Annotated in this window: 103 protein-coding genes, 2 other RNA genes and 1 CRISPR repeat array (1 of these 106 only partly in view); of the genes, 56 read left to right on the top strand and 49 right to left on the bottom strand. The window is 65.5% G+C overall.

The window, feature by feature from the left end; genetic code table 11:
• The 18 genes from rnpB to HT579_01220 form a co-directional block, all read left to right on the top strand.
• Nucleotides 1-242, top strand: an RNA gene (gene rnpB / locus HT579_01305) — RNase P RNA component class A; it begins 124 nt to the left of the window's first position.
• A gap of 368 nt (nt 243-610) precedes the next feature.
• Nucleotides 611-1,057: a division/cell wall cluster transcriptional repressor MraZ gene (gene mraZ / locus HT579_01300; protein ID QKS27717.1), complete on the top strand. Its 447-nt coding sequence runs from the start codon at nt 611-613 to the stop codon at nt 1,055-1,057.
• Between the two features lie 8 nt (nt 1,058-1,065).
• On the top strand, nt 1,066-2,004 hold the full coding sequence (rsmH, locus tag HT579_01295; GenBank protein QKS31431.1) for a 16S rRNA (cytosine(1402)-N(4))-methyltransferase RsmH: 939 nt from the start codon (nt 1,066-1,068) through the stop codon (nt 2,002-2,004).
• Nucleotide 2,005: 1 nt separating this feature from the next.
• Nucleotides 2,006-2,284 carry a cell division protein FtsL gene (ftsL, locus tag HT579_01290; GenBank protein QKS27716.1) on the top strand — a complete coding sequence of 93 codons (279 nt, stop codon included), beginning with the start codon at nt 2,006-2,008 and terminating at the stop codon, nt 2,282-2,284.
• Nucleotides 2,281-4,032, top strand: coding sequence for a penicillin-binding protein 2 (locus HT579_01285; GenBank protein ID QKS27715.1), 1,752 nt, complete (start codon nt 2,281-2,283; stop codon nt 4,030-4,032). Before ftsL ends, HT579_01285 begins: the two co-directional genes overlap by 4 nt.
• A 29-nt stretch (nt 4,033-4,061) precedes the next feature.
• Complete coding sequence (locus HT579_01280; protein QKS31429.1) at nt 4,062-5,537, top strand: UDP-N-acetylmuramoyl-L-alanyl-D-glutamate--2,6-diaminopimelate ligase; 1,476 nt, start codon at nt 4,062-4,064, stop codon at nt 5,535-5,537.
• 5 nt (nt 5,538-5,542) lie between these two features.
• Entirely contained in the window at nt 5,543-6,913 is a 1,371-nt protein-coding gene (gene murF / locus HT579_01275; GenBank protein ID QKS31430.1) for a UDP-N-acetylmuramoyl-tripeptide--D-alanyl-D-alanine ligase, read from the top strand.
• Nucleotides 6,913-8,001 carry a phospho-N-acetylmuramoyl-pentapeptide-transferase gene (locus tag HT579_01270; protein QKS27714.1) on the top strand — a complete coding sequence of 363 codons (1,089 nt, stop codon included), beginning with the start codon at nt 6,913-6,915 and terminating at the stop codon, nt 7,999-8,001. The genes murF and HT579_01270 overlap by 1 nt, the downstream gene beginning before the upstream one ends.
• A 13-nt stretch (nt 8,002-8,014) precedes the next feature.
• Nucleotides 8,015-9,385 carry a UDP-N-acetylmuramoyl-L-alanine--D-glutamate ligase gene (gene murD, locus HT579_01265; GenBank protein ID QKS27713.1) on the top strand — a complete coding sequence of 457 codons (1,371 nt, stop codon included), beginning with the start codon at nt 8,015-8,017 and terminating at the stop codon, nt 9,383-9,385.
• Nucleotides 9,385-10,545 carry a putative lipid II flippase FtsW gene (gene ftsW / locus HT579_01260; protein QKS27712.1) on the top strand — a complete coding sequence of 387 codons (1,161 nt, stop codon included), beginning with the start codon at nt 9,385-9,387 and terminating at the stop codon, nt 10,543-10,545. Before murD ends, ftsW begins: the two co-directional genes overlap by 1 nt.
• Entirely contained in the window at nt 10,542-11,597 is a 1,056-nt protein-coding gene (murG, locus tag HT579_01255) for an undecaprenyldiphospho-muramoylpentapeptide beta-N-acetylglucosaminyltransferase (GenBank protein QKS27711.1), read from the top strand. Before ftsW ends, murG begins: the two co-directional genes overlap by 4 nt.
• Entirely contained in the window at nt 11,594-12,982 is a 1,389-nt protein-coding gene (locus tag HT579_01250; GenBank protein QKS27710.1) for a UDP-N-acetylmuramate--L-alanine ligase, read from the top strand. The genes murG and HT579_01250 overlap by 4 nt, the downstream gene beginning before the upstream one ends.
• Before the next feature lie 10 nt (nt 12,983-12,992).
• Entirely contained in the window at nt 12,993-13,910 is a 918-nt protein-coding gene (locus HT579_01245) for a D-alanine--D-alanine ligase (protein QKS31428.1), read from the top strand.
• A gap of 3 nt (nt 13,911-13,913) precedes the next feature.
• Nucleotides 13,914-14,666 carry an FtsQ-type POTRA domain-containing protein gene (locus tag HT579_01240; protein ID QKS27709.1) on the top strand — a complete coding sequence of 251 codons (753 nt, stop codon included), beginning with the start codon at nt 13,914-13,916 and terminating at the stop codon, nt 14,664-14,666.
• Entirely contained in the window at nt 14,663-15,892 is a 1,230-nt protein-coding gene (gene ftsA / locus HT579_01235) for a cell division protein FtsA (GenBank protein QKS27708.1), read from the top strand. The genes HT579_01240 and ftsA overlap by 4 nt, the downstream gene beginning before the upstream one ends.
• A gap of 64 nt (nt 15,893-15,956) precedes the next feature.
• On the top strand, nt 15,957-17,123 hold the full coding sequence (gene ftsZ, locus HT579_01230) for a cell division protein FtsZ (GenBank protein QKS27707.1): 1,167 nt from the start codon (nt 15,957-15,959) through the stop codon (nt 17,121-17,123).
• A gap of 95 nt (nt 17,124-17,218) precedes the next feature.
• Complete coding sequence (locus HT579_01225; GenBank protein ID QKS27706.1) at nt 17,219-18,148, top strand: UDP-3-O-acyl-N-acetylglucosamine deacetylase; 930 nt, start codon at nt 17,219-17,221, stop codon at nt 18,146-18,148.
• 4 nt (nt 18,149-18,152) lie between these two features.
• Complete coding sequence (locus HT579_01220) at nt 18,153-18,341, top strand: hypothetical protein (GenBank protein ID QKS27705.1); 189 nt, start codon at nt 18,153-18,155, stop codon at nt 18,339-18,341.
• Here HT579_01220 and HT579_01215 read toward each other — a convergent pair.
• The 3 genes from HT579_01215 to HT579_01205 all read right to left on the bottom strand — a co-directional run bounded on the left by HT579_01215 (nt 18,328) and on the right by HT579_01205 (nt 20,224).
• Nucleotides 18,328-18,765 carry a DUF721 domain-containing protein gene (locus HT579_01215; protein QKS27704.1) on the bottom strand — a complete coding sequence of 146 codons (438 nt, stop codon included), beginning with the start codon at nt 18,763-18,765 and terminating at the stop codon, nt 18,328-18,330. The two genes, HT579_01220 and HT579_01215, sit on opposite strands and share 14 nt — an antisense overlap.
• Nucleotides 18,766-18,853: 88 nt before the next feature.
• Entirely contained in the window at nt 18,854-19,393 is a 540-nt protein-coding gene (locus HT579_01210; GenBank protein QKS27703.1) for a dihydrofolate reductase, read from the bottom strand.
• A 9-nt stretch (nt 19,394-19,402) separates the two neighbouring features.
• The gene (locus HT579_01205) at nt 19,403-20,224 is read right to left on the bottom strand and encodes a thymidylate synthase (GenBank protein QKS27702.1); all 822 of its coding nucleotides are present in this window, start codon (nt 20,222-20,224) and stop codon (nt 19,403-19,405) included.
• A 169-nt stretch (nt 20,225-20,393) separates the two neighbouring features.
• Between HT579_01205 and HT579_01200 the strand changes: the two genes are divergently transcribed.
• Nucleotides 20,394-21,929 (top strand): hypothetical protein, encoded by a 1,536-nt coding sequence (locus HT579_01200; GenBank protein ID QKS31427.1) that lies wholly within the window; start codon nt 20,394-20,396, stop codon nt 21,927-21,929.
• A 12-nt stretch (nt 21,930-21,941) separates the two neighbouring features.
• Here the strand turns inward: HT579_01200 and mog are convergent, their stop codons facing one another.
• Entirely contained in the window at nt 21,942-22,538 is a 597-nt protein-coding gene (gene mog, locus HT579_01195) for a molybdopterin adenylyltransferase (GenBank protein QKS31426.1), read from the bottom strand.
• Nucleotides 22,525-23,082 carry a DUF615 domain-containing protein gene (locus tag HT579_01190; protein QKS27701.1) on the bottom strand — a complete coding sequence of 186 codons (558 nt, stop codon included), beginning with the start codon at nt 23,080-23,082 and terminating at the stop codon, nt 22,525-22,527. Before HT579_01190 ends, mog begins: the two co-directional genes overlap by 14 nt.
• Nucleotides 23,083-23,178: 96 nt before the next feature.
• Here HT579_01190 and pmbA point away from each other — a divergent pair, with 96 nt between their 5' ends.
• Nucleotides 23,179-24,552 (top strand): metalloprotease PmbA, encoded by a 1,374-nt coding sequence (pmbA, locus tag HT579_01185; protein ID QKS27700.1) that lies wholly within the window; start codon nt 23,179-23,181, stop codon nt 24,550-24,552.
• A 121-nt stretch (nt 24,553-24,673) separates the two neighbouring features.
• On the top strand, nt 24,674-25,753 hold the full coding sequence (gene dctP, locus HT579_01180; protein QKS27699.1) for a TRAP transporter substrate-binding protein DctP: 1,080 nt from the start codon (nt 24,674-24,676) through the stop codon (nt 25,751-25,753).
• A gap of 142 nt (nt 25,754-25,895) precedes the next feature.
• Here the strand turns inward: dctP and HT579_01175 are convergent, their stop codons facing one another.
• The 20 genes from HT579_01175 to HT579_01080 form a co-directional block, all read right to left on the bottom strand.
• A complete protein-coding gene (locus HT579_01175; GenBank protein ID QKS27698.1) occupies nt 25,896-27,392 on the bottom strand; it encodes a TRAP transporter large permease subunit in 1,497 nt (498 codons plus the stop codon).
• Nucleotides 27,392-27,979, bottom strand: coding sequence for a TRAP transporter small permease subunit (locus HT579_01170; protein ID QKS27697.1), 588 nt, complete (start codon nt 27,977-27,979; stop codon nt 27,392-27,394). Before HT579_01170 ends, HT579_01175 begins: the two co-directional genes overlap by 1 nt.
• Nucleotides 27,980-28,289: 310 nt before the next feature.
• Nucleotides 28,290-28,760 (bottom strand): V-type ATP synthase subunit K, encoded by a 471-nt coding sequence (locus HT579_01165; protein ID QKS31425.1) that lies wholly within the window; start codon nt 28,758-28,760, stop codon nt 28,290-28,292.
• A 76-nt stretch (nt 28,761-28,836) separates the two neighbouring features.
• Nucleotides 28,837-30,597 carry a hypothetical protein gene (locus tag HT579_01160; protein QKS27696.1) on the bottom strand — a complete coding sequence of 587 codons (1,761 nt, stop codon included), beginning with the start codon at nt 30,595-30,597 and terminating at the stop codon, nt 28,837-28,839.
• Between the two features lie 160 nt (nt 30,598-30,757).
• A complete protein-coding gene (locus HT579_01155; protein ID QKS27695.1) occupies nt 30,758-31,363 on the bottom strand; it encodes a V-type ATP synthase subunit D in 606 nt (201 codons plus the stop codon).
• Nucleotides 31,364-31,396: 33 nt separating this feature from the next.
• Entirely contained in the window at nt 31,397-32,692 is a 1,296-nt protein-coding gene (locus HT579_01150) for a V-type ATP synthase subunit B (GenBank protein ID QKS27694.1), read from the bottom strand.
• Complete coding sequence (locus HT579_01145; protein ID QKS27693.1) at nt 32,685-34,418, bottom strand: V-type ATP synthase subunit A; 1,734 nt, start codon at nt 34,416-34,418, stop codon at nt 32,685-32,687. Before HT579_01145 ends, HT579_01150 begins: the two co-directional genes overlap by 8 nt.
• A 7-nt stretch (nt 34,419-34,425) precedes the next feature.
• Entirely contained in the window at nt 34,426-35,013 is a 588-nt protein-coding gene (locus tag HT579_01140; protein QKS27692.1) for a DUF2764 family protein, read from the bottom strand.
• A gap of 18 nt (nt 35,014-35,031) precedes the next feature.
• Entirely contained in the window at nt 35,032-35,670 is a 639-nt protein-coding gene (locus HT579_01135; GenBank protein QKS27691.1) for an ATPase, read from the bottom strand.
• Nucleotides 35,671-35,959: 289 nt separating this feature from the next.
• Nucleotides 35,960-39,043 carry an efflux RND transporter permease subunit gene (locus HT579_01130; protein QKS27690.1) on the bottom strand — a complete coding sequence of 1,028 codons (3,084 nt, stop codon included), beginning with the start codon at nt 39,041-39,043 and terminating at the stop codon, nt 35,960-35,962.
• A complete protein-coding gene (locus HT579_01125; protein ID QKS31424.1) occupies nt 39,040-40,116 on the bottom strand; it encodes an efflux RND transporter periplasmic adaptor subunit in 1,077 nt (358 codons plus the stop codon). Before HT579_01125 ends, HT579_01130 begins: the two co-directional genes overlap by 4 nt.
• A gap of 23 nt (nt 40,117-40,139) precedes the next feature.
• Entirely contained in the window at nt 40,140-40,811 is a 672-nt protein-coding gene (locus HT579_01120) for a TetR/AcrR family transcriptional regulator (GenBank protein ID QKS27689.1), read from the bottom strand.
• 169 nt (nt 40,812-40,980) lie between these two features.
• Nucleotides 40,981-42,030, bottom strand: coding sequence for a Fic family protein (locus HT579_01115; protein QKS31423.1), 1,050 nt, complete (start codon nt 42,028-42,030; stop codon nt 40,981-40,983).
• Between the two features lie 121 nt (nt 42,031-42,151).
• Nucleotides 42,152-42,841: direct repeats of the CRISPR family, unit length 37 nt; unit sequence TTTCAATCCACGCGCGCCCCTCGCGGGGCGCGCGACC.
• A gap of 178 nt (nt 42,842-43,019) precedes the next feature.
• Nucleotides 43,020-43,310 (bottom strand): CRISPR-associated endonuclease Cas2, encoded by a 291-nt coding sequence (cas2, locus tag HT579_01110; GenBank protein QKS27688.1) that lies wholly within the window; start codon nt 43,308-43,310, stop codon nt 43,020-43,022.
• 11 nt (nt 43,311-43,321) lie between these two features.
• Nucleotides 43,322-44,350, bottom strand: a complete 1,029-nt coding sequence (gene cas1c, locus HT579_01105; protein ID QKS27687.1) for a type I-C CRISPR-associated endonuclease Cas1 — start codon at nt 44,348-44,350, stop codon at nt 43,322-43,324.
• A 7-nt stretch (nt 44,351-44,357) separates the two neighbouring features.
• Nucleotides 44,358-44,981 (bottom strand): CRISPR-associated protein Cas4, encoded by a 624-nt coding sequence (gene cas4 / locus HT579_01100; GenBank protein QKS27686.1) that lies wholly within the window; start codon nt 44,979-44,981, stop codon nt 44,358-44,360.
• A 10-nt stretch (nt 44,982-44,991) separates the two neighbouring features.
• Entirely contained in the window at nt 44,992-46,044 is a 1,053-nt protein-coding gene (cas7c, locus tag HT579_01095; GenBank protein QKS27685.1) for a type I-C CRISPR-associated protein Cas7/Csd2, read from the bottom strand.
• Nucleotides 46,041-47,807 carry a type I-C CRISPR-associated protein Cas8c/Csd1 gene (cas8c, locus tag HT579_01090; protein ID QKS27684.1) on the bottom strand — a complete coding sequence of 589 codons (1,767 nt, stop codon included), beginning with the start codon at nt 47,805-47,807 and terminating at the stop codon, nt 46,041-46,043. The genes cas7c and cas8c overlap by 4 nt, the downstream gene beginning before the upstream one ends.
• A gap of 2 nt (nt 47,808-47,809) precedes the next feature.
• Nucleotides 47,810-48,595, bottom strand: coding sequence for a type I-C CRISPR-associated protein Cas5 (cas5c, locus tag HT579_01085; protein QKS27683.1), 786 nt, complete (start codon nt 48,593-48,595; stop codon nt 47,810-47,812).
• Nucleotides 48,596-48,619: 24 nt separating this feature from the next.
• The gene (locus HT579_01080; protein ID QKS27682.1) at nt 48,620-50,944 is read right to left on the bottom strand and encodes a CRISPR-associated endonuclease Cas3''; all 2,325 of its coding nucleotides are present in this window, start codon (nt 50,942-50,944) and stop codon (nt 48,620-48,622) included.
• 476 nt (nt 50,945-51,420) lie between these two features.
• Here HT579_01080 and HT579_01075 point away from each other — a divergent pair, with 476 nt between their 5' ends.
• Nucleotides 51,421-53,052, top strand: a complete 1,632-nt coding sequence (locus HT579_01075; protein ID QKS27681.1) for a methyl-accepting chemotaxis protein — start codon at nt 51,421-51,423, stop codon at nt 53,050-53,052.
• 77 nt (nt 53,053-53,129) lie between these two features.
• On the opposite strand, the gene HT579_01070 is transcribed toward HT579_01075, so the two are convergent.
• The 3 genes from HT579_01070 to HT579_01060 form a co-directional block, all read right to left on the bottom strand.
• Nucleotides 53,130-54,782, bottom strand: coding sequence for an NAD(P)-binding protein (locus tag HT579_01070; protein ID QKS27680.1), 1,653 nt, complete (start codon nt 54,780-54,782; stop codon nt 53,130-53,132).
• A gap of 4 nt (nt 54,783-54,786) precedes the next feature.
• Nucleotides 54,787-56,286 carry a polyamine aminopropyltransferase gene (locus HT579_01065; GenBank protein ID QKS27679.1) on the bottom strand — a complete coding sequence of 500 codons (1,500 nt, stop codon included), beginning with the start codon at nt 56,284-56,286 and terminating at the stop codon, nt 54,787-54,789.
• Nucleotides 56,287-56,722: 436 nt separating this feature from the next.
• Nucleotides 56,723-57,316, bottom strand: coding sequence for a Uma2 family endonuclease (locus tag HT579_01060; GenBank protein QKS27678.1), 594 nt, complete (start codon nt 57,314-57,316; stop codon nt 56,723-56,725).
• A gap of 27 nt (nt 57,317-57,343) precedes the next feature.
• Between HT579_01060 and HT579_01055 the strand changes: the two genes are divergently transcribed.
• From HT579_01055 to HT579_01045, 3 genes are all read left to right on the top strand, one after another.
• Nucleotides 57,344-57,493, top strand: a complete 150-nt coding sequence (locus HT579_01055) for a hypothetical protein (protein ID QKS27677.1) — start codon at nt 57,344-57,346, stop codon at nt 57,491-57,493.
• A gap of 459 nt (nt 57,494-57,952) precedes the next feature.
• Entirely contained in the window at nt 57,953-59,077 is a 1,125-nt protein-coding gene (gene ydiK / locus HT579_01050; protein ID QKS27676.1) for an AI-2E family transporter YdiK, read from the top strand.
• A gap of 61 nt (nt 59,078-59,138) precedes the next feature.
• The gene (locus tag HT579_01045) at nt 59,139-59,747 is read left to right on the top strand and encodes a riboflavin synthase (GenBank protein QKS27675.1); all 609 of its coding nucleotides are present in this window, start codon (nt 59,139-59,141) and stop codon (nt 59,745-59,747) included.
• Nucleotides 59,748-59,885: 138 nt separating this feature from the next.
• Here the strand turns inward: HT579_01045 and HT579_01040 are convergent, their stop codons facing one another.
• From HT579_01040 to HT579_01015, 6 genes are all read right to left on the bottom strand, one after another.
• A complete protein-coding gene (locus tag HT579_01040; GenBank protein ID QKS27674.1) occupies nt 59,886-61,322 on the bottom strand; it encodes an SPOR domain-containing protein in 1,437 nt (478 codons plus the stop codon).
• Nucleotides 61,323-61,599: 277 nt separating this feature from the next.
• Nucleotides 61,600-62,880, bottom strand: a complete 1,281-nt coding sequence (locus HT579_01035) for an FAD-dependent oxidoreductase (protein ID QKS27673.1) — start codon at nt 62,878-62,880, stop codon at nt 61,600-61,602.
• Between the two features lie 11 nt (nt 62,881-62,891).
• The gene (locus HT579_01030; GenBank protein ID QKS27672.1) at nt 62,892-63,197 is read right to left on the bottom strand and encodes a c-type cytochrome; all 306 of its coding nucleotides are present in this window, start codon (nt 63,195-63,197) and stop codon (nt 62,892-62,894) included.
• A gap of 57 nt (nt 63,198-63,254) precedes the next feature.
• Nucleotides 63,255-64,667 carry a pyruvate kinase gene (pyk, locus tag HT579_01025; protein QKS27671.1) on the bottom strand — a complete coding sequence of 471 codons (1,413 nt, stop codon included), beginning with the start codon at nt 64,665-64,667 and terminating at the stop codon, nt 63,255-63,257.
• A gap of 196 nt (nt 64,668-64,863) precedes the next feature.
• Nucleotides 64,864-65,649: a class I SAM-dependent methyltransferase gene (locus HT579_01020; GenBank protein QKS27670.1), complete on the bottom strand. Its 786-nt coding sequence runs from the start codon at nt 65,647-65,649 to the stop codon at nt 64,864-64,866.
• Between the two features lie 7 nt (nt 65,650-65,656).
• Nucleotides 65,657-66,157 carry a hypothetical protein gene (locus HT579_01015; protein QKS27669.1) on the bottom strand — a complete coding sequence of 167 codons (501 nt, stop codon included), beginning with the start codon at nt 66,155-66,157 and terminating at the stop codon, nt 65,657-65,659.
• A gap of 285 nt (nt 66,158-66,442) precedes the next feature.
• Between HT579_01015 and HT579_01010 the strand changes: the two genes are divergently transcribed.
• The 4 genes from HT579_01010 (at nt 66,443) to clsB (ending at nt 70,897) form a co-directional block, all read left to right on the top strand.
• Nucleotides 66,443-67,447, top strand: a complete 1,005-nt coding sequence (locus tag HT579_01010) for a c-type cytochrome (protein QKS27668.1) — start codon at nt 66,443-66,445, stop codon at nt 67,445-67,447.
• A 41-nt stretch (nt 67,448-67,488) separates the two neighbouring features.
• Nucleotides 67,489-68,376, top strand: coding sequence for an EamA family transporter RarD (rarD, locus tag HT579_01005; protein QKS27667.1), 888 nt, complete (start codon nt 67,489-67,491; stop codon nt 68,374-68,376).
• Nucleotides 68,377-68,853: 477 nt separating this feature from the next.
• Nucleotides 68,854-69,675: a mechanosensitive ion channel family protein gene (locus HT579_01000; protein ID QKS27666.1), complete on the top strand. Its 822-nt coding sequence runs from the start codon at nt 68,854-68,856 to the stop codon at nt 69,673-69,675.
• A 61-nt stretch (nt 69,676-69,736) separates the two neighbouring features.
• Nucleotides 69,737-70,897 carry a cardiolipin synthase ClsB gene (gene clsB / locus HT579_00995; protein QKS27665.1) on the top strand — a complete coding sequence of 387 codons (1,161 nt, stop codon included), beginning with the start codon at nt 69,737-69,739 and terminating at the stop codon, nt 70,895-70,897.
• Here the strand turns inward: clsB and gluQRS are convergent.
• Nucleotides 70,879-71,826: a tRNA glutamyl-Q(34) synthetase GluQRS gene (gluQRS, locus tag HT579_00990; GenBank protein ID QKS27664.1), complete on the bottom strand. Its 948-nt coding sequence runs from the start codon at nt 71,824-71,826 to the stop codon at nt 70,879-70,881. The two genes, clsB and gluQRS, sit on opposite strands and share 19 nt — an antisense overlap.
• 126 nt (nt 71,827-71,952) lie before the next feature.
• On the opposite strand from gluQRS, the gene argB reads away from it, so the two are divergent.
• Genes argB through HT579_00970 form a run of 4 tightly spaced genes read left to right on the top strand, consistent with a single transcriptional unit; the run spans nt 71,953 to nt 77,899 of the window.
• A complete protein-coding gene (argB, locus tag HT579_00985) occupies nt 71,953-72,840 on the top strand; it encodes an acetylglutamate kinase (GenBank protein ID QKS27663.1) in 888 nt (295 codons plus the stop codon).
• Nucleotides 72,841-72,871: 31 nt separating this feature from the next.
• On the top strand, nt 72,872-73,573 hold the full coding sequence (locus HT579_00980; GenBank protein ID QKS27662.1) for a pyrimidine 5'-nucleotidase: 702 nt from the start codon (nt 72,872-72,874) through the stop codon (nt 73,571-73,573).
• Nucleotides 73,570-76,803, top strand: a complete 3,234-nt coding sequence (locus tag HT579_00975; GenBank protein QKS27661.1) for a PAS domain S-box protein — start codon at nt 73,570-73,572, stop codon at nt 76,801-76,803. Before HT579_00980 ends, HT579_00975 begins: the two co-directional genes overlap by 4 nt.
• Before the next feature lie 16 nt (nt 76,804-76,819).
• Nucleotides 76,820-77,899, top strand: coding sequence for an acyltransferase (locus HT579_00970; protein QKS27660.1), 1,080 nt, complete (start codon nt 76,820-76,822; stop codon nt 77,897-77,899).
• On the opposite strand, the gene hemB is transcribed toward HT579_00970, so the two are convergent.
• Together hemB and HT579_00960 are read right to left on the bottom strand one after the other, a co-directional pair.
• Nucleotides 77,883-78,899 (bottom strand): porphobilinogen synthase, encoded by a 1,017-nt coding sequence (gene hemB / locus HT579_00965; protein ID QKS27659.1) that lies wholly within the window; start codon nt 78,897-78,899, stop codon nt 77,883-77,885. The two genes, HT579_00970 and hemB, sit on opposite strands and share 17 nt — an antisense overlap.
• Before the next feature lie 164 nt (nt 78,900-79,063).
• Nucleotides 79,064-79,819, bottom strand: a complete 756-nt coding sequence (locus tag HT579_00960) for a YihA family ribosome biogenesis GTP-binding protein (GenBank protein QKS27658.1) — start codon at nt 79,817-79,819, stop codon at nt 79,064-79,066.
• 135 nt (nt 79,820-79,954) lie between these two features.
• On the opposite strand from HT579_00960, the gene HT579_00955 reads away from it, so the two are divergent.
• Nucleotides 79,955-80,590 (top strand): cytochrome c4, encoded by a 636-nt coding sequence (locus HT579_00955; protein ID QKS27657.1) that lies wholly within the window; start codon nt 79,955-79,957, stop codon nt 80,588-80,590.
• Between the two features lie 131 nt (nt 80,591-80,721).
• Nucleotides 80,722-81,150, top strand: a complete 429-nt coding sequence (locus HT579_00950) for a CBS domain-containing protein (GenBank protein QKS27656.1) — start codon at nt 80,722-80,724, stop codon at nt 81,148-81,150.
• Between the two features lie 91 nt (nt 81,151-81,241).
• Here the strand turns inward: HT579_00950 and HT579_00945 are convergent, their stop codons facing one another.
• Entirely contained in the window at nt 81,242-81,889 is a 648-nt protein-coding gene (locus tag HT579_00945; protein QKS27655.1) for a histidine phosphatase family protein, read from the bottom strand.
• 372 nt (nt 81,890-82,261) lie between these two features.
• Between HT579_00945 and HT579_00940 the strand changes: the two genes are divergently transcribed.
• The 14 genes from HT579_00940 (at nt 82,262) to HT579_00875 (ending at nt 93,179) form a co-directional block, all read left to right on the top strand.
• Nucleotides 82,262-82,735, top strand: coding sequence for a 4Fe-4S dicluster domain-containing protein (locus tag HT579_00940; GenBank protein QKS27654.1), 474 nt, complete (start codon nt 82,262-82,264; stop codon nt 82,733-82,735).
• Nucleotides 82,736-82,747: 12 nt separating this feature from the next.
• Complete coding sequence (locus HT579_00935) at nt 82,748-84,595, top strand: aldehyde ferredoxin oxidoreductase family protein (GenBank protein ID QKS27653.1); 1,848 nt, start codon at nt 82,748-82,750, stop codon at nt 84,593-84,595.
• Nucleotides 84,596-84,599: 4 nt separating this feature from the next.
• Nucleotides 84,600-85,847 carry an NAD(P)/FAD-dependent oxidoreductase gene (locus HT579_00930; protein ID QKS31422.1) on the top strand — a complete coding sequence of 416 codons (1,248 nt, stop codon included), beginning with the start codon at nt 84,600-84,602 and terminating at the stop codon, nt 85,845-85,847.
• Nucleotides 85,847-86,101, top strand: a complete 255-nt coding sequence (locus HT579_00925; protein ID QKS27652.1) for a MoaD/ThiS family protein — start codon at nt 85,847-85,849, stop codon at nt 86,099-86,101. The genes HT579_00930 and HT579_00925 overlap by 1 nt, the downstream gene beginning before the upstream one ends.
• Before the next feature lie 19 nt (nt 86,102-86,120).
• Nucleotides 86,121-86,384, top strand: a complete 264-nt coding sequence (locus tag HT579_00920) for a hypothetical protein (protein ID QKS27651.1) — start codon at nt 86,121-86,123, stop codon at nt 86,382-86,384.
• A gap of 18 nt (nt 86,385-86,402) precedes the next feature.
• Nucleotides 86,403-86,501, top strand: an RNA gene (ffs, locus tag HT579_00915) — signal recognition particle sRNA small type.
• A gap of 131 nt (nt 86,502-86,632) precedes the next feature.
• On the top strand, nt 86,633-88,285 hold the full coding sequence (gene dnaX, locus HT579_00910; GenBank protein QKS27650.1) for a DNA polymerase III subunit gamma/tau: 1,653 nt from the start codon (nt 86,633-86,635) through the stop codon (nt 88,283-88,285).
• Nucleotides 88,286-88,306: 21 nt separating this feature from the next.
• Nucleotides 88,307-88,630 carry a YbaB/EbfC family nucleoid-associated protein gene (locus HT579_00905; protein ID QKS27649.1) on the top strand — a complete coding sequence of 108 codons (324 nt, stop codon included), beginning with the start codon at nt 88,307-88,309 and terminating at the stop codon, nt 88,628-88,630.
• Nucleotides 88,630-89,232 (top strand): recombination protein RecR, encoded by a 603-nt coding sequence (gene recR / locus HT579_00900; GenBank protein ID QKS27648.1) that lies wholly within the window; start codon nt 88,630-88,632, stop codon nt 89,230-89,232. The genes HT579_00905 and recR overlap by 1 nt, the downstream gene beginning before the upstream one ends.
• 113 nt (nt 89,233-89,345) lie before the next feature.
• Nucleotides 89,346-89,942: a ubiquinol-cytochrome c reductase iron-sulfur subunit gene (gene petA, locus HT579_00895; GenBank protein QKS27647.1), complete on the top strand. Its 597-nt coding sequence runs from the start codon at nt 89,346-89,348 to the stop codon at nt 89,940-89,942.
• Between the two features lie 3 nt (nt 89,943-89,945).
• Complete coding sequence (locus HT579_00890) at nt 89,946-91,265, top strand: cytochrome bc complex cytochrome b subunit (protein QKS27646.1); 1,320 nt, start codon at nt 89,946-89,948, stop codon at nt 91,263-91,265.
• A 13-nt stretch (nt 91,266-91,278) separates the two neighbouring features.
• Entirely contained in the window at nt 91,279-91,989 is a 711-nt protein-coding gene (locus tag HT579_00885; protein QKS27645.1) for a cytochrome c1, read from the top strand.
• Between the two features lie 102 nt (nt 91,990-92,091).
• Nucleotides 92,092-92,688, top strand: coding sequence for a glutathione S-transferase N-terminal domain-containing protein (locus HT579_00880; protein QKS27644.1), 597 nt, complete (start codon nt 92,092-92,094; stop codon nt 92,686-92,688).
• A gap of 71 nt (nt 92,689-92,759) precedes the next feature.
• Entirely contained in the window at nt 92,760-93,179 is a 420-nt protein-coding gene (locus HT579_00875; GenBank protein QKS27643.1) for a ClpXP protease specificity-enhancing factor, read from the top strand.
• Nucleotides 93,180-93,353: 174 nt separating this feature from the next.
• Here HT579_00875 and HT579_00870 read toward each other — a convergent pair whose 3' ends face one another.
• Nucleotides 93,354-94,250 carry a DMT family transporter gene (locus HT579_00870; protein QKS27642.1) on the bottom strand — a complete coding sequence of 299 codons (897 nt, stop codon included), beginning with the start codon at nt 94,248-94,250 and terminating at the stop codon, nt 93,354-93,356.
• An 88-nt stretch (nt 94,251-94,338) separates the two neighbouring features.
• Entirely contained in the window at nt 94,339-94,818 is a 480-nt protein-coding gene (locus HT579_00865; GenBank protein QKS27641.1) for a hypothetical protein, read from the bottom strand.
• Nucleotides 94,819-95,081: 263 nt separating this feature from the next.
• Here HT579_00865 and rlmD point away from each other — a divergent pair, with 263 nt between their 5' ends.
• On the top strand, nt 95,082-96,389 hold the full coding sequence (gene rlmD / locus HT579_00860) for a 23S rRNA (uracil(1939)-C(5))-methyltransferase RlmD (GenBank protein QKS27640.1): 1,308 nt from the start codon (nt 95,082-95,084) through the stop codon (nt 96,387-96,389).
• Nucleotides 96,390-96,420: 31 nt separating this feature from the next.
• On the opposite strand, the gene HT579_00855 is transcribed toward rlmD, so the two are convergent.
• The 6 genes from HT579_00855 to HT579_00830 all read right to left on the bottom strand — a co-directional run bounded on the left by HT579_00855 (nt 96,421) and on the right by HT579_00830 (nt 104,902).
• Nucleotides 96,421-96,975: a YcbK family protein gene (locus HT579_00855; protein QKS27639.1), complete on the bottom strand. Its 555-nt coding sequence runs from the start codon at nt 96,973-96,975 to the stop codon at nt 96,421-96,423.
• A 12-nt stretch (nt 96,976-96,987) separates the two neighbouring features.
• On the bottom strand, nt 96,988-98,604 hold the full coding sequence (locus HT579_00850; GenBank protein QKS27638.1) for a L,D-transpeptidase family protein: 1,617 nt from the start codon (nt 98,602-98,604) through the stop codon (nt 96,988-96,990).
• A 34-nt stretch (nt 98,605-98,638) separates the two neighbouring features.
• Nucleotides 98,639-100,840 (bottom strand): EAL domain-containing protein, encoded by a 2,202-nt coding sequence (locus HT579_00845; protein ID QKS27637.1) that lies wholly within the window; start codon nt 100,838-100,840, stop codon nt 98,639-98,641.
• Nucleotides 100,841-100,842: 2 nt separating this feature from the next.
• The gene (locus HT579_00840) at nt 100,843-103,056 is read right to left on the bottom strand and encodes an HDOD domain-containing protein (GenBank protein ID QKS27636.1); all 2,214 of its coding nucleotides are present in this window, start codon (nt 103,054-103,056) and stop codon (nt 100,843-100,845) included.
• Nucleotides 103,049-103,921 (bottom strand): PEP-CTERM/exosortase system-associated acyltransferase, encoded by an 873-nt coding sequence (locus HT579_00835; GenBank protein ID QKS27635.1) that lies wholly within the window; start codon nt 103,919-103,921, stop codon nt 103,049-103,051. Before HT579_00835 ends, HT579_00840 begins: the two co-directional genes overlap by 8 nt.
• Before the next feature lie 171 nt (nt 103,922-104,092).
• Nucleotides 104,093-104,902, bottom strand: a complete 810-nt coding sequence (locus HT579_00830) for an outer membrane lipoprotein-sorting protein (protein ID QKS31421.1) — start codon at nt 104,900-104,902, stop codon at nt 104,093-104,095.
• A gap of 54 nt (nt 104,903-104,956) precedes the next feature.
• Here HT579_00830 and HT579_00825 point away from each other — a divergent pair, with 54 nt between their 5' ends.
• Nucleotides 104,957-105,766 (top strand): ABC transporter ATP-binding protein, encoded by an 810-nt coding sequence (locus tag HT579_00825; GenBank protein QKS27634.1) that lies wholly within the window; start codon nt 104,957-104,959, stop codon nt 105,764-105,766.
• Nucleotides 105,699-107,264 (top strand): hypothetical protein, encoded by a 1,566-nt coding sequence (locus HT579_00820; GenBank protein ID QKS27633.1) that lies wholly within the window; start codon nt 105,699-105,701, stop codon nt 107,262-107,264. Before HT579_00825 ends, HT579_00820 begins: the two co-directional genes overlap by 68 nt.
• 9 nt (nt 107,265-107,273) lie before the next feature.
• Here the strand turns inward: HT579_00820 and HT579_00815 are convergent, their stop codons facing one another.
• Entirely contained in the window at nt 107,274-108,266 is a 993-nt protein-coding gene (locus HT579_00815) for a zinc-dependent alcohol dehydrogenase family protein (GenBank protein QKS27632.1), read from the bottom strand.
• Between the two features lie 214 nt (nt 108,267-108,480).
• Here HT579_00815 and HT579_00810 point away from each other — a divergent pair, with 214 nt between their 5' ends.
• Genes HT579_00810 through HT579_00795 form a run of 4 tightly spaced genes read left to right on the top strand, consistent with a single transcriptional unit; the run spans nt 108,481 to nt 112,277 of the window.
• On the top strand, nt 108,481-109,566 hold the full coding sequence (locus HT579_00810; protein ID QKS27631.1) for an ABC transporter ATP-binding protein: 1,086 nt from the start codon (nt 108,481-108,483) through the stop codon (nt 109,564-109,566).
• Nucleotides 109,514-110,416 (top strand): ABC transporter permease, encoded by a 903-nt coding sequence (locus HT579_00805; GenBank protein ID QKS27630.1) that lies wholly within the window; start codon nt 109,514-109,516, stop codon nt 110,414-110,416. The genes HT579_00810 and HT579_00805 overlap by 53 nt, the downstream gene beginning before the upstream one ends.
• Entirely contained in the window at nt 110,416-111,210 is a 795-nt protein-coding gene (locus HT579_00800; protein QKS27629.1) for an ABC transporter permease, read from the top strand. The genes HT579_00805 and HT579_00800 overlap by 1 nt, the downstream gene beginning before the upstream one ends.
• A complete protein-coding gene (locus HT579_00795) occupies nt 111,207-112,277 on the top strand; it encodes a spermidine/putrescine ABC transporter substrate-binding protein (protein ID QKS27628.1) in 1,071 nt (356 codons plus the stop codon). The genes HT579_00800 and HT579_00795 overlap by 4 nt, the downstream gene beginning before the upstream one ends.
• A 144-nt stretch (nt 112,278-112,421) precedes the next feature.
• Here HT579_00795 and recJ read toward each other — a convergent pair whose 3' ends face one another.
• A complete protein-coding gene (recJ, locus tag HT579_00790) occupies nt 112,422-114,137 on the bottom strand; it encodes a single-stranded-DNA-specific exonuclease RecJ (GenBank protein QKS27627.1) in 1,716 nt (571 codons plus the stop codon).
• Entirely contained in the window at nt 114,134-115,189 is a 1,056-nt protein-coding gene (locus tag HT579_00785) for a hypothetical protein (protein QKS27626.1), read from the bottom strand. Before HT579_00785 ends, recJ begins: the two co-directional genes overlap by 4 nt.
• Between the last annotated feature and the right edge of the window lie 154 nt (nt 115,190-115,343).

Here is a 115,343-nt window from a genome sequence, read left to right as displayed (position 1 = left end):
AAACAAACCGCCGATGTCCCGGTGCAGGCTGGGGCAGGCAAGGGTGAAACGGTGAGGTAAGAGCTCACCGCGGACGTGGCAACACGGACGGCACGGCAAACCCCATTGGGAGCAAGGCCAAATAGGGAAGCATGGGCGTGGCTCGCGCTGCTTCCGGGTAGGCCGCTTGAGCGTACTGGTGACAGTACGCCTAGATGAATGGCTGTCCACGACAGAACCCGGCTTATCGACCGGCTTCCCCCTCTCCCCCCACCAATACACCCCGCACGATGACGTTCGGCCACCGTTGACCGTCCGTCACTGCCTTCCGCGGCAGCAGTCGCTACCGGTGGCAATCGTCAATCGTCACGCACGCTCCACTGACCCGCCCGGGAAGCACGGGCAAATTCTTCACAAAGTACTTTAAGTACAACTCTTCGTGCTCTGTTTTATCAGCTATATTGACTTTCATCGGCAGGTTCAGGAGTTGCTGATAAGTGCTTGTCGCCATTGAGAAAAGTGGTGCATGTCCCTTGCTTTGCAAGAATCTTTGCCTTAAAGTGGGGGCAAGTGGTAGAAAGTGGGAAGGTTGCCGCCTGGGCGGCCTGAAGGCAGGGGAAGAGCGGGTTCGATGTTTCAGGGTGCGGCTGCGTTGAATCTTGATGCCAAGGGGAGGTTTGCCGTACCGGCACGCCACCGGGAGGCGCTCGCGTCTGCCGCCAATGGCCGCCTGGTGCTGACCGCGCATCCGCATCGCTGCCTTCTGCTCTATCCCGAACCGGCGTGGGAGCCGATTCGCGACAAGGTGCTGGCTGCTTCCAGCTTCAATCCACAGGCTGCCGCGATCAAGCGGCTGCTGGTCGGCAACGCCCGCGAAGAGGAAATGGATGCCGCCGGCCGGCTGCTGGTGGCGCCCGAGTTGCGCCAGTTCGCCCAACTCGACAAGCAGATCTGGCTTGTCGGCCAGGGTAGCCATTTCGAGATCTGGTCCGATGCCGGCTGGCAGCAGCAGCAGGAGGCGGTCTTCGCATTGGGTGAGCAGTTCCTGCCTGCCGGACTGGAAGACCTGGCGCTGTGAGCGCCCCACTGCAGCATCAGACCGTCCTGTTGCGGGAGGCGGTCGAGGCGCTGAACATCCAGTCCGCAGGCAGCTATATCGATGGCACCTTCGGTCGTGGTGGGCACTCGCTGGCGATCCTCGAGCGGCTCGGACCGGCGGGTCGTCTGTTGGCGATCGACCGCGATCCGCAGGCGGTGGCTGCCGCATCCGCCATTGCTGACAAGCGTCTGCTGGTCCGCCACCAGCGCTTCGGTGATCTGCTCGAAGCCCTGCGACAGGAGGGTTTCCCCGTGGACAAGGGCGTCGACGGGGTTCTGCTCGACATCGGAGTGTCGTCTCCGCAACTCGACCAGGAGGAGCGCGGATTCAGCTTTCGCCACGACGCGCCGCTCGACATGCGGATGGACACGACACAGGGCGAGACGGCGGCACAGTGGCTCCTGCGGGCCAGCGTGCAGGAGATCACGGAGGTAATCAGGAGCTATGGTGAAGAACGGTTTGCTTTCCAGATTGCAAAGAAGATTGTGGCTGCTCGGGGAGAGCGGCCTCTTGCAACCACGGGGGAGCTCGCCACGCTTGTACGCGCGACCGTGCGCACCCGTGAGCCCGGCCAGGATGCGGCGACGCGTACCTTTCAAGCTTTACGGATTCATATCAATCAAGAGCTCGAGCAACTCGCGTTAGTCCTGCCGCAAGCGATGGCTGTCCTCAAGAGTGGTGGGCGTCTGGTGGTGATCAGCTTCCACTCGCTGGAAGATCGCATCGTCAAGCAGTTCATGCGTTCGCAGGCGGCGCCGGACGAGGCCCCGAAGAGGTTGCCGCTGCGCGCTACCGAGCTGCCGCAGCCGAAGCTGCGCCTGCTGGGCAAGCCGGTGCGGGCGAGCGCAGCCGAGGTGGCCAGCAATCCGCGGGCGCGCAGCGCCGTCATGCGGGTGGCGGAAAAGCTTGCCTTGAAGGCCGCCTGAAATGGTTCGTCTGAACGTTGTCCTGTTGCTCGTCCTGGTGCTCTGCAGTCTCGGCGTGGTCACTTCGCAGCACAAGGCGCGCAGGATCTTTCAGGCACTCGAGGCCGAGCAGGAGCACGCGCGGCAACTCGAGGTCGAGCACGGCCAGTTGCAACTGGAACTGTCGACCTGGGGCGCGGCGCCGCGGATCGAGAAGATTGCGCGCGAGAAACTCAGGATGAGCACGCCCGAGTCGCCCCGGGTCATCACCGCCGCGCCGGCCGGAGGAGCCTCCAGATGATGCGTTTCAAGGGAAAAGTGGCGCACAAGTTCGCCGAGAATCCGCTGTTGCAGATGCGTCTGCCAACCTGGCGTTCACGCCTCCTCGGCCTGCTGATCATCGGCTCGTTCGTCGTCCTGATCGGCCGCGCGTTCTACCTGCAGGTGCTGAACAACGATTTCCTACAGGAAAAGGGCGAGTCCCGTTATCGGCGGGACATCGAGATCAGTGCGTCGCGCGGGCGCATCGCCGACCGTCACGGCGACGTGCTGGCGATATCGACGCCCATGAAGTCGGTCTGGGCCGTACCGCAGGTCGCCCGGCTGACTCCGGAACAGATCGCCCAGCTGGCGGCGGTGCTCGAGATGAACCCGCGGCAGTTGGCACAGAAGCTCGACACCGACAAGACCTTCGTCTTCCTGCGGCGGCAGATTCCGCCGGCGGTGGCCGATCGTGTGGCGGCGCTCAAGCTGCCTGGCGTTGGTCAGGACAAGGAGTACCGCCGTTTCTATCCGACTGGCGAGATGACGGCGCACATGGTCGGCTTCACCGGCGTCGATGACCGGGGGCTGGAAGGCGTCGAACTCGCCTTCCATGGCCAGTTGCTCGGTCAGCCTGGAAGCCGCAGCGTCATCAAGGATCGCCGTGGCCAGATCGTCGAGGATGTCGGCTCGATCAAGCCGCCGCAGGACGGGAGGGAAATTCGCCTGGCGCTCGACTCGAAGATCCAGTATCTGGCGTACAGCCATCTCAAGCAGGCCATCAGCGACCACAACGCCAAGGCCGGCGGCGTCGTGGTGATCGACGCGCGCACGGGCGAGATCGTCGCCCTCGCCAATTGGCCGACCTACAACCCGAACAACCGCGAATCACTGTCCGGTGCGCAGCTGCGCAATCGCGCCCTGACCGATACCTTCGAACCCGGATCGACGCTCAAACCCTTCACGATTGCCCTCGGCCTCGAAACGGGCAAGGTGCGCTCGGAGACGATCATCAACTGCGCGCCGGGCCGATTGACGATCGGCAACGCGACGATTGCCGACGCCCATCCGCATGGTGCGCTGAGCGTCGCGCAGGTGATCCAGAAGTCGTCCAACGTCGGCGCCGCCAAGATCGCGGCGATGCTGCCGTCGCAGACGATGTGGCAGATGTTCGACGACGTCGGTTTCGGCCAGGTGCCCCGCCTCGGGTTCCCGGGGGAGGTCACTGGTCGTGTCCGGCCGTGGAAGAGCTGGCGGCCGATCGAGCAGGCGACGATGTCTTACGGGCATGGCATTTCGGTTTCGTTGATGCAGCTGGCGCGTGCCTATTCGGTTTTCGCTCGCGACGGTGACCTGGTTCCACTCTCGCTGACCCGTGTCGATGCGCCGGCGACCACCGGCGCGACGGTGTTCAGCGCCAAGACCGCACGCGAGGTCCGCATGATGCTCGAGATGGCGGTGCAGCCGGGCGGTACGGCGCCGAAGGCACAGATTCCAGGCTATCGCGTGGCCGGCAAGACCGGCACGGCGCACAAGCTGCAGGGTGGACGCTATGCCAACAAATATGTCTCGTCGTTCGTCGGCTTTGCGCCGGTGTCCGATCCGCGGCTGATCGTCGCCGTCATGATCGATGAGCCAAGTGCCGGCAAGCACTATGGCGGAGAGGTCGCTGCTCCAGTCTTTGCGTCGGTGATGGGCAGTTCGCTGCGCACACTGGGGATCTCACCCGATGCGCCACTGGTCGTCGCCGAGACTCCCAAACCGCCGCTGCCGAAGGCACGCCTGTGAGCCCTCCGGCAACCCTTCAGACCGTCGAGATGGTCGCCGACATCCTGCGACGACTGGCGCTGCTCGGCGTCGTCCCGCATGGTGCGACCGACGACAGCCGCCAGCTCAGGCCGGGCGACCTGTTCCTCGCCTGCGTCGGCGATCGGGTCGATGGCCGACGCTTCATCGGCGATGCCATCGCCCGCGGCGCCGGGGCGGTCCTCTGGGAGGCGGCTGACGATCGAGGGACTGCGTTCGCCTGGCGTGCCGACTGGCGGGTCGCCAATCTGCCGGTCAGCAACCTGCGCCCGTTGCGCGGACCGCTGGCGCATGCGGTGCACGGACGGCCGAGTGAGCACCTGTCGCTGATCGCCGTCACTGGCACCAACGGCAAGACCAGCGTCACGCAGTGGATCGGCGCCACCCATCCCCGTCCGTGTGCGATCATCGGTACCCTCGGCGCCGGCCGCCCGGGGAAGCTCGCCGACACCGGCTTCACCACCCCCGAGGCGACGACGCTGGCGCGTTGTCTCGCCGACTACGCCAATGCCGGGGCGCAGGCGTGCGCGCTCGAGGCGAGTTCGATCGGCATGGCCGAAGGGCGGCTCGATGGCGTACGGGTCGACGCGGCGGTATTCACCAACTTCACCCGCGATCATCTCGACTATCACTGCAGCATGGCGGCCTATGCGGCCGCCAAGGCGAAACTGTTCACCTGGCCCCGTCTGCGCTTCGCCGTCTGCAATGTAGACGACCCCTTCGGACGTGAGCTGATCGGCATGACGACCGCCAGCAAGGTCGTTGGCTACACGCAGGAGGGTCGCTGCAGCGACCGCCAGGGAACGATCAGCGCCGAGGACGTCGAGGAGACGATCGCCGGTCTGCGCTTCCGGCTTTGTGCACCAGGCGGACGGGCGCTGGTCGAGACACCGCTGCTCGGGCGCTACAACGTCGCCAATCTCCTCGCCGTGGCCGCGGTCCTGCTCGACGCCGGCCTGACGCCGCGCGCGGTTGCCGAGCGCTTCGCCGGCGTGCAGCCACCGCCAGGGCGCCTCGAGAAGGTGGGTGGCGACGCGCAGCCACTGGTCGTGGTCGACTATGCACATACGCCGGATGCCCTCGAGAACGCGTTGCGCGCGCTGCGGCCGGTGGCCAGCGCGCGTGGCGCCGGGCTGACGGCAGTTTTCGGTTGCGGTGGCGATCGCGATCCCGGCAAGCGGCCGCTGATGGGTGAGGTCGCCAGTCGCTGTGCCGATCGCGTCGTCCTGACCAGCGACAATCCGCGCAGCGAGGATCCGCAGGTCATCCTCGATCAGATTCAGGTCGCTGCGCCGGCGGCCGAGATCATCGCCGATCGCGGTGAAGCGATCCGGCGCACGATTCTCTCGGCGCATCCGGCGGAAGTGGTGCTGATCGCGGGCAAGGGGCACGAGCCGTACCAGGAGATCGGCGGCGTGCGGCGGCCGTTCTCGGACGCCGCGCAAGCGCGTGCGGCGCTGCTTGCCCGCCAGGAGTTGCGGCAATGACTGCCATGATGGATTTGCTGGCGGCGGCGCGGGCGACTGCCGCTGCCGTCGTCGGCGACAACTGCGGCTTCGGCGGCGTGTCGACCGACAGTCGCACCATCGCTCCCGGTGAGCTCTTCGTCGCCCTGCGCGGCCAGCATTTCGATGGGCACCATTACGTCGCGGCAGCCCAGGCGCGCGGCGCAGCCGCGGCAGTGGTTGCCAGCGACACCGTTGACAGGTTGCGGTCAACCGGGCTGCCGCTGGTCGTCGTGGCCGAAACCAGGCTGTCGCTGGGCGCCCTGGCGGCGGACTGGCGCAGCCGGTTCACGTTGCCGATGATCGCCGTCACCGGCAGCAACGGCAAGACGACGACCAAGGAAATGATCGCCAGCATCCTGCGGGCGGCCTACGGCGACACCGTCCTGTCGACTCAGGGCAACTACAACAACGACATCGGCCTGCCGCTGACGCTGTTGCGCCTGCGTGCCGACCATCGCGCGGCGATCATCGAGATGGGGATGAATCACCCGGGCGAGATCGCCTACCTGTCGGGCATCGCCCGTCCTGACGTGGCCGTCGTGACCAACGCGCAGAGGGCTCACCTCGCCGGCATGGGATCGGTCGAAGCGATCGCCCGCGAGAAGGGCAGCATCTACTCCGGTCTGGACGAGAACGGCGTCGCCGTGTTCTGCGCCGACGATCCATGGGTCGATCTCTGGCGGCAGCAGAGCCAGGGCCTGCGGCGGATGAGATTCGGCTTCACGCAGGCAGCCGACGTCAGTGGCAGGGTGGCGCTGCACGGCCTCGAGAATCGCCTGCTTCTGCGCTGCGGTGGCGACGAGGCCGAGGTTGTGCTCTCGTTGCCCGGCCGGCACAACGCACGCAACGCGCTCGCCGCGGCCGCTGCCGCCGTCGCTGCCGGGATCCCGCTGGCAACCGTGCAGGCCGGCCTGAACAGCTTTCGCGGTCTCAAGGGGCGGTTGCAACTGCGCCAGGCGATGCACGGTGCACAATTGCTCGACGACAGCTACAACGCCAACCCCGACTCGGTGCGCGCCGGCATCGATGTTCTCGCCGCGACCGTCGGCAGGAAGATCCTCGTGCTTGGCGACATGGGTGAGATCGGCGAGATGAGCGGGCAGTTTCATGACGAGATCGGTGGCTATGCCAAGAGCCAGGGGATCGACCGCCTGCTGGCCCTGGGTGAGGCAAGCGCCCTCGCTGCACACAACTTCGGTGCCGGTGGCGAACACTTCACCCATGTCGCGCAGCTCATCGACGTCCTGCGCAGCGAGTTGGGGCCCGACAGCACGGTTCTCGTCAAGGGCTCGCGCTTCATGCGCATGGAACGCGTCGTCGAAGCCCTCTGTGCGCCGGCCGGGGAGGACGCCTGATGCTGCTCTGGCTGTCCCAGTGGCTGGCCCAGGACGTGCGGGCCTTCAACGTCTTCGGCTACATCACCCTGCGCACGGTCCTGGCGGCGATGACCGCCCTGATCATCTCCTTCATTGCCGGTCCGCGACTAATTCGCTGGCTGGCAGCGAAGAAGATCGGTCAGGCGGTACGCAACGACGGTCCGCAGACCCACCTGATGAAGTCCGGGACGCCGACCATGGGTGGCGCCCTGATCCTGATCGCGATCATCATCACGACACTGCTCTGGGGTGATCTCGGCAACCGCTACGTCTGGGTGGTGCTGATCGTTACCGTCGGCTTTGGAGGGATCGGCTGGTACGATGACTGGCAGAAGGTGGTCCACCGCAATCCGCGCGGCCTGGCGGCACGCTGGAAATACTTCTGGCAGTCGGCGCTCGGGCTGATGGTCGCCCTGTACCTCGGCCTGACGGCGAGCGGGCCGGCGCAACTCGAGCTCATCGTTCCCTTCTTCAAGACCGTCGCCTATCCGCTCGGGTTGATCGGTTTTGTCGTGCTCAGTTATCTCGTCGTCGTCGGCACCAGCAATGCCGTCAACCTGACTGACGGTCTCGACGGTCTGGCGATCATGCCGACGGTGATGATCGCCGCCGCGCTGGCGATCTTTGCCTATGTTGCCGGTAATGCAGTCTATGCCCGCTATCTGCTCCTGCCCTATGTCCCGGGCGCCGGTGAGCTGGCGATCGTGCTCGGCGCGATGGCCGGGGCAGGACTCGGTTTTCTCTGGTTCAATGCCTATCCGGCCGAGGTCTTCATGGGTGACGTCGGTGCGCTGGCGCTCGGCGCGGCGCTCGGTACGGTCGCGATCATCGTTCGCCAGGAAATCGTCCTGGCGATCATGGGCGGTGTCTTCGTTGCCGAAACCCTGTCGGTTGCGGCGCAGGTGCTGTTCTACAGAATGACCGGCGGCCGCCGCATCTTCCGCATGGCACCGCTGCACCATCACTTCGAGCTTGGCGGCTGGAAGGAAACGCAGGTTGTCGTGCGTTTCTGGATCATCACCATCATGCTGGTGCTGGTCGGTCTGTCCACCCTGAAACTCCGTTGAGGCGGCACTGAAGATGGAACTGCGGGGCAAGCCGACACTGGTCGTCGGTCTCGGTGAGAGCGGTCTGGCGATGGTCAGGTGGCTGGCGCGCGAAGGCGCACGCCTGCGTGTCGCGGACACCCGTCAGGCACCGCCGCAGGTGGATCTGCTGCGCGCGATGCTGCCCGAAGCCGAGTTGTTCGCCGGCCCGCTGCAGCGCGAGACGCTTGCCGGCATCGAGTTGATTGCACTCTCGCCCGGCGTTCCCGTGGCCGAGCCGCTGATCGCCGAAGCGATGGCGCGCGGCGTGCCGGTGGTTTCGGAGATCGAACTCTTCGTCCGTGGCCTCCGCCGGCTCAGCCCGCAGGCGCGTTTGATCGCGATCACCGGCAGCAACGGCAAGACCACGACCACCGCGCTCACCGGTGCCCTTTGTCGTGCCGCCGGACGCGACACCGCGGTTGCCGGCAACATCGGCCCGGCGGCGCTGACGGCGCTGCTCGCAGGCGTCGACCGTGGGCGGCTGCCGGATACCTGGGTTCTCGAGCTTTCGAGCTTTCAGCTCGAAACGACGTACTCTCTCGAGGCCGACGCAGCCACCGTGCTCAACGTCAGCGAGGACCATCTCGACCGCTACGGCGGCAGCATGGCGCGCTACGCTGCGAGCAAGGCGCGCATCCTTCTGGGACGCGCCACGGCGGTGCTCAATCGCGACGATCCGCTGAGCCTGGCAGCCCTGCCACCGGGGCGAACTGCCGTCACCTTCGGCTTCGGCCCGCCGCCCGGCTCCACCGACTATGGTGTCGAGGAGGGCTGGATCGTGCGCGGCAGCGAGCGGCTGATCGCCACCACCGACCTGCGGCTTGTGGGCAGGCACAACGTCGCCAACGCGATGGCGGCGCTGGCGCTGTGCGAGGCGATCGGCATTGATCCGCGTCAGCCGCTGCCGGCGCTGGCCGCTTTCAGCGGCCTCGCCCACCGTCTCGAGTGGGTTGCCGAGATCAGGGGTGTCGGCTACTACGACGATTCCAAGGGTACCAACGTCGGTGCGACCCTGGCGGCCGTCGAGGGGCTCGGTCGTCCGGTGGCGATCATTCTCGGTGGCGACGGCAAGGGGCAGGACTTCAGCCCGCTGCGCCCGGTCATCATCCGGCATGCCCGTGCCGTGGCGCTGATCGGGCGCGACGCCGGAGCCATCGCCGCGATCCTGCACGGCTGTCAGTTACCGGTGCGCCACTGTGCCGACATGGCGGAGGCGGTGCACTGGTGTGCCAGCCAGGCGCAAGCCGGCGATGCGGTGCTCCTCTCGCCCGCCTGCGCCAGCATGGACATGTATCGTGACTACGCCCACCGCGCGAGCGTGTTCGTGGATGCCGTGCGCGGCATCGAAAGGGAGGCTGCCTGATGTTGCGTACCCTGGATCAACCGCGCCGTCTGCCATCGGAAATCGACCTGGCGCTCCTCTGGAGCACGCTCGTCCTGCTGGTGATCGGCATGGTCATGGTCTACTCGGCGTCGATGGCGACCGCCGAGGCCGCCCGCCAGACCGGCAACCAGTCAAGCTACTTCCTCATCCGCCATGGCGTCTTTCTGATCATGGCCCTGGTCGCAGCCGGGATGGCTTTCCAGGTCTCGATGGCGACCTGGCAGCGCTGGTCACCGTGGCTCTTCGTCATCGGCTTCGCATTGCTGGCACTGGTGCTGATTCCCGGCATCGGCCGCGAAGTGAACGGTGCACGCCGCTGGCTGTCACTCGGGGTGGTCAACCTGCAGCCTTCCGAACTGATGAAGCTGTTCGCCGTTCTCTACGCCGCCGACTACACGGCGCGCAAGATGCCGTACATGCATGATCTGAAGAAGGCGTTTCTGCCTCTGGCGAGCGCCATGGTCGCGGTCGGTGTGCTGCTTCTCAAGGAGCCGGACTTCGGCGCCTTCGTCGTCATCATCTCGATCGCCATGGCGATCCTCTTCCTCGGCGGCATGCGGGCGCGCCTCTTCGTCATCCTGATCGTCGTCCTGGCGGTAGCCTTTGCCGCCCTGATCATCATCTCTCCGTATCGCCGTGACCGCATCTTCGGCTTCATGGATCCGTGGGCCGACGCTTTCGGCCGCGGCTACCAGTTGTCGCACGCCCTGATCGCCTTCGGTCGCGGCGAACTGTTCGGCGTCGGGCTCGGTGCGAGCGTCGAGAAGCTGTTCTACCTGCCAGAGGCGCATACCGACTTCCTGCTGGCGGTGATCGCCGAGGAACTGGGCTTTGTCGGCGTGCTGGTCGTCATCCTGCTCTTCGGCCTGCTGATCCAGCGCGCCTTTGCCATTGGCCGCCAGGCGGTGGCGCTCGAGCGATACTATTCGGCGCTGGTGGCGCAGGGGGTCGGTGTCTGGCTGGGAGTGCAGTCCTTCATCAACATGGGTGTCAACATGGGTGTGCTGCCGACCAAGGGTCTTACCCTGCCACTGATGAGCTTCGGTGGCTCAGGCATCCTGGCCAACTGCGTGGCGCTTGCCGTGCTCCTGCGGATCGACTGGGAAAACCGCCAGCTGATGCGCGGAGCGAAGCTGTGAGGACCCTGTTGGTGATGGCGGGCGGGACCGGGGGCCATGTCTTTCCCGGCTTGGCAGTGGCGGACCTGCTGCGCCAGCGCGACTGGCGCGTCGTCTGGATGGGCGCTCCGGATGGCATGGAGGCAAAGCTGGTGCCGGCGCGCGGTTACGAGATGGCCTGGGTCCGATTCACAGCGCTACGCGGCAAGGGACTGCTGCGCAAGCTGATGCTGCCCTTCCACCTGTTCTCCGCCTGCTGGCAGGCGCGGCGGGAGATCAGCCGCCTGCGACCTGACGTGGTGCTCGGCCTGGGGGGCTATGTCAGTTTCCCGGGTGGACTGATGGCCGCGCTCTTCGGCTGGCCGCTGGTCATTCACGAGCAGAACTCGATCGCCGGTCTGGCGAACAGGGTTCTTGCCCGCTGGGCGAAACGCGTTGCCTGTGGCTTTCCGGATGCCTTGCCACGTGGGGTCTGGGTGGGCAACCCGTTGCGCCCGGAAGTGACCGGCCTGCCGACACCGGCGGAACGTCTCGCCGGGCGTGCCGATGCGCTGCACTGGTTGGTGCTCGGCGGCAGCCAGGGGGCAGCGGCACTCAATGACGTCGTGCCACGCGGGCTCGCCATGCTCGACGCCTGCCAGCGACCGCAGGTGGTCCATCAGGCCGGGGCGAGGCATATCGAACAGCTGCAGCAGAACTACGAGGCCGCCGGTGTTCAGGCGCACTGCGTGGCATTCATCGACGACATGGCGGGCGCCTACGAGTGGGCAGACCTGGTGATCTGTCGCGCCGGTGCGCTGACCGTCGCCGAACTGGCGGCGGTCGGCGTCGCCAGCGTGCTGGTGCCGTTTCCGCATGCTGTCGACGACCATCAGACGTTCAACGCCCGCTTTCTGTCGGCAGCCGGCGCGGCCCGCCTGCTGCCACAGGATGAACTGAGCCCGCAGGCGATCGCCGAGCTGAACCAGTTGCCCCGCGTGCAGTTGCAGTCCATGGCCGAGAAGGCGCGTGCCCTGGCGAGACCGGCAGCGACGGCCGCGCTGGCGCGGATGTGTGAGGAGCTTGTCGAGTGAAGCACAAGGTCAAGAGCATTCATTTCGTCGGTATCGGCGGTGCCGGCATGAGTGGCATCGCCGAGGTCCTGGCGAACCTCGGTTTCGCGGTCAGCGGTTCCGATCTCGCCGACAGCTCGACGACCCGGCGGCTTGCCGAGCTCGGTGTCCGCACCGTCGTCGGTCACGCCGCGGAAAATGTCAGCACGGCCGACGCCGTGGTGATCTCCTCTGCGGTCAGGTCCGACAATCCGGAGGTCATCGCGGCACGTGCCCGCAAGGTGCCGGTGGTGCCACGGGCACAGATGCTCGCCGAGCTGATGCGGCTCAAGCAGGGAATCGCCGTTGCCGGCACACATGGCAAGACGACGACGACCAGTCTGGTGGCTTCGGTCCTCGCCGCTGGTGGCATGGACCCGACCTTCGTCATCGGCGGTCGGCTCAACGCGGCCGGCGCCAATGCCCGCCTCGGGTCGGGTGACTTCCTCGTCGCCGAGGCCGACGAGTCCGATGCGTCGTTTCTCCTGCTGTCGCCGGTGCTGTCGGTCGTCACCAACATCGACAGCGACCACATGGAAACCTACGGCCACGACTTCAGTCGCCTGAAGCAGGCCTTCGTCGACTTCATTCAGCGCCTGCCCTTCTACGGCGTGGCGGTGCTCTGCGCCGACGACGCCAACGTGCGCGAAGTCATGCCGCTGGTCAGCAAGCAGATCGTCACCTACGGCCTCGATCCCGCCGCCAACGTCTACGCCGACAACGTTGCCGCGGTCGGTGGCCAGATGCACTTCGACTGTGTCCGCGTCAACGGCAGTGTCAGCCGCTTGCCGATCCAGCTCAACCTGCCCGGCCGCCACAACGTTCTCAACGCGCTGGCGGCGATCGCCGTCGCCAGCGAACTCGGCGTCGCCGATGCCGCGATCAGCAGGGCGCTGGCCGAGTTCCGCGGGGTCGGCCGGCGCTTTCAGCGCTATGGCGAGCTGTCGTTGCCACAAGGTGGCAGCGTCACGCTGGTTGACGACTATGGTCATCACCCCGTCGAGATGCGTGCGACGCTTGCCGCCGCCCGCGGCGCCTTTCCCGGGCGCCGCCTGCTGCTGGCCTTCCAGCCGCACCGCTACACCCGCACGCGTGACTGTTTCGATGATTTCGTCAAGGTGCTCAGCGGCGTCGACGCACTGGTTCTCGGCGAAGTCTACGCTGCCGGCGAACAGCCGATCGTTGCGGCCGATGGCCGCGCACTCGCCCGCGCACTGCGGGTGGTCGGCAAGGTCGAGCCCGTCTTCGTCGAGAACGTCGTCGATCTGCCGCAGGCGATTCGCGATGCCGCGCGCGACGGCGACGTGGTGATGACGATGGGTGCCGGTTCGATCGGCACGGTTCCCGGCAAGCTGCTGGCCGGCTAGGGAGGGAATGATGAGCCGCCAGGATTTCGGCAGGGTTGCAGTGCTCTTCGGTGGCCGATCGGCCGAGCGGGAGGTATCGTTGAACAGCGGTGCGCGCGTTCTCGCCGCGCTGCAGCGTCAGGGAGTCGACGCCCACGCCTTTGACCCGGCGACACGTCATCTCGACGAACTTGCCGCCTTCGACCGCGCGTTCATTGCGCTGCACGGACGTCACGGCGAGGACGGAACGATCCAGGGCGCGCTCGAACTGATGGGCGTCCCGTACACCGGCAGTGGGGTGATGGCTTCGGCACTGGGGATGGACAAATGGCGCAGCAAGCTGTTGTGGCAGGCGGCAGGCCTGCCGATCCCGGAGTATGTGGTTCTCGAAGCGGGCAGCGATTTCGCCGGGGTCGAGGCGGCACTCGGGCTGCCGCTCTTCGTCAAGCCGGCCTGCGAAGGCTCTTCGATCGGCATAACCAAGGTCACGCAGGCCGGCGAACTGGGCGCAGCGCATGCAGCCGCCTCTCGCCACGACCCGCTGGTGCTCGCCGAGCGGGCGATCCTCGGCGGCGAGTACACGGCCGCGATCCTCGGCGATGAGGCGCTGCCGATCATCAAGATCGAGCCGGGCACCGACTTCTACGATTACGAGGCCAAGTACCTGCGTGACGACACGGTCTATCGCTGCCCCTGCGGGCTGCCGGCGGAGCGCGAAGTCGAACTGCGGGCACTGGCCCTGGAGGCCTTTCGTGTGCTCGGCGGTCGCGGCTGGGGGCGGGTCGACTTCCTGATGGACGCGGCTTGCGGTGGTCGCGCCTATCTGCTCGAGGTAAACACCTCGCCGGGAATGACCGACCATTCGCTGGTGCCGATGGCGGCTCGCGCCGCCGGTATCGGCTACGATGAACTGGTGGTCCGCGTCCTCGCGCTCGCCACCCTGGGATGAACGATGTGGCACAAACCACACCTGCTGAAAGCGATCGCCGACCTGCTCTTTCTCGCAGGTGGAGCAGCCCTGCTGGCGGCTGCGGTCGTCTGGGGTTCGTCGCGCCTGCGGCTGTTCCCGCTTGCCGAAGTGCAGGTGATCGGCGAATTGCGGGTCGTGCAGCGGCAGGAGATGGAGGAAGCGCTGTCCGACCTCCTGCGCGGCAACTTCTTCACTGTCGATCTCGAGGCGCTGCGGCGGGCACTCGAGGACCTGCCGTGGGTGCGCCGCGCCGAGTTGTGGCGCCGGTGGCCATCGCGGATCGAAGTGCGCGTCGAGGAGCAGAAGGCCGTGGCCCATTGGGGAGACGGGCATGGCGAGCTGGTCAACAGCTTCGGCGAGGTATTTGCCGCCTCGCTGCGAGACGACCAGCGGCTTCCCCGGCTCAGTGGACCGAGCGGTTCCTCGCGCGAGGTCCTGCGTCGCCATGGCGAGTTCGCCGAGCTGCTCAGACCGGCCAGCCTGCGGCCCGCGCAGCTGAGCCTGTCGCCGCGCCTGGCCTGGGCGGTCAAGCTGGAGGACGGGATGCTGGTTGAACTGGGCCGCGAACAGGCCAAGGCGCCGATTCGCATGCGCCTGCAACGCTTCGTCGAGTACTACCCGAAAATGCCGGATGCCCAGCACGGGCGGCCAGTCGCGGTGGACATGCGGTATCCAAACGGTTTCGCACTGCGCTTCACCGCCAGTGCGGTTCAAGAAGTCAAAGGAAAGAAATGAGCAGGGATAGCAAGGATCTGATCGTTGGACTCGACATTGGCACGTCGAAGATTGTTGCTCTGGTTGCCGAGCTCACTCCCGAAGGGCGGCTCAACGTCATCGGCATGGGCTCGCAGGAATCGCGAGGCCTGAAGAAGGGCGTCGTCGTCAACATCGAGGAGACCGTTGCCACGATCTCGCGCGTCCTGCAGGAAGTCGAGCTGATGGCCGACTGCAAGGTGCGCGACGTCTACACCGGAATCGCCGGCAGCCACATCCGCAGCTTCAACTCGAACGGCATGGTGGCGATCAAGGACAAGGAAGTCACGCCGATGGATGTCGAGCGCGTCATCGAGACGGCACGGGCGATGCCGATCCCGGCCGACCAGGAGATCCTCCACATCCTGACGCAGGAGTTCATCATCGACGACCAGGACGGCATTCGCGAGCCGATCGGCATGAGCGGCTTCCGCCTCGAAGTCAAGGTGCATATCGTCACCGGCGCCGTTTCCGCGGCCCAGAACATCGTCAAGTGCGTACGCCGCTGCGGTCTCGAGGTCAATGATCTGGTCCTGCAACCCCTGGCTTCGAGTTGCGCGGTGCTTTCGGATGACGAGAAGGATCTCGGCATCTGCCTGATCGACATCGGTGGCGGCACGACCGATCTGGCGGTGTGGACACAGGGAGCGATCCGCCACACCTCGGTGATTCCGATTGCCGGCGACCAGGTGACCAACGACATCGCCATGGCGCTGCGCACACCGACGCGTGAGGCCGAAGACATCAAGCGCAAGTACGGTTGCGCGCTGGCGCATCTTGCCGATCCGGAGGACGTCCTCGACGTCGCCGGTGTGGACGACCGTCCCTCGCGCAAGCTGTCGCGACGCGCGCTGGCCGACGTCATCCAGCCGCGGGTGGAGGAACTCTATGAACTCATTCAGGCGGAACTGCGGCGTTCGGGGTTCGAGGATGTCCTGTCATCGGGAATCGTCCTCACCGGTGGCGCTTCGGTCATGCCGGGGATGATCGAACTGGGCGAGGAGATCTTCCACATGCCGGTGCGGCTGGGCGTGCCGAAGTATCAGGGGGCGCTCGCCGACGTGGTTCAGAGCCCGCGTTTCGCGACTGCCTGCGGCTTGTTGCTCGAGGCCCACACGCAGCGCAAGCGCGGCCTCAAGGTGCGCGAGACGCGCGATGTCAAGCAGGTGTTTGGTCGTATGAAGTCGTGGTTCGAAAAGAACTTCTAAGCCTGTCAGCGATGACGAGAGGCATTTCCTGGTTTTGGTGAATCTTTTTGCAGAGGAGGCGACAATGTTTGAAATCATCGAGAAGGAACAGAGCGAGCGGGATACCGTGATCAAGGTGATCGGCATCGGTGGCGCCGGCGGCAACGCCGTCGACCACATGATCCGCGAGGGTGTCAACGGGGTGGATTTCATCACCGCCAACACCGACTCGCAGGCGCTTGCCCGCAGCATTGCCCTGCAGAAGCTGCAGCTCGGCAAGACCGGTCTCGGCGCTGGCGCCAAGCCGGAGGCCGGCAAGAGTGCGGCGATCGAGGAGAGAGAAGCGATTGCCGCTTCGCTGCAGGGTGCGCACATGGTGTTCATCACCGCTGGCATGGGCGGCGGCACGGGTACCGGCGCCGCGCCGATCGTTGCCGAGGTGGCGCGTGAGCTTGGCGTGCTGACCGTTGCCGTCGTCACCAAGCCGTTCGCCTTCGAGGGCAAGCGGCTGAAAGTGGCCGAGGTCGGGATTTCCGAGCTGCAGAAACACGTGGACTCGCTGATCGTCATCCTGAACGACCGGCTGATGGACGTGCTCGGTGAAGACGTCTCGATGGATGAAGCCTTCCGTGCGGCCGACAACGTGCTGCGCAACGCGGTCGGCGGCATTGCCGAAATCATCAACTTCCCCGGCCTGGTGAACGTCGACTTCGAGGACGTGCGGACGGTCATGGGCGAGATGGGAATGGCGATGATGGGCTCGGCCAACGCTGCCGGTGTTGACCGGGCGCGAATCGCTGCCGAGCGCGCGGTTTCGTCCCCGCTCCTCGAGGGTGTGAACCTCTCTGGTGCCAAGGGGGTGCTGGTCAATATCACGGCCTCCCGGTCGCTGAAGATGAGGGAAGTAAACGAAGTGATGAACACCGTCCGAGCTTTTGCCGCCGACGACGCGCACATCATCTTCGGCGCCGTCTACGACGAGCAGATGGGCGAGGAGATTCGTGTCACCGTGGTGGCCACCGGCCTCGGCCAGGCGCAGGCAAAGCAACGGCCCTTCGAGGTGATTCGCAACATCGACCGCCAGGCCACCGGGACCGACGGACCGTTCGGCGCCGGCGCAATCGACTACGCCTCGCTTGATCAGGTGCCGGCGATCGTCCGCAAGGGCCGCAGCGCGACCGTCGAAGCGCTGGCCAACAGCGGTGTGGACCGTTACGATATCCCGGCCTTTCTGCGCAAGCAGGCCGACTGAGCCGGAACCCCAACCACTCCTCTGCGGGAATCGGCGTCTGTTCGGGCCACCCAGCCTGTGCTAGAATCCGCCGATTCCCTCTTTTTTTCAGACACATGTTGAAGCAACGCACACTCAAGGCAGTTGTCAGCGCGGCTGGTGTCGGCCTCCATTCCGGTGTCAAGGTGAACATGAGCCTGCGTCCGGCGGCGCCGGGAACCGGCATTGTCTTTCGTCGCGTCGATCTCGAGCCGCCGGTTGAGCTGCCCGCATCGGCATTGCTGGTCACCGACACCCGCATGTGTTCGTGCGTCGAGCGCGCCGGCGTCAAGGTCGGTACGATCGAGCACCTGATGTCGGCGTTCGCCGGCCTCGGGGTCGACAACGCCTTCGTCGACGTCGATGCTGCCGAGCTGCCGATCCTTGACGGTTCGGCGTCGCCCTTCGTCTTCCTAATTCAGTCGGTGGGCATCGAGGAACAGCCGGTGGCCAAGCGGTTCATCCGCATCAAGAGCCCGGTCGAAGTGCGCGAGGACGACCCGGCGGGCGCCAAGTGGGCCCGGCTCGATCCCCATGACGGCTTTCGCCTGTCGTTCTCGATCGGTTTCAATCACCCCGCGATTGACCGCACGGGGCAGCAGGTGAGCTTTGATTTTGCAGCGAATTCCTATGTGCGAGAGGTGGCGCGCGCGCGCACCTTCGGTTTCATGCAGGAAGTCGAGTGGTTGCACGAGAATGGTCTGGCGCAAGGGGGTGGGCTCGACAACGCCGTCGTCCTCGACGAGTACCGCGTGCTCAACGCCGATGGCCTGCGCTACAGCGACGAGTTCGTCAAACACAAGGTACTCGACGCGATCGGCGACCTGTACCTGCTCGGCCACCCGTTGCTGGCGACCTTCAGTGCGCACAAGTCGGGCCATGCGTTGAACAACCAGCTTGCCCGCCGGCTGTTGGCCAGCCCGGAGGCATGGGAATTCGTCAGTTTCGAGGACAGTGACCTGGCGCCGCAGGCCGTAGCGCGCTGGTTGGCATCGCCGGCTTTCTGAGCCGATGTGGCTGCTGCGCCTGCTCGCCGTTCTGACGGTGCTGGCAGTGGCCGCCGGGGTCGTGCTCTTCGCCTTCACCCGCGACAGGCGCTATCTGAACTTTGCCTGGCGACTCTTTCGCTATTCGCTGATCGTCGCGCTGCTGGTCTTCTCGCTGATGATCATCGAACGCGTCGCCGTCATTCCTGTCTAGCCGAACGCGCCAAAAGACGCTCGACCGCCTGCCGCAGCGGCGATGCGGGCAGCGATTCGCGCAGTGCTGCCAGCCGCTCGCAACTTCCGGCGGTGAGCGGCCTGCTGGGTTGCGGATGCCTGGCCGGCGTGCGGGCCTGCACGGCATGCACCCGGATCTGCAGGCCGCGACACTCGATACCCCGCTGCGTGAGCTCGTTCGCCAAGGTCGGGGCGATCTGCCGCAGTTTTGCCGCCACCGCACCGTTGTGCGCGTGAATGACCAGGATGCCCGACTTGAAGTTCGCCACGGCGCTCGCCGGCACGAGGTGCGCCGGCGCGACCCTCCTGAAGATTTCGTCCAGCCGCAGCAACAGTTGCGCGTGTGCCATGACCTTTGCCGCACCGTCGGGCGCGGCGAGGAAGCGATGCAGGGTGTCGGCCATTTGCTGCGGGCTTCATGATGGAGGATGTGCGCATGCTATCCTGCCTGCCGTCGGCCTGGCAATCACCCCCCGCGACCGCCACGATGGCTCATTGCGCCGGTGGCAGCGCCGGTTGCAGGCGCGCTCGCTCGTAGACGACGAAGTCGAAATCGGGTGTGGTGCAGTCCGCGGCGGCAAGCGGCGAACCTACCCGGCCGGCGCGGCGCGAAACCTCTTGCCATTGCCCGCGAGGCAGCGCGGGAAAAAAGGCATCGCCGCTGGCTTCGGCGGCGACCTCGGTCAGGTAGAGACGCTCCGCCATCGGCAGGGTCTGCCGATACAGCTCTGCGCCACCGATGACGAACACCTCGCCAGCGTCGCCCGCGATGCGCAGTGCCTCTTCGATCGAGGCCGCCCGGCTGGCACCGTGCGGGTGGTACCGCGGATTCCGGCTGACGACGATGTTGTGCCGGCCGGGCAGGGGACGGAAGGCCTCGGGTAGCGATTCCCAGGTCTTCCTGCCCATGATCACCGGTTTGCCGCCGGTCGTCGCCCGAAAATGACGCAGGTCTTCAGGCAGACGCCAGAGCAGCCGCTGGTTCCTGCCGATCACCAGGTTTCTCGACACGACGGCAATCAGCGAGATCATCCCGGGGATCTAAACTGCAACCGGTGCCGCAATGTGCGGATGCGGATCATAGTCCTCGAGTTCGAAATCCTCGAAGCGGAAGCCGAAAAGATCGCAGACCGCCGGGTTCAGCCGCATCCGCGGCAGGCTGCGTGGCTCGCGCGCCAGTTGCAGCCGTGCCTGTTCGAAATGGTTGCTGTAGAGGTGCGCATCGCCGAAGGTGTGCACGAAGTCGCCCGGGCGATAGCAGCAGACCTGTGCCAGCATCAGTGTCAGGAGAGCGTAGGAGGCGATGTTGAAGGGGACACCGAGAAAGATGTCGGCGCTGCGCTGGTACAACTGACACGACAGCCGGGGTCGCTGGTCGGCGTCGTCAGCCTGCGGCGGAGCCACGTAGAGCTGAAAGAACGCATGGCAGGGCGGCAGCGCCATCCGTTCGACGTCTCCCGGGTTCCAGGCGGTGACCAGGTGGCGCCGCGAGTCGGGCTGGTGCCTGAGCCCGTCGACGAGTTGCGCCATCTGGTCGATCTGCCGGCCGTCGGCAGTCTGCCAATGACGCCACTGATGGCCGTAGACGGGTCCGAGATCACCGCTCGCGTCGGCCCACTCGTCCCAGATCCGCACGCCGTTCTCCTGCAGGTAGCGGATGTTCGTCTCGCCGCGCAGAAACCACAGCAGCTCGTGGACGATCGAGCGCAGGTGCAGTCTCTTGGTGGTCAGGAGGGGGAAGCCGGCGTCGAGCGCAAAACGCATCTGCCAGCCGAACACCGACCGCGTCCCGGTGCCCGTGCGGTCGCCCTTGACGCAACCATTGTCCAGAACGTGCTGCATCAGATCCAGATACTGCTTCATCCCGTGTGCCAGCCGATGCGCCAGCCGCCATTGTAAGCCATAGTGCGGCGTCGGCTCGCCACCTGGCAGTGGCCTGTTGCGGTTTGTGGCTGTGGTCGAGGCGCTGATCGTCAGCATGCATTACAATTGCCGCCTGCATTTGGCGACCCGTGACGAGGCCGGCTTACCGATGATTCTGAACCTGTTCCCGCAGCGTCCCGACCATCCGCTGGCTGATGGCAAGGAGTTGAAGCGGATCGTTGCCGAGCTCCTGGTCGAGCGCCCGGGCAACGCCGTTGACGAAGTGACGAGCTGGTTCGAGTCGCTCAAGCATGCCCGCAACTTCCGTGTCGATCACTATTTCGATGTCCTGCGCCGGCTCGATGAGGCTGCACAGCCGCATCTGCGTCGTCTGGCGCGGGACTACATCCAGTCACGGCACCTGTCGCCAGCCGAGAAGAGCCGCATCTGGACCCGCTGCCACGGATTCTGGAACGAAGTTGCTGCCAGTTACTCGCTGTGCCTGGCGCGCGCGCGACTCGATCCACGCAGGAAGGGCAGCGACGCGCTGAAAGCGTCCCTGCCCCTGGCTGAGGCACGTCTGCTCGCGGCCCGCCGCTGTCAGCTCAAGTGGCTCGCCTACCGCTATGCCGCCGCCGGCCCGGAACTCTGGCAGGCGCTGGGCGCGAGCTACCTGGCAGCCGAACAGGCGGGCTACGCGCAGAAGTCGGTGCAGCTCTATCCGGGACAGCATGGTCTGAGCAACGTCCAGCAGCAGTACACCCACGCGCTGGTCTTCTGCCTGTCGTCGATGGACGGACTGTTGCCGGAACAGATCGAACTCGCCGATCGACTGATCGCCCACTTCCTGCCCGCTTTCGTCCTCTTCCCGGCGCCGCGCCCGGACAGCGTCTATTGGGTCGACGCCGGCAGCGGCGAGCCGCCGACACGACTGGCCAGGCGACCGGTGGCGGTCGCCGCCAGCCTGCGCTATCTTTCGCCAGTGCCGGCATTGGCTGCACTCAACGAGCTGACCCACCGCCTCGAGCATGGAGATCTGCCGGCGGACCTCAACCTGGGCGGCGAATACCCGCCGAAGCTGGTGCTCACGGTGTTGCGGCACCTGCGTCCCTACTGGGCCCAGCAACCACCACAGAGAGAGCATCGGCGACACCCCATCAGGACGCAGATGACCGTGCTCGAGGGTTTCGAGCAGTGCTACATGGTCTTCGCGGGGGCGACGCTGCAGTTGCAGGGGGATCCCGCGCGGCAGCAGTGGCTGGTGGACAACATCAGTCTCGGTGGCTTCCGTGCTCTCCTCGACGGTTCGTCGGAGGGCCGGGTGCGGCTGGGCGCCCTGCTCTGCATGCAGGCGGAGGGGAGCGACAACTGGCTTCTCGGCGTTGTCAGGCGACTGGGTGCATTGCCGGGTGGTGTTGCCACCGTTGGCGTGCAGGTCCTGTCGCGGCGAGCAAGGAGCGTCGACCTGCGGCCACGGCGCAGCGGCTTCGCAGCCGCGGTCGCCATCCCCGGCATCTGCCTCTATGACGAACACGGCGCCGCCGCCGACGTGCTGCGCATTCTTCTGCCGCTGGGCGGTTTCCAGGTCCGCGAAAACCTCGACCTGAACCTCGATGGCGGGCTCAGCGTGCTCGTGCCGCTGGAGGTCGAGGAGAGCGGTGGCGATTTCGAGATCGCCCGCTTTCGTCGGGAGCGGGTTGGTTGAGGCAAAAAGCGATCAGGCTGGTTGCGATCGCTGCGCGGATTTCGGCCGAAAGGCCTTGACGACCTCTTCGCGCGTTTCGACGTAGGGACCGCCCAGGAGGTCGATGCAGTAGGGGATGGCGGCGAAGATGCCGCTGACCAGCAGGCTGCCATCGGCGGTCCTGAGCCCTTCGAGCGTCTCGCGGATCGCCTTCGGCTGCCCGGGGAGGTTGACGATCAGTGTCTGGCGACGAATCACCGCCACCTGGCGCGAGAGGATCGCCGTCGGCACGAAGTTCAGGCTGATTCGCCGCATCTCCTCGCCGAAGCCTGGCATCAGCCTGTCGGCGACGGCCAGCGTCGCTTCCGGAGTCTGGTCGCGGGCGGCTGGTCCGGTGCCGCCGGTGGTCAGTATGAGATGACAGCCGATGCGGTCGACGAGGTCGATCAGCGTCTGCTCGATCGACGGACGATCATCGGCGATCAGGCGCGTTTCGCTTCGCCACGGGCTGCTGACGGCAAGCCGCAACCAGTGGTCGAGCGCCGGCAGCCCCCGGTCCTCGTAGACGCCCTGTGCAGCGCGATCGCTGATCGAAACCAGTCCGACCAGCAACTCCTCATTGCCGTTCATCATCGCCATCCCCATGCAAGGTCGCCGCCTTCTGATCGATTTCCCGGAGCAGCCGAAACAACGCACGGTAGCTGCGTGGTGCCTTGCCCTGCGCCTGCTCGGCGAGGGCTGCCCGCCGCAGCGAGCGCAACTGCTGCAGGTCGACCGCCGGCGAGCGGCTGGCAATCGTGAACAGAAGCTTCTCGTCGGCGAGAAGCTCGCTGCGCAAGCGCTCGACCCGGTGCAGCATCGCCGTTTCGCCGGCGGAGTCGCCGCGCGCCGCCGCCAGGACCTCGCGAATCGGTTGCGGGTCGACCGCCCGCATCAGCCGGCCGATGTACTGCATCTGCCGGCGCCGTGCGTCGTCCTGGCGCGTCATGCCGCGAGCCTCGACGACCGCCAGCCGCAGGCCCTCGGGCAACTCCACCTGGCGCAGACGGTCGTCGGGCAGTGCCACGAGTTGCTCACCCAGTCCCTGCAGCTCCGCCATTGCGTGCTTGCGTTTCGTCTTCGACGGCGGTTGCGGATCTTCCTGCCTGTCTGCCGCAGTGGAGTGGCTGCTCATGGGCGCTGTACCGGTGTTGTCGGCGGCGGCGGCCGGTGGGCCGGTGGCGGTGCCGGGAGCTGCTATGATAGCGGCTTTTGTCGCCGGCCAGACCCAATGTCCCGTTCAGTCCCGCCCGCCAGCAGCGAATCACGTTTCAGCCACAGCCTTGACGCGTTGCGCGAGCTGGCGCGCGATGTCCTCGCGCACGCTGGCAGGCAGGGGGCGAGCGCCTGCGAGGTCGACGTCTCGACGGGCTTCGGGCAGTCGGTGAGCGTGCGCTGCGGCGAGGTCGAGACCATCGAGTACAACCGGGACAAGGGCGTCTCGGTCTCGGTCTACCTAGGCCGGCGCAAAGGACACGCCAACACCTCGGATTTCTCGCCCAGGGCCGTGCGCGAGACCGTCGAGGCGGCGTTGAGCATCGCCCGCTTCACCGCCGAGGACCCCTGCGCCGGCCTGGCCGACGCCACTCTGCTGGCGACCGATGTCAACAGCCAGCCGGACCTCGAGCTTTATCATCCGTGGCGGCTTTCGGTCGACGATGCCGTTGCCATCGCCCGCCGCTGTGAGCAGGCTGCCTTTGCCGTCAGTCCCGAGATCAGCAATTCGGAAGGTGCGACGGTGTCTATCCAGGAAGGTCAGTTCGTTGCCGCCAACAGCCTTGGCTTCATCGCCGGCTATCCGAGTTCGCGTCACTACCTGTCGTGCTCGCTGATTGCCGGCCGCAACGACAACATGCAGCGGGACGACTGGTACGAGGTCGCCCGCGACCCGCTGGCGCTCGGTTCGGCCGAGGCGATCGGCGAGCGCGCCGCGCAACGCGCGCTGTCCCGTCTCGGCGCGCGCAGGATCAGAACCTGCAAGGTGCCGGTGTTGTTCGAGGCGCCGCTGGCAGCGTCGCTGATCGGCAATTTCGTGCACGCGGCGAGCGGCGGCAGCCTCTATCGCCGCACCTCCTTCCTCCTCGACAGCCTGGGCAAGCGCATCTTCCCGAGCAAGCTGCACATCAGCGAGCGGCCACACCTGCCACGCGCGCTCGCCAGCAGCTATTTCGACAACGACGGTGTTGCCACACAGGACCGCGAAGTGGTCACTGGCGGTCGGCTGCAGGGCTATTTCCTCAGCGCCTACAGCGCCCGCAAGCTGGGGATGCAGACCACGGGCAATGCCGGTGGCTGTCACAACCTGATCGTCCGCCCTGGAAAGCGCGATCTGCCGGGGCTGTTGCGCAAGATGGGACGTGGACTGCTGGTCACCGAGCTGCTCGGCCAAGGTGTCAACTACGTCACCGGCGACTATTCGCGCGGCGCTGCCGGCTATTGGGTCGAAGGGGGCGCCATCGTGCACCCCGTGGAAGGAGTCACCATTGCCGGCAACCTGCGCGACATGTTCCGCAACATCGTTGCCGTCGGCACCGACGTCGTCGTTCGGGGCTCGAAGCAGGTTGGTTCGATCCTGACCGAAGAGATGAAGGTCGCAGGCGACTGATTCGCCTCGCCGATGACGGAACGTCGCCGTCCGCAACGGCAAGTCCTTGATGCAAGCACGGCAGCTTTGGCTATAATCGCCGTGCACCTCGCTGACAACAAACCTTACAGGAGACAAGAAAGTGGAAAGACGTTCGTTCTTGAAGAATGCTGGTGTCGGTCTTGCCGCCGGCACCATGGCCATGCCGGCAATTGCCCAGAGTGCGCCGACGATCAAGTGGCGCCTGGCTTCGAGCTTCCCGAAGAGCCTCGACACCATCTACGGAGGTGCCGAAGTCATGGCCAAGCGCGTTGCCGAGGCAACCGGCGGCAAGTTCCAGATCCAGGTCTTCGCGGGTGGCGAGATCGTCCCCGGGCCAGCGGTCTTCGATGCCGTCAAGGACGGCACGGTGGAAATGGGCCATACCGTCTCCTACTACTTCTTCGGCAAGGATCCCACGTACGCGCTGGAGACGGCGGTTCCCTTCGGCATGACGAATCGCATGATGGACGCCTGGATGCGTCACGGCAACGGTGGCAAGCTGCTTGGCGAGTTCTTCGGCAAGTCGAACATCATGACCATTCCCTGCGGCAACACGACGACCCAGATGGGCGGCTGGTATCGCAAGGAGATCAAGACGGTAGCTGACCTCAATGGGTTGAAGATTCGCATCGGCGGCTTCGCCGGTGCCGTCCTCACCAAGCTGGGAGCGGTGCCGCAGCAGATTCCGGGTGGCGACATCTATCCGGCACTCGAGAAGGGCACGATCGACGCCGCCGAGTGGATCGGCCCATACGACGATCAGAAGCTCGGTTTCAACAAGGTGGCCAAGTTCTACTATTACCCAGGATGGTGGGAGGGCGGTCCGCAGGTGTCGGCCTATGTCAACCGGAAGAAGTGGGCAGAGCTGCCGAAGGAGTACCAGACCATCCTGCAGATCGCCTGTGCCGATGCGCACGTAGACATGGTCGCCAAATACGATGCCAGGAATCCGACGGCGCTGAAGCAACTCGTCGGCTCGGGAACGCAGTTGAAACAGTTCCCGAAGGAAGTCATGGACGCCTGCTACAAGGCCGCGATGGAGCTTTATGCCGAGACATCGGCGAAGAATGCCGAGTTCAAGAAGGTGTACGACGACTACAAGAAGTTCATGGACGACCAGGTTCTCTGGATGCGAGTCGCCGAGGGTTCGTACACCAACTACATCTTCAGCAAACGCTAGGGCGTCTTACTCGCGCAGCGGCCGTTGCTTGCCCGCTGCGCGCTACCCGGCAGGACAGAATGGGGAGCGGGGCTGTGTTGCCCCGCTCCCCATTCTTCTGCAGCAGGCCGGCGACCGATGCGCTTCTCGCTCGCCGCAGGGGCTACTTCGCCTCCTGTTTCATCGCATCGCGTATCGCCTTGCTGGCGGCGTCTTCCGAGTCGGCTGCCGGGTCCTTCGGAGCCTCCAGTCCGGGCGGCGTCGCAGGTGTGCCGTAGTCGGAGCTCGGCATTTCGATCTGCACCGAATCCAGATCGACCTTGACGTCCTGGTCGAGGCCGAACGTGACCAGTTGCGGGAAGAAGATGAGGATTGCGACCATGATGATCTGGATGCAGACGAAGGGGATCGCCCCCCAGTAGATGTCGGTCGTCTTGACGGCGGCCGGTGCCACCGAGCGCAAATAGAAGAGCGCAAAGCCGAAGGGCGGATGCATGAACGAAGTCTGCATGTTCACCGCCAGCAGCACGCCGAACCAGATGAGGTCGATTCCGAGCGCCTGCGCCACCGGTCCGAGCAGTGGCACGACGATGAACGAGAGTTCGAAGAAGTCAAGGAAGAAGGCAAGCAGGAAGACGAGCACATTGACGACGATCAGGAAGCCGACCTCGCCGCCCGGCAGTCCGGTCAGCAGGTGCTCGACCCAACGGTGGCCATCGACGCCGTAGAAGGTCAGCGAGAACACCCGTGCGCCGACGAGGATGAAAACGACGAAGGTGGTCAGCTTGGCGGTCGTTTCCATCGCCTGCCGGAGCAGGCTCCAGCTCAGTCGCTTGCGCGCCAGCGCCATGATCAGCGCGCCGGTGGCACCCATCGCGCCGCCTTCGGTCGGCGTCGCGATGCCGAGGAAGATCGTCCCGAGAACAAGGAAGATCAGGAACAGCGGTGGCAGCAGTGTCGTCAGCACGCGCATCAGCAACTTGGCGCCGTGCAGCGTTCGTGCCTCGGCTGGCAATGCAGGTGCCCAGCGCGGCTTGAAGATGGCGACGAGGATCACGTAGCCGACGTAAAAAACCGTCAGTACCATGGCGGGCAGAAAAGCGCCCTTGTACATGTCGCCGACCGACTTGCCGAGCTGGTCGGCCATGATGATCAGCACCAGCGACGGCGGAACGATTTGTGCCAGCGTTCCCGAAGCGGCGATGACGCCGGTCGCGAGCTTCGTGTCGTAGCCGTAGCGCAGCATGATCGGCAGCGAGATCAGTCCCATCGAGATCACCGACGCGGCGACGACGCCGGTGGTCGCGGCGAGCAGCGCACCGACGAAGATCACCGCGAACGCGAGGCCGCCGCGCAGTGGCCCGAAGAGCTGGCCGATGGTGTCGAGCAGGTCCTCGGCCATCCCCGATCGCTCGAGGATCAGTCCCATGAAGGTGAAGAACGGGATCGCCAGCAGCGTGTCGTTGTTCATGATGCCGAAGATGCGGTCCGGCAGGGCCTGGAACAGCTGCGGTCCAAGCAGCCCGAGTTCGATGCCGATGAGGCCAAAGAAGATGCCGTTGGCTGCCAGCGCGAAGGCGACCGGGAAACCGACGAGCAGGAAGATGACCATCGAGGCGAAGATGATCGGCGCCATGTTGGCTATCAGGAAGTCGGTCATCAGAGCTCTCCCTTCTGTGCCTTGATCGCCAGCGCCAGTTCCTCTTCAGGTGTCGGCTTGTGGCCTTTCTCCGTCGGGTCGGGGCACAGTCCCTGCAGGAAACCGAAGCGCTTGATCAGCTCGGAAAGGCCCTGCAGGACGAGCAGGAAGAAGCCGATCGGCACCAGCAGGCGGACCGGCCACACCGCCAGGCCACCGGCGTTGCTCGACTGCTCGTCGCTTTGCAGCGCGAGGAGAAAGATCGGCCACGACATGTACATGATGGCGATCGCCATCGGCAGCAGGAAGAAGATGATGCCGAAGATGTCGATCCAGGCCTGGCCGCGGCGGCTCAGCCGGCCGGCAATCAGGTCGATGCGCACATGCTCGTTGCGTAGCAGCGTGTAGCCGGCACCGAGCAGGAAGATCGCCGAGAACAGGTACCACTGGATTTCGAGAAAGGCGTTCGAGCTGTAGTTCCAGATGTAGCGCATGACCGCGTTGCCGGCTGCGATCAGGGTGACGATCAGGACGAGCCAGATCAGTGCCTTGCCGACGCGCTCGGTGAGCCCGTCGATCAGCTGCGAGAGTTTGAGCAAACCATTCACCGGACATCCCTCCATGGACGACAGAACATGCATCTCCTCCTGGACCCGATTGCCTGCGCTTCGCCTCGTAACGGGCAAATCATCGGGCTGTGCCGTCAGACACGAACTCGCTGTCACGGAAGCCGTAAGCAGCGTCAGCGATTATGGCACATCTGCGATGCGTGGGAGAACGCTTTGACGACTCCCGTGTAGTCCTCTGCCGGATGATCAAACTGATGAATAATCAGCAGGATGAGCCTTCTCGGAGATGCCCCGGCGGTTTTCTGCCGGTACGCTCTGCCCCTGTTCGCGACGATTTCGTCACAATCTGTCAGGCGCCACCAGCAAGACGGAACGCGGGCGGAATGAACACCAGAACCAGGATGGCCAGCGTTTCGATGATGCCCAGGGTCATCAGGTAATTGCCAAAACCCTTGCCGGTTTCAGCCATGGCATCGGCTGCGGCGGCGCCGATCACTCCCTGGTACCAGGCCGAGACGCCCATGCCGAGACCACCGAAGATCCCGGCGCCAAGCATGCCCCCCCAGTTGATCGCCTGATGTGCAGCGAGCGAGGCATCGAGTGCGGTATTGATCCAGCCCATCAGAATCATGCCGTAGATTGTCTGCGACATCGGCGCCCCGATGAAGGCGAAGAGCACGAAGGGAGCTGCCCTGTCCTGCGCATAGCACTTCTTCCAGGCGCCGACAGCGGCCGGACCGGCCGCGCCAACGCCCAGGGAAGAACCGGCTGCAGCCAGGCCGACGGCTGCAGCCGCTCCCAGACGCCCAAGGCTGACCATCACATCTGTATCCAACTCAATCTCCTTTATGTCAGGTGTTTGCCAATCGTGGTCGCGAACAACCGCAGCGTGCCGTTCAAGGGGACGTTGGCCGCATGCGCTGCCACGGCCGGTAGGGAAAACCGCTCCACTGCAGCCCGAGATGACTGGCGAATTCCAGCGTATTCAGCCGGATGCCGTGCACCATCACGCCCATTACCGAGAGGACGATGTTCACCGTGTGCGCGACGAACAACAGCAATGCCGCGAGCAGCCCACTCAGCCAGCCGTCGAACATCGGTGCCAGCATGATGTTGAAGGTCGATGCGATGGCAAAGCTGGCGGTGCCGACGGCGTAGAGCCGGATGTACGAAATCACGTCCACGAAGCTGCCGACCAGGTTCAGTGGCAGCATCACGTGGTTGAACCACTCGTCCCTGAGGTTCCGGCGCGGTGTCATGAAAAGCACGATGAGCACGACGCCCGCGCCGAACACCCAGGTCATGATCGACGGAAACGGCAGGTTGAGTACCACCGAACGGGCGCTGAAGAACATGAACCAGACGACGCACAGCCAGCCGACCTGGGCCAGCGCCTGCGGGCTGCGGATGAGGTTGGCGATGTTCCACACGTGCGCGATCGAGAGATGGATCGCGGCAATCCAGAAGCACAGGTCCTTGACATGCTCCTCGTCGCCCAGCCAGCTCAGTTTCAGGGCCGCGAGTGGTGCCGGCAGGTCTGGAATCCCGAAGTAGGTGCCGGTCAGCACGCCCCAGACGATCGTCGCGACGCTGGTGATCTTGAGCAGGGTGAAGGCATGGGTCGGACTCGTAGGGAATCTGCGCTGCGCCCAAAGCGTCAGCCCGAGGAAGATCGCCCCGTAGCCGGCGTCGCCCACCAGCATGGCGAAGAACAGGCTGAAGAACAGCAGGAACCACAGGCTGACGTCGATCTCACGATAGCCCGGCAGGATGCCGATCAGCTCGAAGACCGACTCGATCGGCTTCAGCCAGCGCGGGTTGCGGATCAAAGTCGGCACCAGGTCGCTGGCTGCCGGTTCGTCGATGACCAGCCCCCAGCCGTTCTTCCCGGCAGCCTCGCGCAGGCGAGGGACGTCATCGCTGGGGCAAAAGCCCTGCAGGTAGACCAGTTCGGCCGCGGCACAACTCATGCCGGCGCGGATCTCGGCCATCTGGACAGCCTCCTCCGCCTCGGCCCGCATGTCGGCCAGAGCGGCACGATCGCCGGCGAAGCATCCTATCTGGTCCGCGATCCTGGCCTGAGTCGCTTCCATTTCGCCGATCCGGCTCTTGATCTCGGCCAGCGACATCGCCGGCGGGCGCAGTTCCTGGGCGGCAATCTCGGGCGTTTCGCCGACCGTGACGATGACGAACGATACAGCGGTTCGGGTGCGGGACGTTTCGAGACATACCGCAGCCGCCGGCACCACCGGACGACTGTCCGGAGCCGCCTGGAACAGGCGGATGAACACGCCCTTCCCGGCCAGGGCGGCGAGATCCCCGGGAGAGAAGTCACCGAACGGCGACACGCGCGCGCACTCCTGGCGCAGACGTTCGAGTTCCTCGGCCGTCTCCCGACGAAGCCGGAGGAGCCGCGACAACTCGTCGACCACCTCGCCGGGGCTTCTTCCTGAAGGCTGCGCGCGTGGCAGGTTGGGCAGGACTTCGGCGGCGCGCCTGATGTAGTCGAGGCGCCGTCGCTCGCCCTCGATGTCTTCGTGTTCGACGGCCTGCTCAAGTACCGGGTGCAGCACGCCAAGCTGCCGCAGCGACAGCAGGTCCGCTTCGCGGCCGGCGGCACGGGAGAGGACGATTACCTTCTGCATCGGGACGATCATTGACTCGCACCTTTTCCTGGGGGTTGCGGGCAGGCCGCTGGGACAATGGGCCGGTTGCCGCCACCCTTCGGCGGGCGCTGGTTGCGCCCGGCGTGCGTGCAGTGGTCGGTGCCGTCGGCCTGCATGGACGAGCAAACTGGATAGGCGGCCATGGGCTTCGTCAGGTGGCGGTCAACTGCTCGACGGCCTTCGCCTTGGCCATCTTCGAGCGTGCCACTCCGGCGGTCATCTGGTCGCCGAGGAATATTCGAATCACCCGAATGTGCTCGCTGGCCTCGGGTATCTTGACCTTCTCGAAAAGGTTCACGCGCTGGCTGGTGGTGCGCAACTCGGCAGCCAGCCGGCGCAACTGCTCTTCGAGCACCTGCAGTTCCAGGCGCCGCTGGATGCGTCGCTGCAGCATGTCGAGGGCGTCGTCCAGCCAGGCCGGTGTAGTGAACAGGTCGGGCACCTGGCGGGAAAAATCGACGCCGGCAAGCACGGGGATCGCCACTCCGGCGATGTTTCCCTGACCGAGGCGGACCTCGCGCACGCTCAGCCAGTCTTTCCATTCCACCGGTTCGGCGAAGAGGCGAACCCACTTCGCAAGCTCCGCACGGTCCTGTTGCTCGGCAGCACGCGCCACCTCGAGCATGGCTTCGAGCTGGCGAACCTCCACCTGCAGTTGCTGCTTCTTCAACAGCAGGGTTGGCAGGTAGCGCTGGAAGCGTTTCAGAGCTTCCCGCTGCGCCTTCAACTCGTTCTTGGTGTGCTTGATGGTCGCCATCGGTGGTGGTCAGCGTCCTTGTCTTGCCGGATGTCAGCGGCGGGGCCAGAACTGGTCGGTCAGTTTCGACGCGATTCCCGTCTCCGCCGGCTCGAACGTGTCGGCAAGGATCTGCCAGCAGAGATCCAGGGCGTGTTCGAGCGGGATGTTCACCTTCAGGTCCATCAGCTCGTTCTCGAAGCGCTGGCCGAAGGCAAGCAGCTTGTTGTCCCAGGCACTCATGCGGAAGCCCATTGACTGCTTCTCGAGCGTTTCCATGTACGAGGCGTAAAGCTGGATCATGGTGTTCATGATCGTCCGGTGGTCTGCGCGCGTCTGGTCATTGACCAGTTGCTTCAGTCGGCTCAGCGAACCGAAGGGCTCGATGCGGCCGTTGCGCAGATAGAACTGTCCCTCGGTGATGTAGCCGGTATTGTCCGGTACCGGGTGCGTGACGTCGTCCCCCGGCATCGTGGTCACCGCCAGGATGGTGATCGAGCCGGCAGCATCGAAGTCGACCGCCTTCTCGTAGCGGGCCGCGAGCTGCGAGTAGAGGTCGCCGGGGTAACCGCGATTCGAAGGGATTTGCTCCATCGTGATGGCGACCTCCTTCATTGCATCGGCGAAGTTGGTCATGTCGGTCAGCAGGACCAGGACACGCTGGTTCAGCAGCGCGAAATGCTCGGCCACCGCCAGTGTGATGTCCGGTACGAGAAGACATTCGACCACCGGGTCGGAGGCGGTGTGGATGAAGAGAACGGCGCGCGAGAGAGCACCGTTCTCTTCGAGCAGGTCGCGGAAGAACAGGTAGTCGTCGTGCTTCAGTCCCATGCCGCCGAGGATGATCACGTCCACCTCGGCCTGCATGGCGATCCTGGCCAGCAGCTGGTTGTAGGGCTCGCCGGCGACGGAGAAGATGGGAAGCTTCTGCGATTCCACCAGAGTGTTGAAGACATCGATCATCGGGATGCCGGTGCGTACCATGCGCCGCGGGATGATTCGCCGCGCCGGGTTGACCGATGGGCCGCCGATGTCGATGAGGTTCTTGTTGATCTCCGGCCCGTTGTCCCGCGGTTGCCCGCTGCCGTTGAACACCCGCCCAAGCAGGGAGCGTGAGAAGGGCACCTGCATCGTCCGTCCGAGAAAGCGGATCTCGGCATCGGTGGCGATGCCGCGACCGCCGGCGAATACCTGCAGATCGACGCTGCCGCCCTGCAGGCGAATCACCTGCGCCAGCGAGCTGCCATGACGTGAGCTGACCTGGGCCAGTTCACGGTAGCCGACGCCGGTTGCCCTGACGGTGATGACGTTGCCGGCAATGCGATCGATGCCTTGGTATACCCTATGCATCCTGTGACACCTCCGCGATCATCTGCTCGAGCTGCCGCTCGATCTGCAGGAAGTCTGCGTCATTCTGGTCCACCCGGTTCCAGTCCCTGGTCGTCTGCGTCAGGTTCTGGAAAAAGCGGCGTGCACTGTCCTTGTCGTTGAAGCTCATCCTGCTGCCCAGCAGACGGTGGATGCGCTCGAACACGTAGCGCTGGCGTTCGGCGCTGCTCGCTCCATCCACCTCGTGGTAGGCGTCCTGTTGCAGGTAGGCCGCATCGATGTACTCGCTCTTGAGGAAGACGACGAAGTCATCGATCGAAGTGCCTTCCTCGCCAACCACTTTCATCATCTGCTTCACCTCGTTGCCGCTGTGCAGGATGCTGCGTGCGAGACTCACCTGCTCGGCAGCAACCACCCCGGAATACTGGCTCCAGCTATCGAGCGGATCGATGGCCGGGAAGCGCCGCTGGTCCGAGCGCTCCCGGGAAAGACCATGAAAGGCGCCGACGACCTTGAGCGTGCTCTGGGTGACCGGTTCCTCGAAGTTGCCACCGGCCGGACTGACCGTGCCGCCGATGGTTACCGAGCCCAGGCTGCCGTCCTTCAGCCGGACGATGCCGCCGCGCTCATAGAAGGCGGCGATCACCGATTCGAGGTAGGCGGGAAAAGCCTCCTCGCCGGGAATTTCCTCGAGTCGACCCGACATCTCGCGCAGGGCCTGCGCCCAGCGCGAAGTCGAGTCGGCCAGCAGGAGTACGTTCAGGCCCATCTGGCGGTAATACTCGGCGATCGTGACGGCTGTATAGACCGATGCTTCGCGCGCTGCAACCGGCATCGAACTGGTGTTGCAGATGATCAGCGTCCGATCCATCAGGCTCTTGCCCGTTCGCGGGTCGGTCAGTTGCGGGAACTCGCGCAGCGTCTCGACGACCTCGCCGGCCCTCTCGCCACACGCCGCGATGATGACGATGTCCACATCCGCGTAGCGGCTGGTGATCTGCTGCAGAACGGTCTTGCCGGCGCCGAAGGGCCCAGGTATGCAGTAGGTGCCGCCGCGTGCCACGGGATAGAAGGTATCGACGATGCGCACCTTGGTCACCAGCGGCTCCCCCGGACGCAGTCGCTCCCTGTAGGCGCGGATGGGCATCTTCACCGGCCAGCGCTGCATCAGCGTCACCTCGACCACCTCATTGTCGGCCCCCCGCAGTGTGGCGATCGGGTGGCTGACGGTGTAGTCTCCGGGCGCGGCGATCCGCTCGACCGTAAACGCTCCGCGGAGTCTGAAGGGGACCATGATGCGGTGCTGAAAGATACCCTCGGGGACGCTGCCGAGCGTCTCGCCGGCCGTGACACGGTCGCCCGGCCCGGCCGTCGGCGAGAAGGCCCAGAGGCGGTCGCGGGGCAAGGCATCGAGATAGACGCCCCGCTGCAGGAAGAAGCCACAATGCTCTGCCAGCTGTGGCAGCGGGTTCTGTAGACCGTCGAAGACCTGTGTCAGGAGGCCGGGACCCAGTTCGACAGCCAGCAACTCGCCGGTGAACCTGACCCGGTCACCCTCCTTGAGACCGGTGGTGTCCTCGAATACCTGCAGGTCGGCGTAGGAACCGCGGATGCGGATCACCTCGGCCTTCAGTCGTCGGTCAGCCATCACCGCGTAGGCGACTTCATTCTGTACCACCGCCCTGGTGAACTCCACGGTCAACAGATTGCCGTTGATGCCAATGATCGTTCCGCTGTTTTCACTCATGGTGTGCTCATTCTCGTGGCGCTGCCGACCGCGCCGGACTGTCCGGAGTGTCGCCGTGCGCCGCAGTGTCCGGAGCCTGACTCATGGCCGCCAGCAGCGCCTCGGCCTGGCGCCCGCCTGCCGCTTCGGTCAGCCGGGCCCAGCGTTCGGCGATGCCCAGCTTGATGGCGAAAGCCAGGATCGAAGCAAAGCCGAAGGGATCCGCGAGGGACAGCTCTTCGGCAATGCGCCAGCGGCACCGGTCGAGGGCCTGCTCGCGTTCGACCGGTGTGGCTGCGGCCAGCGCGTCGGTGACCGCCTGCGCCAGGGCCACGTCGTAGCCACTGTGATCGCGCAGGAAAGGGCGGGGGTCGACCCCCAGACGCGCAGCGCGAAATTGTGCAATGAGATTGCGTGTCTGCGTCTCGCGTGCCGTCCAGGTGGCAGCAACGGCATTCCCGATAACCACACTGCCGCTGACGATGGCCTCGAGGACGGCCAGGTCGCTCGTCTTCAGCACGCCGTGACAGTGTGACAGGAAGTCTCGCGAAGAGAACGGCGGCGGCGTATCCAGGGACAACATCGGCAGGCTGGCGACCAGGTAGTGGTAGGACATGGTCAGCCTGTACGCGGATCAGCCGGGCTCACTGCTGCTCGCCGCGCGCGCAGCACGAAAGACGATCTCGGCCAGGTGCGGGCGGAGAAAGTTGCCGAGAGCTTCGGCGATCGCTGGCCGGGTGAAATCGTGGTGTACCCGGTCGTTGTCGAGGATCACGCGAAAGCCCCGGCGCACGCCGGCGTCGGCGCGGATGTTGAGTCCCCGGACCAGGCGGTGCCGGTACTGGCGGGCGAAAAACCGCACCAGTTCCGACTGGTCCTCCTTGCCGACGAGGACTTCGATGCGGCTCTCGGTACCGTTTCTTTCGGCGTAAGCCTGCGCCATCTTCACCATCATGCGTTTCAGGGTGTCGGGGTCGAGGGCCTCGTCGGTGGCGTCGCTGACGATGTCTGCAATGATGTTTTCCACAGCCTGTCCGACGCTGATCAGCAGGTCTCGCGCCGCCTGCTCGAGGGTGCGCGTGCTCCGTTCAACGAAGACCTCGGAGTCCTTCTCTGCCTTCTCGAGGTGCGCCCGGGCCGCGGCTTCGCCTTCCCTTACCAGGGCAGCGGCCTGCTCCCGTGCCCGCGCAACGATGCGATTGGCTTCCTGCTCACCCTTTTCCACCGCTTCCTGATTGATTCGATCAATCAGGTGCTGCAACTCTATAGCCATGAAGAGCCTCTGCCCGATCCAGATGGCAAATGTGCCTGCCGTTCGGCGGCAGTATCGCCGACATCTGCGGGCCGAGTCAAACCGTTCCCGGCAGCCTGTTCGGGGGCATCCCCGGAAGTTCGGTTCGCCCCGGCAAGGCCGCTCCCGGGGGGAATTGCCTGGTTGAGACCAGCCACTCTGCCGGCGGTGACCGTCCTGCGTGCGGCGATGTGGCAGGGGTTGTCGGCGGGACCGATGCCAAGGCGGTTGGCGAGGGCCAGCGATCCGGGCGATTGCCGCGCCGTGGCTGTCAGCGCTCGCCTGCTTGCACGCGATACCACGCCGCGTAGAGTGCCGGCAGGAAGAGCAGCGTCAGCAGCGTGGCGACGATCAGTCCACCCATGATCGCCACCGCCATCGGGCCCCAGAAGACGCTGCGCGTCAGCGGGATCATCGCCAGGATGGCGGCGGCGGCGGTCAGCATGATCGGCCGGAAGCGGCGCACGGTCGAGCCGACGATCGCCTCCCAGGGCGGCATGCCGGCCTTCCGGTCCTGCTCGATCTGGTCGACCAGAATCACCGAGTTGCGCATGATCATTCCGGAGAGCGCGATGACTCCGAGGTTGGCGACGAAGCCGAAGGGAACGTGGAAGAGCAGCAAGGCCGCCGCCACGCCGATCAGTCCGAGCGGTGCCGTCAGCAGCACCAGCAGCATGCGGCCGACATTTTGCAACTGGATCATCAGCAGCGTGATGACGCTCACCAGCATCAGCGGCATCACCGCCTTGATCGAATTCTCGCCCTTCGCCGACTCTTCGGTGGCGCCGCCGGCTTCGATCCGAAATCCCGGCGGCAGGCGCTCGCGCAGCGGGTCGAGCAGCGGATCGATGCGCGCCGTCGCGGCGGGCGCCTGCATGCCGTCACGAATGTCGGCACGCACCGTCACCGTCGGCAGCCGGTTGCGGCGGGCGATCACCGGCTCTTCCAGCTCGTAGCTGATCTTCGCCAGTTGCGCCAGCGGCACGTAACGCCCGCTGCCGGTGTGGATGTTGATGTCGGCCAGCGCCGAGATGCGGGCGCGCTCGTCGCCGGCGGCGCGCGCGACGACGTCGATCAACTGGTCGCCCTCGCGCATCTGGGTCACCGCGATGCCGGTCAGCATCGAGTTGAGGAAGGCGGCAAGTTCCTGTGAGCTGATTCCCAGGGCGCGGGCGCGGTCCTGGTCGATGTCGACGCGGATCGATTTGCCGAGCTCGTTCCAGTCGAAATTGACTTCCTTCAGGTGCGGGCTGCCGCGCATCACCGCGGCAACCTCGGCCGCCACTCGCCGCAGTTCGCCGATATCCTCGCCGGAGACGCGGAAGACGACCGGGAAGCCGACCGGCGGGCCGTTCTCGAGGCGCAGCACGCGCGTTCGCAGGCCGCTCCATTCGCCGCCTTCGTCGGCGAAACGCTGCTCGAGGCGACGCCGCAGATCCTCGCGTGCGGCGATGTCGTGCGTCGTGATGACGAACTGTGCAAAGCCGTCGTTGAACAGTTGCTGGTCGAGCGGCAGGTAGAAGCGCGGGCTGCCGTTGCCGACATAGCTGGCGTAATAGCGGATCGAACGGGCCATCTCCGGCACGGCGAGGAGTTCCTCGACGCGCCGGGCGCAGGCCTCGGTTGCCTTCAGCGATGAGCCGTTCGGCAGCCACAGGTCGACCAGCACCTCGGGCCGGCTCGAGGCGGGGAAGAACTGCTTCTGCACGCCGAGGCTCAGTCCGGCCAGGGCGGCCACGAAGGCCAGCAGCGTCGCGCCGATGACCAGCCAGCGATGTCGCAGACACCACTCGACGCTTGCCCGCACGCGGCGATAGAACGGCGTGCGGTACGGATCGGCGCCATGCTCCAGCGCCGCCCGCTGCAGCTTCGCGGCATCGAGCACGAGATAGCCCAGATAGGGGGTGAAGACCACCGCCACCACCCAGGACACCAGCAGGGCGATGCTGACGACGGCGAAGATCGAAAAGGTGTACTCGCCGGCACCCGACCGCGCCAGGCCCACCGGCATGAAACCGACCGCGGTGATCAGCGTGCCGGTCAGCATCGGAAAGGCGGTCGAGGTATAGGCGAAGGTCGCGGCGCGGAAGCGATCCCAGCCCTGCTCCATCTTCACCACCATCATCTCGACGGCGATGATCGCATCGTCTACGAGCAGCCCGAGGGCAATCACCAGTGCGCCGAGGGAAATGCGCTGCAGATCGATACCGAAGGCGTACATCAGCAGGAAGGTCACCGCGAGCACCAGCGGAATCGACAGCGCGACGACGGCGCCGGTGCGCAGGCCGAGGCTGATGAAGGAAACCACGAGGACGATCACCACCGCCTCGGCGAGCGACGACATGAAGAGGTTCATCGACTGGCGGACGATCTCCGGCTGGTCGGCGACGACGTGCAGGTCGATGCCGACCGGCAACTGCCGCTGCAGGCGTTCGCGTGCGGCGTGCAGCCGTTCGCCGAGCCTGATCACGTCGCCACCGCGGTTCATCGCGATGCCGATGCCGATCGCATCGTGTCCCTGCACCCGCATGCGCGGCGTCGGTGGATCGGCAAAGCCACGCTCGACGCTGGCGATGTCACCGAGGCGGAAGAGGCGACCGCCGGCCTGGATGCCGATTTCGCGAATGTTTTCCACCGACTCGAAGTCTCCCGAGACACGGATGCGAACGCGGTCGGAAGGTGTCTCGTAGAAACCGGAGGGAGTCATCGCGTTCTGCCGCTGCAGGGCATCGAAGATGGCGAGCGGGTTGAGCCCGAGCGTTGCCAGCTTGGCGTGCGACACTTCGATGTAGATCTTCTCGTCCTGCACGCCGAACAACTCGATCTTCTTCACGTCCGGCAGCTGCCGCAGTTCGCGGCCGATGCGGTCGGCTTCGCGGCGCAGGGCGGCGAGGTCGAAACCGTCGCCCGTGAGCGCGAAGATGGTGACGAAGGTGTCGCCGAACTCGTCGTTGAGGAAAGGGCCGACGACGCCCTGCGGCAGCGTGTGCCGCATGTCACCGATCTTCTTGCGCACCTGGTACCAGGAATCGGGGACCTCCTTCTTCGGCGTGTAGTCCTTCAGCAGCACGGTGATCAGCGACTCGCCGGGCCGCGTCTGCGAGCGCAGCACGTCGACCCACGGCACTTCCTGCAGTTTCTTCTCGATGCGCTCGGTGATCTGCAGCTGCACTTCCGGCGCCGTCGCTCCCGGCCACAGCGTGCGCACGACCATCGCCTTGAAGGTGAAGTCCGGATCCTCGGCGCGGCCGAGCCGGAAGTACGAGAAGACGCCGGCAAGCATCAGGACGACGATCAGATAGGCCACCAGCGAGCGGTGGCGCAGCGCCCACTCGGAGAGATTGGGCGGCGTCATCGCCCCGCCGGCTCGCTTGCGGTGCTGGTCGGCGGCGCGCCGCGGCGGTCGGGTTGCTCGATGGCACGCACGCGTTCGCCGCTGCTCAGCTTGTGCACGCCGGCGACGACGATCCGCTCACCGGCAGCGGCGCCGCTGGCGAGAATCGCGCTGTCTTCGCGGTAGGCGGCGATGGCGACCGGCCGCAGGCTGACGACCTGATCCGCGTCGACCACCCAGAGGGCCGGTTGTCCCGCGTGCTGGAAGATCGCCGTCAGCGGCACGCTCAGGCGGCTGCTGCCATCCTGGCGCAGGAAGCGGACCGTGGCCGTCATGCCGAGGAGGACGCGGGCGTCGGGCTTGCGGATCGCCACCCGTGCCGCATAGGTGCGCGTCACCGGGTCGGCCACCGGCGACAGCTCGCGCAGCGTTCCGGCGTAGCGCGCCTGCGGCTCGGCCCAGAGGCTGATCTCGGCGGCGCCGAGCGAACGCACGTCGGGCATGCGCGCCTCGGGGATCGAGATCGCCACCTCGAGCGTATCGGCCCGTGCCAGGCGCATGACGGTCTGGCCGGCAGCCACCACCTGCCCGACTTCCGCCGTGATCAGGCCGATGACGCCCGCCTGGTCGGCGCGCAGCACGGTGTAGGCGGACTGGTTGCGCGCCAGTGCGGCCTGCGCGCGCGCTGCCCGGTAGGCGCTTTCCTTGCCGTCGAGCGCCGCCTGGCTGACGAAGTTCCGTTCCCGCAGGTGTCGCCAGCGCTGCACATCGGCGGCGGCGAGTTCGAGCTGCGCGTTGGCCGCTTCGACCGACAGCAGGCTGTCCGCCGGGTCGATCCGGGCGAGGACGTCACCGGCGCTGACGATGGCCCCGGCATCGACCGGCCGGGCGGTGATCTTGCCCGGAATGCGGAACGCGAGCGGCGTCTCGTGGCGCGAGCGGACCTCACCCGAATAGCTCAGCGTCGCCTCACCGGCGGTTTCGCCGAGGACGCGCGTCAGTACCGGTCGCGGTGGTTCGGGTGCCGCTGCTTCCCGGCCGCAGCCGGCGAGCGCAGCGAGCAGCAGCAGCGCGGGCAGCAGCCGCAGGCGCAGTGGCGATGCCGCGCGGCGGACCCTCACGGACGGTCTCCGGCCGGCCGCAGGCCGCGCAACAGCAACTCGAAATGCGTCTCGAGGTAGTCCTCGGGCGACACCTCGTGCCCGCACAGGCGTAGCGAGAAGCGCGAGATGGCCAGCATCAGCAGCGGCGCGATGATGACGTCGATCGCCGCGTCGACGTGCAGCGGACGAAACTCGCCCTGGTCGATGCCGCGCTCGAGCGCCTGCCGCAACAGCGCACGGCCGCGGCTGATCACCCGCTCGCGGTAGTAATCGGCGATCTCGGGGAAGTTCCTCGCTTCGGAAATGATCAGCTTGCTGACGCCGGCGAGCGCCGTGCTGCCGATCTGCTGCCACCAGCCGAGGAGCAGCTCGTGCAGCAGCTCGGCGGCCGGCCCCCGATGGGCCGCCAACCGTTCCTCGGCAGCGAGCAGCGCCGCGACCATGCCGTCCTCGATCACCGCCTTGAACAGCGCTTCCTTGCTCGGAAAGTAGAGATAGAGGGTACCCTTCGCGACCCCGGCGCGGCGTGCGACATCGTCGAGCCGGGTGGCAGCGAAGCCCCTGTCGACAAAGAGTTCCAGTCCCGCGGCCAGGAGTTCGGAGGGGCGCGCGTCCTTGCGCCGGCGGCGAGCCGAAGCCTCGCCCGGCGCGGTGGCCGAAGACTCGTGAGGGGCCGTGGGATGCATTGGCTCTGGTTAGTGACTGGCTGGTCAGTAATATAACGGTCATCGCTGCGGCAGTCAAATCCAGTGCCGGGATCACTGCCGGAGGAAGTCCGGCGCGAGCACGTCCCGGGGGCAAATCGGTCGCCACCAGGATCAAGACATGGGCCGGCACTCAATCATGAGATCCCGGTCACTTCAACCCGTACCAGACACCGCGTCCGCTGCCGTGCTGCTCAAGATGGTTGCGCCCGGTCAGGTCGCGGAAGTGCTGCTTGAGGGTGTTGCGGCTGGCCCCGGTCAGTTTGATGGCATCCATCATCGTGACGCGCCCATGTTCGCGGGCAAATTCCACGATCTGCAGCGACAGTTCGGGCAGCGCGGCCAGGACGATCCTTTCGCGCTCGACCTTCTTCTCCAGGCGCCGAACCTGTTCGGCCAGTGAGCGCAAGAAGAACACCAGCCATGGCTGCCAGTTGGGGGCCTCCGTGCGGATGGTGCCCTCTGTCTGGCACAGGGCCAGGTAATAGGCTTCCTTGTTCAGCTCGATCACACTCTCCAGCGAACTGTACGGCACATGGGCGTAGCCGGCCTGGAGCAGCAGCAGGGTCGTCAGCACCCGGCTCAAACGTCCGTTGCCATCCTGGAAAGGGTGAATTTCCAGAAACACCACGACGAAGATCGCGATGATCAACAAGGGGTGCAGATGCCCCCTCTCCCGTTCGTCGTTCACCCACGACGCCAGTTCGGCCATCAACCGTGGCGTGTCAAACGGTCTGGCGGTATCGAAAACGATGCCGATCTGTGTCCCGTTTTCATCGAAGGCGGCGACGCTGTTCGAATTGGTCTTGTACTGCCCCCGGTGCCGCGCATCCCTTTCGCTGTGGCGCAGCAGGATGTGGTGCAGTTGCTTGATGTGGTTCTCGTTGAAGGGGATGTCCTGCCACGAGCTGAACACCAGATCCATGAGTTCAGCGTAACCGGCCACTTCCTGCTCGTCGCGGGTGTCAAAGGACTGGATGGCCAGATTGGAGAGCAGGCGCTCGACCTCTCGGTCACTCAGCTTGCTGCCCTCGATGCGGGTGGACGAACCGATGCTTTCTATGGTCGCCACCCGCCGCAGCGCCGAAAGGCGCTCAGGCGCCAAGACTCCCAAGGCCCGCCATGCGCCTTTGAATTCGTCGATCCGGGCAATCAGGCTCAGGATCTCGGGTGTGATCTGGATGGTGTCTGAACGTAGCATGCAACCAATACTACACCCATTGACACCCATTTTGAGGCTGGGCGGCCTTGGAATGGGTGTCAATGGCAATTTCCTGGTTTGTCCTGAATCTAACGCCTCGCGTCGGGCATTGGTCAGCAAGTTTCAATCCACGCGCGCCCCTCGCGGGGCGCGCGACCAGCCTCGGGTACTACGCCACCTCTCCGGATGGCGTGTTTCAATCCACGCGCGCCCCTCGCGGGGCGCGCGACCCCCGAATCGCGAGGACCTCATCCGGGCCATCAAGGTTTCAATCCACGCGCGCCCCTCGCGGGGCGCGCGACCGGCGGAGTTCGCGCAATCCGGCGACGCCCACCGCGGGTTTCAATCCACGCGCGCCCCTCGCGGGGCGCGCGACCGCGGGCAGTCGGTCGGCTCGATGTCCCCTTTCGCGTTTCAATCCACGCGCGCCCCTCGCGGGGCGCGCGACCATTTGCCGTTCCGATTCAATTCCAAGATTGAAGTGTTTCAATCCACGCGCGCCCCTCGCGGGGCGCGCGACCCATTGGCGCTTTGCCTGAAGGCGGCTTCTTGAAAGTTTCAATCCACGCGCGCCCCTCGCGGGGCGCGCGACCAACTACGGCTTTGCGTACAAGGACGACTCGAGCCGATTTCAATCCACGCGCGCCCCTCGCGGGGCGCGCGACCGAAGCAGGCTGAAGCAGACAAGACTGATCTCGAAATTTCAATCCACGCGCGCCCCTCGCGGGGCGCGCGACCGAGGTTTGGGTCTGATGCCTGAAACCTGCAGAATCATTTCAATCCACGCGCGCCCCTCGCGGGGCGCGCGACCCCTTGGCGTATATGAGCTTGAAGCGCCAAGAGAAAATCCCGCGCAAACGCGAACGTCACCATGAGCTACTCCATTGACACGGTCGGTCATAGGGGTGGCCTCGTTTCTTCCGCAGAATCATGACGTTCCCGAGCGCGCGAACCGTCCACAATAAAGCCCGTCACTTGGGATTCGCGCTTCATACTACCAGTGGTCCGACAAAATCGGTGGCCTTGAATCGGCCATAGTCGCGCACTTCGCATCCTCGCGTGTCAGCCATTCGATAGAGGCGCAAGCAATCGTCGTTCGCGTCGATCTCGCGTAGCAGGCGACGCTCGAGTTCATCGAGCTGCATCAGATTGACTTGGCATTCAAACACCGATTTCTGGACACGTTGCCCTGTGCTCTCACAGATCTTTGCAACTCGCCGGAGGCGGCGGCGGCCCTGGGAGGTTTCGGTGTTGACGTCGTAACAGACGATGACGAGCATCGCAGTGGCCTTCAGCGCATCACGAACGGCATGTAGCCGTCTGATTCACCCCGAATGGCGCGCGCGAGCAAGCGAGCCTGCACGAGTGGAATCACGCCCAGCGGAATCGGCTGTGCCAGCAGTGGGTGCGTCATGGTTTCCTGTTTTCGCTCCTGAAACGCGACCACCACCGCCTTGCGGGCATCATCTTGAAGCATGACCGCACCGCCTTCGCGAAAGACGAAAGCTTCCGGATTGACCTGGCCGCGATTGATGAGGGTCAGTACCAAGCGATCTGCCAGCGGTCGGAATTCTTCCTGCAGATCAAGTGCCAGCGCGGCGCGTCCTGGGCGCACCGCATGGAGGAAGCCAATCTGCGGATCCAGTCCGGCGGCCTCGACGGCGGATCGGCAGTCGTTCATCCACATCGCGTAGACGAATGACAGCAGGGCGTTGAACCGGTCGCGCGGCGGCCGGCGGGTGCGGCAGTCCAAGGGGAAATGGGCGCGCAAGTCCGACCGCACGATGAGGTTCAGTACGGCGAAGTACTGGCGGGCAGCCACGCCTTCAAAGCCACGCAGGGCCTCGAGATCAGCCGCCTGCGGCAATCCGCGAAGGGCGGCGGCGAGATCATCCGCGCCCCGTGCCAGGGCAGCTGCATCCGTAGTTGACTTGGCTTCGCGAGCACCGCGCAGGAGTACCTGCCGCGCGTTCTTGATCTTGCCCGCGACGCAGGTGCGGGCGGTCTCGAGGGTAAACACTGCGTCATCGACGCGGCGGTGATGGGCCTGCCGCAATAGAACATTGCCCGACGTCGCGCCTTCGAGCCGGGCCTTGAAACGCCCGTGGTCATCGAGAAGAACCAGCGCAATGCCCTCGTCGGCCAGGCGATGCATCAGAGGCGCCGACAGACTGACATGCCCGAAGCACACGACGCTGGCCAGATGGTGCAGTGGTACCCGCAGGCGCACCCGGTGTTCGATCTCGACACACAGGGTATCGTTCTCCAGCCGCAGGTAGCTTGCCGACTGGGTGACGTAAAGCGTGTTCAGCAGTTGCACGTGGTTCTCAACGATTCGGGTCGAACAAGTCTTCGCGGCGGAGCAGCCTGAGCTTCCCAAGCGCCACCGGCTGGCACAGGTCGATCAGCGAGCATTCCCTGCAGCGCGTTTCGTTGTTCAGGGGCTGCGGGACTGTCCGGGACGCGAGCATCTGGCGGATCGAGGCGACGGTCTGTTCGGTGGCGGCGCGCAACTGGCTGGTAAACACTACCTCGCGACGGCGTTTGCTCTTGGCGTGAAAGATGGCTCCCTGCCGGATCGGCCTGCCGAACATCTCTTCGAGGCACAGCGCCTGTGCTGCCAGTTGCAGGTCATCGTTGTCGTGCTGCTTCTTCGCTCCGTGCTTGTATTCCACAGGGTAAATCGTTCCGTCCGGCCAGAACTCGACCACATCGCCCTTGCCGATCAGCCCCAGGCGGTCGCTCCAGATCGGCAGGGCGTACTCGACACGCGCGCCTTCCCGATTGCTGGGGTGCGCCATCTGGTCGACGCGGGCATGTTCCGCGTTGCCGTACGCCGTGTGCCGATTATCCTCGAATTCGTTTTCGAGATAGATCAGCGCACAGCGGCGATGGCAATACGCGTACTGGTTGAGCGCCGATACATTGACCGGCTCCAAATCGTCAGACACGCCCGCGGCGCTACGCTTTCACCAAGCACTGCTCGGTGAAGTTCCAGCGCCAGAGTTCGACGCCCTTCGGCACTCGATCCAGATGCACCTTCACGTCGTAGTCGGCATAGCTGCGGGGCAGTTTTCCATGATCTTTCAGGGCGGGCACTTCGATGACGCGGCCGAGGTCAAGCAAGTGATGCGCCGGCGCACAGCCAAGCATCGCTTGCCGTTCCTGCGCCTGCGGATCGCCATTGTTCGCACCGACGTGTTTGAACACGAACAGGTCACGGCATCCCATGACGCCCTTGGAGGCGGAACGGTCGTGGTCATACATGTTTGCCAGCGCTTCCCACAACTCGGCGAGGTCGGCTTCGGAGAATCCCGTTCCTTGCGCCAGATGCGCCGAAACGAAGCCTTTGGTGGCGTAGAGGCCGTACGAGATGAGGGACTTGCGGCCCATGGTGCGCAGGCTGAGTTCCGGTTTGACCTCATTCTCCCATTGCAGCATTTGTGTAGAGTTTCCTTGGACATCCTCGGCAATGGCAACGCGTGTGATTCCGACCTCTATTGGGAGGATCGGGTCGACAGACCGAGAGAAAGCTATCTGCACTGGCCCTCTGACTTGGCCCGCATTGGCTCCGGTCGACATGACCGCGCCGAAGGTCCTGACATCGTAGAAGCTACGGCACATCCAGTCACGAGCCGCATTAACCTTGGATTTCGGCGCCTTGGACTTCTTCTCTTTCGTCGCTCGTGTCGGCTCATCGCTATCATCGGACACCGCTTCTTCCATCTTCGGTACGCCACCGGTCTCTTCATGCGCAATAAGAATTTGGCGGTTCAAGTTGGTCGAGTGTTGAACGAAGATTGCGTAGCCTTGGCGAATGCCATGCTTGGTCTGCACGTAGTTGCGCACGCGACGTTTGATGGCCACGTCGGATACCAGACCATGCATGTCTTCGGGATCGATGCGCGGGCTGTTTCCGGCGTCGGGATCGCCGTTCGGGTTGCCGCGTTCGCAGTCAAAGAGATAAAGAAACTCATAGCGGTTCCTGATGGCTATGCCGTCGTGGTTGTTCATTCCTCATCTCCGTTTTGCCGATTGTTCAATGTGTGATTCTTCGGGCTGCGCAGCGCAACCAGTTGCTGGTAGTATCCCAGCGCGAACAGGCCCTGCCCTTCGAGGTCCAGCGTGCGCGGCAGGCCGTCGCCGAAACGGCCCATCACTTCGCCGATTTGTTGCTCGTACCAGAAAGGCCGGCCGCCGTCGAGTTTTCCCAGATGATTGCGGGCATTGCTCACCAGCCTCCCCAGAGTCAGCCCGGGCGCTGTGCTGGCGGCTGGATAGAAACGCTGCACTACGCCGGCGCCTACGTCGCCGAGCGCTTTGTGCTGCAGGCTTGCGAGCACGGCCAGCAGACGACCGCAGTGATAGGCCGGATCGGGATGGTTCGGGTTGAGATAGGGCTTCATGTGCTGATCTCCTGCTAAGGATCTGCGAAGAAAATAGGCTTTGATAAGACCCATTCGTGCGTGATCGAAGGTCTCATCCCTGATGAGTGCGGAGCGAAAGCGATCCAGCGCTTGTGCCATGAGTGACTGCGGTATCGTCTGTCCAGTGACGGCTGCACGCCACAGCACAGCCGTCGTCGAGGCGGGCAGATCCTTCAGCCTGCGCACCAGCGCTCCACCGACGGCGAGAAACTTGGGATCGGGCGCGAGACGGTTGTCACTGTCACGATGGGCGATCGACAGATCGGAGAACCAGGCTTCGATACTCGCCAATAGTTGCGCGAACTGCCCTTCCATCCAGTCGCGCACCATGACCCGACCCGATGCCCCGGAAAGAGTCATGGCGTAATAATGGTTGTGCCCCAGTTGCACTCGCTCCCCAGTGCGAATGGCCTGCAGCAGCTTGCGCGCCTGCCTCAGAGCGGAGGCGGTCTGTTGCTGCGCGGTTTGCGTGCCGTAAAGCATGGCGAAAGGGTCGTCTTCGGGAGGAAGACGATTGCGAAACCAGTACACCATCAGGGCGTTGGTTCTGCGCGAGGGATTCTTGCGCGCTGCCTCTTGCTGCTCCTTGACCAGATGGTTGATCGCGTCGACGTACTGCTGGGCCGCCGCTGCCGCCATCGCCGCGTTTGATGATTTCTCGAGTCCAAATGACCGAAAGGCCGCCTTGTCGAAGCCAACCAAGACGTCGCCCATGGCCAGCCCGCCGACACCCGTCAAGCCGGTCACTTTGGGCTGCGTCAGAAGTGGCTGGACTGATTCGCCGGTTAGAAGACATACCATGTGGCCCGGCAGGTTGCCCGCATTGCTGAAATTGCCAAGCAAATCTCGATTTCGCCACGCACGCCACCATGCCTGCACATCTGCTTGAGCACACGGATCGCTGTCGCCGATTTGCCATGTCATCCAGTCAGGAGGTTTGACGCGCTTGTCGAGCATCATCAGGCGCAACGCATCTCGGCCCGAGTTGTCGGCCAGAAGTTTGGCGGCGGGCCTCAAGCGGGCAATTTCGCGAGCGGCCTCGGTGAGCATCGCGACGTAGAAATCGTGCCGGCCTTGGCCCGAAGCCATCTTGTCGGGGGACTCGTCAGCCTTGAAGTGTCGTCCAATGGTCTGCGCCGTTTCAACCAAGAAGTGGGCTTTTCCTCCGGAAACCATGGCATGCATGTCTGGGCAACGTTCCATCTGAATACCTGACCTGCCATCGCCCAAGGGCACAATGTTCAGCAGATCGCCCGCCTCCGACAGTTGGATGCACCAGCGAACTTCTCTCGATTTAAAGCCGGGCTCACCGCCAAGCTTCTCGCCATACGCTTTCAGCGCATGCAACATGCTTACGCTCTCCGCGGTTTGCGAACGGCCTCGCTATCGTAATCCGGTACCTCTAGCACACCATTCTTCAGTGTGGCGTCGAAGACGGAAATGAACGGCGTCCCGTCCAGTCCTGGTACTTCGTTGCCGAGGTCGAATACGTCATAGAGCATCCAGCCGAGGTGCTGATCCAGGGGCGCCTGGGGCGATGGCGACGTGCCGGGAGGGATGTATTCGAAAAAGGCAGGGAACTCTCGGCAGCCGAAATACGGCTGCTGGAAGCATTTGCCGCTCTCCGCCCGGCGCACGAAGCAGGCGTTGAGCTTGCCGAGTTCATGCCGGTGCGTGGCGCGTGGTTCGATGCGCGCGGTTATGCGGTAGCGCACGTTCTTGAGCGCGATGGTCTGGCGCTGGGTGCGGCCGGTGGTTTCATCATCGCCATCCGCCCAGAGCGGCTGCGGATCTTCTTTGCCATTCATCCACTTGTTCAGTGTGGTCAGCCCGGGCACCGTGCCCTTGACTTCGTTACGACGCAGCGCGATGAAGCGCGGCATTTCCAGCACGTCGATGCGCGTCACCTGCCAGTAGAAATAGGGCCGAATGATCTCGCGCACGGTGTTTCCGGTCTTTTGCTTGTCCCGCCTTCCGTCCCAGTAGATGGCATCGAAGATGCCGCGTGCGGCCGATGGCGTGATGACCGGGTACGAAAAACGCTCGACCTTCATTTCCGGGCGGGTGAAGCAGGCGAGTTCACCCCAGACTTCGAGCGTATGGGTGTTAAGCGGCGTCTCTCGGGGTCCGTCGGGCATGGCGTTGCTCCTTGGCGACGTCGATCAGGCGATCATGACGATCTGATTTTGCGGCAATTGTAGCCCCAGAGTCTCGTCGTAATACTGGCCGTCCGGATCTTCGAGCACAAACCATTCGTCCGAAGCGCCGCCGGGTCGGAACCGGGCGGGAATCAGGCAGCCCAATGCCTCGGGATCGGGCCGGGGTCGATAGATGCTGACGGACAGCGTCTGTGCGTCGCGTATCCAGTCTCGGTCGATGCCGAAAACCGCCTGTTCGCGCAGTTGCTCGTATAACCCGATGCGGGGCTGCCACGGCACGACGATCTGGATGGCGTCCTGGTCGATGAGCCGATAGCGCAGGGCGATCTCGGGGAAGTCGAGTGCATGGATGGCCTCGGTCAGATCGGGGTTCTGTTGAACAGGGTCGCCTACGTCATACAGCGCCCGGTAATAGCGCCGGAAGATTGCGGGGTCGTGGATGTCCAGATTGCCGCCGGATTCGCGCAGGAGCGAGATAGTGACTTGGCTGGCCTGGAAGTAGGCAAAGTTCGGGTACATCCGTCGACGCTCGGTCGTCTCGGGTGCGGGGTCGAAGATCCGTACCTGGCCAAGTTGTCCCATTGCGTTCATGCGCCCCTCACGGTTGCAGCGTCCGGCGGCCTGAGCGATGGCTTCGAGCGGAGCCATCGCGCGATAGACCAGTGGAAAGTCGAGGTCGACGCCAGCCTCGACGCACTGTGTCGAGATCAGGCGGCAGGGCTGTGGTTGTGCTGGGTTCAGGCGCAGGCGCACTTCGTCCAGCACCGCCCGCCTGTGCGCCGTACACAGATTGGTCGACAAATGGTAAAGGCCTTCCGTGCCCTGCATGATCTTGAGCAAGGCGTGCGCATGGCGTTTGAGGTTGAGTACGCACAGGGACTGCGGCGCTGCATCGCGGCGCAAGGTGGTGGCGAGATCCTCCCAACTCAAGGCCTCGTCCGGCGCCGGCCATGCAACCTTCGCACGCTGGAGTCGTTGGAACATCAGGTGGTGGCCGGGAACGATCTCGCGCGGCTGCCAGCCCGAAACGGCATGCCTTCGGACGGCCTCATCCAGCCTATCGAATGCGGGTTGCGTGGCTGTGGCGAAGACCACGCTGCTGTTGTAGGCGTGCGCGAGGTGCGAGAGCGCAGCCAATGTCGGTACGGCGAGATGCTGCGGCAGGCTTTGCGCTTCGTCGAAGAGAATCACGGCATCGCGTAGCCGGTGCAGCTTGCGACAGGCAGAAGGGCGGTTGGAGAACAGCGATTCGAGCAATTGCACGTTGCTGGTGATGATGATCGGGGCGTCCCAGTTTTCCGCGTACAGGCGGCGCTGACGTTCGGCATCATCCAGTTTATCGGTCGCGCGGGTCGCTGCCCGAATACCAGCAAGGCTGTGGTGCTCAAGGATGAAGTTTGCCGGCTCCTCGGTGAAGACCTTTCGATACTCGCGTGCAGGCTGCTCGACGATGCCGAGGTAAGGAACAGCCAGGACCACACGTTTGAGGCGGTGCCGTCGGGCATGTTCCAGGGCGAACTGCAGCATGGCGAAGGTCTTGCCCGAGCCGGTCGGCGCGGTCAGGGAATACAAGCCATGTGTGCCGGCAGCGGCGTCGGTGACCGCCTTCCAGAGATCGGCACGGACGGTGCTGACCGCATCACTTGATTGCTTTCGACCACGCACCATCCGGCTCATGAATCTGTCTAGGCTGCGACTGGCTGCCTCGGCATCCAAGGACAAGCCCGCGTGGCGATAGCGTTTGCCATTCCGGTCACCCTGGAAGTGCGCTTCGGTGTCCAGGTAGTCTGCATCGACCAGGCACGAAAAGAGCATGCGCACATCGAGCATGCCGGCGACGGCGTACTGACAGGCATTGGGCTGAATGGGCAGAGCCAAGACGCTTGGAACGGTAGAATCGATGCCATCACCTTTGGCGCGAGCCAGCAGTCGGGCGGTGTCTGGGTCGGACAGGCGCATGTGGCGTCCTGCGGGAGATGCGCCGCCGCGAACCAACGTCATGCGTGCGCAGATGGCATCGGGCGAGGCGCATTGCAGCCCAACATGGTGCCCCTCGATCGCCAGCGCCGAAGCCAATGATCGAAAGTGCCAAAGTGCCACGTAGGCGCCGGCACTCCAGTGGTCCAGCCCGCTCTCCCCGCCGTCCAGTCGCTTCTGGAACAGGTCCCCGTATTTCCCCAAGTCGTGCAGGAGTCCCGCTAGTTCGGCCTCTTGGCGCCATGCCGCGTCGCTGGCGCGCTCACCAGCAAGGCGAGCGACTGACAGAAGATGCGCCGCCAGCCGATGCCGGTCGGAGCAGTCGTTTTCGCTGTGTGCCCAGTAGATCACGTTTCTGTCCTTCACTGCGCTACGAGGGGAATTGGGGAACAGCATAGCGGATACGGCGCGCGCGGAGCGAGCCCGTGGCCCTGGCCGACAGGGAGAATGGATGTGGGGCTTGGCAGCCCTGCAGCGTTGGCGGCGGGCAGGTGCCCGACAAACGCAAACCGGCAGCGTCGCCAGGTACCCAGAAGTTCAGGGCCGAGCCGGTGTTCCCCGCGCCCGCGGGCAGGAACCGGCGGTTGGTATCAGTGACAATGACGAGCCTCGGAAAGAATGTTGCTCCGCCAAGGGATCGGGCGCGAAGATTGCCCGCTTGGAGCCGGATCAAGGGTGAATCCCGGACAGCGGCCTGGCCATTGCGCTGATCCATTTGCCAAGGAATCCCTCGTCTCCGTTTCACCCGCGACTGCTCGCCGAAGCCGCATCGATGCGCTGGGCAAATCGGTTAACATGCTGCCTCGCCAACCCTTCGAGACCCTCCGATGAGCAGATTTCCTCTCCGCATGCAGCTCTTTCTGGTGTGCCTTGCACTGGCGGTAGGCTTCACGGTGTTCGGCGCCTGGACGTGGCACACCATCGGCCAGACCAGGATCGGCGGTCCTGGTTACAACCGCATCGTGCTCTACAAGGATCTGGTTGCCGACATCCTGCCGCCTCCGAACTACATCATCGAATCGTACCTGAGCGTCCTGCAGCTCGCAGACCCGGAGCGTGCGGGTCAGCGTGCGGCTCTCGTCGCCAAGATGAGCCAGTTGCGCAAGGAGTACGAGCAGCGCCACCAGTTCTGGCTCGAACAGGATTTGCCGCAGGGGATCAAGGCCCGTTTCCTAAACGATGCCCACCAGGCGGCGGTGGGGTTCTTCGAGCTGACAGAGCGCCAACTCCTGCCGGCCATCAATGCTGGCGACCGCGTGGCGACACAGGAAGCGCTGCGCAAGCTCGAAGAGCGCTATCTCGAACATCGTCAGGCGATCGACGATGTGGTGGCCCTCAGCACGCGCGAACTGCAGGAGGTCGAAGCGCGCGAGACGGCGGATCTGGATACCGACCTGTGGGTGTTGCTGGCCGTGTTCGTCGCCAGCATCTCGCTCGCCATCGTCGCCAATTACCTGTTCGACCGCTCGCTGCTCGCCGGCATGAGTGAAGCCGCGAGGCGTCTGGGCGATCTGGCGCGCGGCGACCTGACTTCGGCGACGCGCGCCGTCAGCCGTCGTGACGAAGTGGGGGACCTGCTGCGGTCGATCGAGGTGGCGGGTGACAACATCGCACAGACAGTCCGGGAGATTCGTGCTGCCGCCGAAACGGTCACTGACTCGGCGGCACGCGTCGGGGAAACCGTCGACGGTGTCGCCGAAGGCGCGCGCAGCCAGGATTCAGCAGCGAGTGCGATGGTTGCCGCAATCGACCAGATCTCGAGCGGGATTTCGCTGATGGCAGGGCAGGCCGCTTCGGTGGAGCAGCGGGTGCAGCAGGCCGGTGCACGCTGCGATCAGGGAAGTGAGGAGATCACCGCCACGGCGACCGTCGTCGAGACGCTTGCCGCCGATGTCCAGGCCACTGCCGATTCGATGCTGGTGCTCGGCGAGCATTCGCGGGAGATTTCCGGCATCGTCGGCGTGATTCGCGAGATTGCCGATCAGACCAACCTGCTGGCGCTGAACGCTGCCATCGAGGCGGCGAGGGCTGGCGAGCAGGGGCGGGGCTTTGCCGTCGTCGCCGACGAGGTGCGCAAGCTGGCGGAACGGACGGCGCATTCGACCGACCGCATCGCGACCATGATCACCCAGATCCAGTCCGGCGTCGAGGGTGCCATGCAGGGGATGCGCGAGGGTTCGGCACGGGCGCGCGCCAGCACCGATGCCGTCCACCGGGCGCGCGCGACGATGGCGGACATCGTCGCGCTGGCGCGCCTCCTGGTTGCGGACATGCGGCAGATCGCCGAGGGACTCGCGGCGCAGCGCCAAGGCAGTGGCGAAATCTCCCGTTCCGTCGAGAAGATGGCGAGTGGGGCCGGCGAGAACAGCGGTGCGGCACACCGGCTTGCCGGCACGGCCAGGGATCTGGCGGGAACGGCTGCCCAGCTGCGTCAGTCGGTCGGCGTCTTTCGCGTCTGAGGCTGTCCGCTGCATCCGGGCAGAAAAGCTCCTGCCGGCAGCGCGCGGCCGGATGCCAGCCGGGTTCTCCCGGCAGCCTACGCCAGCGACGAACTGAAGCGTATCCGCAGGCGCCGCAGCGTCCGTTCGGCGGCGAGGATGCCGCGGTAGTGTGCCTCCTCGAACAATGAAAAGCCGCTGACATCGGCGTGCGCGAAGCGCAATCGCTCGCCGTCGGCGGCAAAACGCGCGCGGGCGTCGCTCCAGATCAGTCCGGGCAGTGGCCTGACCATCGCGTGCGCATTGCGGAAGACATCGAGGCGACTGGTCACGTGCCGGATGTCGGCGTGCGGTTTCTCGAGTTCGGCGAGAATCTGCTCTGCCCAGGCCTCGCGCGGCGTCTCGCGCAGTGCCGCACGGGCGACTTCCGGCGTGAGCTCGTCGAAGCTCCGGTACCAGGTCAGGACAGTGGCACCCCGCCAGACGCGCATCTGCTGGTGCGTCGCGACGACGTAACCGAGGCCGCTGCCGCGATGAAGGACGTTGTCCCAGGCCAGCGGCGCACCGCTGCGCTCGCCCGGCAGGCGCGAGAGCGTCAGGTTGGCGACCAGCCACGGCGCGTAGCTGAAGCTGCGCGCGGCATCCTTGAGTCGGGCCTGCCCGCTGAACACCCAGGGGACGAGAAACAGCGGTGCCGCCCAGATCAGCTGTTCGGCCAGCACGCGCAGCGTGCGCTGTTCGCCCGGCAGCCAGAGATCGACCGCCAGCGGGCCGTCGCCGGTGCCGCCTTCGCCACCCGCGACGCGAAAAGCCAGGGCCCCGGTCAGCAGGCGATTGCCGGCGCGCGCCTCGATCGAGCGCAGCATGCCGGTGGTGAGCCAGGCGTTGCCTTCCGGTGCGGTGAGGACGGTGTCGCTGGCCGCGTTCTCCGCCTCGCCGCTGCGGCAGGCGAAGTAGTGGATCCCGGCCCAGGCCGAGACGGCAGAACTGGCCGTGCCGTAGTCGTCGCGGCAGGCGTGATTCACGTACCAGTGCAGCTGCGGCGAATCGAGTCCCTGTGCGAGCAGCCAGTCGCGCATGCTGCTGCGATCGAGCCGCAGCAGATCGGCATCGCGGCTCGACAACGCCATCGGCAGGGCGAAGGCGGGCCGGCCGCTGGCGTCGCGCCGTCGTGCAAAGGACTCGATGAGGTCGGCAAAGCGGCGGTACTGGCTGCGCTCGCCGGCACCGACTCCGGTCAGCGGCAGCAGGCCTTCCTGCCAGCGGCCGTCAAGGTAGAGACGCTCCTGCGGCGTCGCGCAGAGGTGGCCTTCGTCGTAGACGGGCCGCGCGGCGCGCGCGTCGCCGTGCAGTACACCCAGTTCGGCAAGCAGTTCGCGCACCGCAGTGGACTCGCGTGTCGGCAGCGGCAGGTAATGCGCACCCCAGGGGTAGGCGCTGACGGCGTTGCGGCCGGCGCGCGAGTTGCCGCCCGCCGCGGCCTCGAGTTCGACGAGCAGGAAATCGCCGAAGCCCGCCTGCGCGAGCTTCCAGCCAGCCGCAAGCCCGCCGACGCCGGCGCCAACGATGAGTACCGGCACCTTGCGCGTTTCGCTTGCTGCCGGCAGCGTCTGCTCGCGCAGGCGATGGCCGATCTGCAGCGCCGTTCCGAGCAGATCTCCGGGTGGCAGCGGCGGCTGCCGGTTGCGGCAGGCGGCAAGCGAAGCCGCCCCGGCGGCGGCGATCGAGGCGAGGAAGTCGCGCCGCTGCATCGCGCTAACGGATCACCTGCCGCCACTCCTGTTCGAAGTAGCGCACCAGGACCTGGTTGTTGAGGCGGTTCACCTCGGCATCGACACGCTCCATGTCGCGCGGAAAGGCGAACAGCGCCGGCGTGGTGTCGGGGCTGAGGAAGCGGGTTTCGACGCCGTAGGATTGCGGTGGCCGGTACGGCAGGCGACCGGCGAGGACGAAGCCCCACTCGCCGAACGAAGGGACCAGCGCATGGTAGGGCGTCGCCAGCAGGCCGACGCTTTCCAGAGTCGTGACGATGCACCAGAATGACCGGCGGGCGTATAGCGGTGAGGTCGACTGGATGGCCGCCAGCCCACCCGCTGCCAGATGCCGGTCGAGCAGGCGGTAGAAGGAGGCGCTGTAGAGCTTGCCGAGCGAGAAGTTCGACGGGTCGGGGAAGTCGACGACGACGAAATCGAAGGTCTCGTCGTTCTCCTCGAGCCACTGCAGCGCGTCGGCGTTGATCACCCGCACCCGCGGCGAGTTCAGCGCGTCGCGGTTGAGTCTGCGCAGGGGTGGTGCGCTGGCGAACAGGCGCGTCATCGCCGGGTCGAGATCGACGAGGACCACCGTTTCGACCTGCGGGTACTTGAGGATCTCGCGCACCGCCAGACCGTCACCGCCACCGAGGACGAGCACGCGCCGCGCCGCCGGCAGCGTCGCCAGTCCGGGGTGGACCAGTGCTTCGTGGTAGCGGTACTCGTCGCGCGAGCTGAACTGCAGGTTGTTGTTCAGGTGCAGCCGGAGATCGTCCTTCCAGCGGGTGAGGACGATTCGTTGATACGGCGTGCTCTCGGCGTGCACGATCTCGTCGGCGTAGAGCTGGCTCTCGGCGAGCGATGTCAGTTCGCCGGCGGCAGCGAAGGCGGTGAACAGCGCGAGCAGCGCGACACTGCCCTGCGCCCGCAGCCAACCGGCGTTCGGCAACTGTTCCCGAAACATCCACCACGCCCAGAGCGCCACGGCGACATTCAGCAAGCCAAAGAGCAGCGCGCTGCGGATCAGCCCGAGATGCGGCACGAGCAGGACCGGGAAGAGGATCGACACCGCGAGTGCGCCAAGGTAGTCGAAGGTCAGTACCTGCGAGACGACTTCCCTGAACACCAGATCGCGCTTGAGGATGCGCATGACCAGCGGGATCTCGAGTCCGACGAGCACGCCGACGGCGAAGACGACCAGGTAGAGGAGCAGCCTGAACGGCGCCGGTGACCAGGTGAAGGCGAAGAACAGCAGCGCGGCCGAGAAGCCGCCGAGCACGCCGACCAGCAGCTCGATCTGGATGAAGCGCAGGACCAGGTTCTGACCGATGTAGCGCGACAGCCAGGAGCCGACTCCCATTGCGAACAGGTAGCTGCCGATGACCGTCGAGAACTGCGTCACCGAGTCGCCGAGCAGGTAGCTGGCGAGGGCGCCGGCGATCAGTTCATACGCCAGTCCGCAGGAGGCGATGATGAAGACCGAAAAGAGCAGAGCCTGCTTCATCCTTCGGCGCCGGACGAAGTGTGCCAGCAGCGGCGGCGATCGCCGACGGCCGCGCGGCGCGGCCGTCCGGGTGCCGCCGGCGGCGGCCTGCGGCAGGCTGCGCGGGCGCGGTTCGGCTGGCGATTGTGGTCGGTCGGTGATGGGCGCATCCCCGGCATTCTATTCGCACGCGACATCGGCAGGCGCAGCACATACCATCACCGCAGGAGTGGCCTCGTCGGCTGGTCGCCGTCGGTCGGGGCACGCCTCGCCGTTGCTGCCGGCGGCGAACGGGTGTGGCCGACATCGCAGCGGCGAAATGGGCTACCGAGAGCCCGCTGTCGGCGCGGCGGCACTGCCCAGGCGCGCTGCTGCCCTGGCCCGCACGCAATCGATCCAGGTGGAGGCTTTTCCTGCCGCGCTGGGCATCGGCCAGGCCGAAGCGCCTGCCGGATGCTCAATACTCGGCTTTCGGCAACCTCTCGACCAGCCCGTCCCAAGTGACCGAAACCCCTGGCAACACGCCGACCACCGTCTCTCCGGCCAACTCCAGGACTTCCGGTTTGCCATACTCTCCATCGCGCAAGCGATAGACGGTGATCATCCGGTCGATCGGATGTACCAGCCAGTATTCGCGGACCCCGGAGCGTTCGTAGACGCGTCGCTTCCACACGTGATCGTGACTGGCGGTGGCAGACGACAACACTTCCACCACTAGGTCCGGCGCTCCGCGCACGCCGCGACGGTCGAGGCGAGACGGGTCGCAGACGACCAGGACGTCCGGCTGCAGCACCGTATCGACCTGGTCGTCGGCCTCGTCGGCCTTGGGCAGGCGGACATCGACCGGCGCGACGAAGGCGCGGCACGATTTCCCTTCCAGCGCCTGCCGGAGCTGGAAGTAGATTTCACCGACGACGTCCTGATGCGCCAGCGTGGGCGCAGGCGCCATCAGGTAGGCCGTGCCGTCGATCAGCTCGTAGCGAAGGTCTTCCGTCCACGCGAGGTAGTCGGCGTACGTGTGGTAGCGATCATCGCGAAGTGCCAGGCCCATGCGACCTCTCCTCAATGGGGGCGCTGAATGGCCGAGTATACTCCGCCTTGGCAGGTCGAACCCGCAGCGCTGCGCCGACGGGAAGCAGCGGGCCGCTTGCGCGATGTGGTCGGTTCGCGGGGTGTCGCCATCCTCGTTGGCGAGGTGGTGGTCTCCCGGCTGCAGTCGTCGACGTGAACGCTCCGCGCTGCGGCCCGCAGAAGGCACTCGGGCCGGACGACCAGTTAGCAGGTCCATTCCCGCTTCGCGACAGCCGTGGCGTCGGCCGGGCAGGAACAGGAGGGTCAAGTCCCGACACTTGCTGCGTGAACGGTGTCGCGCGCCGGTGGCTGTGCAGATGCACGGTTCCTCATCCCGAGGCCTGGGCGACGATGGTCGTGTCTAGCAATCGGCCGACAGGCGTCCTTGTGCCGCGCCAACGGCGCCGCCAGCCGGGGCCGACGGTGCTTCACCACAGCGGGCAGACGCATCGCCGCCGGCGATGCGGGTATCGCCAGCGGCGCTGCCAGCGACGGTCTTGGCGGACACCGCGCCGGGAAAATGGGCTACCATGCATCCTGTGTCTGCTTGGCGGTGGCTCTGCTGTCGCGCGCCGCGCATGCCGCGGACGACGCTCAGAAACTGGATGACCGACTCATGAAATCCCCCGAAAGGCGTTTCGAATTGGCCCGGCCGACCCTGGCGGTGCTCTTTCTCTGCGTGCTCATCGCCGCATCGCTGTGGATCCTGCAGCCCTTCCTGCCGGCGCTGATCTGGGCGACGATGGTCGTCGTCGCCTCCTGGCCACTGCTGATCCGGGCGCAGCGCGGTTTCGGAAATCGCCGCCTGCCGGCAGTGATCCTGATGACCTGCCTGGTCCTCCTCGGCCTCGTCGTGCCGCTGTCGGTGGCGATCGCCACCATCGTCGACAACGTCGACCAGATTGCCGATTGGGGCAGGTCGCTGAGCGCCCTGCGCGTGCAGGAGTCGCCGCCGGCCTGGGTCGGCGAAGTGCCGCTCGTCGGCGCCCGACTCGAGCAGGCGTGGCGGCAGATCGCCGCCACCGGTACGAGCGAGCTGGCGACCAAGGTCGCCCCATACGCCGGCAACCTGACGCGCTGGTTCGTCAGCGAGATCGGCAGCTTCGGGCTGGTCTTCGTGCAGTTCCTGCTCACCGTCGCTCTGTCCGCCGTCCTCTACGCTTCGGGGGAGAAGGCGGCAACGGGTGTTCGCCGCTTCGGCCATCGCCTCGCCGGCGAACGCGGCGAGAGTGCCGTCATCCTTGCCGGCCAGGCGGCGCGTGCCGTTGCTCTCGGCGTTGGCGTGACCGCGATCGTCCAGTCCCTTCTCGGCGGCATTGGCCTCGCCATCGCCGGAGTGCCGTTCGCGCCGGTGCTGACCGCGGTGATGTTCATGTTCTGCATCGCCCAGCTCGGCCCGACGCTGGTCTTGGCGCCGGCCGTGATCTGGCTGTACTGGGGGGACAACACCGGCTGGGGAACCTTCCTCCTGATCTGGACGGTCTTCGTCGGCACCATGGACAACTTCCTGCGGCCGATCCTGATCCGTCAGGGCGCCGACCTGCCGCTGCTGCTGATTCTCGCCGGCGTCATCGGTGGCATGCTGGCTTTTGGACTGGTCGGTCTCTTCGTCGGCCCGGTCGTCCTGGCAGTCGCCTACACCCTCCTCGCCGCCTGGATCAACGAGCTTCCGCCCGAGGTCGGCGGGGCGTCCGGGATGGCTGCGCAGCGACCTGCCGGCGCGGGCGAGCCACCACCCTGAGGTCGTCGGCTCCGGACGCAGGCGCCTCCGCCATCTTCAATCCTTCTTCGAGGTCCGCAGAATGTTCTCTGGAATCATCGCCGCCGTTGGCTGGATCACCGACATCACGTCCCGTGGTGATGGCGCGGCAACCGTTCGCCTACGCATCGACGCCGGTCGGCTCGGACTCGATGACGTGTCTCCCGGCGATTCGATCGCCTGCAACGGCGTCTGCCTGACCGTGGTCGACCTGACGGGCGAGACCTTCTGCGTCGACGTTTCGCCGGAAACGCTGGCGTGCACGACCGGTCTCGCTGAAGCTGGCCCGGTCAACCTCGAGAAGGCGCTGCGGCTCGCCGACCGCCTCGGCGGTCACCTCGTCGCGGGTCACGTCGACGGCGTCGGCGAGGTGCTGTGCTTCGATGCCGTCGGCGACAACCGTCGGCTCGAGATCCGCGCGCCGGCGGCGCTCGCCAGGTACATCGCGCGCAAGGGCTCGGTCGCCGTCGACGGCGTCAGCCTGACGACCAACAGCGTCGACGGAGCGAGCTTCAGCATCAACCTGATTCCCCACACCCTGGCGGCGACGACACTTGGCCGTCTGACTCCGGGCAGCCGGGTGAATCTCGAGGTCGACCTCATCGCTCGCTATTGCGAACGCCTGCTCGCGACCGATGGCACGATCGATTAGCCGTACCTGCGCGGCTGTTGCCCGGACGGCAGCCGCCTCGCGGAGAATGCCTGCCTGCCGCCCGGGCTGCCGACGACTGCGGGTGGGGCGTCGCGTGGCGCCCCACCCTGGTGCCGCATCACGCTCGGGCTGACCGCTTCAGCGCAGGGATTCCTGCACCGACCGCATCGGCCGCACCCATGGCTGGTTGACCTGCAGTTCCGCCGGCAGGGCGGCAATGGCCGCGCGTGCCTGCGCCAGCGTCGGGAATACGCCGAAGAAGAGGTTGTAGCGTTCGCCCCCGGCGCCTTCACTGACCGAGTAGGCGAGCGAGTCGAGCGCCAGATGTGCCATGTTGCGGTCGATGAAGCGCGCCATGTCGCCCTGGCTCGGCGAGGTCACCAACTGCACCGTGTACGCTCCGGGGTTCTGTTGCCTGAGCCACTGGGCGTCATGCAACACGCCGCCGCCGACGCCCTGGAGCCGCAGCTTGCGGACGGCGCTGCGCAGGTCGGCGAGACTCTTTTCGAGGCTGCCGATCCGACCGCCGACGCGGTCGATGCTCGCCTGCTGTTGCGCATCGCTTTCCTGCTGGGCGGTCATCCGCGCCGCCAGTGCGGCGACCTGGGCATCGACCTCGCTGATCCGGGACTGGTTCTGCGTGACCGCCGCCTCGGTGCCGGCGGGTGCGAAGGCAGGCAGCCACTTGACGAGGGCGAAGCCGAGGACGGTCAGCAGGAAGAGGGCTGTGATCGCCAGGTGCGTCCACTTGAACCTTGCTCTGGTCTCACCGCGGTGTGTCGTCAATGCGGCTGCCAGCGTGCCGATCTCCGCATCCAGACGCCCTGTCTCGGAGTGCAGGACGCCGACCAGTCGCCGTAGATCCTGGAATTCGGCGTAATGCTCACGCTGCAGGGCGCCGAGGCCGTCGATCCGTGCTTCGACGATTGCATGCTGCCTTTCCGTCTGCTCGCGTACCGCCTCGATGCGGCTCTTGTTGCCGCGCGTCGCGGTATCGAGCAACTGGCAGGCGATGTCGAACTGATCCAGACGTGCACGTTGCTCGGCGACGATCTGCTCCTGCGCCCTGAACAGTGCCTCGAGCGAACCGATGCCGGCGTCGAGCTGCGCCAGCTCCGCTGCGATGCGGGCGTTGCTGCTCGCCAGGCGGGACTCCCAGCGCTGCTCGGAGTCGGCGAGAGCGGCATGCGCCTGGCCGCGGACTGCCTCGAGGCGCTCCTCGACCCCGGTGGCACGGGCTGCCAGTGACGAGCCTTGCTGCTGCAGGTCGGCGCCGAGCTGATGCACGCGCCCGGACAGCAGGCCACCGGACTGGCGGATTTCGTCCAGCTCACTGTCGATGCGGCGGTTGTTCTCGGCGTACAGCGCCGTCAGTTCTTCGTAGTCGCGCAGCACGCGGTCGAGCTGGGCGTTGATCTCCTTCGCCGTCGTGGCGGCACCGCTGGCCTGCGTCAGCTCGAGCAGTCTCGCCATCTCCGGGCGGATGACGGGAGCTGGCGGGGCAGTTGCCTCGGCTGTGTGTTCGGTGGCGGGCTGCGAATCGCTCGGCAGCACCAGTTTGGCAGTTTCGGTCATGTTCGGCCCCTCCAGTGGATTGACAGGCATGCGTCCAGGAAAATGCGTGCTGGCGCACAGTGCAGCGGCAGTTCAGCGATTCTCCCGGAGCTCCCTCGATGGCGACACGCGTACCCATGCGACACGCCCGCGGGAGTATAGGTTGCGCGATCGATCGTGGTCAATCGCTGCGCCGGCGCTGCAGTGGGCAGCCTGCGCCGATCATGCAGCCCGTGCCGTCCTGCGAGGCCCCCCCGCCCGGCGTTGCCCGTCCGGATTGCAGACGACCCGTGGCAGCTCACGAAAGCATGTCGGCCCAGATGTTCTGCGCCCAGCCGGCAGCGATGCGGCCTTCGAGTTCGCTGCGCACGCTCGAGACGCCACCGGCGCCCGGTACCGGCTGCAAGACCCGCGAGGCCTGGTCGTACCGGTATACCGCCGCGACGTGAATCGCGCTGCGCGCGTCCACGAAGCTGTAGCAGGTGTTCATCAGCAGGGGTGCCTGGTCAGGTTGCTCGCCCGCGAGCAACCTGAGGATCGCCGCCGCGGCGAGCTTCGCCTGCTGGTTGGCAACGTGTCCCGACTTCGGCATCGTCGGCGCCGGGAAGATCGCGTCGCCGAGCACATGCACCCCTGGCGTGTCGCTCGACTCCATCGACAGCCAGTCGATCTCCACCCAGCGCTGGTTGATCAGCTTCAGCCCCGATCGGGCGGCGATGTCGGCTGCGCGCTGCGGCGGTATCACGTTCAGGACGTCGGCCCTGATCTGGTCGAAATCGAGACGGGCAGTCTTCGTCGCCACGTCCACGTCGCGCAATTCGCTCTGCGGCCGATACTCGATGATCTCCGGGTAGAGCTCGGCCCAAGCCTTGGCGAACAGTCCCTTCTTGGAGACGATCTCGTCGTTGGCATCGAGGACGACGACCTTCGACCGCGGTTTGTGTCGCTTGCAGTAGTCGGCAACCAGGCAGGCCCGTTCGTACGGACCCGGCGGGCAACGGTACGGCGCGCGCGGGATCGACAGGACGAAGACGCCGCCGTCCGGCATCGCTTCGAGCTGGCGGCGCAGCGCCACGGTCTGCGCGCCCGCCTTCCAGGCATGCAGGATGCTGGCCTGGGCGTCGGTGTTGTCGAGCCCGGGAATCTCCTGCCACATGAAGTCGATTCCGGGCGACAGTACGAGGCGGTCGTAGCGCAGGTCGCCACCGCCGGCCAGGCGCAGGCTGTGCGCCGCCGCGTCGATCGCCAGCACCTCGTCATGGACGATGCGCACCCCCCAGTGGCTCTGCAGGCGATCATAGCCGAGGGTGATGTCGGCCATGCTGCGGCTGCCGCCGATGACCAGATTGGACATCGGGCAGGAGACGAAGCTGGGCGAGCGCTCGACCAGCGTGACCTCGACGCCGCGCGCGCTCCACATGCGCAGGTACTTGGCCGCCGTGGCGCCGCCGTAGCCGCCGCCGACGACGACGACATGGCCGCGCGGCTGCCGCAGGCCGCTCCCGGCACAGCCCGCGAGGGCGAGCACTCCGGCCAGCGTGCCGGCCTTCAGAAAAGCGCGTCGGTTGTGGTCTGCCATGTCGTCGTTTCCTACTTCTGCGCCGCAAAGTAGGCGGCGATCAGTTCGAGCTGCTCGTCAGTGTAGCCTTTGGCGATCTGCGGCATGATCGTACCGGGCCGCAGGCCGCTCTTGAAATCGGCCAGTTTCTGCAGGCTGAGGCGCTTCTCGATACCCGCCAGGGGGTCGATCCCGGAACCGGCGACCGGTCGGCCGTCGGTTCCGTGGCAGTTGGCACAGGTGGCAGCCAGATTGCGCGCCCGTTCCGGGTCCTCCGTCTGGGCGAACAGGCTGCTGGTCAGCAGGGTCAGGGTGAGAAGAGCCGCTGGCGATTTCATCGAGAGTCCTCCGGAACGCCGACCGGCGCGGGACACGCCGGCCGGGAGCGCGCTGCTTCACACGCGCACGATGCGAACGCTGTCCGTGCTGCCGGCGCGTGGCCCGGCGGAGCCGAAAACGAAGGCCAGCAGGTCGCCCTCACGTACCAGGCCGGCGCTGCGGGCGGCGGCGACGGCGAGTCGCAACTGCTCGCCAGGGTCGGCGTTCGCCGGCACGACGAGCGGCCGGACACCCCAGACCAGCGACAGGTCGCCGAGCACCTGGCTGCTGGTCGAGATGCCGGCGATCGGTACCTTCGGCCGGAAGGCGGCGACGCGATGCGCCGTCTGTCCGCTGCGGGTCGGGCACAGGATCGCCGCGACACCGAGTTCCTCGGCCGCCTGCACGGCAGCGTGTGCCACTGCCCAGGCGACGCGGTCGCCGTCGGCGCCGCTCGCCTCCGGCGCCACGCGCAGCCGCGGCCAGCCCTCGGCGGACTCGGCGACTTCGCTCATCATGCGCACCGCCTGGCTCGGGTAGAGGCCGACGGCGGTCTCCTCGGAAAGCATCAGGGCATCGGTGCCGTCGAGGACGGCGTTGGCGACGTCGTTGACCTCGGCACGGGTCGGCAATGGCGAGCGGGTCATCGACTCGAGCATCTGCGTCGCGGTGATCACCGGTTTCCCTGCCAGGTTGCAGTGGCGGATGATCTCCTTCTGCAGCAGCGGCACGCTGCGGGCCGGCATCTGGATGCCGAGATCGCCACGTGCAACCATCACCGCGTCGGCTGCCTTGACGATCCCGTCGAGGTTGTCGATGGCGGCTGCCGTCTCGATCTTCGGCACCAGCGCCGGACGAATGCCCCGCTTTGGGAGCATTGCCCGTACCCGCTCGACGTCTTCGGCACGGCGAACGAAAGAGAGGCCGATGAAATCCACCTTGGCGGCGATCGCCATATCGAGGGCCAGAGCGTCGCGCTCGGTGAAGGGCTCGACGTGTGCCTCGGCGCGTGGCAGGTGCATGCCCTTGCGCGAGCGCAGAGTGCCGCCGCGCACGACCTCGGTGCGCACGTCGTCGCCCAGCGACTGCAGTACCCGCAGCACGATGGCGCCGTCGGCGAGGTAGACGTCGTCGCCCGGGCAGGCCCATTGCGCCAGATCGGAGAGGGTGGTTGCCACATGTCGCTCATCGCCGCGGCCGTCGTCGCTGCCGCTGAGAATGAATTCCTGGCCATTTGCCAGTTCGACTTCGCCGGCGGCGATGACGCCCGAGCGGATTTTCGGGCCGGGCAGGTCAACGAGGGTGCCGATGCTGCGCCCGAGCACCTGCGACAGTTCGCGCACCCGGCGGACGTTGGCGCTGTGCGTTTCCATGTCGGCGTGTGCCGCGTTCAGACGCACCACATCGACGCCGGCTTCGAGGAGCTGCCGCAGCGACTCGGTGTCGGCGGTGGCGGGGCCGATGGTTGCCACGATCTTGGTTCGGCGCATCAACTACTCCTTGCTCGTTTCAAGCCACCGGCCGTCCGGCCGGCACCCTGCAGCCGTGTTGACGGCCAGCCTCAGGGCAGTGTTCCATGCTGAAACGCGACAAAAACGCGCGAGTATATGGGCGGCCAGCGCCAGCAGTCAATGTGGGCGCTGGCCGGAGGCCGAGGCGGCGGGCCGCTTGGGGGCTCAAGCAAGGTCACGGCAGGGGTTGCAGGAGTGGTCCCCGGTCGCGCTTGCGGGCGACGATGACGATGTCGCGCTGGAAGCATCGCGGTGCCATCCGGTACGCCAGCCGCAGGATTCTGTCGCGCCAGCATCGCTGCCGGTCATCGTGGCGATAGCCGACCGACTCCAGGCTGAAGCCGGATGCCATGACGAAACGCCTGACTTCGGCGCACGAGTACTCGCGCACATGGCCCATGTGTCCGAGGCGGCGCAGCTTGCCGAACTCGGTCAGCGGATCGGCGATGCTGCGGCCGAGAACGAAACGGGCGAGGCTCGGCAGCGAATAGACGTTCGGCGTCGTCAGCAGGAGGAAGCCACCGTGCTTCAGGACGCGGCAGATTTCCGACAGGACGAAGGCCGGGTCGATGCGCAGATGTTCGAAGGTATCGCAAAGCAGCGCCCCACTGAAGTGCTCATCGGGGAAAGGCAGGGGGCTGCGTTCGATGTCGCACTGGCGTACGTCGAGGTGCAGATCGTCGATCAGACGGGCGACCCGCTGCGGCGCGATGTCGACGCCGATCACCGGGTAGCCCGAATCCTGCAGCAGAGCGGTCATGTGGCACGGTGCCGAACCGACGTCAAGGAGGGCGCCGACGGGCGCCAGCGCGGCGAGAAGTTGCAGATCCGCGAGGTAGCGTTGCGCATGCGCCGCCAGGTTGCTGAAGTGCCATTGACGGGCGAGGCTGCAGTCGCGGTGTACCGCCGACCAGAGATTCTGCAGCGCGACCTCGCCAGCGGCCACCGTCGATGCCCTCATCTGCTCGCTATTCCACTGCTGCCGCCGGCCGGGCGGAATCGATGCCCGCAGCGTCGAGTCGCCGTGACCTCACTGGCCGAACCTGCCGACGACCTGGTCGAGGTCGCGCGACAGCTGTTCGAGACGGCTGGCGCTGCCGGCAGTCCATTGTACACGCGGCGTCGCCCTGCGCGGGCGAACCGTCAACCACGTGGACGGCGTCGGCTGTGAGTCCTGCGGCTGCGTTCAGCACTTCCTGCGCACCGCTGCGGATCGAGCGTACTGTCGCGCGCAGCGCGGTCTGCATGGTGCTGATGTCGGCAAGCAGGCTGCGCTGGTCATTTGGACGCAGTTGCAGCGCCTGCGTGCGGTGCTCGCCGGCTTTGCAGAAGCTGGCCTCGCCGACGGCGGCGCTCGTCAGGGCGCTGCTGCTCCGCCAGACGATGAGGTTGCCAGCGAGCAGCAAGGCGCAGATGAGCAGTGCCGAGCAGAGCAGCGATTGCTTGCGTGAGAGCTGCTTCAGTTTCATGATGGGGGCTCGACCCGGCGAAATTCTTTCAGTGATCAGGTTCTGGACCGGGCATGGCATCGGCAAGCCGGGCGGGGAGCCACTTGTAGACCCGGTCGCCGGGTCGGAAGTGTCGCTCCTGCTGCGTGTCACCGTTAACGGCAGTCCGGCAGCGATCTCGAATGGCTGGTGACCTCGCGCCTTGGGCTCGCGCGGATGAGCCCGACAGTCGCGCAGCCTGTCTTTGCCCTGCGTGCCCGTGCGGTGGTAACCTAGCCGGGATTTCACCATCAGGGAGCAGAGACCATGCAAGCGAGATCCCGTCGTTGGCTTGTTGCCATTGCCATTGCCGTTGCCGCAATCGGTTGCGTTGGCACGCCCGAGTCTGGTGGTGACACTGCGCGTTCGTCGGCGCTGCCCGCCCCGCCTGATCCGCCCGACAACCCGACGACGCCGGCGAAGGCGGCACTGGGCAAGAAGCTGTTCTTCGATCCGCGGCTGTCCGGTGATGGCAGCATGGCCTGCCAGGGTTGCCACTATCGCCATCTCGGCTGGACCGATGGGCTCGCGCTGTCGCGCAAGGTGGGCGGTGGCATGAATACCCGGCATACGCCGAGCGTCTATAACACCGGCTATTACACGTCCTGGTACTGGGATGGGCGGGCGAAGACGCTGGAGGGGCAGGTCACGGCTGCCTGGAAGGCGCAGATTGGTGCCGATCCGGCGCGTGCGGCAGCTGTGATTGCGGCTGTGCCGGCGTATCAGGCCGAGTTCCAGGCGGTATTTGGCGTCGCGCCGAATGCCGAGAACACCGCGCAGGCGCTGGCTGCGTTCCTGCGCACGCTGAACAGCGGCGAGTCGCCATGGGATCGCTACACTGCCGGTGACAAGACAGCCGTCCCGGCCGATGCGCTAGCCGGCTACGAGTTGTTCAACGGCAAGGCGGGCTGCGCCGGTTGCCACAAGCCGCCGCTCTTCAGCGACGGGCAGTTCCACAACGTCGGCCTCGAAGCCGGCAAGGCCAACCCGGATCCCGGCCGCTTTGCCGTGACCAAGGATCCCAGGGATCTGTCGGCGTTCAAGACGCCGTCGCTGCGCTCGGTGGCGATCTCCGGTCCCTACTTCCACGACGGCAGTGTCGGCAGCCTCGATGCGGCGGTCCGCTACATGGCTTCGGGTGGCAAGGCCGATGCGAACAAGAGCGGCCTGCTCGTCGATCGCAAGCTTGCCGACAAGGAGATCGCGCAATTGCTGGCCTTTCTCGAGACGCTGACCAGCCATGAGCGTTTCGAGCCGCCGAAGGTGCCGTAGCCGCTGTCGATGAGCGCAGCCAGGCACTGGCGCCAGAGGCGGTGAAGGCCAAGACGCAGCTCGCCGGCATCGCTTTCGGTCTCGTTGCCTATGGCATGTGGGGATTCTTCCCGCTGTTCTTCCACCAGCTCTCGCACGTGCCGCCGATGGACATCCTGAGCCACCGCGCCGTCTGGGCTTGCGTCTTCGTCGGCGGTCTGCTGACAGTGCGCCGGCAGTGGTCGAGCGTCGTTGCCGTCATGCGCAGCAGGAGCCATCTGCTGCTGCTGGGCGGTGCGGCGCTGCTGATCGGCGCCAATTGGCTGGTCTTCCTGTGGGCGGTCGGCGCGCAGCAGGTTGTCGCGTCGAGTCTCGGCTATTTTCTGACGCCGCTGGTCAATGTCGCTCTTGGACTGGCCGTTCTCAACGAGCGCCTCAATCGGCTGGAGTGGCTGGCGGTGGCGCTGGCCGTGGCGGCGATCGGCAACGAGATCGTCGCTTTCGGCAGCCTGCCATGGGTGTCGCTGGTTCTTGCGACCACCTTCGGCACCTACGGCCTGATCCGCAAGCGCCTGCCGATCGATGTCGTCTCCGGGCTCTGGCTCGAGACGATGGCAATGCTGCCGCTGTGCGTGGGTTACGCGATCTGGCAGGCGGAGCGGGGACACGCCGTCTGGTCCGGGCACCCGCCGCTGACCGCTGCCCTGCTGATTGCCTCCGGGGTGCTCACTGCCCTGCCGCTGCTGTCTTTTGCGGCCGCGACGCAGCGTCTGGATCTGGCGACGGTCGGCATGCTCATGTACATCAACCCGACGCTGCAGTTCGTCACCGCCGTCTGGCTCTTTGGCGAGCCGATGCAGGCGACCCGCTTGCTCAGTTTCGGCCTGATCTGGCTGGGTCTGCTGGTCTACAGCTGGAGTGCGTGGGGGAAGTACCGCCATTCCCCATGACCGGGAGTGGCGACCGCCTGCACGAGGCCGGCAAGGGTGACGGGTCGCGAGCCGGTTTTCCTGCGGAGATCGACCGGTGCTATCTGGCGGCGGTGTTTCCCTGGCGGTGACGCGCGAGCCAGTCGATCGCGATGCCGATTGCCGGCGAGGCAAGGAACGCGACCATGACGACGATCGTGAAACCGGCGCCGAACAACGGGATGCTCTCTGACATTTTCCTTCTCCAGTTCCTGCGACGGGCTCGCCCTCGCGTGCCCGGAACCCGTCTCACCACTGCCCGTCGGGCGCCGCTGATCGAGTCTTGGAGGGAAATGTATGGGCCTGACCGCCTGCCGGCAAACGATAAAATCTCAGGTGACGGGTGAGATTTTTTCACCCGCCTGTCCCGCGGTTGCCACGCGGTCGTCGGGTCGCCGCCTTGCAGCGCCAGCCGAAGGATGGGAAACTGCCGCTTCCGCAAACACTCAGGGGAAATCGATGACGAGTCAGGACATTTCGCGTTGGCAGGAACTGGCGTTGCAGTACGGTTCGGAACTGGGCATCAAGATCCTTGCCGCGATCGCCTTCTGGGTCGTCGGGCGCTGGCTGATCGGCACGGTCGGCCATCTGGTGCAGAGCGCGCTCGAGCGACAGAAGGTGGACGCGACCGTCATGCGCTACCTCGGGACGGTCATCAACGTCACCCTGAACATTTTGCTGGTGGTCGGCATTCTGGGCTACTTCGGCATCCAGACGACCACCTTCGCGGCCCTGTTCGCTGCCGCCGGTGTCGCCATCGGCCTCGCCTGGTCCGGACTTCTCAGCAATTTCGCCGGCGGCGTCTTCCTGATCATCCTGCGGCCGATCAAGGTGGGCGATTTCGTCACCGTCGGTGGCATTACCGGTACGGTGAAGGAGGTCGGCCTGTTCACGTCGGCGATCAACACGCCCGACAACGTGCTGACGCTGGTCGGCAACAGCAAGATCTTCGGCGACACGATCCAGAACTATTCGGCCAATCCCTATCGCCGGGTTGACCTGAAGGCGCAGCTGTCCGGCGCTGCCGATCACACCGCGGCGATGGCGCTGCTCCGGGAAAAGGTTGCGGCGATTCCGAACGTCATGGAGGCTCCGGCAGTCGATGTCGAGATCCTGGAACTGAACCTCGTCGGGCCGGTTCTGGCGGTGCGCCCTTATTGCCACACCGACCACTACTGGCAGGTCTATTTCGATACCAACCGGACGATTCGCGAGTCGCTCGGCGCCGCTGGTTTTCCGGCACCGATGCCGGCGCAGGTGGTTTTCGTCAATCAGCAGTAGCTTGGGTGGCGCGTGCCGCCGGCTGCCGCGCGCGTCCGGCGCACTCTGATCGGGGTCAGGCGTGGCGCCCGAATTCCTGCCCGGCAACAGTCTGCGGCTGCTCAACAGCGGCGCCGAGTATTTCCCGGCGCTGCTGGCGGCGATCGACGAGGCAGAACGCGAGGTGCACCTCGAGACTTACATCTTCGAGGATGACCAGACCGGGCGCGCCGTTGCCGCTGCCTTGGCGGCAGCCGCCTGCCGCGGTGTCGTCGTGCGCGTTCTGGTCGATGGCTTTGGCGCGCCGGGATTTGCCGAGCAACACCAGCCCGGACTGCTTGCTGCCGGGGTGCAGGCGCTGGTCTACCGGCCCGAGATCGCCCGTTTCCGCTTGCGACGTCATCGCCTGCGCCGACTGCATCGCAAGCTCGCGCTGATCGATGGCCGGGTCGCCTTCGTCGGCGGCATCAACGTCATCGACGACTTCAACTCGCCCCACCGGTCATCGCCGCGCTACGACTACGCAGTGCGCGTCGAAGGCCCCTTGCTGGTACCGATCCAGCGGGCCCTGCGCCGCCTGTGGGAGATCGTCCTCTGGGCGAGGCTCAATCGCCGCTACCGCCTGACGCGGCTGGTCGAAGCGAGCGGCGCCGCGTGCGGCGAGCAGACGGCAGCCTTCCTGGTGCGTGACAACCTGCGTCACCGGCGCGACATCGAGCGGGCCTATCTCGACGCGATCGGTGCGGCGCGCGAGGAGATCGTTCTCGCCAACGCCTATTTCCTGCCCGGTCGGCGCTTCCGGCGAGCGTTGCGGGCTGCCGCCGGCAGGGGCGTGCGGGTGACGATCCTGCTGCAGGGACTGGTCGAGTATCGACTGCTGCACTACGCGACGCAGGCGCTGTATGGCAACCTGCTCGCCGCCGGGATCAGGATCTTCGAGTATCAGCGCAGCTTCCTGCATGCCAAGGTGGCGGTCATCGATCACCACTGGGCAACGGTCGGCTCGTCGAACATAGATCCCTTCAGTCTCCTACTGGCGAGGGAAGCGAACGTCGTCGTCCTCGACCGGGGCTTTGCCGAGGACCTGGAACAGAGCCTCGCGGCAGCGATGCGCGACGGCGCGCTGGCCTTGCCGGCCGATAGCTGGCAGCGCCAGCCCTGGTACTCGCGCCTGCTGCGGCGGGCCAGCTACGGCCTGCTGCGGATCTTTGTCGGCATCAGTGGCTATGGCGGCAAGCGGTGACCGACGATGACGCTGCGCCGAGCCGGTACGCGGCTGATCGACCAGTTGGCGATGGCCCAGCGCCAGAAGTCGGGCAGCGGTGCATGGCGAACGTCGGCAGGCACGACATGGCCGAGAAACTCGAGTGCCGCCGCCAGCAGCGGGGTGCCGGCAGCGGGGTCGATTGCCTTGGCGCGGGTCTGCTTCGACAGCTTTTCGCCGGCTGCGTTGCTCACCAACGGCAGGTGCGCGTAAGCGGGCACGGGCAGTTGCAGGCGCTGCGCAAGCCAGATCTGCCGAGGTGTCGAGTCCAGCAGGTCGGCGCCGCGGACGACCGAGTCGATGCCCTGCGCCGCGTCGTCGACCACCACTGCGAGCTGGTAGGCAAACTGCCCGTCGGCTCGCAGCAGGACGAAATCGCCGACGACCGTCGCCAGATTCTGCCGCTGCGTTCCCTGCACCCGATCGTCGAACGAGATTTCCTGTGCCGGCGCGACCATCCGCCAGGAGCGCGCGCTGCGTCCCGGCGGCAGGCCGGAGCGGCAGGTGCCGGGGTAGACGAGAGCACCATCTACCCCCATCGCTGGTGCGCAGGCGGCGATTTCGCGGCGTGAGCAGGTACACGGGTAGACATCACCGCTGTCACGGAGCTGGCTCAACGCGGCGCGATAGGCGTCCAGGCGTCGGCTCTGGTAGAGGACCTCGCCATCCCATTCGAAGGCCAGTCCCGCCAGCGCGCGCAGAATGGCGCCCGCGGCACCGGGGACGGTTCGATGCTGGTCGATGTCCTCGATGCGCAGCAACCACCTGCCGGCGTTGGCGCGCGCATCAAGAAAGCTGCCAACGGCGGCCACCAGCGAGCCGAAATGGAGACAACCCGTCGGCGACGGGGCAAAACGACCGCAGCGGGCCGTCGGCCGCTTGCCCGCCGCTGCAATGCTGCTCGTCATGGCAGGTCGCCTTTCCGCTCTGCCGTGCGCCCGGCCGACTGCTGCCGCGCTTCGATCGGCGCGTGGCGCCTTGGTGTTTGCTGCCGGCACGGGTAAAATCTTCCGGTCATCATAAGGATTGCCGTCATGCGTGACCGTTCGCTCACTCCTGCCGACGAAGCCGCCATTCTCGCCGAGGCACTGCCCTACATCAAACGCTTTCACGGGCGGACCATCGTCGTCAAGTATGGCGGCAACGCGATGACGGATGAGCATCTCAAGCAGTGCTTTGCCCGTGACGTGGTGCTGCTGAAGCTGGTGGGCATGCATGTAGTCGTTGTCCACGGCGGCGGGCCGCAGATCGAGACTCTCCTCAAGCGAGTCGGCAAGAAGGGTCGCTTCGTGCAGGGGATGCGCGTCACCGATTCGGAGACGATGGAGATCGTCGAGATGGTGCTCGGTGGCCAGGTCAACAAGGACGTCGTCAATCTCATCAATCAGGCGGGAGGCAAGGCAGTTGGCCTGACCGGCAAGGACGGCAGCTTCATCCGCGCGAAGAAACTGTTGCTGGCGGATCGGGACAACAGCGAAGACCTGATCGACGTCGGCCAGGTCGGTGACATCACGCAGATCGACCCGTCGCTGATCGGTCACCTCGAGGCCGGAGGTTTCATCCCGGTGGTGGCGCCAATCGGTGTCGGAAAGAATGGCGAGACCTACAACATCAATGCCGATGTCGTTGCCGGGAAGATCGCCGAGATCCTCAAGGCCGAGAAGCTTGTCCTGCTGACCAACACGCCGGGTGTACTCGACGAGGCGGGTGTCCTGATCACCGGCATGACGCCGAAGCAGATTGACGACATGGTTGCCGATGGCACCCTGTCCGGCGGCATGTTGCCGAAGATCTCTTCGGCGCTCGATGCTGCGCGCAATGGTGTCAAGAGCGTGCACATCATCGATGGCCGCGTCGAGCACGCGTTGCTGCTGGAGATCCTGACCGACCACGGCGTCGGTACGATGATCAAGTCTTATTGAGCGGGAGATCACGCTGAACGCGGCGTCACCGGTGTGGCTGTTCGACCTCGACAACACGCTGCACGATGCCACGCCGCACATCTTTCCGCATATCAACCGCGCGATGTCGACCTACATCCGCCACCACCTCGGCGTGGATGACGACGAGGCGACCCGCATCCGGCTCGAATACTGGCAGCGCTATGGCGCGACGTTGCTCGGACTGATGCGCCACCATGGAACGGACCCGCAGCATTTCCTTCGCCACACGCATGACTTTCCGGACCTCAAGCGGATGCTGGTATTTGAGCGTGGGCTGAACGCCATGCTGCGGCGCCTGCCCGGGCGCAAGATCGTCTTCTCGAACGCGCCGCTGGCCTACAGCGAAGCCGTTCTAGAGCTGGTCGGGGTGCGCCGCCGGTTCTCCGCACTGTACTCGGTCGAGCGGCTTCGCTTCCAGCCGAAGCCGGCGCTCGGGGCTTTCCGCCATCTTCTGCGCCGCGAGCTACTGTCGCCGCAGCGCTGCATCATGGTCGAGGATTCGCTCGCCAACCTCAAGACGGCGAAACATCTGGGGATGAAAACTGTCTGGATCAGTTGCAGCACCCGGCAGCCGCCGTGGCTGGATCTGCGCCTGCGGTCAGTGCTCGATTTGCCACGGCATTGGCAGCGCCTGCAATTGCCGCAGTCGGGCTGGCGGTCGTTGCCCCGGGCACGCAAGCTGTTCTCTGGAGGCGGTGGCGAAGCGCCATGACAGAGTCGGACTCACTCGCACAGCAGTTGCTGGAATACCGCGCCATTCTCGATCATTCCGGGATTGCCGTGGTGTGCATGCGCAATCGTCGAGTCTATCGCTGCAACCCGCGCGCCGAGGAACTCTTTGGCTGGCAGCCCGGGACTCTGGTCGGGCAGGCCGATCTCGTCTTCTATTCCGACCGGGAGGCCTGCGACGCCCTGCGGACGCGAGCGCGCTCGGCCTTGCGCATCGAGCAGGCGGTAGACCTGGTGACCGACATGACGCGCCGTGATGGCAGCATCTTCGTTGCCCACGTCGTCGCGCGCGCGATCGACCCTGCCGCACCTGCCAACGGGACGGTCTGGATCGTGCGCGACATTTCGGACGAGGTTCGCGCCCGCGCAGTCAACGACAGCCTGTTGCGCGAGCAGACGCTGATCTTCGAGCGGGCACCGATCGGTATTGCCTTCCTGCGCGACCGGGTCATCCTGCGCTGCAATCCCAGCTTCGAGAAGATGTTCGGCTACCCGCCAGGGACACTGCCCGGCCAATCCACCCGCATCTGCTTTGCCAGCGACGCCCAGTGGATGGAGGCCGGCGAGCGCGCGCATGCGGTGATCGATACAAGCGGGCGTTACAGCGGCGAACTCGAGTACCGCAAGGCTGATGGCACACCAATCTGGTGCCAGGTCACGGGCAGCCGCTTCAACCCGGACAACCCGGATGAGGGCCTGGTCTGGCTGTTTGAAGACGTGACGGCACGCCGCGCTGCCGAAGAGGCGCTGGTCGACAGCCTGTGGGAGCAGCAACTGATCTTCGACAACGCGATGATCGGCATCTCCTACCAGCGGCAGCGGACCATTCTGCGCTGCAATCATCGCTGTGAGGAGATCTTCGGCTACCCGCCAGGGGGCCTGAACGGGCAGTCGGCGCGCATCCTCTTTGCCAGCGACGCGGCGTGGGAAGAGGGTGGGCGGCTGGTCTACGAGCATCACCCGGGCAGGGAGACCTTCGCCGGCGAGTTTGTGTTCTGCCGGCGTGACGGCCAGCCAATCCGGGTGCGGGCGATCGGTCGCACCATCGGCGAGCACGAGAAGGCTGACACCTGGATCTGGACCTACGAGGATGTCACGGCGCAACGGGCGGCAGAGGAGAGACTGCGGCAAAGCCATCTCGAACTCGAGCACCGGGTCGGCGAGCGCACCCGCGAACTGTCGCAGCAGCTCCATTTCATGCGTCAGTTGATCGAGGCGATTCCCGGCCCGGTCTTCTACAAGAGTCGTGCTGGGCGTTATCTTGGCTGCAACCAGGCGTTCCTGGACATGATCGGCAAACGGCGCAGCGAAGTGGTGGGCGCCACGGTCTACGACGTCGCGCCGCATGATCTCGCCGAGCGCTATCGGGCTGCCGACAACGAACTCTTTGAGCGTGGCGGTTCCCAGGTCTACGAGGCGCAGGTCCGCCACGCCGATGGCGGCTACCGCGACGTCATCTTTCACAAGGCGACCTACGGCAACGCCGACGAGCCGGGCGCCGGTCTCGTCGGCGTGATGCTCGACATCACCGAACGCAAGCGGATGGAGGCGAGGTTGCAACAGGCGGCCACCGTCTTCGACAGCAGCGCCGAGGGAATCACGATCACCGCTCCCGACGGTCGCATCATTGCCGTGAACCGGGCGTTCACGGAGATCACGGGTTACAGCGAGGGGGAAGTGATCGGGCGCAACCCGCGCATTCTGCAGTCGGGTCGTCAGGATCGTGATCTCTATGTGGCGATGTGGCGGGAGCTGACCACCGCCGGGCGCTGGCAGGGCGAGCTGTGGAACCGGCGCAAGGATGGACAGACCTTCCTCGAATCCCTGACGATCAGCGCCGTGCATGACAGCGCGGGCCGCGTCACCCACTACGTCGGCGTGTTCTCGGACATCACCGAGTTGCGCCGGGCGCACGATCAGCTCGACCATCAGGCACACCACGATCCGCTCACCGGCCTGCCAAACCGGCTGCTGCTGGGCGACCGCTTGCACAAGGCATTGCAGCGGGCGCACCGCGATGAAACCGACCTGGCGGTCCTGTTCATCGATCTCGATCGCTTCAAGATCATCAACGACACGCTCGGCCACCAGGCCGGCGATCGGGTCCTCTGCGAGGTGGCGCGGCGCCTGCGGCGGTTGATGCGGGAATCGGACACGGTCGGCCGCCTGGGTGGCGACGAGTTCCTGATCATCGTCGAGCGGATCGCCGATCCGGGTGCCGCGTCACATGTCGCGGAGAAGATCCTCTGCGTTCTGCAGGATGCCCCGGTGACGGTCGAGCAGGAGTTCTTTGTCGGCGCAAGTATCGGTATCAGCGTTTTCCCGCAGGATGGGAACGATGTCGAGACACTGATGAAGAATGCCGATGTGGCGATGTACCGGGCAAAGGAGCGTGGTCGGAATACCTACGACTTCTTCACCAAGGCCCTGACCCGATCATCGCTCGAACGTCTGCAGATGGAGACTGACCTGCGGCGCGCCATCGAACGTGACGAGCTGCGGGTCTACCTGCAACCGCAGTTTTCGCTGCTCGATGGCCGCTTGCTTGGCGCCGAGGCGCTGGTGCGCTGGTGGCGGCCGGAGCACGGGCTGGTGATGCCGGGGGAGTTCATCAGGCTGGCCGAAGAGTCGGGGTTGATCGTGGCGATCGGCGAGTGGGTCCTGCTGACGGCGGCAGGCCACTGGGCGGCCTGGCTTGCCGCCGGCCTGGCTCCCGGTGTGCTGTCGGTCAACGTCTCCGGCGTCGAGTTCAGCCGCGGCGGAATCGAGCAAACGGCGCGCAAGGCCATGGCATCATCGGGTCTGGCCGCGCGTTGCATCGAGCTGGAAATCACCGAAAGTGCCATCATGAGCCATGCCGAGGGCAGCGTACAGGTGCTCGACAATCTGCGGGCTATGGGCATCAGCCTCGTCATCGACGATTTCGGTACCGGCTATTCCTCGCTGGCCTATCTCAAGCGGCTGCCGATCAACAAACTGAAGATCGACCAGAGCTTCGTGCGGGGCTTGCCGGGCGGCGTCGAGGACTGCGCGATCACCCGGGCAGTGATCGCGCTGGCCCACAGCCTGCAACTGACGGTCATCGCCGAGGGGGTCGAGTCGGAGCTGCAGCGTGACTTCCTGGCCGGCGAAGGCTGCGACGAGATGCAGGGCTACCTTTGCGGACGGCCGCTGCCGATCGACGAGTACCGGCAACACCTTCTTGATCATTGAGGCGACAGAGCAGAAGATGCTTTCCCGATTCCCCTTCATCGACGCGCTCAAGGCGCTCGCCGCGCAGTTGATCGTACTGCATCATCTCGCCTTCTACGGGCCGATGTCCGACCACGCGCACGCACTGGCGCCGGACCTGATCTCCTGGTTCAGCCAGGACGCGCGTTACGCTGTCCAGGTGTTTCTCGTGCTCGGCGGCTTCCTCGCCGTCCACAGTCTGGCGCCGGCCGGTTGCCTGCGCGCGACGGAGCCGCTCGACCTCCTCTGGAAGCGCTATCGGAAGCTGGTCGGTCCCTACCTGGTTGCGCTCCTGGTCGCCCTGCTCATTGCTGCCATCGGCCGCGCTCTGATGGTACACGACTCATTGCCGGGGCGTCCCAGTCTGTCGCAGGTGCTGGCGCATGTGTTCCTCCTGCAGAGCATTCTCGGCCATGAAGGCCTCTCGGCGGGCGTCTGGTACATCGCCATAGACTTCCAGCTGTTCGCACTGCTGCTCGGCCTGTTGTGGCTGGCACGCCAGGCCGCCGGCAGCGCTGCCGGCGAGGCCGCCATTGCTGCCGGCCTCGTTGCCACGCTGGCCATGGCGTCGCTCTACCACTTCAATCTCGACGCCGACTGGGATAGCTGGGGTGTCTACTTCTTCGGTTCCTACGCCCTCGGTGTGGTCAGCTACTGGGCGAGCAACGGCCAGCCGCAACGTGCCGCCCGGTGGCTCCTGCCGGTGCTGGCGGCGGTTGTGCTCACGCTGCTGCTCGAGTATCGGCCGCGCATCGCGGTGGCCCTCGTGGTGGCGCTTGCACTCGCACTGGCGCGTTGTTCCGGTGTTCTCGAGCGCTGGCCGAAGGCGCGGCTGATCGGCTATCTCGGACGGACCTCCTATTCCCTGTTCCTGGTCCATTTTCCGGTCTGCCTGCTGGTGAACGCACTCTTTTCGCGCTTCGCGCAGGATGGCCCGTGGCTCAATCTCGCCGGTCTCATCGTTGCATGGCTGGCGAGCATGGTCGCTGCGGCGTTGTTCTACCGTTTCGTCGAAGCGGCGATGCAGGGCGCTCGCCGCCGCAGCACTGCGCCCGCCGTCGTCAGGCAGAGTTCCTGAGCCAAGCGGCGGCGCTGAGCGCGAAGTAGCTCAGGATGCCGTCAGCACCAGCGCGCTTGCATGCCAGCAGGCTTTCCAGAACACAGGCTTCCTCGTCGAGCCAGCCGTTCTGGGCCGCAGCCTTGAGCATGGCGTACTCGCCGCTCACCTGATAGACGTAGGTCGGCACGCGGAACTCTTCCTTGACCCTGCGAACGATGTCGAGGTAGGGCATTCCCGGCTTGACCATCACCATGTCGGCTCCCTCGGCGATGTCCAGAGCCACCTCGCGCAAGGCTTCGTCACTGTTCGCGGGGTCCATCTGGTAGCTGTATTTGTTGCCCTTGCCGAGGTTGCCCGCCGAGCCGACGGCGTCGCGGAACGGACCGTAGAAGCTCGAGGCATACTTGGCCGCATAGGCGAGGATGCGGGTGTGAATCTCGCCGGCGTCATCGAGGGCGCGGCGAATGCGGGCGACGCGGCCGTCCATCATGTCGGATGGCGCGACGATGTCGGCACCAGCCTGCGCATGCACCAGAGCCTGCCTTGCGAGCACCTCGATCGTCTGATCGTTGAGAACGTAGGCACGCGGGTCATCGGCATCGATCAGCCCGTCCTGTCCGTGGCTGGTGTACGGATCGAGTGCGACGTCGGTGATGACGCCGAGTTCGGGGAGTTCCTTCTTCAGCGCCGCCACCACCCGCGGTACCAGTCCGTCGGGGTTCAGCGCCTCTGCCGCCGCAGCTGTCTTGCGGCTGGCGTCGACCACCGGGAAGAGGGCGATGGCCGGGATTCCCAGAGCCAGGGCACGCTCCGCCGTCTTCAACAGCCGATCCAGGCTCTGACGCTCGACCCCGGGCATCGAGGGAACGGGCTCCACGCGTCCCGCACCCTCGACGACAAACACCGGGTAGATGAGGTCGTCAGCGCGCAACTGATTCTCGCGCATCAGGCGACGGGAAAAGTCATCGCGTCGCATGCGGCGCATGCGGGTGCCAGGGAAGTGGGCTTGGATGGGCATGGTCGGCGCCTGTCTTCAGGGGTGGATGGACATCAGGTGTGGATAAACACAATGAATCGAATTCTCGGCGTGCCGGGGGAACTGTTCGGACCCGACAGCACTCCATTCAAGCAGATGGCGCTGCCGTCTCCCGCTTCACCTCCCTGAGCGGGTGCCTTATTTCCTTAAGGCATGTCTTGCCCCCGGCTCCCCCCCTTTGCCGGGGGTTTTTTTTGTTGCTTGCCGGCGCTGGTGGTGCTGCGTGCGCTCCAGCCGATTGCCGCACGTTTCGCACGCGCGCGCGCTGCACCCGGCACGCTGGCGGGCGCTGGCGCCGCTTCCTTCACGCTCAACCCGACCCAGGCGGCGAGAACGGTCTCGGCCTGTGCGATTCCCCACTTCTTGAGGCTCGAGAAGAGTTGCCATGTGCAGTGGCCGCCAGTTGCCCCCAGCACGCGGGCAACCTCGCGCGATGCGAGTTCCTGCTGTTGGCGGGTGAGCTTGTCCGCCTTCGACAACAACACATGAATCGGCTTCCCCGTCGGCGCAAACCAGCCGAGCATCTGCAGGTCGAGTTCGGTCAGTGGGTGCCGGCTGTCCATGATCAGGACCAGGCCGCAGATCGCTTCGCGGTGGCGCAGGTAGGGCGCCAGCAGGCCTTCCCATTGCGAGCGGATCTCTTCCGGAGCCTTGGCGTAGCCATAGCCGGGCAGGTCGACAAGATATTTTCCGGGTTCTATCCGGAAGTAGTTGAGGTGCTGGGTCCGTCCGGGCGTTCGCGAGACAAAGGCGAGGCGGGTGTGGTTGGCGAGCGCATTGATCGCCGACGACTTGCCCGAATTCGAACGACCGGCAAAAGCGATTTCGGCCTGCGAATCGCCCGGCAGATCCTGCAGCCGGGCCACCGTCGTCTGGAAGACAGCGTTCTGAAAAAGGGGCATGGAGGAACCGGAGGGGAGGTGGAAAGTGGAAACGGGGAGGCGCGCGCCCGGGAGCCAAACTGATATAGAATACCAGCTTTGTTGCCCGGCTTCGCAGGCCTCAGATCCGTCATCGTTGTCAATGGGAGTGTGGACATGATTCGTACCACGGTACTAGCGGTTCTCCTGGCCGCCAGTTTCCCCGTCTTCGCAGCAGAACAGGCGAAAGCAAAACCCGACTTGGCGAAGGCCAAGGAAATCGCCGAGGGCGTCTGCGTGGCCTGCCATGGTGCCGACGGCAACAGTCCGGCGGCGGCCAATCCAATCATCGCCGGTCAACTCCCGGAGTATCTCTACAAGCAACTGAGCAACTTCAAGTCCGTCGATGGCAAGCCACCGGTGCGCAACAATGCGATCATGGGCGGCATGGTTGCCGCGCTTTCAGACGAGGACATGCGTGGCCTCGCGCTGTACTTCGCGCAGCAGAAGATCAAGCCATCCGTGGCCAAGGAGGAGAAGCTCCTGGTCGAGGGCAAGTCGCTGTGGCGGATGGGGGATTTTGCCAAGGGGGTGCCGGCGTGTGCCGGTTGTCACGGCCCTGCCGGCGCCGGTCTGCCGAGCCAGTATCCGCGGCTGGCGGGTCAGTACGCGGAATACACTGCCGCTCAGTTGAAGAGCTTCCGGAGTCACGAGCGTGCGAACGATTCGGAGAGGATGATGCGCGTCATCGCAGGCAAACTTTCCGACCACCAGATCAACGCGGTTGCCGAGTACGCTGCTGGTCTGCGCTAGGTCTCTGGCGGACGGTTCGTGTCGGCGAATTGCCCGCCAGTGCGCATTCGCCAGCGGTTTTCGCACCCCTTGGCGGAGCGAGCGTCGGACGCTCCGCCAAGGGCTGCTTCCCTGACCAGAAAGGACGCTTCATGAAGACACTCAGGCAAATCCTAGCTGCCAAGAGCGCAGACCTGGCAGTTGTCTCACCCGAGGATCCGGTTTTTCACGCTCTGCAGGTGATGTCGAATGCGAACGTCGGCGCCGTCCTCGTGCTTGACGGTGACAAACTCGTCGGTATCTTTTCCGAGCGTGACTATGCGCGCAAGGTGATCCTCCACGGCAAGGCATCCAAGGATACGCGTGTCCGTGAGATCATGTCCGACAGGGTGCTCTACGTGACAGCGGAGCAGACGGTCGACGAGTGCATGGCAATCATGACCGAGAAGCACTTCCGTCACCTGCCAGTGCTCGCGGAGGGCAAGGTCATCGGCATCGTTTCGATTGGGGACGTGGTCAAGGAAACCATCTGCGAGCAGCAGTTCATCATCGAGCAGATGGAGAAGTACATCACCGGCTGACGCCGGCAGCGGTCGTCCGGGAAACCGGTCGGGCGCCGCCGGCGCGCCGGCCATGCGCTGTGCCGGGACGGCTAGCGCAGCAGCGCCCTGACTAGGGCAGTTCGTCGAGTCCGAAGCCGGCCAGGTGGCCGGTCTGGCCCCAGCTTTCCACGGTCCATTCCTGGCCGCGGACATGCAGCCAGTTGATGCCGGCGTTCGGGATCAGGAAATCGCGCGGGGCCGACAGCGGATTGCCGCGTGCCAGTCGGTTGACGATGTCGAGGACGCCGCCGTGGGTGACGACGATGATCGTCTCGCCCGCGTGTCCGGTGGCCAGTTCGCGCAAGCCACGGCTGACGCGTGCGTGCAGTTGTTGCAGGCTCTCGCCGCCGAACGGAATCACGAAGTCGGGCTCGCGGGTCTCGAAGGCGTGGTAATCCGCCGGATACCTGGCGCGTGATTCGTCGTAGGTCAGTCCCTCGAAGAACCCATAGCGTCGTTCGCGAAATTCGGGCCGGAAGGCCGGGAGCAGTTTCATCCTGTGCGCGATGCGCTCGGCAGTCTGGCGCGCGCGCAGCAGGTCGCTGCTGTAGAGCGCAGCCACCGCCTCCGCCGCGAGCCACTCTGCCGCCGCCTGCGCCTGCGCGAGGCCAGCGGCATTGAGTCCGATGTCGATCTGTCCCTGAATGCGTTTCTCGGCGTTCCAGGTGGTCTCGCCATGGCGGACGAGGCAGATTCGCGTGGTCTTGATCTTCGTCATCACGATGTTCACATCGAGCCGCCGCGGGTCACCGCATCGCGGCGGCCGGCGCCGGGCCCGAGGCTCCAGAGCGGCGGCCTCCGGCAGCGCGCGCAAGCGAGCTTGCGCAGCTTGCGGCAGGCCGCGGGTGGGCGGCAAAAAGCCGGATTCTAAGCCATTCCCCGCCCGTCGCCGGACTTTGTGCCGGGTGGCTGCGGGCGACCGGTTGCGGGACACCGGCTTCGCCGCCGCAGACGCGCCTGTCGCGTCGGTGGCGAGAATTGCTGCAGCGCAACTTTCATCGGCCCTTTCTCTTGTCTATAGTGATCCATCGAGCGCCGAAAACGCGATGTCGGGCAGCAGGATCATCGATCACCCAGAGGAGGAGACGCCATGCAGAAATCCTTGCACATCGATCCGGGCAAGTGTACCGGGTGCCTGCAGTGTGAAATGGCCTGTTCGTATGAGAACACAGGAATGTTCAATCCATCGCGGTCACGCATCAAGGTCTTCGATTTTCACCACGAGGGTCGCAAGGTTCCCTATACCTGTACCCAATGCACCGAGGCGTGGTGTCTCAACGCCTGCCCGGTAGAAGCGATCAAGCTCGATCACGCCACCGGTGCGAAGGTGGTGCTGGAGGCGGTCTGTGTCGGCTGCAAGGTGTGCACGATCGCCTGCCCGTTCGGCACGATCAACTACAGCCGTGATTCCGGCAAGGTGCAGAAGTGTGATCTCTGTGGTGGCGATCCGGCATGCGCGACGGCCTGTCCGACCGGGGCGATCTCCTATGTCGACGCCGACTGGACGGGCCTCGAGCGGATGCGCCAGTGGGCGCAGAAGACCGACGCCGCCGCACACCTTTGAGGAGGAACGACCATGGCCTGGACACGCAAGATCCTTCGCGTCAACCTCACCCAGGGTAGCTGCCGCAGCGAGCCGCTGAACATGGCCTGGGCCGCCCAGTACCTCGGTCAGCGGGGGCTGGCAAGCAAGTACCTGGTCAGCGAGATCGATCCCGCCGTCGACCCGCTGGCTCCGGAAAACAAGCTCATCTATGCTACCGGACCGCTGACCGGCACCATGGCCTCGACGGGTGGCCGCTATTCGGTAGTCACCAAGGGGCCGCTGACCGGGGTCATCGCCTGCTCGAACTCGGGAGGCTATTTTGGCGCCGAGCTGAAGTTCGCCGGCTGGGACATGATCATCATCGAGGGCCGGTCGCCGCAGCCGGTGTACCTGCACATCGAGAACGAGCATGCCGAACTGCTGCCGGCCGGAGAACTCTGGGGCCGGACCGTCTGGGAAACCGAGGCGATCCTCCACCAGCGCCATCAGGATCCGTTGTTGCGGGTATCGAGCATCGGTCGTGCTGGCGAGAACCTGGTTCTCTTCGCCGCCATCGTCAATGACCTGCATCGTGCGGCTGGACGATCGGGTGTCGGTGCCGTGATGGGATCGAAGAATCTCAAGGCGGTGGCGGTTCGCGGTACCCGCGGGGTGGGCAATGTCGCCGACCCGAAAGCCTTCATGGCGGCAGTGACCGCCGGCAAGAAGGTCCTGGCAGAGAACGCAGTGACCGGGCAGGGGTTGCCCACCTACGGTACACAGGTGTTGATGAACGTGATCAACGAGATGGGTGCCTCGCCGACACGCAATCACCGCGATGTCCAGTTCGAGGGGGCGCGTCGCATCTCGGCCGAGGCGATGCACGAAAAGCGAGCCACCGATGGCCGCACGCATCTGGTGACGAATCAGGCGTGCTTCGGCTGCACGATCGCCTGCGGCCGCATTTCGCGTATCGACGAAAGCCATTTCTCGGTCGACAACAAGCCGCAGTACTGGGGGGCCAACGGCGGTCTCGAGTATGAGGCGGCGTGGGCGCTGGGCAATGCCAACGGGGTCGATGACCTCGAGGCCCTGCAGTATGCCAACCTCCTGTGCAACGAGGACGGGATGGATCCGATTTCCTTCGGGGCGACCGTCGGCGCGGTCATGGAACTGTACGAACTCGGCGTGCTGAGCAAGGAAGAGATTGGCCTCGAGGCGCCGTTCGGTTCGGCTGCGGCGCTCTGCCGCCTGGCCGAGATGACGGCGCGTGGCGAAGGCTTTGGCAAGATCATCGGTCAGGGTTCGAAGCGGTTGTGCGCCCGCTACGGCCGGCCGGAGTTGTCCATGACCGTCAAGGGGCAGGAGTTCCCGGCCTACGATGGCCGTGCGCTGCAGGGGATGGCACTCGCCTATGCGACCTCGAACCGCGGCGCCTGCCATCTGCGTGGCTACATGGTGTCGTCCGAGGTGTTCGGCATCCCGGTGAAGACCGAACCGCGCGAGACAGCGGGCAAGCCCGAGCTTCTGAAGGCCTTCCAGGACGCCACGGCAGCGGTCGACTCGAGCGGTCTGTGCGTGTTCACCACCTTTGCGTGGACGATGAACGACATCCAGCCACAGATCCAGGCGGCCTGCGGTGGCGACTGGTCGCTGGAATCCCTGTTGCAGACCGGCGAGCGCATCTGGAACCTCGAGCGCGATTTCAACCTGGCGGCCGGGATCACCGCCCGCGATGACACGCTGCCGCCGCGGCTGCTCACCGAGCCGTGCAAGACGGGCGCTTCGCAGGGGATGGTGGCTGAACTCGGCAAGATGCTTCCCGAGTACTACAGTTTGCGTGGCTGGACAGCGGACGGAGTTCCCACTGCCGACACGCGCGCGCGGTTGGGTCTTTGAGGTGCTGCGACATGTGATCATCGGCAACGGCCCGGCGGGGGTCGTTGCCGCCGAGACCTTGCGGTCCGCGGATGCGCAAGCCGACATCACCCTGATCGGCGACGAGCCAGAGCCACCGTATTCGCGGATGGCCATTCCCTATCTACTGATGGGTCGGATTGGCGAGGCGGGCACTTATCTGCGCAAGGAGGCCGGCCATTTCGAGCGCCTGAAGATCCGCATGTTGCGGGGGCGCGTCGAAGCCATCGACAGCGGCAGGCACGAGGTTTGCCTCGCCGACGGCAGCACGCTGCCATTTGACCGGCTGCTCGTCGCCACCGGCTCGCAGCCGCAGCAGCCGGCGATTCCGGGAATCGGGTCGGCCGGGGTTCTGGCATGCTGGACGCTGGCCGATGCACGTGCCATCGCTGCCCGCGTTGCTGCCGGCGCGCGCGTGCTGCAGATGGGTGCGGGCTTCATCGGCTGCATCATCATGGAGGCGCTCGCCGAACGCGGGGCAAGGCTGACCGTCGTCGAGATGGGCAACCGGATGGTGCCGCGCATGCTGGACGAGGTGGCTGGCGACCTGATTCGTCGCTGGTGCCTGGGAAAAGGGGTCGAGGTCCTTGCCGGGCGCCGGGTCGAGGCGATCGAGCCGTCCGCGCAGGCTCTCCTGGTCCGGCTTGACGACGGCCGGACGCTGCCTGTGGACACGCTGATCAATGCCACCGGCGTGCGCCCGAACGTCGCTTTCCTCGCCGGCAGCGGGATCGCCGTTGACACCGGCGTGCTGGTCGACGAAACGATGCAGACCAGCGTCGCCGGCATCTACGCCGCCGGTGATGTCGCCGAAGCCGTCGAGTTTGGCAGCGGCCGGCGCGTGGTCAATGCCATTCAACCCGATGCCGTCGAGCAGGCACGCACTGCCGCACTCAACATGGCGGGACAAAAGGCGAGCCTGCCGGGCACCTTCGTCTTCAACGTCCTCGATACCCTCGGCCTGGTTTCGGCTTCCTTCGGCCAGTGGGAGAGTGGGCCTGGTTGCGAGACGGCGCAGTTGCTCGACGCAACGGAGTATCGCTATCTCCGCCTGGTGTTTGCCGACGATCGGCTGGTTGGCGCCAACAGTATCGGTCACACCGAGCACATCGGCGTCCTGCGCGGCCTGATCCAGGGACGCGTACGCCTCGGCGAATGGAAGGCACGGCTGCTCGCCAACCCGCTGCTGCTCAGCGAAGCCTACCTTGCCCGCGGCCTGGCGGCCGCGCGCTGATGGAAATCACTTTCAAGCTGTTTGCCTCGCTCTCCGACTACCTGCCCCCTGCTGCGCGGCGGAGCAACGTCCTGACACTCGAAGTGGCCGATGATGCATCGGTGGCGTCGGTCATCGAGTCGTGGGCTCTGCCGCCGCGCCTCGTGCATCTGGTACTGGTCAACGGCGTGTTCGTCGCTCCGGAGTCCCGTTCCGCGCACCGGCTGAAGCCGGGAGATGCGCTGGCGATCTGGCCGCCGATCGCTGGCGGTTGACGCGGTGCGGCGCTTGGTCATGAGCCTGACGCCCACCGAGTTCGAGCGCCAGTTGCAGCCGCTGCTGGCCGGCTGGGTGGTGGATCGACTGCCGGCGGGCTGGCGGCTGTCTCGTCCGGGGCAGTCCGTGAGCCTTTCCTGCCGCGGCCTGCCCGTCCTCCGCGCCGGCCTGCTTGCGCTGCCGCGCAGTGAGGTGGTGATCGCCTTCGCCGACGACATCCCGACGGGCGAGGCAGCCTTTCTTGCAGACTTCCTGCGGCATTTCGGGCGCGGCGGTGGTTGATGTGATAGCATCTCTGTCGGCGGGTCTCCCCGCATCGCAGGATGGTGAACCTGGTCAGGTCCGGAAGGAAGCAGCCACAGCCGTCTCATGTGAGTGCCGGGGGTAAGGCTCGCCATTTCCGTTTCTGGCCCCGGGCGATGCGGCCGGTCGCCGGCCTGCGCGACGGCATGGCCCGGGCGCGCCTCACGCAGGATCGGCGGCAAGCAAACTGTGACGGGGCCGGTGGCACCATCTGCTAGAATCCGCGCATGAGTTACCAGGTCCTGGCGCGCAAGTGGCGCCCGCGCACGTTCGCCAGCCTCGTCGGGCAGGAACACGTCGTGCGCGCGCTCGAACATGCGCTGACGGCCCAGCGGCTGCACCATGCCTACCTGTTTACCGGCACGCGGGGAGTGGGCAAGACGACGCTGGCGCGCATCCTGGCCAAGGCACTGAACTGCGAGGCCGGCGTCAGCGCGGCACCCTGCGGGGTCTGTTCCGCCTGCCAGGAGATCGACACCGGGCGCTTCGTAGACCTGCTCGAGGTCGATGCGGCGACCAATACCCGCGTCGACGAGATGCGGCAGCTCCTCGAGAATGCGGTGTATGCGCCCACACGAGGCCGCTTCAAGGTTTACGTCATCGACGAAGTGCACATGCTCTCCAACTCCGCCTTCAATGCCATGTTGAAGACCCTCGAGGAGCCGCCGGAGCACGTGAAGTTCATTCTCGCGACGACCGACCCGCAGAAGATTCCGGTCACCGTCCTTTCGCGCTGCCTGCAGTTCAATCTGAAGCAGATGACGCAGCCGCTGATCGCCAACCACCTGCGGCAGATTCTCGAAGTCGAAGCGATCAGCGCCGAAGCGGGTGCCTTGCAATTGCTGGCGCGCTCGGCGTCCGGCAGCATGCGCGACGCACTGTCGCTGCTCGACCAGGCGATTGCGCATGGTTCGGGCCGGGTCGAGGAGGCGCAGGTGCGGCAGATGCTTGGCGCCGTCGATCTCGACCATCTGTTTTCGATTCTCGATGCCCTGCTGGCCGGCAACGCCGCAGCGATGCTGCAGGTGGTCGACGACATGGCGGCACGCAGCCTGTCGTTCGACGCCGCGCTGCAGGAACTGGCAGCCCTGTTTACCCGGGTGCAGATCGCACAGCTCGCGCCGCAGGCGATCGCTGACGATCTTCCGGAGCGTGTGCAGCTGCTCGACATCGCCGCCCGCCTCGACGCCGAGTACGTGCAGCTGGCGTATCACATTGCCGTCCATGGTCGTCAGGAGCTGCCGCTGGCGCCTGACGAGCACGCCGGCTTCGTGATGACGCTGTTGCGGCTGCATGCCTTTCGTCCGGAGCCGGAGGAAGGTGCCGGTAGGCGGGCACTGGCAGCCGCCAGCAGCGCCGGCCGACCGTCGACGAAATCGCTGCCGCTCGTCGGCGCCACGAAGCAGCCGCCGCCTGCTCGTGTCGAGGCCCCGCTTGCAGCGCCGCGACCGGCGCCAGCGTTGCCGCCGACGCCGACGCCGGCGCGCGTCGGGCCGGCGGCGTCAGCCACCGACTGGCACGAGCTGCTCGCCGTCCTGAAGCCGAGCGGCATGGCGCGCGAACTGGCACAGCACTGCGAGCTGCGTGAACTGGCGGCCGGCCGGATCGTCCTGCAGCTGGCGCCGAGGCATCGCCATCTGCTGATGAAGGCGGCGCAGGACAAGTTGCAGCAATGCCTGGCCGAGCATTTCGCCCTGCCGATGCAGTTGAGCATCGTGGTCGAGGATGGCTCCGGTGATACTCCGGCGGCGGCGGCACGGCGTGACCGCCAGGAGCGCATGGACCGCGCGATCGCATCGGTCGAGCAGGATGGCTTCGTGCGCGAGATAATCGAGATGTTCGACGCAACCCTGATCGAATCGTCAATCAAACCAGTTTAAGTTCGCATCGAGGCAAGAGAAATGATGAAAGGTGGACTCGCCGGCCTGATGAAACAGGCCCAGCAGATGCAGGAAAACATGAAGAAAGCCCAGGAGCAGCTGGCGGAGCTGGAAGTAGAGGGGCAGGCGGGCGCCGGCATGGTCAAGGTGCTGATGACTTGTGCGCACAGTGTGCGGCGGGTGACGATCGACCCAGCGGTGATGGACGATCGCGAGATGCTCGAGGACCTCGTGGCGGCGGCGCTGAACGATGCGATGCGGCGTGCCGAGCAGGCTTCCCAGGAGCGGATGGCCGGCTTCTCGGCAGGCCTCAACCTGCCACCCGGGTTCAAGATGCCGTTCTGATGACGACGCCGTCGAGCCTCGAGTCGCTGATCGAGGCTTTGCGCTGTCTGCCGGGCGTTGGCCCGAAGTCGGCGCAGCGGATGGCCTACCACCTGCTGCAGCACGACCGGCCAGGCGCGCAACGCTTGGCCGAATCGCTGCAGTTGGCGTTGACGGCGCTGCGTCACTGTCAGCGCTGCAATACCTTCACCGAATTGGAAATCTGTCCGCGCTGCCTGTCCGGCAAACGAGATGCCGGGCTGCTGTGCGTCGTCGAGACGCCGGTCGACATGAACATGCTCGAGCAGACGCACGCCTACTCCGGGCTTTATTACGTGCTGATGGGCCGTGTGTCGCCGCTGGACGGCATCGGGCCAGCCGAACTGCATCTGGAGCGCTTGCTCGCGCGAGCGTGTGACGGGCTGGTGCGGGAAGTGATAATCGCCACCAACTACACGAACGAGGGGGAAGCGACGGCGCACTACCTGTGCGAGATGTTGCGCAGTCGCGGCGTCAGCGTGTCGCGAATCGCGCGCGGCGTGCCGGTTGGCGGCGAACTCGAGTACGTCGATGCCGGGACGCTGGCGCAGGCCCTCCGCGAACGCCGAGCGCTTGCCGGATAAGGCCTTGCGGCCCAGGGCGGGTCCTTCCGAATTCAATAACCGGATGGAGATTGGCGTATAATGTTGCGGTTTGGTTTGAAGCAACTTTTCACTACGTCCTAGGGATCAGCGCTATGAGCAATGAGTGCAAGGTGGACGGCGGAAGGCGGCGACTGATCGTCGCCACCGCTGCGGTTGGCGGGGCGGGGGCGATAGCTGCGCTCGTGCCTTTCGTCTCCAGCATGCTGCCGTCCGAGCGGGCCAAGGCGGCCGGTGCACCGGTCGAAGTCGATATCGGCAGTCTTGAACCCGGTCAGATGATCACCGTCGAGTGGCGGGGCCGGCCGGTGTGGATCATCAACCGCACGCCGCACATGCTCGAAACGCTGCCCAAGCTCGACGGCGAAATGGCCGACCCGAGGTCTGAAAGGAACATGCAGCCGGAGTACTGCAGGAACGAAACGCGTTCGATCAAGCCCGAGATCATGGTCGTTGTCGGTATCTGCACGCACCTGGGATGCTCGCCGTCGGCGAAGTTCAAGAGTGGCGCCGAAGAGGGAATGGACGGTGGCTGGCTGGGGGGCTTCCTCTGCCCGTGTCATGGCTCGACCTTCGACTTCGCCGGCCGTGTCTTCAAGAGCAAGCCAGCACCGGACAACCTCGAGGTGCCCAAGCACATGTACCTGTCCGATAAGCGGATTCTTATCGGTGAAGACAAGAAGGGGGCTTAAGCCATGGCGTCGAACACCAACTACGAGAAGTACAAGTCTGATGGCTCGCTGCAGGGCAACCTGCTGGAGTGGTTCGATGCCCGCTTCCCGGCAACCTCGATGTGGCGCGGACACCTCTCCGAATACTACGCGCCGAAGAACTTCAACTTCTGGTACTTCTTCGGTTCGCTGGCGATGCTGGTGCTGGTCATCCAGATCGTCACCGGCATCTTCCTCGTCATGCACTACAAGCCCGACGCCTCGCTCAACGAGAACGGCATCCCGGTTGCCTTTGCCAGTGTCGAATACATCATGCGCGACGTCAATTGGGGCTGGCTGATCCGCTACATGCATTCGACGGGTGCTTCCGCATTCTTCGTCGTCGTTTACCTGCACATGTTCCGTGGTCTGCTGTACGGCTCGTACCGGCAGCCGCGCGAGCTGATCTGGGTCTTCGGCACGCTGATCTTTCTCTGCCTGATGGCCGAAGCGTTCATGGGCTATCTGTTGCCGTGGGGGCAGATGTCCTTCTGGGGGGCACAGGTCATCGTCAACCTGTTCTCAGCCATTCCGCTGATCGGCGAGCCGCTGTCGATCTGGATTCGCGGCGACTTCGTCGTCGGCGACGCGACCCTGAACCGCTTCTTCTCCTTCCACGTCATCGCCGTGCCGCTCGTTCTCCTCGGACTGATTGCAGCGCACATCCTGGCACTGCACGAAGTGGGCTCGAACAACCCGGATGGAGTCGAGATCAAGAAGCGCAAGGATATCCACGGCAATCCTCTCGATGGCATCCCCTTCCACCCGTATTACACGGTCAAGGATATCGTCGGCGTTGTCGTCTTCCTGATGGTTTTCTCGATCATCGTCTTCTTCGCGCCCGAGGGTGGCGGCTACTTCCTCGAGTACAACAACTTCCTGCCGGCGGATCCCCTGAAGACCCCGCCGCACATCGCGCCGGTCTGGTACTTCACCCCGTATTACTCGCTGCTGCGGGCCATGGTCTGGCCGTTGTTCGGCATCGATGCCAAGTTCTGGGGGGTCGTGCTGATGGGCGCGGGCGTCGTGATTCTCGCCTTTCTGCCGTGGCTCGACCGGAGCCCGGTGAAGTCGATCCGCTACCGTGGGCCGATCTTCAAGACGCTGCTGACGCTGTTCGTCATTTCCTTCATCCTGCTCGGCTTCCTGGGTACGCAACCGCCTTCCTATGCCTTCTTCGGTGTCATCCCGGGCGCCCCTGTTGCGCAGATCCTAACCGCTTACTACTTCCTGTTCTTCCTGACCATGCCGTGGTGGTCGAAGATAGACAAGTACAAGCCGGAACCTGATCGCGTGACGATGTAAAGGAATGGACAACATGAAAAGACTGCTTGCCGCGCTGCTCTTCGCACCGGCTCTTGCCTTCGCCGCCGGCGCTGCCATCCACCTGGACAAGGCACCCAATGTACAAGGCGACAAGGCTGCCTTGCAGAGCGGTGCCCGCACCTTCGTCAACTACTGCCTGAACTGCCACGGCGCCAGTTTCGTCCGTTACACGCGGCTCACCGAGCTTGGCCTCAGCGAGCAGCAGGTGCGTGACAACCTGATGTTTACCGCCGAGAAGATCGGCGAGCCGATGCGCGTCGCCGCGCGCCCGGCCGAACAGAAGGTGTGGTTCGGCGCCGCGCCGCCGGACCTGACGCTGATTGCTCGCGCCCGGTCGTCGGCGGACGGCAGCGGCGCGGACTGGCTGTATACCTACCTGCGATCCTTCTACGTCGACGAGAGGCGGCCGACCGGCTGGAACAACGTCGTCTTCGAGAACGTCGGCATGCCGCATGCCCTCTGGCAGCTCCAGGGGATGCAGGTGCTGAACAAGGATCACAAGCTCGAGCTGGCGGTTCCGGGCAGCCTGTCGGCGGCCGAGTACGACAAGGTCGTCGGCGATCTCGTCGGGTTCATGGTCTGGCTTGCCGAACCGGATGCCGGTTTTCGCAAGAACCTGGGTATTGGCGTCCTCGCTTTCCTCGTGGTCCTCTTCGGTTCTGCCTATGCGCTGAAGAAGGCCTACTGGAAAGACGTAAAGTAAGCCCAGCAGCAGAGCCGGGTTGTCAGGCCGCGGCATCGCCGGCGAGGGCGCAAGAGGAGCCCACCGCCGCTGCGATGCCGATTCGTTTTTGAGGTATTGACCATGATGAATCTCTATTCCGGGACCACCTGCCCGTTCAGTCATCGCTGCCGAATCGTTCTCTACGAAAAGGGCATGGATTTCCAGGTGATCGATGTCGACCTGTTCGCCAAACCGGAAGACATCGCCATCATCAATCCGTACGGGCGCGTCCCCGTGCTGGTCGAACGGGATCTCATCCTGTACGAGCCGAACATCATCAACGAGTACATCGACGAGCGCTTCCCGCACCCGCAACTGATGCCGGCCGACCCGATCATGCGTGCGCGCGCGCGCCAGTTGCTGATCACCATGGAGCGCGAAGTGTTCTCATACATTGAGGCGCTGGAAAAGAACAGCAAGGCTGCCGATCGCTCCCGCGTTCAGATTCGTGATCGGCTCACCGAAATGGCACCGGTCTTCGTCAAGCAGAAGCACATGCTTGGCGAGGAGTTCTCGATGCTTGATGTCGCCATCGCCCCCCTTCTCTGGCGGCTCGACCACTACGGCATCGAGCTCTCGAAGGCCGCGGCACCGCTGATGAAATATGGTGAGCGGATCTTCAGCCGGCAGGGCTTCATCGATGCGCTGACGCCATCGGAGAAGGCGATGCGTCGCTAGCGCTGGTGCAGGCGCCGGTGTTGCTCATGCCTGCCGGCTGACCAGACCACCTTGACAGAGATCCCCGGAACATGAACGCCAAGCTGCCGTCGACCAAACCCTATCTCGTGCGCGCCATTCACCAGTGGTGCTGCGACAACGGCTTCACGCCGTACCTCGCCGTCGCGGTGGGCGCCAGCACGCGCGTCCCGCGCGAGCACGTTCGCGACGGCCAGATCGTTCTCAACGTCGACTACGAAGCGACGGCACAACTCGAGATCGCCAATGAAGGCATCAGCTTTCAGGCGCGCTTCGCTGGCGTTGCACGCGATATCTGGATCCCGATGGGCAACGTGTCCGCGATCTATGCGCGCGAGAACGGCGCAGGCATGGCGTTCGAGCCGGAGAGTGCCGAGGCGGCTGGCGCAGCCGCGGAGCCGCAGCCGGAAGCGGACCAACCACCGGAGCCGCCGCATTCGGGTGGTCGCGCGCGGCTGCAACGGGTCAAGTAAGGACTGCGGCGGCAAGCCAGTCGCCAGCCCTGGCAACTTCGCCGGCACGCGTGCCGCCACTCCCGCAATCACGGCTACCGCGCCCCGCTGCCGGCGGCGCGACATCTTCGCTGGCTCCGCCGTGTGAAGCAGGGGCTTCGACCGTGCGTTCTCAGCTTGGACCGGGCCGCCGGGTCAGCGGGTGCGTTGCCGGGCGCGCTGCAGTGGCGCAATCTGGACGATGATGATGCAGGCGAGAATCAGCGCGCAGCCGGCGATTCCTCCTGCCTGCAGCCGATCGCCCATCAGCAGGTAGCCGAAGAGGGCGGCGAATACCGTCTCGGCGGAGAGGATGATCGCCGCATCGGACGCCTGTGCGTAGCGCTGCCCGATCACCTGTGCGGTGAAGCCGATGGCCACCGAGACGAGTCCCGCGTAGACGATGGGGAGCATGGCGTGGCGTATTCCGGCCAGGGTGATCGTCTCGCTCAGCGTACCCCAGAGCAGGCTGCCCATGCCGCAGACGATGAATTGCCCGCAGGCAACGAAGAAGGGGGCCGCGATGCGCTCGGCAATGCGGCCGACGAAAAGGACGTGCAACGCCCAGAAAAGGCTGCTCGCGATTACCCACAGATCCCCCGCGGCCGGATGCAGGCCCTGCGCACCGGACAGCAGCCAGCTTCCCGCGAGGCAGCCGAGTGAAGTCGGCCAGACCGACCAGTGCGGCCGGATGCGCAGAAGAAGCCAGGCCAGCAGTGGCACCAGCGGCACGTAGAGTGCCGTGAGAAAGCCGGCGTTCGTCACCGTCGTGCCGGTGATGCCGATCTGTTGCAGGGCGGCGCCAAGCATCAGCAGAACGCCAAGGGCACCGACCCAGAGCACGTCCCCGGTGCCGGCGGGCAGGCGGAACAATGATCGCTGCTGCCACTCGCGCCAGGCCAGCGGCAGAATGATCGCCGCGCCGAGCAGGAAGCGGATGCCGGTGAAGGTCAGCGGTCCCACGCCTGCCATTCCTTCCGCCTGGGCAACAAAGGCCGAGCCCCAGATCAGGGCGACCGTGAGCAAGATGAGGTTGGCCTGCGTGCGAGTCAAGGTGCGCTGCTTCCAAGAAGAGACGATCCCGGCGTCGCCGGTCGTGCGATTGCCCGGCGACGGCAAGCGTCGTTCGCCTGTAGCGCAGCTAGAGTCCAAGCGTCTTCGAGCTCAGCGGATCACCCCCCTCGCCAAGGACCTCGGCGAAGCGCTGGGCGTAAGGCGCGCACTCGCTGGTGTCGTCGACGATCAGCCTGGCACGCGGCTGATCTCGATGAAAGCGGACGAGGGCGTGTCGGTCGTCGGCGATCATCAGGCAATCGCCAAGCTGGTCGAGATGGGGCGGCGCGTCGATGATCGACAACAACGGCGCGTAAAGGGTCAGCAGGTTCATCAGTTGCGGACTGTACTGGCAGACGAAATCGCGTTTGCGGACGACGATGCGCAACTGCCTGTCGTGACTGGGTGCCGAGAGCAGCGCGCGCAGCGCAGCAACCCGCTGCGGAGCTTCAAGCTTGAGGGTTGACAGGTCCTCGTCGAAGATGTCCAGTCTGGTGGCGGAAAGGTCAAGGAGTTCCTGGATCGCACTGTCGTACTCGCTCCAGGTTGTGATCAGCCTGCTGCTCATCGCTCGCACTCCCGTTCATGATGCTCGCGGACTCGATGGCGAAGGCTGCGACAAAAGCCTTCGCGAGTCAAGCGCCACACCGGGTGAGTCCAGCGCCGGCGTGCCAGCCGGTCGCGGCAGGCGTCACGGGCCGGCCGTCGCCAGGCGAACCCCGCACGCTGAGCGCTGGGACCGCCGGCCGCCTGCGCCGCAAGGCTGCCCGCGGCGTCGCGACGCCGCGGTTCGCGATAGAATCGCACACCCCTGTGCTGTGGACGTGTCGGATGCCAACCGGAATCATCGAATCGCTTGACCATGAGGCACGCGGCGTGACGCGACTCGAGGGCAGGACCGTCTTCGTCGAAGGTGCCCTGCCCGGCGAACTCGTCGAGTACGCCAGTTATCGCCGGAAACCCGGCTACGAGGTCGCGCGCGCCGTGCAGGTGCTGCAAGCGTCGGTCGATCGCGTGGCGCCGCGCTGTCCGCACTTCGGTGTCTGCGGCGGCTGCAGCATGCAGCATCTCGACCCTGCGGCGCAGGTGGCGGCGAAGCAGCGGTTGCTCGAGGACAACCTGTGGCACATCGGCAGGATCAGGGCCGAAGAGCTTTATGCCCCGATCCACGGTCAGGCCTGGGGTTATCGCTATCGTGCCCGCCTCTCGGTGCGTTTCGTCGCCAAGAAGGGCGGCGTCCTGGTCGGCTTCCACGAGAGAAAGAGCAGCTACGTGGCCGACATGCGGCAATGCGCGATCCTGCCTCCGCATCTTTCGGCGCTACTGTTGCCTCTGCGCGAGCTGATCGGCGGCCTGTCGATCCGCGAGCGCCTGCCGCAGATCGAAGTGGCGGTTGGGGAGCGCATCACCGCCCTGGTTCTGCGTGTCCTCGAGCCGCCGACGCCTGCCGACGCCGAGCGGCTGCGCGAATTCGCCGATCGGCACCGGGTCGTCTTCTATCAGCAGCCGCAGGGGCCGGCGACAGCCTGGCGCTTCCATCCGCTCGCCGGCGAGCAGTTGTCCTACGTGCTGCCCGACTTCGCGGTCGAGCATCCGTTTTCGCCAACCGAGTTCACCCAGGTCAACCACGCCATCAACCGCGTTCTCGTGCGTCGCGCTCTCACACTTCTTGCGCCGCAGCGCGGAGAGCGCATTGCCGACATGTTCTGTGGTCTGGGCAACTTCAGCCTGCCGATCGCGCGCTCCGGCGCGTACGTCGTCGGTGTCGAAGGCAGCGCCGATCTGGTGCGCCGAGCCGCCGCGAACGCTGCCGCCAACGATCTCACCGCTCTGACCGAATACCGCGTCGCCAATCTGTTCGAGATCACGCCGCAGTCGCTGGCGGCGCTCGGCCATTTCGACCGGATGCTGATCGATCCTCCGCGCGAAGGGGCCGCAGAGCTGGTCAAGTCGCTTTCCGCCAACGGACCGCAGCGCATCGTCTACGTCTCCTGCAGTCCGGCGACACTGGCCCGCGACGCGGCGATCCTCGTCACGCAGAAGGATTACCGTCTACGCGGAGCAGGCGTGATCAACATGTTCCCGCAGACGTCGCACGTCGAATCGATCGCCCTCTTCGAGCACCAACGGGCAGGATGAGTGATCGCCGTCGGCTGTCGCGCTGGTGGCACTACCAGGCCCGCACGCGGCCGGTATCGACGTGCACGAAATCCGAGCTGGCGTAGTAACCGACCCCGCCACGATTCTGGGCCATCGCGGCGTCGCGCAGGTCACTCAACGGCACGCCGGCGAGGCGGATGTCGATCGCCTTGCCTTCCATGTGCAGGCTCTGCTTCGCGACCCCGCCGCCGCGGCCCTTGCGCAACCTGCTGTTGGTCTCCGGGCAGCGGTAGCCCGAGATCACCTGGAAGGCCGTCTCGCAGGCGAGTTCCTGTCTGATGCCGTACAGCAGGTCGAACAACTGCGGGTCGATGTTGCCCACCTCCCCCGAATAATGGTCACGCAGAAAGAGGTTCAGGCGTCGGAGCGACTCGGGAAGGTAGCTGTCGCCGAGCGAAAACACCAGTGAGAGGCGCTCGCCGGTGTGAGTGTGCTCGAAAGCGAGCTGGCGTGCGTTCGGCAGCGATGCCAGTGCGGGCCTGGCAACCGGCAGCAGGACACCTGTCGCGAGGAGGCGGGCTGCATGGTCGAGAAAGCGCCGCCGAGAGTGGTGGAGCTTCGACATATCTTCTCCATGTCAACGAGAAGGCCGTGATTCTGCAGGAATTTCAGTCGTATGGGAAGTCTGGAGCGTGCGGGCACGCTGCCGCAGCGCTTCCTCGAGGCGCGCGTCGAGACCGTAGATGTCCGGCAGGAAATGCACACGGCCGTCGCGGACGACCGTCGTACTATAGCCAATGATCACCGGTAGTGGCTCGTCCAGGCGCAGCGTCGTCGACCTGCCGCGGCGCATTGCCTCCTCGATGCGTGCCTCGGTCCATTCCGGCGTATCCGCGAGGACGAACTTCGCCAGTTGCAGCGGCTCCTCGACACGGATGCAGCCATGGCTGTAGTCCCGCCGCGGCCGCTTGAAGAGTTGCGGCGTCGGTGTGTGGTGCAGGTAGATGTTGTCCCTGTTCGGAAACACGAACTTGATGCCGCCCAGTGCGTTGCCCGCTCCCGGTCGCTGGCGTATGCGCATCTGGCCTGCCTGCACGGCCTCGATCCCGGCCGGCGAGAGGCTGCCGACGACGCGGCCATCGCTGCCGACCAGTTCAAATCCCTGGCGCTCGAAATAGCCCGGGTCGCGACGCAGTCGGGGCAAGGTTTCGCTGCGGGCGATCGACGGCGGGACGTTCCAGTATGGGCTGAACTCGATGAATTGCATCTCGGCATCGAACAGGGGTGTCGGGGTCTTGCGCGCCGTGCCGACGATGACCTTCATCGCCAGCTTCGCCTCGGTGTTGCCGGCATGCATCTCGTAACCATGCAGGGCGAACTCCGGAACGTTGACGACGATCGCTCTGCGCGCGTGCGGCACTGGCGTCCACCGCAACCGCTCCATTGCCAGCCCGATCTGGCGGACCCTGGCTGCCGGGCCGATGTTGAGTTGTTCGAAGCTATCCCTGCCGATGACGCCATCGGCAGGGATCCCGTGTCGTGCCTGAAAGGCCTTCACCGCATCGACCAGGGTACCCTGGTAATGCTCCGGGAGCCTGCTGTCGGTCGGCGCCAAGTCACCGAGCGACAGCAGCCGTTGCTGCAGCAGCCCGAGTCCGGCGTATTGCTGCCCTGGGCTCAGCCTGCCTCCGGGGACTGCTGGCAGGTTCTTTTGCCAGGCGGGATCGTCGGCGAGTTGCCGGTAGCGGGTCAGCGCCTGCCGCAGCGCATCGTACTGCGGCCAGGCCGGTGCGGCGCTGCGCGCGGCTTCTGCCAGGCGCTCGTCGGCAAGGGCTACGCGCAGCAGCGCATCGGCATCGAAATCGCTGCGGTGGGCCGGGTCGTAGCGAATGCCCAGTTGCTGCGGATCGATTCGTCCGGTGTGCAGGTCGCTGAGGTAACGTCGCATGGCGCGATCCAGGCGGCGGCTGACAAGGCTCGACGACCCGGGGTCGACTGCCTCCGAGCTGCCGCTGACCGCTTCGCGCAGTCCGTCGATGTCATAGTCCCGTGGATCGAGTCCTTCGCTGGCAGCCTGTGTCAGCAGTTCCGCCGCCTGGCGGGCGGCTGGCGTCGGACCGGCGAAGGAAAACCAGGTGGCTTGTGCCGCTGCCGCCGCGCCGCCACCGTTGCAGATGAGGACAATGCCGAGGCAAAGCGCCGCACCGCGGCGACCGGGGCCGTAGCGGCGCCGCCAGTGGTCGAATCTGGCCATCAACCGAAACCCGGGTGCCGAAGCGCGGCCCGGGTCACTGCCGGCGCCGGCTGTCGACCGCCGGAAAGGCTCCATGACGCAGGAACTCGTCGAACTCTGCCGGGCGCAGTGGTCCGCTGAAGAGGTGGCCCTGCATGTCGTCGCAGCCGATCTCGCCCAACAGCCGCCGCTGCGCTTCGCTTTCGACTCCCTCGGCCAGCACCTGCAGGCCGAAGCTGCGCGCGATGCAGCAGAGGGCCTGAATCATCGCGGTCGCGTTCTGGTTGTGCGCGCTGAGGTCACGGACGAAAGACTGGTCGATCTTGATGCTGTCGACCGGAAAGCGTCGCAGGTGGTTGAGCGACGAGTGGCGGGTGCCGAAGTCATCTATCGAGACGCGGCAACCCAGGGTGCGCAGCTGCTTCACCAAGTCGATGTGCCGTTCGGCATCCTGCAGCAGCAGGCTCTCGCTGATGTCGAGATCGAGCAGATCAGCGGCGATGGCGTGTGTCTTCAGATCCTGCGCGAGTCGTTCCGGCAGGTCCTGCACGTCGAACTCCTTCGGTGACAGGTTGATCGACAGCCGCAGGCTGTGCAGGCCGCGCTGGCGCCATTCGGCAAGTTGTCGCAGGGCCGTCGTCCTGACCCACTCGCCGAGCGCGGCGACCATGCCGCTTTCCGCCGCCAGCGGCATGAATGAGTCCGGTGCCAGCAGTCCAAGTTGCGGGTGCTGCCAGCGAACGAGGGCCTCGACAGCGACCGTCCGGTGCTCGCTGCATCGGATCCGTGGCTGGTAGTGCAGCTCGAACTGATCGCCCGCAGCGAGTGCGGCACGCAGGTCTCCCTCCAGTGTCAGCCGCCTGCTGTCGCCATCCTGCATCTTCGGGCTATACTGCAGGTAGCCGTTCTTGCCGCGTCCCTTGATCTGGTACATCGCGATGTCCGCGCAGCGCAGCAGTGTCTCCGGCGTTTCGCCGTTGTCCGGGTAGAGCGCGATGCCGATGCTGACGGTGGCGAGAAAGTCGATGCCAGCGATCTTGAATGGCCGCCTGAGTTCTGCCAGCATCTTGGCGGCAATCAGCGCGGCGTCATCGCCGCTGCCGAGCTCCGGCAGCATGACCGTGAACTCGTCACCGCCCTGGCGCGCCAGCGTATCTCCCGAGCGCAGGCAACTGGCGGCGCGTTGGGCGAAGGACTTCAGCAGTTCGTCACCTTCCTGGTGACCATAGGTATCGTTGACCAGCTTGAAGCGATCGATGTCGATGAACATGACACCCACTCTTCGGTTCTTTCGGCGCGCCTGCTTGAGTGCGACGCCCAGGCGGTCCTTGAATAGAATGCGGTTGGGCAGCCCGGTCAGGATGTCGTGAAAGGCGTGGAAGCTGTTCGTCTCTTCGGCCTTCTTGCGCTCGGTGATATCGCGCGCAACGCCCGAAGTGCCCATGAAATGGAGGTTCGCCGGACCTTCGGCAGCGGCGTAGAGGCCCTGCGAGCTGAGGATGGCGACGATCGTTCGGTTCTCGAAATGACGGACCCCCTGTGTCTTGCTCTGCAGGCGAATCTCGACGTTGGTGCTGGCACGATCGCCGATGCGGCGTTCGTTGAAGGCAAAACGGGCATGGTCGAGGTCATCCGGATGAACGATCAGGGAGTAGTGCTGGCCAAGAAGCTCCTCTCGCGAATAGCCGAGCAGCGCCTGGACGCGGCCATTGACGAAAATGAAGCAGCCATTCCGGTCGAGCGTGTAGATGAAGTCCGGCGAGTGGTCGACCAGGAATCGGTGCAGGCGTTCGGAGTGCTCGAGTCGCACCGTCATCAGCGCATGCTCCCTCTCGATCCGCCGTCTGTGCAGGACACGGTTGACGGTATCGATCAGTTCCTGCGGGTCACCATGCTTGCGGATGAACTCGCAGGCGCCGTGCCGCAGGGCACGAATCGCCGAGTCGATCGACTCGTCGCCACTGAAGACCACGACCGCGGCCGGGATGTGCTGTTGCACCATCCACTGCATGACTTCGAGGCCGCTGATGTCAGGCAGATTGAGATCGAGGATGAGGACGTCGACTTCGCGTCGTTCGAGACGGCGTTGCGCCTCGCGGCCAGTGCCGCAATCCTCGATGAGGCGCCCTGCGGCGGCGAGCAGGTGACGGTAGGCAGTCCGGATCCGATCCTCGTCGTCGACGATGAGAATGCGGTTGCTGCTTTCCCCGGGTTCGGGAATCTGTGGCGAGAAATCGACGTTGGGTATGGCTTTCATCCTTACTCCTGGCGCCCGTCGGGCGAGGCATGCTTCTCCTGTGTCAGCTTGCCTGGCTGGCCGGGCACAGTATCGGACCGATCTGCGCTTGGCAAGAGGAAGGAAATCACTGTTCCGCTCCCTGGCTGGCTGCGGCAGGTGACGGCAATTCCCTGCCGCTGCGCCAGCGCGCCGACGATCGACAGACCGATGCCGCGCGGTTCGCCGAGGCGGGCCGCGCGCGGCCGATGGATCGCCTCCATCGCCGCTTCGCTCATTCCTGGCCCGTTGTCTTCGATGCGCAGTTCGACGTGGCGGCGCCCCTGATGCAGGACGTCGCCGGTCAGTGAAATCCTGATCCCCTGCCCGCTCACCAGAGCCTCCGATGCATTCTTCCAGACGTTGAGCACGATCTGCTTGACACTGTCCCGATCACAGCCGATGTTCATGCTCTGCGCCGGCAGTGCCGTCTGCACGGTGATGCCGCGCGCGTCGAACAGCGGCTGCCGGTAGAGCAGGAGCAGTTCGCGCAGCAGATCGCCGATGTCGACGGCGGCGTCGCCGGCCGGCACCGTGCGGATATCGCTCATGCGCCGCACGATCCTCGAAACGCGCTCGATTTCCTCCGTCAGCACTCCCAACTCGCGGTGTACCTCGGCCCCAGGCGGTAGCTTGCCATCCAGGATTCGCAGGTATCCCTTGATGATCGTCAGCGGGTTGCCTGCCTCGTGAACCATCCGTCGCGTCTGCTGCAGGAAGCGCGCAGCCGTCTCCTCCTCGGTCTGCGCGCGAACATGTCTCGCCCGCCGCCAGTTCTCGAGACTGCCCCCGGCAATTCGTCCGAAGTTGAGCAGGCACGGTAGACGCCGTGCAAGCGCAGCGTACTGGTCGCGGCTCAGACCGGCAAGAATCACCCCCGTCGTCCCGCCTTGAGCGGTCATCGGGATGCACAACAGCCCACTGCCGTGCAGGGCACGGGCGAACTGCACGTCGAGCAGTGAGGCTGGCGCCGGTGACCGGTCCGCGTGGGAACAGCGGACTTGGTTGCTGACTGCAGCGGCAGCGGCGAGACTGCGATGGGGCTCGCAGACAAGGCTTGTCTGGCGGAAGACGGCCGCCTGTCCGCTGACGTTCTGGCCATTCAGCCTGCCGTCCGCCGTGTCGTGGAGGAGGAACGCCAGATGGCTGAGATCGAAGAGAATGCGTGCCGCTTCGCGAAGGGCGAGGAACACCTCCGCATCGGTGTCGAGGCCCAGGATGTCATCCTGCAGGGGTTGCAGCAGTGCCTTGTTGCCGATCAGGCTGACGATTTCGGTCTGTGCATCGGCCATCGGCCGCTTCGTGTTGCCAAGCACGCGTGGCAGGCCGCCAGCGGCACCGCGCTCCCGGGCAGCCGGCGCGCTCATGCCAATTGCATCGGCGACCATCGACATCCGTTGCGTCGCCTGGGCACAGAGCGCCGCCAGCTGGCTGTCGTCGAGGTCGTCGAACATCAGCCGGGCATGTTCGCCGACCGCGTCCGGGATACCGTCACAGTCGGCCAGCACATGTGCCAGCCAGACGATCTGGGCCAGTCGCGTGGCGCCGACAATCCGTTCCGCTGGCTGATGGTGGAACAGGATGCCATCGGCGAAAGAAGAGTCGAGATGCCATTCATCAACCAGCCAAGTGCCGATCTCGCCGTGATGGGTGCCGAGCAGCTCAACCTCCATCGCCGGTAGCGAGGACTCGCCGGAGCAGCCCGAAAGCAGCTGCGCGTATGCTTCGCCAAGGGCGGAGAGCATGATGAGTTCGCCGACATCGTGCAGCAGTCCGGCCAGATACGCCTCGTCGGCTCGCGCGAAACGCACTGCGACGGCGAGTCCGCGCGAGATTTCGGCGACCAGCAGCGAGTGGGTCCAGAAATCGGCGAGATCGACTTCCGGTCCGGGTCCACGTTCTTCGAAAAGACTGCGGACCGACAGACAGGTGGCAATCGAACGGACCAGGCGCGTACCAAGGGCCATCAGGCAGCTCTCGATGTTCTGCAGTTCCTTGCCGCGACGGACGGCCGGCGAGTTCGCTGCCGTCAGCACGCGGGTACACAGGCCGGGATCCTGTTCGACCAGCCTGGCAAGTTCCGTCATCGTCGTGCAGTCATCGTCGACCAGCTGCAGCAGGCGCAGCAGAACCTGCGGCGGCGAGGGTACCCGCCCCGACTGCATGGCGTGTCGGATCGATTCCGGAAGGCTATGCATCGGTCGGCAAATGCGCGCTGTCGTCAGCAGCGACATCGGAGGGGGAAGTCTGCGGCATGCGCATCGTCCCCGGCGCGACGCCAAGCGGATGGTGGTTCGCGCGTACGGCGCTCGCGCCGGCAGCCTGGATGCCCTCGCAAAGCTCGCTCGCGATGAGCTCGAAAAGTGCCCGCAGCGGCCCGCCCATGCAGTCGATCACCTGCTCCACCACGAGCAGCGAGGGAATGCGCGTGCCCCGATGGTCGACGGGCTGGCCGATGTGCCGCAGATTGACGCCGAGCCGTGCCAAATTGTTCGCCAGCTTTTGCTCGGTCAGAACCAGCAGGATCGTGACGCCGTACTGCCGGGCGAGGGCGATCAGACTCAGATAAATCGCCAGCGCGAGGTACGGCTGTCGCGGCCGGTCGCTGGTGCCGAAATCCGCTTCCGAAATCGAAATCGGTCTGTCCTGCTCGCCCTGCCGGCGGCGGTAGCTGCCGATGACTGCCAGGCGCGATATTTCGGCGATCTGGCTGCGCTCGTCAGCCATGGTGGCGACGAGCGAACGGTCGATCGTCGCCGCGCAGGCGATCTCCAGAGGCAGCAGAGCCGCGGGCTGTTGCGGGTCGAGCAGTATCAGGCGGGCGCAACCAACATCCTGTCCGCTTGCCACTGACTGGACGAGGCAGTGCAGCGAGCGGGCATCGAACTCGTCGTATTCGAGAGCATCCGGACGGACCGGCTCGAAGCCCAGTTCACGGCAGTACACCTGATGCCGCAGGCGGTAGTTCCGCGTTCGCAGATCACCCGTCAGCGCGGGAACGACCGTGAAGTAACGGCGGTAGCCCTCGCTCACTGTCAGTTCAGTCAGGCTGGGAAGGAACATCTGCCTCTCATGAATCACGCGTCTGCCGGGAGAGCGGCACAAGATTCAGCATACTACTACGAAGACGGATCCCGGACTCATGCCGCTCGTCGCGCCCGTCCGCAGGGCCTGCCCCTTCGACGACCGGTCCGACCCGAGCGGCAGGCGCTCGGCAGCCACCTTGGCGGGCGGTCACTCGAGTTTCTTGAGGTAGTCCTTGGTGAACACCTTGTCGGGCAGGTCGCGTGACTTCATCCCGGTGTAGTCAAGGACCGACTGCTCGCCCCCACGCAAGGCATCTTCCATCACCAGCCGCGCAGGCCGCCGCTTTCCTTCCATGGCCCTGTAATTCTCGTAGCGACAGGTCTTTAGAAGCCGGTTGGAGAGCGAATAGAACTCCGCCTTATGTGGCGAGTAGTCCTTTGCGCGGACCCAGTAAATGACTTTCTGGTAGGTCACGCTGCGGTCGCTGCCGGTCAGTTCAAGGACGTAGTGATCATCACCGTCAACCTTCTCGATTCGCAGGAGCTTCGGATTGTAGTCGCCGGTGAAATTCGCACGTGCCAGGTCTCCGTTGGCAACCTGCCCGGTCAAGCGCTGCGACAGCGCCAGCCGGATCGGCTGCGACACCTCGGGCATGAACACCCAGAGGTCGCGTCCCTTCATCAGCATGATCTGGCCACGGTCGGAAGCGGGCTCGACGACCATCACGACGCTGTTCGCATTGCCCTTGGCGAGGATCCGGTACTTGCGGATGTCGGCCTTCTGCTCCTTGTTCTGCTCCTTGTCCACCGTGGTGACCGTCACGTCCACCTGAAAGCCGTCGGCGGGGAAGCGCACATGGTCTGCCTTCTCGACGATCATCCGGGCCTCGCTGTCATCGCTCGCCGCCGGTGCTGCCGTCTCGGATCCCGGCGCCGGGATGGCGGTGACTAACAGCGCGATGACGAGAAGAAGCCGTGCGTTCTTGACAGCGCTTTGACGGATGGTCATGATTTCCATAGTTTTCACCCCTGTGAGCTGACCGTCGACCCGGTTGGCCGAAAGCGCCACCGAATGAAGGTTGTCCGCATCGAACACGTATGCAAGGATTATCAGCTCGGCGAGCAGAAAGTCCAAGCCCTGAAGAACATCACCCTGTCGTTCGACCCGGGCGTCTTCCTGGCCATTGCCGGGCCGTCCGGCAGTGGGAAGACGACGCTGCTCAACCTGATCGGCTGCATCGACACGCCGACGAGCGGCAAGATCTACATCAACGACCAGGACGTCAGTGGCCGGACTCCGGACCAGCTTGCCGACCTGCGCGCACGCACGATCGGTTTCATCTTTCAGACGTTCAATCTGTTGCCGGTTCTCTCGGCGGCGGAAAACGTCGAGTATCCGCTGCTGCAGCGCAAGGACCTGTCGCGCGAGGAACGGCAGCGACGTGTCGCGCACTTCCTGGAAATCGTCGGCCTCTCGAAGTATGCCAGCCATCGGCCGAACCAGTTGAGTGGCGGACAGCGCCAGCGCGTGGCCATCGCCAGGGCGTTGGCGATCCGGCCGGCAATCGTTCTTGCCGATGAACCGACGGCCAACCTCGATCACAAGACGGGCGAGGAGATCCTGCTGTTGATGAAGCGGATCAACCGCAAGCTGAAGACCACCTTCATCTTCTCGACCCATGACAAGAGAGTGATCGCCAAGGCTGACCGCCTCGTGCGTGTAGAGGATGGCGAGATTTCCCTGCTCGGAATGCGCAGGGACGCCAAGTGGTCGTTCGCGCGTCATCGTGCCACCGAGGAGGGGACCGGCAGCAATGGCGACGGTCGGACGGCGCCGCAACCGACTGCGGCGGGAGAACGGGCAGATGCAGATGAGAACTAGTCTTTCCACCATTGGTCTGGCACTCCTGCTGGCAAGCCTGTCGCTGCCGCTTGCGATTGCCGCGGAGGCATTGCCGAAAGGCCGCGCGGCGTTGTTCGACGATGACGAGCCGGCGGCGACGCCGGCCGAAGCGGGCAGTCGCGAGGCGCTTTTTGGCGAAGATCAGCCCGCTCGCCCGTCGGCTGCCGAACCACCGCGCAGCCGCGACTCCCTCTTTGGTGGCGACGACCTGCAGTCATCGGCGGTGGCTGCGGCAGGTACCGCCGCCATCGCATCGCCGCCCGTCGTGAAGGGCTTCGTCCAGAACCGGATGGCGTATGCCTGGCCGAAGCCCTCGCACTGGTCGGAGATGATGAACCATTTCGACCTCAGCGCGCAGGGCAGCCTGAGCAGCAACGTCAAGTGGAAACTCGGCGCCCGTGTCGACTATGATGCGGTCTATTCGCTGACCGACTTCTACCCGCAGTCAGTGGAGAACGATCAGCGCTTCAACTTCCTGCTGCGCGAGAACTACCTCGACATCGGCGCCGACAACTGGGACTTCCGTTTCGGCCGCCAGCAGATCGTCTGGGGCGAGATGGTCGGCCTCTTCTTTGGCGATGTCGTTTCCGCCAAGGACGTGCGTCACTTCGTGCTGCCCGAATTCGAGATTCTCCGCATCCCGCAGTGGGCGGCACGGGCAGAATATTTCAAGGACGATTTCCACGCCGAGTTCCTCTGGATTCCGCTTGCCAGCTACGACAACATCGGCAAGCCGGGCGCCGAGTTCTTTGCCTACACGCCGCCGCCGCCGCCCGGGTTCCAGACCTTCTTTCTCAACGAGCGCTTTCCATCGAGCAGCCTGTCCAACACCAACTACGGTCTGCGGCTGTCAATCCTGCGCGACGGCTGGGATGTCGCCGCCTTTGCCTACAGCAGCATGAGCGCAGCGCCGACCTTTTACCGCCAGGTGATCAACAATCCCCAGCCGACGGTGGTGTACGAGGCGAGACACAAGCGCATCGACCAGTTTGGCAGCACTCTGGCCAAGGATTTCGGCTCGGTGGTGCTGAAGGCCGAAGCCGTGTATACCCGTGGCCGCGGCTTCGAACTCAGCAATTTCGGCAATCTGAACGATAACGACGGCGTCGTCGAGCAGAACGTTCTGGCCTGGGTGGTCGGGGTCGACTACAACGAGATCGCCGACACCCGCATCAACGTGCAGTTGTTCCAGCAACACATTTTCGACCGTAACCCGGACATCATCCCGGAGAGCAACGAGAACGGCTACAGCCTGCTCGTCAACCACAAGTTTGGCGACAAGGTGGAGGCGCAGGCGCTGTGGATAGCCAGTCTCAATCGCAGCGACTGGATGCTGCGGCCGCGCGTCAGCTGGAATTTCGAGAAGAACTGGCGCGCGGCGCTCGGTGTCGATATCTTCCACGGGCCGCCGCTCGGCTATTTCGGTCGCTATGATGACAAGGACCGGGTGTATACCGAATTGCGCTACAGCTTCTGAACGGCAACCTCAGTCCGGCTGATTGACGAGAACGGCGGCGCCACGCAGGCGGCCGCTGCGCAGGCGCTCGAGAGCCTCGTTCGCGGCAGCGAGGGGAAAGGTCTCGACTTCGGTGCGCACGCCGGCGCGCGGCGCGATGGCCAGGAACTCCTCGCCATCGCGCCGCGTCAGATTGGCGATCGAACGCACGCAGCGCTCGCCCCAGAGGATGTCGTAGGGGAATTCCGGTATGTTGCTCATGTGGATGCCGGCACAGACGACGGTGCCACCCTTGCGCAGCCGGCGCAGCGCCTGCGGCACCAACTCGCCGGCAGGTGCGAACACGATCGCCGCGTCCATGGCCTGCGGTGGTGGCTGGTCGGCACCGCCTGCCCAGACGGCGCCCAACGATCGGGCGAACTGCTGTCCGGCCAGATCCCCGGGTTTCGTGAAGGCGAAGACCTCGCGTCCCTGCCAGCGGGCGACCTGCGCGATGATGTGCGCGGCTGCGCCAAAGCCGTAGATTCCGAGGCAGCGGGCGTCGCCTGCCGCCACCAGCGAGCGGTAGCCGATCAGCCCGGCACAGAGCAGTGGCGCCGCTTCGGCGTCCGAGTATTCGCCGGGCAAGGCAAAGCAGTAGCGCTGGTCGGCGAGCGTGAACTCGGCGTAGCCGCCGTCGAGCGTGTAACCGGTGAATTCGGCGGCGTCGCAGAGATTCTCGCTGCCGCGCGTGCAGTAGGCGCAGCGGCCGCAGGTGCGGCCGAGCCACGGCACGCCAACCCGCTGGCCGATGGCGAAGCGCTCGACAGCGGCGCCTTTCTCCGCCACCACGCCGACGATTTCATGGCCAAGAATCAACGGCAACCGGGGGTGACGCAGCTCGCCGTCGAGGACATGCAGATCGGTGCGGCAGACGCCGCAGGCGCGCACCGCGAGCAGGAGCTGATCGGCTCCGGGGCTTGGTCGAGGCACTTCGCTCAGGCGCAGCGGCGTGCCCTGGGCATGGAGAAGCATCGCTTGCATGGATCCCTCCCGCGGTAGTGATCGGCCGGTCGGCACAACGCTGGCGACAGGCCAGCTGGCGCCGCAAGGCCTGGATGCCGCTGCGCCGATTCTATTCCCGGCGCGTGGTAGAGGGCAACTCGCGGCGGCTGTCGACAGCCGTCGTCGGTCTTAGCCGCAACTGCAAAAGACGGTATCGCTGCAGCGGGCATCCTGCGCTAGACTGTGCAGCGCCATGGCTCTGCTCGAGATCCGTAACGTCACCCGCCGCTTCGGCGACTTCAAGGCCGTCGACGACGTTTCCCTGTCGATCGAAGCGGGGGAATTCTTCACGCTGCTCGGACCTTCAGGCTGCGGCAAGACGACCATCCTGCGCATGATCGCCGGTTTCGACGAACCGGATGGCGGTGAACTGCTGCTCGACGGCCAACCACTGGCCGGCATCGCGCCCGAGAAGCGACCGGTGCATACCGTCTTCCAGAGCTACGCGCTTTTTCCGCACATGACGGTGGCGCAGAACATCGCCTTCCCGCTGCAGATGGCCGGCAGGAACGGGGACGAGATCGCGGCACGGTTGCGCCAAGCGCTCGACCTCGTGCACCTGGAGGACAAGGCACGCCAGTTCCCGCACGAGCTGTCGGGTGGCCAGAAACAGCGTGTGGCGCTGGCGCGCGGGCTGATCAACGAGCCGCGCCTGCTGCTGCTCGACGAGCCGCTGGGTGCGCTCGATGCCAAGCTGCGCGAACAGATGAAGGGCGAGTTGATCGCACTGCAGCGCGAGGTCGGCATCACCTTCGTCTTCGTCACCCATTCGCAGCAGGAGGCACTGGCGATCTCGCATCGCATCGCGGTGATGAACGAAGGTCGCATCGAGCAGGTCGGCGCGCCGGAGGAGGTCTACGGTTATCCGAAGAACCGCTTCGTCGCCGACTTCATCGGCACCATCAACCTCCTGCCGGTCAGCGTCAACAGTGTCGGCGATGACGGGCTGCGCCTGTCGGCAGCCGGCCTCGGTGAGGTTGCCTGTACTGCGGCCAGCGGTGCCGCTGCCGGTGAGCATGGCGTGATTGCCCTGCGTCCCGAACAACTGGCGGTGCTTGCCGGCGACGAGCCGCACGGCTTCGACAACCATTTCGTCGGCACGGTGCGCGACCATCTCTACCTCGGCGACGTCACCGTCTACCGGATCGCCCTCGACAACGGTGTCGTTCTCGAGGCGCTGCTCGCCAACTCGTTGCCCGGCCGCGCCAAGTCGCTTGACCGTGGCGATGTCGTTGGCGTTGGCTGGCGGCGCGAGGCAGGGGTCTTCCTGCGTGACTGAGCGGCTGTCCGCGGCAGCACGCCGCAGCGGCAGCGGCGAGCGGCTGACCCGGTGGCTGGTCAGCCTGCCGCCGACACTCTTCCTGCTGCTCTTCTTCCTTGCGCCGGCGCTGATCATGGTTGGTGCTTCGTTCCGGCAGCCGGGTGATTTCGGCGGCCTGGCGCCGCTGCTTGTCGACGGCCGCTTGAATCTGTCGCTCGAAACCTATCGTTTCTTCTTCGGTGACTGGATCTACGCCGAGATTTTCCTGCGCTCGTTCCTGGTCGCCACGGCGACGACGCTGCTTTGCCTGCTGCTCGCCTATCCGCTGGCGCTGCTCATCGCCCGCAGCGAGCGCGGCCATCGCGATCTCCTCGTCCTGCTGGTCATCCTGCCCTTTGCCAGCAACTTCCTGATTCGCGTGTACGCCTGGATCATCGTCCTTGGTCCGTTCGAACTCCTGTACACCCCTTTCGCGGTGATCGCCGGCATGGTCTATGTGCATTTGCCATTCATGATCCTGCCGCTGTACACCAACCTCGAGAAGCACGATCCGGCGCTGCTGGAGGCGGCGCAGGACCTCGGTGCGGGCAGCTGGAAGCGCTTTCGGCGCATCACCCTGCCGCTGTCGATGCCGGGCATCTGGTCGGGATCGGCGCTGGTCTTCATTCCCGTTCTCGGCATGTTCGCCATCCCCGAACTGCTCGGCGGCACGCGCGACATCCTGGTCGGCAACCTGATCAAGGAGCAGTTTCTCGACAACCGCGACTGGCCCCTCGGCTCCACGCTGTCGCTGCTGCTCACCGCTGCCGTTCTCGCGCTGGCGGCGATCGCCGTCCGCGCTGGCCGGCCCCGGCGGGAGACTGCCTGATGCGCCACGGTGGCAGCCCACTCTGGTTGTGGCTGGCGGCGCTCGCCGTCTACGCCTTTCTCTACCTGCCGCTGGCGGTCGTCGTCATCTTCTCCTTCAACGACTCGCTGCTCAATGCCGAGTGGGTGGGCTTCACGACGCGCTGGTACGGCGTTCTGCTGGCGGACGAGGAGATGCTGCGCGCCGCCGGAAACTCGCTGTTCATCGCCGTCGTCGCTTCGCTGATCGCCACCGTGCTCGGGACGATGGCCGGCATCGCCATGCAGCGCTGGCCGGTCGGTCTGCTGCGCGCGCTGCCTTTCCTCGTCCTGACACCGGTGGCGATGCCCGAGATCCTGCTCGGCGTCTCACTGCTTCTGTTCTTCCGCCAGGTCCTCGATCTGACGCTGGGGCTGATCTCGATTCTCGTCGCGCACATCACTTTCTCGATCGGTTTTGTCGCCATCATTGTCCGCGCCCGCCTGGCCGGCATGGACGAAAGCATCTTCGAGGCGGCACGCGATCTCGGCGCCAGCCCGTGGCAGACTTTCCGGCGGGTGACGTTGCCACTGATCCTGCCGGGTGTCGTTGCCGGCTTCCTGATGAGTTTCACGCTGTCGATCGACGATTTCGTCATCACCTTCTTCGTTGCCGGGGTCGGCGTCACGACGCTGCCGCTGCAGATCTATTCGATGATCAAGGTGGCGGTGACGCCGGAAGTGAACGCCATTTCGACCCTGCTGATGGCACTGACGCTGAGCCTCATCGCGCTGGCGGCAAGACTGGCGCCGGACAGCATGCAGGGCCGACGGTGAACGCCTGGCATCGTCTCTGGCTGGTGCTGCTGCTCGTCGCCAGTGCCCGTCCGGCAGTCGCAACCGATACGCTCCACCTCTACATCTGGAACAACTACCTGTCGGAGGAAACGGTGGCGCGCTTCGAGGCACAGTGCCGCTGCCGCCTGAAACAGGACTACTACTCGGACAATGAGGAGATGCTCGCCAAGCTCGAAGCCGGGGCCATCGGCTACGACCTGCTTGTCCCCACCGGCAACGCCGTCGAGGCCCTGCTGCGACAACAGGCGCTGCGCCCGCTCGACAGGAGCAGGCTGCCACATCTCGGCAACCTCAAGGCGGAGTTTCGTGATCCCTGGTACGACCCCGGACTGCGGCACGCGGTGCCCTATGCGACGACGGTGACCCTGCTCGGCTACAATGCCACGCGGCTGGCCGAACTTGGCCTGCCGACCGACACCTGGGCGCTGATCTTCGAGCCGCGCCATCTCGAGAAGCTGAAGGGCAAGGTGACGGTGCTCAACAGCCAGCGCGAGCTGATGGGCGCGGCGATGAAGTACCTCGGACACTCGGTGCAGGAGACCGACCCCGCCCGCTGGCAGGAGGCCAAGCGCCTGATCCTGCGCGCCAAGCCTTATTGGGCGACCTTCTCCAACAGCACCTACATCAAGGATCTGGCGGTCGGCAACATCTGGGTCGCGCATGGTTACTCGAGCGACATGTACCGCGCGCAGCAGGACGCACTCGACGCCAGGCGTCCCTTTGCCATCGCCTTTCGCACGCCGAAGGAAGGCGCCGTGCTCGCCGTCGACAACTTCGTCCTCCACAAGTCGGGTCGCCGCCCCGATCTGGCGCACCAGTTCATCGATTTCATGCTGGTCGGTGCCAACGCCGCCGACGTTTCGAATCTTGTCGGTGCCGGCAACCCCAACGCTGCCGCAATGCCGTACATCGAACCCGAGATTGCCGGCAACCCTGGCATCTTTCCGCCAGCCAGCGACCTGCAGCGGCTGGAGATGCTGCGCGACTTCGACCCGAAGACCCGCCGGCTGCTGTCGCGCATGTGGACCGAGATCAGGGTGCGCTGAGAGCTGGCGCAGGAAACGTCGCACGCAGGAAGGGCTGCGCGGTACGAGCGAGCGGACGCTGGAAGATGTCGGGTGGTCGGGCGTGGGCGCAGGCGGGATTGCGCGCCGCCGCATCCGGTTGTGCCCGGCGTTTCCCTTGCCTGTTCAGCCCGCGCCGGTCTCGATGTGCTCGATCATCAACTGTGGCGTCTCGACCCCGTTGTACTCGTTGATCGCCAGCCGATAGGCGGCGCGGATGTGGCGGCCGGGCGCCTGCTGGAAGTTGAACTGGATTGCGTCGAGAATCTGCGTGCCCTTGCGCAGACGGAGCTTGAGGTGCTTTTCCTTGAGGATGCGCTGGCTCTCGACGAGGAACTCGTCCTCGAACAGGGGCGCCGGAAAGCCCTGTCCCCAGACCTCAGCGGCCAGCAAACGCGCCGTCGCCAGCGATAAATACGCTGCCTCGAGGCCGCCATCGGTTTCCAGCGTCCGTGTGCGGTCGGCCGGGGCGAGCAACTCGTCGACGACCCGGGCAAAGGACTCGCTGAAGAGTGCGAAGTCGCTTTCGCGCAGGCTGACCCCCGCCGCCATCGCGTGGCCGCCAAAACGCAGCAGCAGGCCGGGCGATCGCTTGCTCACGAGGTCGAGGGCGTCGCGCAGATGCAGACCGGGGATCGACCGGCCCGAGCCACGGATCTCGCCGTCGCCGGCGCGGGCAAAGGCGAACGCTGGCCGGTGCAGCCTCTCCTTGATGCGGGCGGCGAGAATGCCGACGACGCCCTGATGCCACGTGGGATCGAACAGGGACACCGCTGCCGCCTCGCTGGACATCTCGGCGCCCCACTCGGCGAGCTGCTGCGACGCCTGCTCCTGCATTCCCGACTCGATCTCGCGCCTTTCGCGGTTGAGGGCGTCGAGCTGTTGCGCGATGTTCATCGCTCGCCCTGCATCATCGGTGATCAGGCACTCGATGCCGAGCGACATGTCGGCCAGGCGGCCGGCAGCGTTCAGGCGCGGGCCGATCATGAAGCCGAGGTCGACGCTGGAAGCCTGCGCCGGATTCCGCCCGGCAGCCCGAAAAAGCGCCCGCACGCCCGGCGTCAGCCTGCCCTCACGGATGCGCCGCAATCCCTGGCTGACCAGCACGCGGTTGTTGTGGTCAAGGCTGACGACATCGGCGACGGTGCCCAGGGCCACCAGGTCGAGCAATGCAGCCAGGTTGGGCTCGCTGCGTCCGGCCGCTTCGGCAAACCACCCGCGGCGGCGCAGCTCGGAGCGCAGCGCCAGCATGACGTAGAAGATGACGCCAACGCCGGCCAGCGCCTTGCTCGCAAAGTCGCAGCCGGCGAGACTCGGATTGACGATGCAATCGGCCGCCGGCAGCTCGTCGCCCGGCAGGTGGTGGTCGGTGATCAGGGTCGCCATGCCCAACTGGCGGGCGCGGTTGACGCCGTCGATGCTGGCAATGCCGTTATCGACGGTGAGCAACAGGTCGGGGGCGGCAGCAGCAGCCAGCTCGACGATGTCCGGTGACAGGCCGTAGCCGTAGGTGAAGCGGTTCGGTACCAGATAGTCCACGCGTGCGCCGAAGGCACGCAGGGCGCGAACGCCGACCGCGCAGGCGGTGGCGCCATCGCAGTCGTAGTCGGCGACGATCAGGATCTTGCGCTGCCGGGTGATGTGGTCGGCCAGCAGCACCGCCGCCGTGGCGGCGTTGGTCAGACCGGCGGGTGGCAGGAGCGAGCGGAAATCGTAGTCGAGTTCGCTGCCCGTGCGGATGCCACGGCCGGCGTAGATGCGCGCCAGCAGCGGATGCAGCCCCTGTTGCTCGAGCTGCCACTGGCTGCGCGGGCTGACCGCTCGTCGGCGCAGCCGCGTCATGGGTTGGTGGCCGCCAGGTCGCGGGCGATCGCCGCCAGCGTCTGCGGTCGGTGCCACAGCCGCCACTGCGCGCGTGCGTCGCTTTCCCACGACAGCATCCCATAGGCCGTTGGCGCCTGCAGACGAAGCCGGCGTATCCGGCCGCTGGCGAGCGCCTGCTGCAACGGCGCAAACCAGCGCCCCTCGAGCGCGAGCAGGGCGGCGCGATAGGCCGCTCCATCCTCGTACTGCACGCAAGACTGCAGCCCGTCGAGAACGACCAGATGCTGGCCGCCGCGGGTTGCCTGCGCCAGGAGGGCGGGGGCGCCATCGGGCAGTGAACGCAGGCGGCTGCCCGCGGCGCGCCCACAGCCGCGGGCCAGCGCGAGATCACTCCAGACGTCGGTGAACAGGCCCTCGCTTGCGGTTGGCAGGCGCCCCGCGCCCCACAGCCAGAGACTGTTGATGGTTGCGCGGCCGGCGTCGTCGCGTTGCTGGTTGACCGGATGCTCGTGCAGCACCATCTGCGCCTCGTTGAGCAGGCGGCGCAACCAACGCGCCTCGGCAGTTTCGGGCAGTTGCCGGACGACGCTGCGGCCGGCCACCGCCGACAGCGGCAGCACCTCGAAGCGACCCAGTTCGCGGCCGGTCGCCAGTTCCAGGTACCAGCGGTCGCTGCTGGCGAGGTGGAATCTGCCGGCATCGGGGAAGTGCCGATTGAGCGCTTCGACGATGGCCTGTGCCTCGTTCAAGTCGATCTCGAGCGTCGCCGCATCGGCCAGGATCAGTCGCTCCTGATGCAGGCGCAGATGGACCGGGTCGGCGCAGAGCCAGGCGGCACTGCCCACCGCGGGGCCTCTCTCCTCGCCGTGCACTCGACAGGCGGCATAGGCGGCGTTCTCGCCGAGAGCGAAGGCGTCGCCGACGGTCGCCTCGAGCGATTGCGGTGGGCTGCGGTGCATCCGGCTGCGCGCGAGCAGGGTGGCGAGGCCGGGCACAGCCAGGCCAGCGAGAGTTTCGCGGTCATCCGGCTCGGGCCAGACGATTTCGGGAACGACGAGGGTGATCTGCATGCGCCGGGGCTGAAGCTGCGGTGAACGAAACGGGGTGCGGGGTGCGGGTTGCGGGGCGGAACGGAGCTGGTGGCGCATGCCGCGCGTCCACCGACCGGCGCGACCGCTACGCGAACAGTGTAGCATAGCGACTTTTGGCTTTCCGGCGCCCGGA

Origin of the sequence: Candidatus Accumulibacter similis (assembly GCA_013347225.1) — a bacterium.
In the GTDB taxonomy this organism is placed as follows: Bacteria; Pseudomonadota; Gammaproteobacteria; order Burkholderiales; family Rhodocyclaceae; genus Accumulibacter; species Accumulibacter similis.
The sequence above is the reverse complement of the archived record's forward strand: the minus strand, read 5'-3'. Positions and strand labels throughout refer to the sequence as shown.

Coding starts and splice junctions, on each gene's coding strand:
- HT579_00810 (QKS27631.1), top strand. CDS start 108,481: ATGGCTCTGCTCGAGATCCGTAACGTCACCCGCCGCTTCGGCGACTTC.
- HT579_00945 (QKS27655.1), bottom strand. CDS start 81,889: ATGACGAAGATCAAGACCACGCGAATCTGCCTCGTCCGCCATGGCGAG.
- HT579_01120 (QKS27689.1), bottom strand. CDS start 40,811: ATGCATCCCACGGCCCCTCACGAGTCTTCGGCCACCGCGCCGGGCGAG.
- HT579_00875 (QKS27643.1), top strand. CDS start 92,760: ATGAACGCCAAGCTGCCGTCGACCAAACCCTATCTCGTGCGCGCCATT.
- mog (QKS31426.1), bottom strand. CDS start 22,538: ATGAACGGCAATGAGGAGTTGCTGGTCGGACTGGTTTCGATCAGCGAT.
- HT579_00960 (QKS27658.1), bottom strand. CDS start 79,819: ATGCCCCTTTTTCAGAACGCTGTCTTCCAGACGACGGTGGCCCGGCTG.
- HT579_00935 (QKS27653.1), top strand. CDS start 82,748: ATGGCCTGGACACGCAAGATCCTTCGCGTCAACCTCACCCAGGGTAGC.
- HT579_01200 (QKS31427.1), top strand. CDS start 20,394: ATGATTCTGAACCTGTTCCCGCAGCGTCCCGACCATCCGCTGGCTGAT.
- HT579_01030 (QKS27672.1), bottom strand. CDS start 63,197: ATGAAATCGCCAGCGGCTCTTCTCACCCTGACCCTGCTGACCAGCAGC.
- HT579_01145 (QKS27693.1), bottom strand. CDS start 34,418: ATGAGTGAAAACAGCGGAACGATCATTGGCATCAACGGCAATCTGTTG.
- HT579_01075 (QKS27681.1), top strand. CDS start 51,421: ATGAGCAGATTTCCTCTCCGCATGCAGCTCTTTCTGGTGTGCCTTGCA.
- HT579_01070 (QKS27680.1), bottom strand. CDS start 54,782: ATGCAGCGGCGCGACTTCCTCGCCTCGATCGCCGCCGCCGGGGCGGCT.
- pmbA (QKS27700.1), top strand. CDS start 23,179: ATGTCCCGTTCAGTCCCGCCCGCCAGCAGCGAATCACGTTTCAGCCAC.
- HT579_00905 (QKS27649.1), top strand. CDS start 88,307: ATGATGAAAGGTGGACTCGCCGGCCTGATGAAACAGGCCCAGCAGATG.
- HT579_00840 (QKS27636.1), bottom strand. CDS start 103,056: ATGCATAGCCTTCCGGAATCGATCCGACACGCCATGCAGTCGGGGCGG.
- HT579_00825 (QKS27634.1), top strand. CDS start 104,957: ATGAAGGTTGTCCGCATCGAACACGTATGCAAGGATTATCAGCTCGGC.
- HT579_01060 (QKS27678.1), bottom strand. CDS start 57,316: ATGGGCCTGGCACTTCGCGATGATCGCTACCACACGTACGCCGACTAC.
- HT579_00955 (QKS27657.1), top strand. CDS start 79,955: ATGATTCGTACCACGGTACTAGCGGTTCTCCTGGCCGCCAGTTTCCCC.
- HT579_01140 (QKS27692.1), bottom strand. CDS start 35,013: ATGTCCTACCACTACCTGGTCGCCAGCCTGCCGATGTTGTCCCTGGAT.
- petA (QKS27647.1), top strand. CDS start 89,346: ATGAGCAATGAGTGCAAGGTGGACGGCGGAAGGCGGCGACTGATCGTC.
- recR (QKS27648.1), top strand. CDS start 88,630: ATGACGACGCCGTCGAGCCTCGAGTCGCTGATCGAGGCTTTGCGCTGT.
- HT579_00830 (QKS31421.1), bottom strand. CDS start 104,902: ATGGAAATCATGACCATCCGTCAAAGCGCTGTCAAGAACGCACGGCTT.
- HT579_00865 (QKS27641.1), bottom strand. CDS start 94,818: ATGAGCAGCAGGCTGATCACAACCTGGAGCGAGTACGACAGTGCGATC.
- HT579_00855 (QKS27639.1), bottom strand. CDS start 96,975: ATGTCGAAGCTCCACCACTCTCGGCGGCGCTTTCTCGACCATGCAGCC.
- HT579_00950 (QKS27656.1), top strand. CDS start 80,722: ATGAAGACACTCAGGCAAATCCTAGCTGCCAAGAGCGCAGACCTGGCA.
- HT579_01135 (QKS27691.1), bottom strand. CDS start 35,670: ATGGCTATAGAGTTGCAGCACCTGATTGATCGAATCAATCAGGAAGCG.
- HT579_00805 (QKS27630.1), top strand. CDS start 109,514: ATGTCGTTGGCGTTGGCTGGCGGCGCGAGGCAGGGGTCTTCCTGCGTG.
- HT579_01020 (QKS27670.1), bottom strand. CDS start 65,649: ATGAGGGCATCGACGGTGGCCGCTGGCGAGGTCGCGCTGCAGAATCTC.
- dnaX (QKS27650.1), top strand. CDS start 86,633: ATGAGTTACCAGGTCCTGGCGCGCAAGTGGCGCCCGCGCACGTTCGCC.
- HT579_01165 (QKS31425.1), bottom strand. CDS start 28,760: ATGGTCAGCCTTGGGCGTCTGGGAGCGGCTGCAGCCGTCGGCCTGGCT.
- HT579_00890 (QKS27646.1), top strand. CDS start 89,946: ATGGCGTCGAACACCAACTACGAGAAGTACAAGTCTGATGGCTCGCTG.
- HT579_01285 (QKS27715.1), top strand. CDS start 2,281: ATGATGCGTTTCAAGGGAAAAGTGGCGCACAAGTTCGCCGAGAATCCG.
- HT579_00970 (QKS27660.1), top strand. CDS start 76,820: ATGCTTTCCCGATTCCCCTTCATCGACGCGCTCAAGGCGCTCGCCGCG.
- HT579_00820 (QKS27633.1), top strand. CDS start 105,699: ATGGCGACGGTCGGACGGCGCCGCAACCGACTGCGGCGGGAGAACGGG.
- ydiK (QKS27676.1), top strand. CDS start 57,953: ATGAAATCCCCCGAAAGGCGTTTCGAATTGGCCCGGCCGACCCTGGCG.
- rlmD (QKS27640.1), top strand. CDS start 95,082: ATGCCAACCGGAATCATCGAATCGCTTGACCATGAGGCACGCGGCGTG.
- HT579_01155 (QKS27695.1), bottom strand. CDS start 31,363: ATGGCGACCATCAAGCACACCAAGAACGAGTTGAAGGCGCAGCGGGAA.
- hemB (QKS27659.1), bottom strand. CDS start 78,899: ATGCCCATCCAAGCCCACTTCCCTGGCACCCGCATGCGCCGCATGCGA.
- HT579_00815 (QKS27632.1), bottom strand. CDS start 108,266: ATGCAAGCGATGCTTCTCCATGCCCAGGGCACGCCGCTGCGCCTGAGC.
- HT579_00880 (QKS27644.1), top strand. CDS start 92,092: ATGATGAATCTCTATTCCGGGACCACCTGCCCGTTCAGTCATCGCTGC.
- ftsL (QKS27716.1), top strand. CDS start 2,006: ATGGTTCGTCTGAACGTTGTCCTGTTGCTCGTCCTGGTGCTCTGCAGT.
- HT579_01150 (QKS27694.1), bottom strand. CDS start 32,692: ATGCATAGGGTATACCAAGGCATCGATCGCATTGCCGGCAACGTCATC.
- cas2 (QKS27688.1), bottom strand. CDS start 43,310: ATGCTCGTCATCGTCTGTTACGACGTCAACACCGAAACCTCCCAGGGC.
- pyk (QKS27671.1), bottom strand. CDS start 64,667: ATGCGCCGAACCAAGATCGTGGCAACCATCGGCCCCGCCACCGCCGAC.
- HT579_00785 (QKS27626.1), bottom strand. CDS start 115,189: ATGCAGATCACCCTCGTCGTTCCCGAAATCGTCTGGCCCGAGCCGGAT.
- HT579_01205 (QKS27702.1), bottom strand. CDS start 20,224: ATGAAGCAGTATCTGGATCTGATGCAGCACGTTCTGGACAATGGTTGC.
- HT579_01175 (QKS27698.1), bottom strand. CDS start 27,392: ATGACCGACTTCCTGATAGCCAACATGGCGCCGATCATCTTCGCCTCG.
- HT579_00925 (QKS27652.1), top strand. CDS start 85,847: ATGGAAATCACTTTCAAGCTGTTTGCCTCGCTCTCCGACTACCTGCCC.
- murF (QKS31430.1), top strand. CDS start 5,543: ATGATGGATTTGCTGGCGGCGGCGCGGGCGACTGCCGCTGCCGTCGTC.
- HT579_01215 (QKS27704.1), bottom strand. CDS start 18,765: ATGGCCGACACCCTGCATCGCTTCCTCGCCGCGCCCGACGGTGCGGCA.
- HT579_01045 (QKS27675.1), top strand. CDS start 59,139: ATGTTCTCTGGAATCATCGCCGCCGTTGGCTGGATCACCGACATCACG.
- ftsW (QKS27712.1), top strand. CDS start 9,385: ATGTTGCGTACCCTGGATCAACCGCGCCGTCTGCCATCGGAAATCGAC.
- recJ (QKS27627.1), bottom strand. CDS start 114,137: ATGACGCGGCTGCGCCGACGAGCGGTCAGCCCGCGCAGCCAGTGGCAG.
- HT579_00885 (QKS27645.1), top strand. CDS start 91,279: ATGAAAAGACTGCTTGCCGCGCTGCTCTTCGCACCGGCTCTTGCCTTC.
- mraZ (QKS27717.1), top strand. CDS start 611: ATGTTTCAGGGTGCGGCTGCGTTGAATCTTGATGCCAAGGGGAGGTTT.
- HT579_01010 (QKS27668.1), top strand. CDS start 66,443: ATGCAAGCGAGATCCCGTCGTTGGCTTGTTGCCATTGCCATTGCCGTT.
- HT579_01040 (QKS27674.1), bottom strand. CDS start 61,322: ATGACCGAAACTGCCAAACTGGTGCTGCCGAGCGATTCGCAGCCCGCC.
- cas8c (QKS27684.1), bottom strand. CDS start 47,807: ATGTTGCATGCGCTGAAAGCGTATGGCGAGAAGCTTGGCGGTGAGCCC.
- HT579_01270 (QKS27714.1), top strand. CDS start 6,913: ATGCTGCTCTGGCTGTCCCAGTGGCTGGCCCAGGACGTGCGGGCCTTC.
- cas5c (QKS27683.1), bottom strand. CDS start 48,595: ATGCCCGACGGACCCCGAGAGACGCCGCTTAACACCCATACGCTCGAA.
- argB (QKS27663.1), top strand. CDS start 71,953: ATGCGTGACCGTTCGCTCACTCCTGCCGACGAAGCCGCCATTCTCGCC.
- HT579_01065 (QKS27679.1), bottom strand. CDS start 56,286: ATGAAGCAGGCTCTGCTCTTTTCGGTCTTCATCATCGCCTCCTGCGGA.
- HT579_01220 (QKS27705.1), top strand. CDS start 18,153: ATGTGGCTGCTGCGCCTGCTCGCCGTTCTGACGGTGCTGGCAGTGGCC.
- HT579_01055 (QKS27677.1), top strand. CDS start 57,344: ATGGCCGAGTATACTCCGCCTTGGCAGGTCGAACCCGCAGCGCTGCGC.
- gluQRS (QKS27664.1), bottom strand. CDS start 71,826: ATGACGAGCAGCATTGCAGCGGCGGGCAAGCGGCCGACGGCCCGCTGC.
- HT579_01160 (QKS27696.1), bottom strand. CDS start 30,597: ATGATCGTCCCGATGCAGAAGGTAATCGTCCTCTCCCGTGCCGCCGGC.
- cas7c (QKS27685.1), bottom strand. CDS start 46,044: ATGAACAACCACGACGGCATAGCCATCAGGAACCGCTATGAGTTTCTT.
- HT579_01130 (QKS27690.1), bottom strand. CDS start 39,043: ATGACGCCGCCCAATCTCTCCGAGTGGGCGCTGCGCCACCGCTCGCTG.
- HT579_01190 (QKS27701.1), bottom strand. CDS start 23,082: ATGAGCAGCCACTCCACTGCGGCAGACAGGCAGGAAGATCCGCAACCG.
- HT579_00940 (QKS27654.1), top strand. CDS start 82,262: ATGCAGAAATCCTTGCACATCGATCCGGGCAAGTGTACCGGGTGCCTG.
- HT579_01245 (QKS31428.1), top strand. CDS start 12,993: ATGAGCCGCCAGGATTTCGGCAGGGTTGCAGTGCTCTTCGGTGGCCGA.
- HT579_01210 (QKS27703.1), bottom strand. CDS start 19,393: ATGATCTCGCTGATTGCCGTCGTGTCGAGAAACCTGGTGATCGGCAGG.
- HT579_00800 (QKS27629.1), top strand. CDS start 110,416: ATGCGCCACGGTGGCAGCCCACTCTGGTTGTGGCTGGCGGCGCTCGCC.
- HT579_01240 (QKS27709.1), top strand. CDS start 13,914: ATGTGGCACAAACCACACCTGCTGAAAGCGATCGCCGACCTGCTCTTT.
- HT579_01000 (QKS27666.1), top strand. CDS start 68,854: ATGACGAGTCAGGACATTTCGCGTTGGCAGGAACTGGCGTTGCAGTAC.
- HT579_01015 (QKS27669.1), bottom strand. CDS start 66,157: ATGAAACTGAAGCAGCTCTCACGCAAGCAATCGCTGCTCTGCTCGGCA.
- HT579_01115 (QKS31423.1), bottom strand. CDS start 42,030: ATGCTACGTTCAGACACCATCCAGATCACACCCGAGATCCTGAGCCTG.
- HT579_00845 (QKS27637.1), bottom strand. CDS start 100,840: ATGAAAGCCATACCCAACGTCGATTTCTCGCCACAGATTCCCGAACCC.
- murD (QKS27713.1), top strand. CDS start 8,015: ATGGAACTGCGGGGCAAGCCGACACTGGTCGTCGGTCTCGGTGAGAGC.
- HT579_01280 (QKS31429.1), top strand. CDS start 4,062: ATGGTCGCCGACATCCTGCGACGACTGGCGCTGCTCGGCGTCGTCCCG.
- HT579_00850 (QKS27638.1), bottom strand. CDS start 98,604: ATGGCCAGATTCGACCACTGGCGGCGCCGCTACGGCCCCGGTCGCCGC.
- HT579_00975 (QKS27661.1), top strand. CDS start 73,570: ATGACAGAGTCGGACTCACTCGCACAGCAGTTGCTGGAATACCGCGCC.
- HT579_01035 (QKS27673.1), bottom strand. CDS start 62,880: ATGGCAGACCACAACCGACGCGCTTTTCTGAAGGCCGGCACGCTGGCC.
- ftsZ (QKS27707.1), top strand. CDS start 15,957: ATGTTTGAAATCATCGAGAAGGAACAGAGCGAGCGGGATACCGTGATC.
- HT579_00920 (QKS27651.1), top strand. CDS start 86,121: ATGAGCCTGACGCCCACCGAGTTCGAGCGCCAGTTGCAGCCGCTGCTG.
- ftsA (QKS27708.1), top strand. CDS start 14,663: ATGAGCAGGGATAGCAAGGATCTGATCGTTGGACTCGACATTGGCACG.
- HT579_01225 (QKS27706.1), top strand. CDS start 17,219: ATGTTGAAGCAACGCACACTCAAGGCAGTTGTCAGCGCGGCTGGTGTC.
- HT579_00835 (QKS27635.1), bottom strand. CDS start 103,921: ATGTTCCTTCCCAGCCTGACTGAACTGACAGTGAGCGAGGGCTACCGC.